General features: G+C 69.5%; 77 protein-coding genes, 1 other RNA gene and 3 pseudogenes. 36 read left to right on the top strand and 45 right to left on the bottom strand.

The features are described from left to right. Nucleotides 1-30: 30 nt before the first annotated feature. The 10 genes and pseudogenes from KAK03_RS20565 to ompA all read right to left on the bottom strand — a co-directional run bounded on the left by KAK03_RS20565 (nt 31) and on the right by ompA (nt 9,217). Entirely contained in the window at nt 31-366 is a 336-nt protein-coding gene (locus KAK03_RS20565) for a hypothetical protein (protein ID WP_210856573.1), read from the bottom strand. After that, entirely contained in the window at nt 363-2,288 is a 1,926-nt protein-coding gene (locus KAK03_RS20560) for a type I restriction-modification system subunit M (protein ID WP_210856572.1), read from the bottom strand. Before KAK03_RS20560 ends, KAK03_RS20565 begins: the two co-directional genes overlap by 4 nt. Nucleotides 2,289-3,735: 1,447 nt before the next feature. Beyond that, nucleotides 3,736-4,209: a hypothetical protein gene (locus KAK03_RS20555; RefSeq protein WP_210856571.1), complete on the bottom strand. Its 474-nt coding sequence runs from the start codon at nt 4,207-4,209 to the stop codon at nt 3,736-3,738. 394 nt (nt 4,210-4,603) lie between these two features. Continuing rightward, a complete protein-coding gene (locus KAK03_RS20550; protein ID WP_210856570.1) occupies nt 4,604-5,140 on the bottom strand; it encodes a hypothetical protein in 537 nt (178 codons plus the stop codon). 80 nt (nt 5,141-5,220) lie between these two features. After that, a complete protein-coding gene (locus tag KAK03_RS20545) occupies nt 5,221-6,147 on the bottom strand; it encodes a tyrosine-type recombinase/integrase (RefSeq protein WP_310738685.1) in 927 nt (308 codons plus the stop codon). A gap of 96 nt (nt 6,148-6,243) precedes the next feature. After that, nucleotides 6,244-6,513: pseudogene (locus tag KAK03_RS25455) on the bottom strand (Arm DNA-binding domain-containing protein); the annotation flags it as partial. Nucleotides 6,514-6,685: 172 nt separating this feature from the next. Further along, nucleotides 6,686-7,057, bottom strand: a transfer-messenger RNA (tmRNA) gene (gene ssrA, locus KAK03_RS20540). Between the two features lie 14 nt (nt 7,058-7,071). After that, nucleotides 7,072-7,737, bottom strand: coding sequence for a phosphoglycolate phosphatase (gph, locus tag KAK03_RS20535; RefSeq protein WP_210856568.1), 666 nt, complete (start codon nt 7,735-7,737; stop codon nt 7,072-7,074). Then, entirely contained in the window at nt 7,734-8,438 is a 705-nt protein-coding gene (ubiG, locus tag KAK03_RS20530) for a bifunctional 2-polyprenyl-6-hydroxyphenol methylase/3-demethylubiquinol 3-O-methyltransferase UbiG (protein WP_210856567.1), read from the bottom strand. Before ubiG ends, gph begins: the two co-directional genes overlap by 4 nt. 116 nt (nt 8,439-8,554) lie before the next feature. After that, nucleotides 8,555-9,217 carry an outer membrane protein OmpA gene (ompA, locus tag KAK03_RS20525; protein ID WP_210856575.1) on the bottom strand — a complete coding sequence of 221 codons (663 nt, stop codon included), beginning with the start codon at nt 9,215-9,217 and terminating at the stop codon, nt 8,555-8,557. 272 nt (nt 9,218-9,489) lie between these two features. Here ompA and gyrA point away from each other — a divergent pair, with 272 nt between their 5' ends. The 13 genes from gyrA (at nt 9,490) to KAK03_RS20460 (ending at nt 24,995) form a co-directional block, all read left to right on the top strand. Further along, nucleotides 9,490-12,117, top strand: a complete 2,628-nt coding sequence (gyrA, locus tag KAK03_RS20520; RefSeq protein ID WP_210856566.1) for a DNA gyrase subunit A — start codon at nt 9,490-9,492, stop codon at nt 12,115-12,117. Then, nucleotides 12,114-12,698 carry a DUF2059 domain-containing protein gene (locus KAK03_RS20515; protein WP_210856565.1) on the top strand — a complete coding sequence of 195 codons (585 nt, stop codon included), beginning with the start codon at nt 12,114-12,116 and terminating at the stop codon, nt 12,696-12,698. Before gyrA ends, KAK03_RS20515 begins: the two co-directional genes overlap by 4 nt. Beyond that, nucleotides 12,695-13,789, top strand: coding sequence for a 3-phosphoserine/phosphohydroxythreonine transaminase (serC, locus tag KAK03_RS20510; protein WP_210856564.1), 1,095 nt, complete (start codon nt 12,695-12,697; stop codon nt 13,787-13,789). The genes KAK03_RS20515 and serC overlap by 4 nt, the downstream gene beginning before the upstream one ends. Continuing rightward, on the top strand, nt 13,782-14,915 hold the full coding sequence (pheA, locus tag KAK03_RS20505) for a prephenate dehydratase (protein ID WP_210856563.1): 1,134 nt from the start codon (nt 13,782-13,784) through the stop codon (nt 14,913-14,915). Before serC ends, pheA begins: the two co-directional genes overlap by 8 nt. A 20-nt stretch (nt 14,916-14,935) precedes the next feature. After that, the gene (locus KAK03_RS20500) at nt 14,936-15,814 is read left to right on the top strand and encodes a prephenate dehydrogenase (RefSeq protein WP_210856562.1); all 879 of its coding nucleotides are present in this window, start codon (nt 14,936-14,938) and stop codon (nt 15,812-15,814) included. A gap of 35 nt (nt 15,815-15,849) precedes the next feature. Continuing rightward, on the top strand, nt 15,850-17,868 hold the full coding sequence (locus KAK03_RS20495) for a bifunctional 3-phosphoshikimate 1-carboxyvinyltransferase/cytidylate kinase (RefSeq protein ID WP_210856561.1): 2,019 nt from the start codon (nt 15,850-15,852) through the stop codon (nt 17,866-17,868). A 162-nt stretch (nt 17,869-18,030) separates the two neighbouring features. After that, nucleotides 18,031-19,716, top strand: a complete 1,686-nt coding sequence (gene rpsA, locus KAK03_RS20490; protein ID WP_210856560.1) for a 30S ribosomal protein S1 — start codon at nt 18,031-18,033, stop codon at nt 19,714-19,716. Between the two features lie 17 nt (nt 19,717-19,733). Further along, nucleotides 19,734-20,033 (top strand): integration host factor subunit beta, encoded by a 300-nt coding sequence (locus tag KAK03_RS20485; protein WP_210803918.1) that lies wholly within the window; start codon nt 19,734-19,736, stop codon nt 20,031-20,033. Between the two features lie 96 nt (nt 20,034-20,129). After that, complete coding sequence (locus KAK03_RS20480) at nt 20,130-20,453, top strand: LapA family protein (protein ID WP_210856559.1); 324 nt, start codon at nt 20,130-20,132, stop codon at nt 20,451-20,453. Further along, nucleotides 20,443-21,591: a lipopolysaccharide assembly protein LapB gene (lapB, locus tag KAK03_RS20475; RefSeq protein ID WP_210856558.1), complete on the top strand. Its 1,149-nt coding sequence runs from the start codon at nt 20,443-20,445 to the stop codon at nt 21,589-21,591. Before KAK03_RS20480 ends, lapB begins: the two co-directional genes overlap by 11 nt. A gap of 34 nt (nt 21,592-21,625) precedes the next feature. Beyond that, entirely contained in the window at nt 21,626-23,089 is a 1,464-nt protein-coding gene (locus KAK03_RS20470; RefSeq protein WP_210856557.1) for a capsular polysaccharide export protein, LipB/KpsS family, read from the top strand. Continuing rightward, nucleotides 23,089-24,717: a phosphoethanolamine transferase gene (locus KAK03_RS20465; RefSeq protein WP_210856556.1), complete on the top strand. Its 1,629-nt coding sequence runs from the start codon at nt 23,089-23,091 to the stop codon at nt 24,715-24,717. Before KAK03_RS20470 ends, KAK03_RS20465 begins: the two co-directional genes overlap by 1 nt. Beyond that, entirely contained in the window at nt 24,714-24,995 is a 282-nt protein-coding gene (locus tag KAK03_RS20460; protein WP_210856555.1) for a ComEA family DNA-binding protein, read from the top strand. Before KAK03_RS20465 ends, KAK03_RS20460 begins: the two co-directional genes overlap by 4 nt. Before the next feature lie 36 nt (nt 24,996-25,031). Here the strand turns inward: KAK03_RS20460 and KAK03_RS20455 are convergent, their stop codons facing one another. The 4 genes from KAK03_RS20455 to KAK03_RS20440 form a co-directional block, all read right to left on the bottom strand. Next, a complete protein-coding gene (locus KAK03_RS20455; RefSeq protein ID WP_210856554.1) occupies nt 25,032-26,225 on the bottom strand; it encodes a patatin-like phospholipase family protein in 1,194 nt (397 codons plus the stop codon). Nucleotides 26,226-26,286: 61 nt separating this feature from the next. Then, nucleotides 26,287-26,709, bottom strand: coding sequence for a hypothetical protein (locus KAK03_RS20450; protein WP_210856553.1), 423 nt, complete (start codon nt 26,707-26,709; stop codon nt 26,287-26,289). A 105-nt stretch (nt 26,710-26,814) separates the two neighbouring features. Further along, a complete protein-coding gene (gene dnaE, locus KAK03_RS20445; RefSeq protein WP_210856552.1) occupies nt 26,815-30,369 on the bottom strand; it encodes a DNA polymerase III subunit alpha in 3,555 nt (1,184 codons plus the stop codon). Between the two features lie 53 nt (nt 30,370-30,422). After that, a complete protein-coding gene (locus KAK03_RS20440; RefSeq protein WP_210856551.1) occupies nt 30,423-32,009 on the bottom strand; it encodes a Kelch repeat-containing protein in 1,587 nt (528 codons plus the stop codon). A 169-nt stretch (nt 32,010-32,178) separates the two neighbouring features. Between KAK03_RS20440 and KAK03_RS20435 the strand changes: the two genes are divergently transcribed. The 5 genes from KAK03_RS20435 (at nt 32,179) to KAK03_RS20415 (ending at nt 40,053) form a co-directional block, all read left to right on the top strand. Continuing rightward, entirely contained in the window at nt 32,179-33,129 is a 951-nt protein-coding gene (locus tag KAK03_RS20435) for an alpha/beta fold hydrolase (RefSeq protein WP_210856550.1), read from the top strand. Between the two features lie 118 nt (nt 33,130-33,247). Further along, the gene (locus KAK03_RS20430; protein WP_210856549.1) at nt 33,248-35,116 is read left to right on the top strand and encodes an O-linked N-acetylglucosamine transferase, SPINDLY family protein; all 1,869 of its coding nucleotides are present in this window, start codon (nt 33,248-33,250) and stop codon (nt 35,114-35,116) included. 13 nt (nt 35,117-35,129) lie between these two features. Then, nucleotides 35,130-37,349, top strand: coding sequence for a type I secretion system permease/ATPase (locus tag KAK03_RS20425; RefSeq protein ID WP_210856548.1), 2,220 nt, complete (start codon nt 35,130-35,132; stop codon nt 37,347-37,349). Next, entirely contained in the window at nt 37,346-38,746 is a 1,401-nt protein-coding gene (locus KAK03_RS20420) for an HlyD family type I secretion periplasmic adaptor subunit (protein ID WP_210856547.1), read from the top strand. The genes KAK03_RS20425 and KAK03_RS20420 overlap by 4 nt, the downstream gene beginning before the upstream one ends. Beyond that, on the top strand, nt 38,743-40,053 hold the full coding sequence (locus KAK03_RS20415) for a TolC family protein (RefSeq protein ID WP_210856546.1): 1,311 nt from the start codon (nt 38,743-38,745) through the stop codon (nt 40,051-40,053). The genes KAK03_RS20420 and KAK03_RS20415 overlap by 4 nt, the downstream gene beginning before the upstream one ends. 66 nt (nt 40,054-40,119) lie before the next feature. Here the strand turns inward: KAK03_RS20415 and KAK03_RS20410 are convergent, their stop codons facing one another. Both KAK03_RS20410 and vapB read right to left on the bottom strand, forming a co-directional pair. Continuing rightward, the gene (locus KAK03_RS20410; RefSeq protein WP_210856545.1) at nt 40,120-40,518 is read right to left on the bottom strand and encodes a type II toxin-antitoxin system VapC family toxin; all 399 of its coding nucleotides are present in this window, start codon (nt 40,516-40,518) and stop codon (nt 40,120-40,122) included. A 14-nt stretch (nt 40,519-40,532) separates the two neighbouring features. Continuing rightward, nucleotides 40,533-40,790 (bottom strand): type II toxin-antitoxin system VapB family antitoxin, encoded by a 258-nt coding sequence (vapB, locus tag KAK03_RS20405; protein ID WP_210856544.1) that lies wholly within the window; start codon nt 40,788-40,790, stop codon nt 40,533-40,535. Between the two features lie 413 nt (nt 40,791-41,203). Here vapB and KAK03_RS20400 point away from each other — a divergent pair, with 413 nt between their 5' ends. From KAK03_RS20400 to KAK03_RS20370, 8 genes and pseudogenes are all read left to right on the top strand, one after another. Beyond that, entirely contained in the window at nt 41,204-41,728 is a 525-nt protein-coding gene (locus tag KAK03_RS20400) for a TolC family protein (protein ID WP_210856543.1), read from the top strand. Nucleotides 41,729-41,743: 15 nt separating this feature from the next. Next, complete coding sequence (locus KAK03_RS25535) at nt 41,744-41,977, top strand: transposase (RefSeq protein ID WP_375140993.1); 234 nt, start codon at nt 41,744-41,746, stop codon at nt 41,975-41,977. 511 nt (nt 41,978-42,488) lie between these two features. Continuing rightward, complete coding sequence (locus tag KAK03_RS20395) at nt 42,489-43,349, top strand: hypothetical protein (protein WP_210856542.1); 861 nt, start codon at nt 42,489-42,491, stop codon at nt 43,347-43,349. A 59-nt stretch (nt 43,350-43,408) separates the two neighbouring features. After that, nucleotides 43,409-45,139 (top strand): AIPR family protein, encoded by a 1,731-nt coding sequence (locus tag KAK03_RS20390; protein ID WP_210856541.1) that lies wholly within the window; start codon nt 43,409-43,411, stop codon nt 45,137-45,139. Nucleotides 45,140-45,207: 68 nt separating this feature from the next. Beyond that, nucleotides 45,208-46,171 (top strand): annotated as a pseudogene (locus KAK03_RS20385) (IS5 family transposase). Between the two features lie 194 nt (nt 46,172-46,365). Further along, a complete protein-coding gene (locus tag KAK03_RS20380; protein ID WP_210856540.1) occupies nt 46,366-47,247 on the top strand; it encodes a ParA family protein in 882 nt (293 codons plus the stop codon). Beyond that, nucleotides 47,244-47,645 carry a hypothetical protein gene (locus KAK03_RS20375; RefSeq protein ID WP_210856539.1) on the top strand — a complete coding sequence of 134 codons (402 nt, stop codon included), beginning with the start codon at nt 47,244-47,246 and terminating at the stop codon, nt 47,643-47,645. The genes KAK03_RS20380 and KAK03_RS20375 overlap by 4 nt, the downstream gene beginning before the upstream one ends. 90 nt (nt 47,646-47,735) lie before the next feature. Next, nucleotides 47,736-48,560, top strand: a complete 825-nt coding sequence (locus tag KAK03_RS20370; RefSeq protein ID WP_210856538.1) for a hypothetical protein — start codon at nt 47,736-47,738, stop codon at nt 48,558-48,560. 97 nt (nt 48,561-48,657) lie between these two features. Here KAK03_RS20370 and KAK03_RS20365 read toward each other — a convergent pair whose 3' ends face one another. From KAK03_RS20365 to KAK03_RS20345, 5 genes are all read right to left on the bottom strand, one after another. Continuing rightward, nucleotides 48,658-50,037, bottom strand: a complete 1,380-nt coding sequence (locus KAK03_RS20365) for a hypothetical protein (RefSeq protein WP_210856537.1) — start codon at nt 50,035-50,037, stop codon at nt 48,658-48,660. Nucleotides 50,038-50,050: 13 nt separating this feature from the next. Further along, on the bottom strand, nt 50,051-51,037 hold the full coding sequence (locus tag KAK03_RS20360) for a hypothetical protein (RefSeq protein ID WP_210856536.1): 987 nt from the start codon (nt 51,035-51,037) through the stop codon (nt 50,051-50,053). Between the two features lie 100 nt (nt 51,038-51,137). After that, complete coding sequence (locus KAK03_RS20355) at nt 51,138-62,174, bottom strand: beta strand repeat-containing protein (protein WP_210856535.1); 11,037 nt, start codon at nt 62,172-62,174, stop codon at nt 51,138-51,140. Between the two features lie 224 nt (nt 62,175-62,398). Beyond that, nucleotides 62,399-63,109: a DUF599 domain-containing protein gene (locus tag KAK03_RS20350; RefSeq protein WP_210856534.1), complete on the bottom strand. Its 711-nt coding sequence runs from the start codon at nt 63,107-63,109 to the stop codon at nt 62,399-62,401. A 27-nt stretch (nt 63,110-63,136) separates the two neighbouring features. After that, nucleotides 63,137-63,838: a pirin family protein gene (locus KAK03_RS20345; protein WP_210856533.1), complete on the bottom strand. Its 702-nt coding sequence runs from the start codon at nt 63,836-63,838 to the stop codon at nt 63,137-63,139. A 97-nt stretch (nt 63,839-63,935) separates the two neighbouring features. Between KAK03_RS20345 and KAK03_RS20340 the strand changes: the two genes are divergently transcribed. The 4 genes and pseudogenes from KAK03_RS20340 to KAK03_RS25120 all read left to right on the top strand — a co-directional run bounded on the left by KAK03_RS20340 (nt 63,936) and on the right by KAK03_RS25120 (nt 66,549). Further along, complete coding sequence (locus KAK03_RS20340; protein ID WP_210856532.1) at nt 63,936-64,925, top strand: LysR family transcriptional regulator; 990 nt, start codon at nt 63,936-63,938, stop codon at nt 64,923-64,925. Then, entirely contained in the window at nt 64,922-65,809 is an 888-nt protein-coding gene (gene gluQRS / locus KAK03_RS20335) for a tRNA glutamyl-Q(34) synthetase GluQRS (RefSeq protein WP_210856531.1), read from the top strand. The genes KAK03_RS20340 and gluQRS overlap by 4 nt, the downstream gene beginning before the upstream one ends. A gap of 29 nt (nt 65,810-65,838) precedes the next feature. After that, nucleotides 65,839-66,192: pseudogene (locus KAK03_RS25125) on the top strand (FKBP-type peptidyl-prolyl cis-trans isomerase); the annotation flags it as partial. 27 nt (nt 66,193-66,219) lie between these two features. Next, the gene (locus KAK03_RS25120) at nt 66,220-66,549 is read left to right on the top strand and encodes an FKBP-type peptidyl-prolyl cis-trans isomerase (protein ID WP_247661312.1); all 330 of its coding nucleotides are present in this window, start codon (nt 66,220-66,222) and stop codon (nt 66,547-66,549) included. Nucleotides 66,550-66,570: 21 nt separating this feature from the next. On the opposite strand, the gene KAK03_RS20325 is transcribed toward KAK03_RS25120, so the two are convergent. Together KAK03_RS20325 and orn are read right to left on the bottom strand one after the other, a co-directional pair. Next, nucleotides 66,571-67,638: a S1C family serine protease gene (locus KAK03_RS20325; RefSeq protein WP_210856529.1), complete on the bottom strand. Its 1,068-nt coding sequence runs from the start codon at nt 67,636-67,638 to the stop codon at nt 66,571-66,573. 73 nt (nt 67,639-67,711) lie between these two features. Further along, nucleotides 67,712-68,278, bottom strand: a complete 567-nt coding sequence (gene orn, locus KAK03_RS20320) for an oligoribonuclease (RefSeq protein WP_210856528.1) — start codon at nt 68,276-68,278, stop codon at nt 67,712-67,714. Between the two features lie 54 nt (nt 68,279-68,332). On the opposite strand from orn, the gene KAK03_RS20315 reads away from it, so the two are divergent. Together KAK03_RS20315 and rsgA are read left to right on the top strand one after the other, a co-directional pair. Beyond that, complete coding sequence (locus KAK03_RS20315) at nt 68,333-69,613, top strand: M48 family metallopeptidase (RefSeq protein ID WP_210856527.1); 1,281 nt, start codon at nt 68,333-68,335, stop codon at nt 69,611-69,613. Continuing rightward, entirely contained in the window at nt 69,613-70,539 is a 927-nt protein-coding gene (gene rsgA / locus KAK03_RS20310) for a ribosome small subunit-dependent GTPase A (protein ID WP_210856526.1), read from the top strand. The genes KAK03_RS20315 and rsgA overlap by 1 nt, the downstream gene beginning before the upstream one ends. A gap of 6 nt (nt 70,540-70,545) precedes the next feature. Here rsgA and KAK03_RS20305 read toward each other — a convergent pair whose 3' ends face one another. From KAK03_RS20305 to rpsP, 11 genes are all read right to left on the bottom strand, one after another. After that, on the bottom strand, nt 70,546-71,379 hold the full coding sequence (locus KAK03_RS20305; protein ID WP_210856525.1) for a transglutaminase domain-containing protein: 834 nt from the start codon (nt 71,377-71,379) through the stop codon (nt 70,546-70,548). Continuing rightward, entirely contained in the window at nt 71,379-72,602 is a 1,224-nt protein-coding gene (locus KAK03_RS20300; RefSeq protein ID WP_210856524.1) for a hypothetical protein, read from the bottom strand. Before KAK03_RS20300 ends, KAK03_RS20305 begins: the two co-directional genes overlap by 1 nt. An 85-nt stretch (nt 72,603-72,687) precedes the next feature. Continuing rightward, nucleotides 72,688-75,381: a cation-translocating P-type ATPase gene (locus KAK03_RS20295; RefSeq protein WP_310738683.1), complete on the bottom strand. Its 2,694-nt coding sequence runs from the start codon at nt 75,379-75,381 to the stop codon at nt 72,688-72,690. Nucleotides 75,382-75,491: 110 nt separating this feature from the next. Continuing rightward, the gene (locus KAK03_RS20290) at nt 75,492-76,481 is read right to left on the bottom strand and encodes a CobD/CbiB family protein (RefSeq protein ID WP_210856523.1); all 990 of its coding nucleotides are present in this window, start codon (nt 76,479-76,481) and stop codon (nt 75,492-75,494) included. Between the two features lie 28 nt (nt 76,482-76,509). Further along, nucleotides 76,510-77,235, bottom strand: coding sequence for a CoA pyrophosphatase (locus KAK03_RS20285; RefSeq protein WP_210856522.1), 726 nt, complete (start codon nt 77,233-77,235; stop codon nt 76,510-76,512). 28 nt (nt 77,236-77,263) lie between these two features. Beyond that, the gene (locus KAK03_RS20280) at nt 77,264-77,551 is read right to left on the bottom strand and encodes a hypothetical protein (RefSeq protein ID WP_210856521.1); all 288 of its coding nucleotides are present in this window, start codon (nt 77,549-77,551) and stop codon (nt 77,264-77,266) included. Nucleotides 77,552-77,572: 21 nt separating this feature from the next. Then, the gene (locus tag KAK03_RS20275; RefSeq protein ID WP_210856520.1) at nt 77,573-78,820 is read right to left on the bottom strand and encodes an ammonium transporter; all 1,248 of its coding nucleotides are present in this window, start codon (nt 78,818-78,820) and stop codon (nt 77,573-77,575) included. 126 nt (nt 78,821-78,946) lie between these two features. After that, entirely contained in the window at nt 78,947-79,300 is a 354-nt protein-coding gene (rplS, locus tag KAK03_RS20270; protein ID WP_210803402.1) for a 50S ribosomal protein L19, read from the bottom strand. Nucleotides 79,301-79,399: 99 nt separating this feature from the next. Then, nucleotides 79,400-80,176, bottom strand: a complete 777-nt coding sequence (gene trmD / locus KAK03_RS20265; protein WP_210856519.1) for a tRNA (guanosine(37)-N1)-methyltransferase TrmD — start codon at nt 80,174-80,176, stop codon at nt 79,400-79,402. A gap of 10 nt (nt 80,177-80,186) precedes the next feature. Further along, nucleotides 80,187-80,792 carry a ribosome maturation factor RimM gene (rimM, locus tag KAK03_RS20260; RefSeq protein ID WP_210856518.1) on the bottom strand — a complete coding sequence of 202 codons (606 nt, stop codon included), beginning with the start codon at nt 80,790-80,792 and terminating at the stop codon, nt 80,187-80,189. A 28-nt stretch (nt 80,793-80,820) separates the two neighbouring features. After that, a complete protein-coding gene (rpsP, locus tag KAK03_RS20255) occupies nt 80,821-81,081 on the bottom strand; it encodes a 30S ribosomal protein S16 (protein WP_210856517.1) in 261 nt (86 codons plus the stop codon). Nucleotides 81,082-81,309: 228 nt separating this feature from the next. On the opposite strand from rpsP, the gene KAK03_RS20250 reads away from it, so the two are divergent. After that, entirely contained in the window at nt 81,310-81,843 is a 534-nt protein-coding gene (locus tag KAK03_RS20250; protein ID WP_210856516.1) for a GNAT family N-acetyltransferase, read from the top strand. 57 nt (nt 81,844-81,900) lie between these two features. Here the strand turns inward: KAK03_RS20250 and KAK03_RS20245 are convergent, their stop codons facing one another. The 10 genes from KAK03_RS20245 to murJ form a co-directional block, all read right to left on the bottom strand. Beyond that, nucleotides 81,901-82,911: an inorganic phosphate transporter gene (locus KAK03_RS20245; protein ID WP_210856515.1), complete on the bottom strand. Its 1,011-nt coding sequence runs from the start codon at nt 82,909-82,911 to the stop codon at nt 81,901-81,903. A 22-nt stretch (nt 82,912-82,933) separates the two neighbouring features. Next, entirely contained in the window at nt 82,934-83,581 is a 648-nt protein-coding gene (locus tag KAK03_RS20240) for a DUF47 domain-containing protein (protein WP_210856514.1), read from the bottom strand. Nucleotides 83,582-83,674: 93 nt separating this feature from the next. Continuing rightward, nucleotides 83,675-84,037, bottom strand: coding sequence for a DMT family protein (locus KAK03_RS20235; protein WP_210856513.1), 363 nt, complete (start codon nt 84,035-84,037; stop codon nt 83,675-83,677). Nucleotides 84,038-84,047: 10 nt separating this feature from the next. Then, nucleotides 84,048-84,530, bottom strand: a complete 483-nt coding sequence (gene folK, locus KAK03_RS20230) for a 2-amino-4-hydroxy-6-hydroxymethyldihydropteridine diphosphokinase (protein WP_375140992.1) — start codon at nt 84,528-84,530, stop codon at nt 84,048-84,050. Further along, nucleotides 84,527-86,131 carry a polynucleotide adenylyltransferase PcnB gene (gene pcnB, locus KAK03_RS20225; RefSeq protein ID WP_210856511.1) on the bottom strand — a complete coding sequence of 535 codons (1,605 nt, stop codon included), beginning with the start codon at nt 86,129-86,131 and terminating at the stop codon, nt 84,527-84,529. The genes folK and pcnB overlap by 4 nt, the downstream gene beginning before the upstream one ends. Then, entirely contained in the window at nt 86,128-86,802 is a 675-nt protein-coding gene (locus KAK03_RS20220) for a histidinol-phosphatase (protein ID WP_210856510.1), read from the bottom strand. Before KAK03_RS20220 ends, pcnB begins: the two co-directional genes overlap by 4 nt. After that, the gene (hda, locus tag KAK03_RS20215; RefSeq protein WP_210856509.1) at nt 86,799-87,473 is read right to left on the bottom strand and encodes a DnaA regulatory inactivator Hda; all 675 of its coding nucleotides are present in this window, start codon (nt 87,471-87,473) and stop codon (nt 86,799-86,801) included. The genes KAK03_RS20220 and hda overlap by 4 nt, the downstream gene beginning before the upstream one ends. Then, a complete protein-coding gene (locus KAK03_RS20210; RefSeq protein ID WP_210856508.1) occupies nt 87,470-88,531 on the bottom strand; it encodes an AI-2E family transporter in 1,062 nt (353 codons plus the stop codon). The genes hda and KAK03_RS20210 overlap by 4 nt, the downstream gene beginning before the upstream one ends. Nucleotides 88,532-88,682: 151 nt before the next feature. Continuing rightward, nucleotides 88,683-89,543, bottom strand: a complete 861-nt coding sequence (locus KAK03_RS20205) for a SirB1 family protein (protein ID WP_210856507.1) — start codon at nt 89,541-89,543, stop codon at nt 88,683-88,685. 5 nt (nt 89,544-89,548) lie between these two features. Next, entirely contained in the window at nt 89,549-91,105 is a 1,557-nt protein-coding gene (gene murJ, locus KAK03_RS20200; protein ID WP_210856506.1) for a murein biosynthesis integral membrane protein MurJ, read from the bottom strand. Between the two features lie 142 nt (nt 91,106-91,247). Here murJ and rpsT point away from each other — a divergent pair, with 142 nt between their 5' ends. Then, nucleotides 91,248-91,544 (top strand): 30S ribosomal protein S20, encoded by a 297-nt coding sequence (gene rpsT / locus KAK03_RS20195; RefSeq protein WP_210803417.1) that lies wholly within the window; start codon nt 91,248-91,250, stop codon nt 91,542-91,544. Between the two features lie 227 nt (nt 91,545-91,771). Here rpsT and KAK03_RS20190 read toward each other — a convergent pair whose 3' ends face one another. Continuing rightward, a complete protein-coding gene (locus KAK03_RS20190) occupies nt 91,772-92,095 on the bottom strand; it encodes a DUF3579 domain-containing protein (protein ID WP_210856505.1) in 324 nt (107 codons plus the stop codon). 284 nt (nt 92,096-92,379) lie between these two features. Here KAK03_RS20190 and KAK03_RS20185 point away from each other — a divergent pair, with 284 nt between their 5' ends. Beyond that, the gene (locus tag KAK03_RS20185; protein ID WP_210856504.1) at nt 92,380-93,570 is read left to right on the top strand and encodes an aspartate aminotransferase family protein; all 1,191 of its coding nucleotides are present in this window, start codon (nt 92,380-92,382) and stop codon (nt 93,568-93,570) included. After that, entirely contained in the window at nt 93,567-94,529 is a 963-nt protein-coding gene (argF, locus tag KAK03_RS20180) for an ornithine carbamoyltransferase (RefSeq protein WP_210856503.1), read from the top strand. Before KAK03_RS20185 ends, argF begins: the two co-directional genes overlap by 4 nt. Nucleotides 94,530-94,552 lie beyond the last annotated feature (23 nt).

The raw sequence follows: 94,552 nt of genomic DNA, 5'->3' as shown, positions 1-94,552 counted from the left end.
CTGCTTCATGGACCCTATCGTCTCAGGGCTTCACGTCGGTGCCAAGCAGGGCGTGGGGCGATTTATGCAGACCTTCCCTAGGCCGGACACACCCAGCGCGCCCTTCCAGGCCAGCATGTAATTGATGACCAGATTGCCAGGACGCACCACTCTGTATCCTTCGAGGCTTTCTGCGCGCGACAGGTGCTCCCCTTCGTCAATGCTGTCCCTCCTTCGGGTCACGCCGGTGTATTCGCTGACGCTCAGCAGTTCGCCCTCACCCGTTGCAGTGACTTCCTTTTCCTCTTGAAGGAAGGCGCGTCCAGGGACGATCTCCACGCCAGGCCCTGCCAGGGGCTCTATGAACTCATGGAAGAACAAGCTCACCGGGTGACCTCACTCAGCAGGGCAGCGATCTCGGCTTCCACCGACCTCAGTTCGGAATCGATCACCTCCAGCGGCCGCGGCGGCACGTAGGTGTAGAAGTACCGGTTGAAGTTGATCTCGTAGCCGACGATGCCGACGGCGCCGTCCTTCGGGTCGGTCTTGCCCTCGTCGATCCAGGCGTCGGGCACATGGGGTAGCACCTCGCGTGCGAAATAATCTCGAATGTCCTGCTTCAGCGGCACGTTCTCGAACTCGCGCAGGTCGGCGTCAGCCAACGGCTGGCCGTCGGTGTCGGTCACCGGCTGGGCGGCCGGGTCGCGCGTGCCGAAGATGTCGAGCACCGCCTTGCGGGTGGCCTTGCCCAGCTTCTTGACGCCCGCTGCGGCCAGGAAGGCATCCAGGCTGTCGAAGGCGCCGCGGCCGGCCAGCGCGATGAACCGCTCCACCTGGTCAGAGCCTTTGGCCTCGGCATAGGCCTTCAGCGCATCCGCGGTCACCTCGAAGCGCAGGCGCAGCGGGCGCTCCACGGTGATGCGCCGGTAGCCGAAGTCGGTGGTGTCGAACAGCTTGCTGTGCGGGCCGTCGGCCAAGTCGTCGTGCCAGCGGGCGATGGCGTCGATCTGCGCCTGGGCGATGGTCTTGCGCTTGCTTCCCAGGCTCTTGCGCATGGGGCTGTGCTGGCCGCTGGCATCGATCAACTGCACCTTGCCATGGCGGGCCGGCGCCTTGTGGTTGCTGAGCACCCACACATAGGTGCCGATGCCGGTGTTGTAGAACAGGTCGGTCGGCAGCGCGACGATGGCCTCCAGCCAGTCGTTCTCCAGAATCCAGCGGCGGATCTCACTCTCGCCCGAGCCGGCGCCGCCGTTAAACAGGGGCGAGCCCGACAGCACGATACCGATGCGCGTGCCGCCCTGCTCGACCGGCTTGCGCTTGCTGAGCAGGTGCATCAGGAACAGCAGCGAGCCGTCGCCCACCCGCGGCAGGCCGGGGCCGAAGCGGCCGGCATAGCCCTGGCCCGTGTGCTCCGCGTTCACCAGCTTCTGCACCATCTCCCACTTCACGCCGAAGGGCGGGTTGGCCAGGCAGTAGTCGAAGCGTTCGCCGGGGAGCTGGTCGTCGCTGAGCGTGTTGCCCAGTTTCAGGTTGCGCACGTCGTAGCCCTGGATCAGCTTGTCGGCGACGCTGATCGCGTAGGTCTCGGGGTTCAGCTCCTGCGCGTAGGGCACCAGCTTGGCGTCGGGGTTCCACTCGGCCACCTGCTCGATGGCCGACGACAGGAAGCCGCCGGTGCCGGCCGCGCAGTCGTACACCGTGCGCACCACGCCCTGGCCGTTCAGCGCGGCATGATCGGTGGCGAACACTAGGGAGGTGACCAGGCGCACCACGTCGCGCGGGGTGAAGTATTCGCCCGCGTCGTCGTTGGCAGCCTCGGCGAACTTGCGGATCAGGTGCTCGAAGACCAGGCCCATGTCGTGGTTCGACAGCACGTTGGGGTGCAGGTCGATGCCGCTGAACTTCTGCGTGATCAGGTACAGCAGGTTGGCCTGCTCCAGCTTCACCAGCCAGTTGTCGAAGCCGAAGTGCTCGAAGATCTGCCGGGCGTTGGCCGAGAAGCGCGACAGGTACTCCTCCAAGTTGGCGCGGGTGGCGGTGGAGCCGAGCGTGCCAAGGCTGAACTGGCTGGTGTTGTAGAAGGTGGCGCCGGCGACATTAGGCAGCACCAGGTCCAGGTCGACGCCGGTGCCGGCCAGTGCGGCGTGCTGGGCGCGCACGGCATCGCGGGTGGGCTCCAGCACGCATTCCAGGCGTCGCAGCACGGTGAAGGGCAGGATGATGCGGCCGTACAGCGAGGGCTTGAAGGGGCCGCGCAGGGCGTCGGCGACGTTCCAGATGAAGTCGGCCAGGTTCTGTTGGTTCATGGGCTCCCGGGATATTCTGAGTGCTTTGCCGGGATGGTATCCGCTGCCTTTTGTGGCACGCCAGTGTGCTTGCCCGGCGAGGCGGGGCAGATGTTGGACAGCGGGGGCGTGATTGGGGCCATGAGAGCTGTTCTGTTCTTGTGATGCGCCGCATATCAGGTCCCAGTTCGTCTCAGGGATAACGGCTACCAGTGTCTCCCGTGGTTAGGCGCAGCTTGGTAGGGCGGCGCATTTGATTTTGCCTTGGAAGCGGCCGACTGCGGCAGCACGATCGCCACGGCGGCCTGCTTCCCGGCCGAGTGCGTCTGCGGGCCTGTCGCGCAGCGCTGAACGCGGCGCCAAGTGCTCGTCCAACAAGCCGGTCAGAACCCAGTGGGTTTCGAGCGGGTTCGCACCAAGAACCCACTGGGTTCCCGTTCGGTTTGAGTGTGGCAGCAATGTAGGCATAGCACACGGAGCCAACGGAACTGGCTATGACATGAACCTGGGCCGCTGCCTTTGAGTGTTTGCTTCTGGCGCAAACCACCGCCATGCGACCGACAAGAAGCAGTCTGGGCGCCAGATGGCTTGACGTAGACCCGCTCTGCCGTGCGTACCGCGCTGCGTACTGGAATGCCCCACCTCGCCTCAGCAATGGTGTCGCCATCGCTCAAAGTGTCGGAACTGGCTACTTCGCTGGCAACCTTGCTGGCAACCTTGCTGGCAACCTTGCTGGCAACCTTGCTGGTAACTTGGCCAACAGCCAACCGGCTCATGTCAGCGTGCTGGCCTGGATGGAGGTTGACCATCTGATGGTCACCGCAAGGCGAACACTGCTGGCGGACGGCTTCCCCCTCCTTCACCGACTCCCCCCGTCGCCTCCTTGCTGGCGAGGCTTCTAGTCCCAGTAGATGGCTCCTCTAGATGGTTTCCGTCTGCCGGAACAGACACCCCCACCTGACCCCTGTCTATTGCACCGTCTGCCGGTATAGGGCGGGAACGCTCTATTCCGTCTCCCGGTGCTATACGGGCTTTGCTTGTTCCGCCAGACGGTCTAGGCGATGCGTTCTTGGCCTCACCTCGGTAGGCACCACGTTCGAAGGCTATCGCCGCACCGGTATCGAAGTCAGGGTGCCGGTCCAGTTCGCGCCACGTCAAGGCGTACCAAGAAGCACGGTTAGGTCGATGCCCCTGCACGGTCTCGAAGATGAAGCCCGCCTCGAGCAGTTCCCGCTTCGCGCGAGTGAGCGTGTCAGCGCTATTCCAGCCGCGCTTTTTCATGTGCGCCATCGAGCACAGCAAGCGGCCGTTGTTGTCACGAACGTACTGCCTAGCAATCTCCAGCAGGAGGGACCTCGCCGGGTGACTCAAGCGGGCAAATGAAGGGCTGTCAAGCACCACCCAGGGCAGCGCCACGAATCCCCCTGCGTCGCGGCTGCTGTCGACCCTGCGGCCCGGTGATCGACCGTTAGCCATTTGCCGCCGGCAGCAGCGCCAATGAAGCGCCGTTGTGCCCCATACCGCAGACGTCGAGATGCCACGCCTTGGTGCACCGCATGGGATACGCCAACCACCGCATTGCGAGTTCTGCGACCCAGACAATAGCGAGGTTGAACGCGACCTGCGACCCATTGGACGCATTCGCCAATCGGTCAACATGCATGCGGCCGGTCTCCAGATCGCAGCCGGCGCGCAGCTCGCCGGGTTGTCGCTCCGGACCCGACCACATACAGGCTTCGGCGCAGCCGCTTGCCTCCAAGACTGTTTCGATCGCCATGATCATTTCCCCAAAGACGGCAGCGTTCAGGCGCAGGACAGACGGCTGTAGGTTGTGGACCGGAGCATCACCGCCCCGGATTTGCGCCCTGCTGCTTGCTGTGCCATGCCGATCCCTGACGTCAATGACCTTGGGATCTGTGGGCGAGCCAGTGACCATGGCCACTCAGCCTTTCCGCGACTGCTTAGCCCTCTGTGCAGCCCGACTGGCCTTGGACGCAGTCGTCATGAGCCGGGATGCTGCCGCCGGGTCAACTTGTGCCCGCGTTTCCCAGAAAGCACGCACCTCGCCGACGCGCCACCTCGTGCAACGGGGTTGGCGGATCACCGGCTGGGGAGCACGTCCTGTCCGGACCTCTTCGTGCCACCAGGAGACGGACATGCCGCCGACAGCGGCGCAGGTCAGCGCGTCAATCAGCGCTACCTCCTGCAGGTCAGCGTGCAGGATGGGCGGTTTGGGAGCAGCCATGAAAAACCTCACTCGATCAGTTACGGTGAGGTCAGTGTCTTGAGCGCCGTTTCCCGCGAAAAGAAGGTCCCAATTGTTGGGAATGCGCCGTCTAGGGCGTGCGCTTGGGCTTGGTCAAGAGCTTCAGCTTTCGCAGCCGCTCCTCCGCTTCCGCGGTGTCCCCAAACTCGAGCAGAAGCTCCTTGCGAACACGCGCCCTTGCCTTGGAGATTCGGTTCTGCAAGGTCTTGATGTACTGGCTCCGCTTGACTGGACTTCGACCCAGACGATCGGCGGCCAGGTCGGCCAGGCGATTTGCGACCTTCGTTGGACTGATCCTGGAGGCAGCAACGACCAAGGCGTAGTCGTACTCCCGCTGTTCGCGGGCCTGGAGCCGCTTCTTCCTGCCGCGGCGAGGCTTTTCAGGCACAGGAATCGGTCGGGATTCCGCCGCCCTTGGTGCGATAGCGTCAGCCAGGCCGAGACCTGATCTCACTGGCCTCTCGATGACCGTGGAAAGTACCTGCGTTGTGGCGTCCATGGACCTGGTCATCTGCGCCCCCAGCTTGCGCCACAGCTCCAACTCCTGGCGCTCCTTGTCGGTCAAGGCTGCTGCAGTCGACGCTTTCGCTGACTTCCTCTTGGACATCAGTGGCTCTCCTTCGATTGGGTTCCGCCTCCCAAGGTGGACCGTTCGACACTCAGCCGACTGTGCACAACACGGACGCCTCAACTCCCGCTAGCCGCTACCTTGCCTCGCAACTCCTGAAGGTAGTCGGCCCACCGGGTCATCATTTCGCGCCGCTGCTCAAGGTACTGCGTTCGGTTGTAGGCGCGCCCCAAGGCGTCTGGCACAGCGTGCGCCAACTGGGCCTCAATGACCTCTGGCGCTATGCCCAGTCGTTCCGCCGCCATGGTTCGTGCCATCGCACGAAACCCATGGGCTGTCATGTCGTCGTTGCCGTACCCCATCCGCCGCAGTGCACTGCGGACCGTGTTGTCCGACATGCAGCGCGTCTTGGGCGAAGTGACTGAAGGAAACACGAACGCTCCGCTACCCGTGAGCCCGTGCAGCGCGCTCAGGATGGCAAGTGGCCGTGGTGCCAGTGGTACCAAGTGGGGAGACCCGTTCAGCTTTTCATCGCGGGATCGCTTCATGACGTTTGGCGGAACGGTCAACATCGCATCATCGAAGTCGACCCAACTCCACTCCATCCGGCGCAGCTCGCCAGGCCGCAGGAGCAAGAGCGCCGAGAGTTCCAACGCCGCCTTCGTGACCGGATGCCCTTTGTAGGATTCAATGTCTGCACACAAAGCCGCAGCCTGCTGCGGGTCGACGATGGCTGCGAGGTGTTTGGTGCGTGGAGGCGGCAGAGCGTCTCGCAGGTCAGCCGCTGGATTGCGCTGGCAGTACCCAGCAGCAATGGCGTACCTGAACACCTGACCGCAAGCGTCCTTGGCACGGTGGGCAGTTTCGATCGCGCCGCGTCCGGTGATCTGTCGCAATACGGCAAGCAACTCGGGCGATTCGATGTCCCCGATCGAGCGGCTGCCTATTCGGGGAAAGACGTCTTGCTCGAATCGGATGAGTGTTCTGGCGGCGTGCGCTTCGCTGACCTTGGCGCGATGAATCTGGGCCCACCACTCGCGTGCCACCGCTTCGAACGAACCTGTGCATGGCTCCCCTGCAGCCATTGAGCGAGCCATCGATGCTGCGCGCGCGGTGGCAGCCCGTTGGCCTTGACGGACTGCACTGGGGTCGACACCCGCCGCCACTTGGGCCCGTGCCTCTGCCCTTCTCTGCCTTGCAAGCGCTAGCCCGACGGCTGGGTAGGTGCCCAGCGAGAGCATCTTCTCCACGCCGCCGAATCGATAGCGGAACCGCCACCATCCGGCGTCTGTCGGGCGAACATCCAGGTGTAGCCCCGCACCGTCCAGCAGCTTGGCAGGACGACCCTCCAGCTTGGCTGCCTTGAGAGCAGCCCTGATAGCCCTGTCCGAGAGAAGATCCGTCCGTGCCATGAGGGTAACTTTAAGCCAGATAGGGCCGTCTGGGGTGACTTACCCTCAGTGTTACCCATACAAGCCCTGGACTCAGGTGGTGTCGTCTGGTCGTATGCGGATGAAAAAAGAGCGCTAAGTATTTGATTTACTTAGCGCTCTGATCGTTTTCGGTCCAGTGCGGACCTATGTATGGTGGAGCCGGGGGGAATTGAACCCCCGTCCGCAAGCCATCGCCAGGTAGATCTACATGCTTAGCTGACTGATTTGGATCTCACACCCCGTGCCGCGCAGCAGCACGCTGCCCGGGATGCCAGCCACTGAGTCTCGTCGCCTGGTGAGTGGCCCACCGGTCGACCAGCCAATGTGAATGACCTCTCTGTCTTCGGCCTTGCGACCTCAGACGCAGCCCATCGGCCAACTGCTGAGAGGCTCACCGGTGTTAAGCGGCGAGGGCGAAACGTTCGTCGTTCGCAGTTACTTGTTTCCAGTGGTTTTACGAGCGAACTGGTGCTCGGCATGCACTATCCCGACTCCGCACCCACGTCGAAACCAGGTCGGCCCCAGGAGTCCTGTAGTTTAGGTCAGTTCCAGCCACTTCAAGAGATCGATCGGTTCGGACAGCACCGCATCGGCCGCCCAGTCCTCGATCGCCTCGCCCTGGCCCAGGTAACCCCAGGCAGCGGCCAGGGCCGCCATGCCGGCGGCGCGGCCGGCCTGGATGTCGCGCAGGTCGTCGCCGACGTAGATGCAGGCCTCGGGCGCCACGCCGGCCTGCCGGGCCGCTTCCAGCAGTGGCGCGGGGTGCGGCTTGGCATGCGGCGTGGTATCGCCTGCCACCAGCGCCGCGGCGCGTCGGTCCAGCCCCAGGCCCTGGATCACCGGCCAGGCGAAGCGCTCGTGCTTGTTGGTCACGATGCCCCAGCGCAGACCGGCGCCTTCCAGGCGCTGCAGCACCGGCTCCATCGCCGCAAAGACGCGCGTCTCGCGCAGCATGCGGGCCTCGTAGAGCGACAGGAAGTCCTCGCGCAGGGTGTCGAATGCGGCATCGCCCGGCGCCACGCCGAAGGCCACGCCCAGCATGCCGCGCGCGCCGGCGCCCACCATCGGACGCAGGGCCTCGAACGGCAAGGCAGGCCGCTGGTGGCGTTCACGCAGCTCATTGGCGGCACCGGCCAGGTCGGGCGCACTGTCGACCAGGGTGCCGTCCAGATCGAACAGCACCGCCTGCACACCGGCCCTCATGCGAGCGGCTTGCGGCAGGCGATCAGGTAGTTCACGCTGGTGTCGCTGCTGAGCCAGTAGCGACCGGTCAGCGGGTTGTGTTCCATGCCCCGCATCGCCGACAGTTCCAGCCCCGCCCCGCGCACCCAGCGCGACAGTTCGCTCGGACGGATGAAGCGGTGGTGATCGTGCGTGCCAGCCGGCAGCATCTTCAGCACGTACTCCGCGCCCACGATGGCGAACAGCCAGGACTTGAAGTTGCGGTTGAGGGTGGAAAAGAACACCCAGCCACCGGGCTTGGCCAGCGTGGCGCAGGCCTGCACCACCGAGCCCGGCTCAGGCACATGCTCCAGCATCTCCATGCAGGTGACCACGTCGAAGGCGCCAGGCTGCTCGGCCGCCAGCGCCTCGGCGGCCACCTCGCGGTAGTCCACCGCCACGCCCGACTCCATCGCATGCAGCCGTGCCACCTTCAGCGGTTTCGTGGAGAGGTCGATGCCCGTGACCTGGGCGCCGCGGCGGGCCATGGCCTCGGCCAGGATGCCGCCACCGCAGCCCACGTCCAGCGCACGCGCGCCCGCCAGCGTGGCCTGCTCGGCGATCCAGTCCAGGCGCAGCGGGTTGATCTGGTGCAAGGGGCGGAATTCGCCATCGGGGTCCCACCATTTGTGGGCCAGGTCTCCGAACTTGTCCAGTTCCTGCGGGTCGGCGTTGATGCTCATGGGCGTGATGGTAGCGGCCTGAAACGAACAATCCCGCCGCAGCGGGATTGGATCTGATCAGCGGCAGATGTGAAAAACCCCGCCGCAGCGGGGTTTCGAAGCATCCGGCGAGCGGATTACTTGTTGCGGGTACCGACGACCTCGATCTCGACGCGGCGGTTCTTCGCCTTGCCTTCCTTGGTCTTGTTGTCGGCGACCGGCTGCTTCTCGCCCTTGCCTTCGGTGTAGACGCGGTTCTTCTCGACGCCCTTGTCGACCAGGTAGGCCTTCACGGAGTCAGCGCGGCGGACCGACAGCTTCTGGTTGTAGGCGTCAGAGCCGTCGCTGTCGGTGTGGCCGACGGCGATGATGACTTCCAGGTTCATGCCCTTGGTCTTGGCAACCAGGTCGTCCAGCTTGGCCTTGGCTTCAGGCTTCAGCACCGACTTGTCGACGTCGAAGAAGGCGTCGGCAGCGTAGGTGACCTTTTCGCTGACCGGAGCGGCCGGCGGAGCGGGCGGCGCGGGCGGCTTGGGCGCCGGAGCCGGGGCGGGCGCGGGGGCCGGAGCGGGCGCCGGGGCCGGAGCGGCAGGCTTCAGCGCGCCGTCGCAGTTCTCGGCAGCCGTGGCCGGCGTCCAGTTGGCATCGCGCCAGCAGAGTTCGTTGGTGCCGTTCTTCCACACCAGCGAGCCATCAGCATTACGCCAGTTGTCGACGGTCTTCTGGGCGAAGGCGCTCGACATCGGGGCAGCAAGCGCGGCAGCTGCGAACAGCATTGCCACCTTGTTCAGTTTCTTCATGATTCTCCTCTCAAGGAAAGCCGCAGAGGCCTGCGATACGTCCAAATCGGAAGCGAGATAACCTGGCAAACACCCGGTCCTTGCGAGCGCTCACCACCGACAACTCATTGTGCCATAGGGCGTCGGGTGATCCGCATTTTGGGCGCCGGGCGTGGTCGGAGGACACAGCCTGTTGCGCCGTCGCGACAGGGTGCCCCCTTTAGAATGCCCGGTTTCGGCCTTATCGCGCCCCGCCACCGTTCTGCGCCCCCGCGCAGGACCGCGCCGACCCCATGACCCAGTTCGCCAAGGAAACCCTGCCGATCAGCCTCGAAGAGGAGATGCGGCGTTCGTACCTGGACTACGCGATGAGCGTGATCGTGGGCCGGGCCCTGCCCGACGCCCGCGACGGCCTCAAGCCGGTGCACCGGCGCGTGCTCTATGCGATGCACGAGCTGAACAACGACTGGAACCGGCCGTACAAGAAGTCGGCCCGTATCGTCGGTGACGTCATCGGTAAGTACCACCCGCACGGCGACACCGCGGTGTACGACACCATCGTGCGCATGGCGCAGGACTTCAGCCTGCGCCACATGCTGGTCGATGGCCAGGGCAACTTCGGCTCGGTCGACGGCGACAGCGCGGCAGCGATGCGCTACACCGAAATCCGGCTGGCCAAGATCGCCCACGAGATGCTGGCCGACATCGACAAGGAAACCGTCGACTTCGGCCCGAACTACGACGGCTCCGAGACCGAGCCGCTGGTCATGCCCACGCGGCTGCCCAACCTGCTGGTCAACGGCGCGGCCGGCATCGCGGTGGGCATGGCCACCAACATCCCGCCGCACAACCTCAACGAGGTGGTCGACGCCTGCCTGCACCTGCTGCGCACGCCCGAGGCCACGCTCGACGAGCTGATGGAGATCATCCCGGCGCCCGACTTCCCCACCGCCGGCATCATCTACGGCGTGGGCGGCGTGCGCGAGGGCTACCGCACCGGCCGTGGCCGCGTGGTGATGCGCGCCCGGGTGCACTTCGAGGACATCGACCGCGGCCAGCGCCAGGCGATCATCGTCGACGAGATCCCTTACCAGGTGAACAAGAAGACCCTGCTCGAGCGCATTGCCGAGCTGGTCCACGAGAAGAAGATCGAGGGCATCAGCCACATCCAGGACGAGTCGGACAAGTCCGGCATGCGGGTGGTGATCGAGCTCAAGCGCGGCGAAGTGCCCGAGGTGGTGCTCAACAACCTGTACAAGCAGACCCAGCTGCAGGACACCTTCGGCATGAACATGGTGGCGCTGGTCGACGGCCAGCCCAAGCTGTGCAACCTCAAGCAGCTGCTGGAGATCTTCCTCGAGCACCGCCGCGAGGTGGTTACCCGCCGCACCGTGTTCGAGCTGCGCAAGGCCCGCGAGCGCGGCCACGTGCTGGAAGGCCTGGCGGTGGCGCTGGCCAACATCGACGAGTTCATCCGCATCATCAAGGAGTCGCCGACGCCGCCGATGGCCAAGGCCGCGCTGATGGCGCAGAGCTGGGATTCGTCGCTGGTGCGCGAGATGCTCTCGCGCGCCGAGGGCGAGAACCCCGGCAGCGCCGCGGCCTACCGCCCCGAGGGCCTGCCGATGCACTTCGGCATGCAGCCCGACGGCCTGTACCGCCTGTCTGACGACCAGGCCGGCGAGATCCTGCAGATGCGCCTGCAGCGCCTGACCGGCCTGGAGCAGGACAAGATCGTCGGCGAGTACAAGGACGTGATGGCGCAGATCGCCGATCTGCTGGACATCCTGGCCAAGCCCGAGCGCGTCACCGTCATCATCTCGGACGAGCTCACCGCGCTGCGCACCGAATTCGGCCAGACCAAGGCGGGCGCGCGCCGCAGCACGATCGAGCACAACGTGCAGGAGCTGGGCACCGAGGACCTGATCACGCCCACCGACATGGTGGTCACGCTCAGCCACACCGGCTACATCAAGAGCCAGCCGCTGACCGAGTACCGTGCCCAGAAGCGCGGCGGCCGCGGCAAGCAGGCCACCGCCACCAAGGACGACGACTGGATCGACCAGCTCTTCATCGCCAACACCCACGACTGGATCCTGTGCTTCTCTGACCGCGGCCGCGTGTACTGGCTCAAGGTCTGGGAAGTGCCGCAGGGCGGCCGCGGCAGCCGCGGCAAGCCCATCGTCAACATGTTCCCGCTGCAGCCGGGCGAGAAGATCACCGTGGTGCTGCCGCTGACCGGCGAGTTCCGCAGCTTCCCTGAAGACCACTACGTCTTCATGTGCACCGCGCGCGGCACGGTCAAGAAGACCGCGCTGGACGAATTCAGCAACCCGCGCAAGGCCGGCATCATCGCCGTGGACCTGGACGAGGGTGACTTCCTGATCGGCGCCGCACTGACCGACGGCCACCACGACGTGATGCTGTTCAGCGACGGCGGCAAGGCGGTGCGCTTCGACGAGGACGACGTGCGGCCGCTGGGCCGCCAGGCCCGCGGCGTGCGCGGCATGATGCTGGAAGACGGCCAGAGCGTGATCGCCATGCTGGTGGCCGAGGACGAATCGCAAAGCGTGCTCACTGCCACCGAGAACGGCTTCGGCAAGCGCACCAGCATCGTCGAATACACCCGCCACGGCCGTGGCACCAAGGGCATGATCGCGATCCAGCAGAGCGAACGCAACGGCAAGGTGGTCGCCGCCACGCTGGTGCGTGCCGAGGACGAGATCATGCTGATCACCGACAAGGGCGTGCTGGTGCGCACCCGCGTTGCCGAGATCCGCGAGCTCGGCCGCGCCACGCAGGGCGTCACGCTGATCGCGCTGGACGATGGCGCCAAGCTCTCGGGCCTGCAGCGCATCGTCGAGAACGACGCCAACGATGCCGGCGCCGACACCGAAGACACCCCTGGAGACACCGAATGACGCACCGACTCACCCTGCTGGCGCTGGCCGCCCTGATGGCCGCCGCACCGGCGTGGGCCCAGACCAAGAAGGAGCTGGTCGCGCGCGTCGTGGCACTGCAGCAGGCCGACTACGAGGCCATCGGCCGCGGCGTCGCCGGCCAGCCGGCGCAGCAGTTGCTGGCCGCCGCCGGCCAAGCCCTGAACCAGTTGCCGCCCGAACGCCGCGAGGCCGTGGGCAAGGAGATCCAGGCCGAGGTGCGCAAGTTCTACGACGGCATCGCCCCGGTGCTGGTCGAGCGCGCCGGCAAGGCCGGCCAGGCGATCGCCCCGGCGATGCTGGAAGAGAAGTTCAGCGAGGACGAGCTGAAGCTGGTCATCGCCTTTCTGGAATCGCCCGCGTCCAAGAAGTACAGCGAGATCGGCGGACAGTTGCCGGGCCGCATCTCCGAGCGCGTGGTCAGCGAGACGCGCGCCACCGTCGAGCCCAAGCTCAAGGCGCTGGAGCAGACGGTCATGGCCAAGCTGAAGGCGGCTGCGGCGGCCGGTCCGGCCGCGTCGGCGCCGGCGCCCAAGCCCGCGGCGTCCGGAGCCCGCAAGTGACGAGACCGTTCAACTTCTCGGCCGGACCGGCGATGTTGCCGCAGGCCGTGCTGCAGCAGGCCGCCGCCGAGATGCTGGACTGGCACGGCAGCGGCATGGGCGTGATGGAGATGAGCCACCGCGGCAAGGAGTTCATCTCGATCTACGAAGCGGCCGAGCGCGACCTGCGTGAGCTGCTGGCGGTGCCTGCGCACTTCCGCATCCTGTTCATGCAGGGTGGCGGTCTGGGCGAGAACGCCATAGTGCCGATGAACTGCTCGCGCGGCGGCGCGGTCGATGTGGTGGTCACGGGCTCGTGGAGCCAGAAGTCGCTGCAGGAAGCGCGCCGGTACGCTGACGCGCAGGCCGCCGCCAGCAACGAGGCCGACCGGCACACCACGCTGCCCGCCCCCACCAGTTGGCGCCTGCGCGACAACGCCGCCTATGTGCATGTGTGCTCGAACGAGACCATCCACGGCGTCGAGATGCACACCCTGCCCGACCTGGCCGCGCTGGGCTGCCGCGCGCCGCTGGTGGTGGACTGCTCCTCGCACGTGCTCTCGCGCGGCATCGACTGGTCGCGCGTGGGCCTGGCCTTCGCCGGCGCGCAGAAGAACATCGGCCCGGCCGGCGTGACCATCGTCATCGTGCGCGAGGACCTGCTGGGCCACGCGCTGCCGATCACGCCCTCGGCCTTCGACTACAAGAACGTGGCCGACAACGCCTCGATGTACAACACGCCGCCCACCTACGGCATCTACATCGCCGGCCTGGTGTTCCAGTGGATCAAGGCCCAGGGCGGCGTGGCCGAGATGGAGCGCCGCGCCATCGAGAAGGCGCAGCTGCTCTACGGCTACCTCGACGACAACGGCGGCTTCTACAGCAACCGCGTGGCCCGCGATGCCCGCTCGCGCATGAACGTGCCCTTCTTCCTGGCCGACGAGCGCCTGAACGAGGCCTTCCTGGCCGGCGCCCGCGAGGCCGGGCTGCTGCAGCTCAAGGGCCACAAGAGCGTGGGCGGCATGCGCGCGTCCGTCTACAACGCCATGCCGCTGGCCGGCGTGCAGGCGCTGGTCACCTACCTGCAGGACTTCGCCCGCCGCCATGGCTGATGAACCGATCCAACCGCCGCCGGGCGACACCCAACCCGCCGCCCAGCCGGCGCTGCTGGCGCTGCGCGACCAGATCGACGCCCTGGACCGCGACCTGCTGGCGCTGCTGAACCGGCGCGCCAGCATCGCGCTGCAGGTGGGCGAGATCAAGAAGAAGGAAGGCTCGGTGGTCTTCCGCCCCGAGCGCGAAGCCCAGGTCATCGACGGCCTGAAGGCCGGCAACCCCGGACCGCTGAAGAACGACAACATCGCACCCATCTGGCGCGAGATCATGAGCGCCTGCCGCGCGCTGGAAACGCCCACCCGCGTGGCCTACCTGGGCCCGGCCGGCACCTTCAGCGAAGAGGCGGCGCTGGGCTACTTCGGCAGCTCGATCGTGCGCGTGCCCTGCGCCAGCATCGACGAGGTGTTCCGCAACACCTCGGCCGGCGTGGCCGATTTCGGCGTGGTGCCGGTCGAGAACTCCACCGAAGGCATGGTGGCGCGCTCGCTGGACATCTTCCTGACCACGCCACTGTTCATCATCGGCGAGACCAGCCTGTTCGTGCGCCACAACCTGCTGCGCAAGGACAACTCGCTGGACGCCATCGAGGCGGTCTGCGCCCATCCGCAGGCGCTGGCGCAGTGCCACGAATGGCTGTCGCTGCACCTGCCGCAGGCCGAGCGCCGCCCGGTGGCCAGCAACGCCGAGGGCGCGCGCCAGGCGGGCCAGGATGCGCGCCTGGCCGGCATCGCCAGCGTGCGCGCGGCCAACGAGTACGGCCTGCATGTGGTGGCACCGGCCATCCAGGACGACGCCCACAACCGCACCCGCTTCGCCATCGTCACCGACCCGCACCGCCACCCGGCGCCCAAAGCCTCGGGCCACGACTGCACCAGCCTGGTGGTCTCGGTGAACAACCGGCCCGGAGCGATGTACGACATCCTGGCGCCGCTGAAGAAGCATGGCGTGTCGATGAGCCGCCTCGAATCCCGCCCGGCGCGCTCGGGACAGTGGGAGTACTACTTCTTCATCGACCTGCAGGGCCACCCGGATGAATCCCGCGTGGACCAGGCGATGAAGGAGCTGCGTGAGGCCTGCGCCTTCTTCAAGGTGCTGGGCACCTACCCCGTCGACGTCCACTGAGGGCTGTGCCGACCATGGCAATGTTCAAGCAACTCGGCCTGATCGGCTGCGGCCTGATGGGCGGCTCCTTTGCGCTGGCGCTCAAGGAGGCCGGACTGGTCGACAAGGTGATCGGCTACAGCAAGTCGCCCACCACCACCGACAAGGCGCGCCAGCTGGGCGTGATCGACCAGGTCGCCGAATCCGCGCTGCTGGCCGTTTCCGGCGCCGACATCGTGCTGCTGGCCGTGCCGGTGGCCGCCACCGATGCCACGCTGCGCGCCATCCGCCACCTGGTGACGCCGGCCACGCTGTTCATGGACGTGGGCAGCACCAAGCGCGACGTGGTAGACGCAGTGCGCCGCGTGCTCAAGGAGCGCGCGCCGGCCTTCGTGCCGGCCCACCCGATTGCCGGCAAGGAACAGGCCGGCGTGCAGCACGCCGACGCCCAGCTCTACCGCGACCGCCAGGTCATCCTCACACCGATCGCCCAGACCGATGCCGGCCTGGTCGACAAGGCGCGTGCGGTCTGGACCGCGGTGGGCGCCCATGTGCAGGTGATGACGCCCGAGGCGCACGACGCCGCCTTTGCCGCCGTCAGCCACCTGCCGCACCTGCTGGCCTTTGCCTACATGGCCGGGCTGCTGCAGCAGAAGGACAGCGAGCAGTTCCTGGCGCTGGCCGGACCGGGATTCCGCGACTTCACCCGCATCGCCGCCTCCGACCCGGCGATCTGGCGCGACATCCTGATTGCCAACCGCGAGGAGGTGATCAAGCAGTCCGAGCGCTTCCGCGGCGCGCTGGGCGTGCTTGAGAAGGCGCTGCAGGACTGCCACGGCGAGGCGCTGGAGGCGCTGATCCAGGGCGTCTCGCAAGCCCGCAGCCATTGGCGCCTGAGCTCCGGCGCCCGCCACAACTGATCCCCTGCCGGCGCTGTGCCGCCGGCCGCCGACCCATGTTCGACACCGCCTTCCTCGACCTGCCGCCCCTCGTCCGCGCCCGCGGCACCGTGCGCCTGCCGGGCTCGAAGAGCATCTCCAACCGCGTGCTGCTGCTGGCCGGCCTGGCCGAGGGCACGACCGCGGTCCACGACCTGCTCGATTCCGACGACACCCGGGTGATGCTGGCCGCGCTGGAACAGCTGGGCTGCGGCCTGCGCCGCGAGGGCGAGGTGCTGCATGTGTCCGGCCTGGGCGGCCGCCTGCACACGCGCGAGGCCCGGCTCTTCCTGGGCAACGCCGGCACCGCGATGCGCCCGCTGACCGCCGCGCTGGCGGTGCTGGCGGCCACCCAGGGCGGTGCCTTCGAACTCTCCGGCGTGGCGCGCATGCACGAGCGGCCGATCGGCGACCTGGTCGACGCGCTGCGCGCGCTGGGCTGCCCGGTGGCCGACCTGGGCCAGCCCGGCTACCCGCCGCTTCGCGTGGGCGACGGCGCGCTGCACGCGCTGGACACCGCGCAACCGATCCCGGTGCGTGGCGACGTCTCCAGCCAGTTCCTCACCGCGCTGCTGCTGGCGCTGCCGCTGGTCAGTGGCCAGGGGCCGGTGGTGATCGAGGTGGTGGGCGAGCTGATTTCCAAGCCCTACATCGAGATCACGCTGAACCTGCTGGCGCGTTTCGGCATCCACGTGCAGCGCGAGGGCTGGCAGCGTTTCACCATCCCGCAGGGCTCGGCCTACCGCACGCCGGGCCGTATCCATGTGGAAGGCGATGCGTCCTCGGCCTCGTACTTCATCGCGCTGGGCGCGATCGCCGGCACCGACGCGCCGGTGCGCATCGAGGGCGTGGGCTTCGACGCCATCCAGGGCGACATCCGCTTCGTCGAGGCGGCCCAGGCCATGGGCGCGCAGGTCAGCGGCGGCCCGGGCTGGCTGGAGGTGCGCCGCGGTGCCTGGCCGCTCAAGGGCATCACGCTGGACTGCAACCACATCCCCGACGCCGCGATGACGCTGGCGGTGATGGCCTTGTACGCCGATGGCCCGACCCGGCTGACCAACATCGCCAGCTGGCGCGTCAAGGAGACCGACCGCATCGCCGCCATGGCCACCGAGTTGCGCCAGCTCGGCGCCACGGTCACCGAAGGCCCCGACTTCATCGAGGTGCAGCCGCTGCACGCCTGGCGCGCCCCGCTGATCCACACCTACGACGACCACCGCATGGCGATGTGCCTGTCGCTGGCCGCCTTCAACCCGCTGGCCGGCGCATCGGTGCCCGTGCGCATCGCCGACCCGAAGTGCGTGGCTAAGACCTTCCCCGACTACTTCGAGGCGCTGTTCAGCCTGGTCGAGCCGCTGCCCGGCGCGGTGCCTGTGATCGCGGTGGATGGCCCCACGGCGTCGGGCAAGGGCACGCTGGCGGCCGAACTGGCCGAGCGCCTGGGCTACCACCTGCTGGACTCCGGTGCGCTCTACCGCGCTGCCGCCCTGGCCGCCCGGGCGGCGGGCGTGGCGCTGGGCGATGGCGCGGGCGTGGCCCGGGTGGCGGCCGCGATGGCGCTGCGTTTCCAGGGCCAGCAGGTCTGGCTGGACGGCCGCGACATCAGCGACGAGCTGCGCCTGGAAACCACCGGCGCGATGGCCTCGCAGGTGAGCGTCCACCCCGCCGTGCGCCAGGCGCTGCACGACGTGCAGCTCTCGTTTGCCCGCGTGCCGGGCCTGGTGGCCGACGGCCGCGACATGGGCACCGTGGTGTTCCCGGGCGCGGCGCTCAAGGTCTTCCTCACCGCCAGCGCCGACGAGCGCGCCGAGCGCCGCTACAAGCAGTTGATTTCTAAGGGAATTTCCGCTAATATCGACAGTCTTCGCGCAGACATCCGGGCGCGCGACGAGCGGGACATGAATCGCTCGGCTGCGCCCCTGAAGCCCGCCGAGGACGCCGTGCTGCTGGACAACTCGCAGTTGGGCATCGAGGAATCGGTGCAACGCTGCCTGGGCTGGTGGCACGAGCGCCGGCCGTTTGGCCGCCTGGCCTGAGCCATCCCGCTCAGGCTGCGCGTTCAGCGGCCACAGGGCCCACCGCCCCTCCCTCCTGGTGCGCACAGCACCGCCGGGGGCGGTGATCTCGTCAACCTCAACCCGGCAGGCCTCCCGGTCTGCAGCCAACGCCGGCGGCGCGCCGCCGGTCCAGGAAACACCATGCAAGAATCCTTTGCCGCCCTCTTCGAGGAATCGCTGAAGAGCGCCGACATGCGCGTCGGCGAGGTCATCTCCGCCGAAGTCGTTCGTATCGAGCACAGCCACGTCGTGGTCAACGCCGGCCTGAAGTCCGAAGCGTATGTGCCCATCGAGGAATTCAAGAACGACCAGGGCGAAGTCGAAGTCCAGGTCGGCGATTTCGTCTCGGTGGCGATCGACGCCGTCGAGAACGGCTACGGCGACACCATCCTGTCGCGTGACAAGGCCAAGCGCCTGGCCTCGTGGCTGGCGCTGGAAACCGCGCTGGAGTCGGGCGACTTCGTCACCGGCACCGTCAGCGGCAAGGTCAAGGGCGGCCTGACCGTGCTGGTCAACGGCATCCGCGCCTTCCTGCCGGGCTCGCTGCTCGACACGCGTCCTGTCAAGGACATGACGCCGTTCGAGGGCAAGACCATGGAATTCAAGGTCATCAAGCTCGACCGCAAGCGCAACAACGTCGTGCTGTCGCGCCGTGCCGTGGTCGAGGCCTCGATGGGCGAAGAGCGCGCCAAGCTGCTCGAGACCCTGACCGAAGGCGCGATCGTCAACGGCGTGGTCAAGAACATCACCGAATACGGTGCGTTCGTCGACCTCGGCGGCATCGACGGCCTGCTGCACATCACCGACATGGCCTGGCGCCGTGTCCGTCACCCGAGCGAAGTGGTCACCGTCGGCCAGGAACTGCAGGCCAAGGTCCTGAAGTTCGACGCCGAGAAGAACCGCGTCTCGCTGGGCCTGAAGCAGCTGGGCGACGACCCCTGGATGGGCGTGGCCCGCCGCTACCCGCAGGGCACCCGCCTGTTCGGCAAGGTCACCAACATCGCCGACTACGGCGCCTTCGTCGAGATCGAGCCGGGCATCGAAGGCCTGGTGCACGTCTCCGAAATGGACTGGACCAACAAGAACGTCGCGCCTTCCAAGGTGGTCACCCTGGGCGAGGAAGTCGAAGTCATGGTCCTGGAGATCGACGAGGACAAGCGTCGCATCTCGCTGGGCATGAAGCAGTGCAAGGCCAACCCGTGGGAGGAGTTCTCCGCCACGGTCAAGCGCGGCGACCGCGTCAAGGGCCCGATCAAGTCGATCACCGACTTCGGCGTCTTCGTGGGCCTGGCTGCCGGCATCGATGGCCTGGTGCACCTGTCGGACCTGTCCTGGCACGAGCCGGGCGAGACCGCCGTGCGCAACTACAAGAAGGGCCAGGAAGTCGACGCGATCGTTCTGGGCATCGATGTCGAACGCGAGCGCATCTCGCTGGGCATCAAGCAGCTCGACGGCGACCCGTTTGCCACCTTCACCTCGGTCAATGACCGTGGCGCCATCGTCAACGGCACCGTCAAGACGGTCGACCCGCGCGGCGCCGAAGTGCAGCTGGCCGACGACGTCATGGGCTACCTGCGCGCCTCCGAAATCAGCCGCGACCGCGTCGAAGACGCCCGCAACGTGCTGAAGGAAGGCGACGAGGTCTCGGTGATGATCGTCAACGTCGACCGCAAGACCCGCAACATCCAGCTGTCGATCAAGGCCAAGGACCAGGCCGACCAGCAGGAAGCCATGCAGCGTCTGTCGCAGTCCAACGAGCGCGAGAACGCCGGCACCACCAGCCTGGGCGCCCTGCTGCGCGCCAAGCTGGACCAGGGCGGCAACTGATCGCCTGAGAACGCCGAATGACCCGATCGGATTTGGTCAACAAGCTCGCGGAACGGTTCTCGCAGCTCACGCAGCGGGACACCGAGTTCGCGGTCAAGACCATGCTCGACGCGATGTCCGATGCGCTGGCCCGCGGCCACCGCATCGAGATCCGGGGCTTCGGCAGCTTCTCGATCAACCGCCGGCCGCCGCGCGTGGGGCGCAATCCCCGCAGCGGCGAGCAGGTCACGATCCCCGAGAAGCTGGTGCCGCACTTCAAGCCGGGCAAGGCGCTGCGCGAAGGCGTGGACGCCAGCCTGCCGGCCGATCCGGCCTGAGGCACGACACCATCCGCGCTGACCAGGGCCCTTCGGGGCCCTTTTTCATGCGCGGCCGGCCCTGCCTACAATGCGCCGAACATCCCTGCCCCGCCGATGCGCTTCATCGTCTGGCTCCTGCGAGCCTTCATCTTCTTCTCGCTGTTCGCCTTCGCGCTGAACAACCAGCATGTCGTGGCTCTGAACTGGTTCTTCGGCCACGCCTGGGAGACGCGCATGGTCTTCGTGGTGCTGGCGGCCTTCGGCGCCGGGCTGGTGCTGGGCGTGCTGGCCATGGCGCCCTCGTGGTGGCGCCAGCGCCGTCTGGCCCAGCGCAGCGCCGCACCGGTGGCCGCGCCAGCGGGACCGGCCCAGGCGCCCGCGGTGCCCGCCACCGCCTCGGTCAACGACCTCACCGACGCCCGCGCGCATGGAATTTGACCTCTCCTGGCTGCTGCTGGGGCTGCCGCTGGCCTTCGGCCTGGGCTGGCTGGCCTCGCGCATGGACCTGCGCCAGTGGAAGCGCGCCCAGTCCGATTCACCGCGCGCCTACTACCAGGGCCTGAACCTGCTGCTCAACGAACAGCAGGACAAGGCGATCGACGCCTTCATCGAGGCCGTCCAGCACGACCCCGACACCACCGAGCTGCACTTCGCGCTGGGCAGCCTGTTCCGCCGCCGTGGCGAATTTGAACGCGCGGTGCGCGTGCACCAGCACCTGCTGAACCGCGGCGACCTGGCCACCAGCGACCGCGACCGCGTGCAGCACGAACTGGCGCAGGACTTCATGAAGGCCGGCCTGTTCGACCGCGCCGAACAGGCCTACAAGGCGCTGCAGGGCACCCCCTTCGACACCGACGCCCGGTTGGCGCTGCTGGGCCTGTACGAGCGCTCGCGCGAGTGGGAGCAGGCCGCCGACACCGCCGCCGCGCTCGAAAAGCTGGGCACCGGTGCCTTCGGCACCCGCATCGCCCACCACTGGTGCGAGCGTGCGCTGGAACTGGACGGCCGCGGCCAGCCTGATGAGGCCGCCGCCGCGCTGGCCACCGCCCGCGCTGCCGCCCCCAACGCCCCGCGGCCGCTGCTGCTGGCCGGCCAGCGCGCGCTGCGCCTGGGCGATGCCGCCGGCGCGCTGGCGCTGTGGGGCGACCTGGAGGTGCGCGACCCGCAGGTCTTCCAGCTGGTGGCCCAGGACTATGCCGAGGCCGCCCGCGCCGCCGGCCAGCAGGAGGCCGCCCGCCAGCGCCTGACCGAGGCCTACCGCCGCGCACCCAGCCTGCCGCTGCTGCGCGCCCTGGCCCGGCTGGACGGCGCCGAGCTGGCCGACGCACCCGGCCTGCTGCCGCACCTGGCCGCCCAGCCCACGCTGAGTGCCGCGCTGGGTGTGCTGGCGCGGCCGGTCGAGCAGTGGGACGCCGCCAGCGCCCAGGCCGTGCGCGAGGCCGTGGCCCGCGCCGCCAAGCCGCTGCAGCGCTACCGCTGCGCCGCCTGCGGCTTCGAGGCGCAGCGCCACTTCTGGCAATGCCCGGGCTGCCTCAGCTGGGACAGCTTCCCGCCCCGGATGCTCGACGAACCCTGAGGGCCACCGCCCGGCCCGCTGCCCACCACCCGCCATGACGATCCGCCTGCTTGCCGTGTCCACCGCGGCCAACACCGATGCGGCCCTGCAGGAGCTGCTGCGCCAGGCCGGGCCGGAGGTCGAGCTGGTCCTGCACCTGGGCAACACCGAGTCCGACTACAAGGCCTCTGCTGTCTCGCGGATGAACCTGCGCCGCGGCCGTCGCGGCCACCTGACCCAGGACACGCGCTTCACCGGCCTGGCCCACGCATTGTTCATGCAGGAGGACTACGAGGAGCGGGTGGACGAGTTCATCGACCACCTGCACCGCCGTGCCGAGCCCTTTGCCCACCTGCCGCACCCGCTGCACGGCTTCCACGAATACTGGGACTACTTCCATGTGCTGGCGGATGTCTTCGCGCAGCGCATCGCCGAGAGCGGCGCCACGCATGCGCTGTTCTTCAACGTACCCCACCTGGTGCACGACACCCTGGTCTGGCAGGTGGCGCGGGCCATGGGCCTGCCCACGCTGATCGTCTCGCAGTCGCTGTTTCCCAACCGCTTCATCTCGATGCCGACGATCGAGGCCTACGGCCGCCTGCGCCCCGACGCCGAGGCCGCGCCGCCCTACCCCATCCAGCGCGGCGAGACCCTGCAGCACTTCTACATGAAGGGCATCGGCCAGCAGAAGCAGGCCAGCGGCCGCATCTCGCTGCGCGCGCTGGTGCAGCTGATGACCTTCCTGCTCACCAAGCGCAAGCTCAAGGCCTTGAACCCGCTGTACGTGGCGGGACTGCTGCGGCGCATGCAGCACATCTACGGCGGCCTGCCCGACTGGCGTGACCCCTTCGCGCGCTTCTTCCACGAAGACTCGCTGGCCTATTTCGAGCACCTGCTGCAGTTCGAGGACGTGCAGCCCGACTGGAGCCGGCGCTTCGTCTACTTCCCGCTGCAACTGCAGCCCGAGATGACCACCTCGGCGCTGGGCGGCCCGTTCAAGGACCAGGCCCTGGCGATCGAGTCGCTGGCGCGCATGCTGCCCGAGGACGTGGCCATCTACGTGAAGGAGAACCCCAAGCAGGGCGCCTTCATGCGCGGGCCGATGTTCTTCCACCGCCTGCGCCGCATTCCCAACCTGGTCTTCATGGCCTCGCACACCAGCACCCACGAGCTGACCGCGCGCAGCGAGTTCGTCGCCAGCATCAGCGGCACCGTGGGCTGGGAGGCGGTGCGCCAGGGCAAGCCGGCGCTGGTCTTCGGCGCCACCTGGTACGCCGACCTGCCGGGCGTGCACCGCTGGCACCCCGGCCTGCGCTTCGAGGATATCGTTGCCGCACCGCCCGACCACGCGGCGCTGGAGCGCTCGGTCGGCCAGTTTCTGCACCACTGCCATGAGGGTGTGGTCGAGCGCCACTACAAGACCCTGGTGCCGGACTTCGACGAGGCGCACAACGCCCGCCAGGTGGGCGCGGCGCTGCTGGCGCTGCTGACCGGCCGCACACCCACCACCTTCGCCTGATGCGCGCGCTCGGTGTGGTGCAGCGGCCCGGCGGGCGCTTCGTCCTCTTCGGCCTGGGCCTGCATGCGGCGGCATGGGCTCTGGGCTTCATGCTGACCAAGGACCTGGCCAAGTCGCTGGCCTGGTGGCTGGTGCTGGGCGGCGGGCTGTGGCTGCTGGCGGGCTGCCGCAGTCCGCGCGCGGCCAAGCACGTGTGGCTGCTGCTGGCCGGGCTGTTTGCGCTGGACATCGGCACCCAGGGCCTGCTGCGCGGCTACTTCGGCTCGCAGCCGCAGCCCAGCGTGATCGCCGAGTCGCTGGCCAACACCAGCGGTGCCGAGGTCGCCGGTTTCCTGGGCGAGCAGTGGCGCGCCATCGCCACCGGCCTGGGCTTCACCGCGGCCGCGCTGTGGAGCGCCTGGCGCTGGCGCCTGGCTCCCGCCGCCAACCACCGCGCGGCGCGCTGGCCGCTGATCGCCCTGCTGCTGCTGGCCGCCCTGCTCCACCTGAACCCGGCGATGCTGCGCGCCGAGCCGCTGGCGCGCTGGGGCGTGGTCTATGCCCGCCACCTGAAGGCCCAGCGCGAGATCGCCCAGCTCGACAGCACCCGCGCCGCGCTCTGGGCCCAGCGCGCCGACTGGCAGGTCCGGCGGCTGGACGAGCAGCCGCGCACCGTGGTGCTGGTCATTGGCGAGTCCAACACCCGCCTGAACTGGGGCCTGCTGGGCTACCCGCGCGACACCACCGCCGCGCTGGCCCAGGCCATGGCCCGGCTGCCCGGCAGCCATGTGCTGCTGCGCCAGGCCTGGTCGGCCGAAGCCTTCACGCTGCCCTCGCTGCGCCTGGCACTGACCGCCGCCACGCTGGAGCGGCCCGAGGACTGGGCCAGCACGCCGGATGTCACGCAGCTGGCCCGCGCCGCCGGCTACCGCGTGACCTGGCTGTCCAACCAGCCGGCGCACGAGGGCTGGTTCGCGTCGATGGCCGCCAGCGCCGACCAGCGCCGCTTCATCAACCACGGCAACTGGCGCGACAGCTCGGCCACCGACCACGACCTGCTGCCCGCGCTGGACCAGTGGCTGGCGGCCCCTGCGGCGCCGCAGGAGCTGCTGGTGATCCACCTGCTGGGCCAGCACTTCCACTTCGCGCAGCGCTGCCCTGCCGCCATGCGCCAGTGGGCCGTGGCCACCGAGGACGACGAGGTCACCCGCGCGCTGCGCGCCGCCGGCCGCAGCAGCAGCATCGTGCGCGCCCGCAACGAGTACGACGACGCGGTGCGCTGCGGCGCCGACGTGCTGGCGCGCATGATGGACGCGCTGCACCGTCAGCGTCCCGACCGCGCGCTGGAGCTGCTGTATGTCAGCGACCACGGCCAGGAGGTCGGCCACGTCAGCGACTTCGCCGGCCACAGCCAGAGCACCGAGGCCGGCTACGCCATCCCGCTCTACTGGTGGAGCCGCGGTACGGCGCCGGACCCAGCGCAGTTGCAGGCACTGGCGCAGCGCCCATTCCGGCTGGATTGGGCCGACCACGCCGTGCAGCACCTGCTGGCGGTCCGATCGCGCTACTACGAGCCCACGCTGGACCTGTTCGGCACCGAGTACGCACCACCCAGCCCGGCGCGCCCGCCGGCCCTGGCCGCGCGATGAACCGCCAACGCCGCCACTGGCTCGCCTGGTGCCTGAGCGCCCCTGTGGCGCTGCAGGCGGCCGACACGCGCCTGGAGGTCAACCAGGCCAACCAGGCCGAGCTGGAAATGCTGCCCGGCGTCGGTCCGGCCTTGTCCGAGGCCATCCTGGCCGAGCGCCGGCGTGGCGGACCGTTCAAGGACTGGCGCGCGCTGCAGCGCCGCGTCAAGGGCCTGGGCCCGGCCACCGCGCGACGCCTGTCACAGGCGGGTCTGCGCGTGAATGGCGCGGCTGTCTGAGCCTTCGCCTGACCAGCCACCCCGGCTGCGTCCGGCCTACCGGTCCCAACCGAAGAAGCGCCGCACGTCGTCACGCCGCGCCAGCGTATCGGCCTCGCCCAGCGCGATCAGCTCGCGGGTGTAGTCGGCCTCGAACAGCAGGTAGCTGGCCAGTGCCGCACCGCTGGTCGAGCCCGCCGACCCGGACACCCCCAGGCCGCGCAGCAGGGCGCGGACCATCGGCGGCAGCGCATGCAGGTGGCGCGCGGCCAGGTCATCCAGGCGCTGGCTGGGCGCGATCACCAGCAGCTCGACCGGCCGCAGGCTGCTGGCCTCGCGGGCCTCGGGCGGCATCAGCGACAGCGTGCGGTTGATGCGTTGCAGGCGCTCGATGTCCACCGCCAGCGTGTCCAGGAAGATGCTCGACAGCGCGTGGCCGCCGATCTGCGCCAGCGACGGATAGCCCGGGTCGACGTGGCGCTCGCCCGGCGGCTCATGCATGCGGCCGGCACCCACCACCAGCACGCGCTGCGCGCCCAGGTGGATGGCCGGCGAGATCGGCGCCGCCTGCCGCATCGACCCATCGCCCAGCCATTCGGGCATGCCATCGATCGACAGCAGCCGAGCCGGAAACACGAAGGGAATGGCCGACGAGGCCATCAGGTGGTCGATGCACAGCCGCTGCCGCACCGCCAGGCGCTGCGAACGCACCCAGGGTTGCGCCTCCTGGGCCGCCTCATAGAACGTGATGTGCTGGCCCGTGCTGTAGCTCGAGGCACTCAGCGCCAGCGCCTGCAGATGGCCGCTGGCGATCAGCTGCGGCAGGCGCTCGAGCCGGGCCGCCTCGGCCAGCAGCGCGGCCAGCGGCGTGTTGTCCAGCAGCGAGCGTGGCTTCTGGCGGCGCCAGCGCGCCAGCATCCAGCCGATCGACAGCATCGTCAGCCAGCCGGCGCCGCTGCGGATCACGCCCAGGGCGTCGGCACGGTAGACCTGTTCGGCGTGGAAATCGTGCCAGACCGCGTGCATGCGCGCCACGGTGGCGTCGAAGTCATCGGCACCGGCGGCCAGCACGGCGGCGTTGATGGCCCCGGCCGAGGTGCCGGCAATCACCGGAAACGGGGTCGGGGCGCCGGCCTGACCGGCCTCGGCGCGCAGCCGGCCCAAGGCCACGAGCACGCCGACCTGGTAGGCCGCGCGGGCACCGCCGCCGGTGAGCACCAGGCCCGTGACAGGGGACGAGGACGCGGACATGGGGCGAGTCTATGCCCGCCCCCGGTGCCTGCATTGCGAGGAAAAGACCGCTGTCGACCGATCAGTCGTGGCCGCGGCCGCGGCCATGCTCGCCGGGACCGTGCGGCTCGTAGCGGGGATGCGAGCGGTAGACCGGGGCCGGCGCAACATGGCGGCGATACCAGTCCTCGCGGACGAAGTACACCGGCACGCCGCAGGCGTTGTAGCGGCCGCAGTGGCGCGACCAGTGCTTGCGGTGGCCCGGCGGCACCCACAGATACACCGGCTGCGGCGGCGCCGAATAGACCGGTACCTGGCGCACCACCACCGGCTGCTGGACGATGACGTCCGGCTGCGGGAAGCGGCCGATGTCGATGCGCCCATACACGCCCGGCTGGCTGATCCCGATCGACACCCCGACCTCGGCGGCCTGGGCCGGTGATCCCAGCACGGCGGCCAGCAGGCCGGCGGCGCCCATCACAAGCAGGGGGGTCAGCTTCTTCATGTTCAGATCGGTCTCAAGTGGCGATGCGTGAACAACGCCGCACGCCCGGCCTTGGTTGTCACAGGGCGGCGGGCAAGCCGCAAGCAATTGTGAAGCGGCCGCCGCTCATCGGCCCTCGTCGTAGGCGATGCGCGCCTGCCCCTCGGCGGCCAGGGCGCGCCAGGCGGCCAGGGCCTCGTCGGCCGGCCAGAAGCGGCCGGCCTCGCCCAGGTCCAACTCGCCGCTGGCGCGGTCGCCGGTGATGCGAAGCCGCACCGGCAGGCCCTGGCGGGTCTCGCCCTGCTCGTCGCTGACCACCTTGGGCGGGTGCAGGCGCAGCAGTTCGGTGATGCGCGGCAGCGCCGCGGTGCTGCCGCCGCGCAGTTCCACCCACAGCTGGCGCCCGTGGCGCGCCCGCGCGGCGGGCAGGCTCCACACCGCGCTGACATCCAGCCGCAGGCCGCCGCTGAAGCGGTCGGGCTTCACCCGGCCCTGCACGATCAGCAGCTCGTCGTCCTTCAGCAGGTCGCGGTGGGCGTCCAGCAGCTCCTCGCCGGCCACGGCCTCGATCGGCTCGCTCTTGTCGTCGAGCTTGAAGATGCCCACGCGGCCGCGCTGGCCATTGATGATGCGCAGGTCGCTGACGATGCCGGCCAGCAGCTGCGGGTCGCGCGAATCGATCAGGTCGGCCACGCGACGCTTGACGAAGCGGCGCACCTCGGCCTCGTCCTGGTCGAACAGGTGGCCCGACAGGTAGAAGCCCAGCGCGGTCTTCTCCAGCGACAGCTTCTCGCGCACCGTCCAGGGCTCGGCCACCACCAGCGGCGGCTCCTGGGTGTGGCTGCCGTGGCCGTCGCCATCGTCGAAGTCGAACAGGCCGCCCTGGTTGGCGTTGGCCTGCTGGGTTTCGGCCCAGTCGAAGGCCAGCGACACGCTGGCCAGTGCCGCCGCGCGATCCGGGTGCTGCTCGTCAAACGCACCCGCCTTGATCAGCGCCTCGACCACGCGCTTGTTCACGCGGCCCTTGTCCACGCGCTGGCAGAAATTGAACAGGCTGCTGAAGGGCCCACCCTCCTCGCGCGCCGCCACGATGGCTTCGATCGCGCCCTGGCCGGTGCCCTTGATCGCGCCCAGGCCATAGCGGATCGCCTTGCGCCCCTCAGGCCCGGGCAAGGGCTCGAAGCGGTAGACGCCGCGGTTGACGCTGGGCGGCTCGAAGCGGATGCCGAAGTTCTTGACCGCGTCGTTCAGCAACACCTTGAGCTTGTCGGTGTCGCTGATTTCGATCGTCATGTTGGCCGCGAAGAACTCGGCCGTGTAGTGCACCTTCAGCCAGCCGGTGTGGTAGGCCAGCAGCGAGTAGGCGGCGGCGTGCGACTTGTTGAAGCCGTAGCCGGCGAACTTCTCCATCAGGTCGAAGATCTCGTCGGCCTTCTCGGGCTCGATGCCATTCTTCGCCGCGCCGTTGCGGAAGATCAGCCGGTGCTCGGCCATCTCCTCCGCCTTCTTCTTGCCCATCGCGCGGCGCAGCAGGTCGGCGCCGCCCAGGCTGTAGCCGCCCAGCACCTGGGCGGTCTGCATCACCTGTTCCTGGTAGACCATGATCCCGTAGGTCTCGGAGAGCACCGGCTCGACCAGCGGGTGCGGGTATTCCACCACCTCCTTGCCGTGCTTGCGCGCGACGAAGCTGGGGATCAGGTCCATCGGGCCCGGGCGGTACAGCGCGTTCAGCGCAATCAGGTCTTCCAGCCGGCTGGGCCGGGCGTCGCGCAGCATGCCCTGCATGCCGCGCGATTCGAACTGGAACACCGCCTCGGTCAGGCCGTCGGAGAAGAGCTTGTAGACCGCCTTGTCGTCCAGCGGCAGGTTCTCGTAGGCGAAGTCCTTCTGGTCCGGGTAGCGGCTGGTGATGAAGTCCTTGGCCAGCTCCAGGATGGTCAGCGTGGCCAGGCCCAGGAAGTCGAACTTCACCAGGCCGATGGCTTCCACATCGTCCTTGTCGTACTGGCTGACCGCGCTGTCGCTGCCGGGCTGCTGGTAGAGCGGGCAGAAGTCGGTGATCTTGCCCGGCGCGATCAGCACGCCCCCGGCGTGCATGCCGATGTTGCGCACCATGCCCTCGACATTGGCGGCCAGGCGCAGCAGCTCGGCCACCTCCTCGTCGTTCTTCTCGCGCTCCTCCAGCTCGGGCGCTTCCAGGCGCGCATAGATCACGCCCTTGTCGGGCTCGGGCGGCACCTTGGCCAGCGTCACCGTCTTGCCCGGCGGCGCCGGGATCAGCTTGGCGATGCTGTCCACATGGCCGAAGCCCATGCCCAGCACGCGGCCGATGTCGCGCAGCGCGGCCTTGGCGGCCATGGTGCCGAAGGTGGCGATCTGGCTGACCGCGGGGCGGCCGTACTTCTCCTTGACGTACTCGATCACCCGGTCGCGGTTGCCCTGGCAGAAATCGACGTCGAAGTCGGGCATCGACACCCGCTCGGGGTTCAGGAAGCGCTCGAACAGCAGCTTGTACTGCAGCGGGTCGAGGTCGGTGATGAACAGCACGTAGGCCACCAGCGAGCCCGCGCCCGAGCCCCGGCCCGGCCCCACCGGGCAGCCGTTGGCCTTGGCCCACTTGATGAAGTCCGAGACGATCAGGAAGTAGCCCGGAAAGCCCATCTTCAGGATGGTGCCCAGCTCGAACTCCAGCCGCTCCACATAGCGCGGCCGCTCGGCTTCGCGCTGCGCCGGGTCGGGGAAGAGCTGCTGCAGGCGCTTGTCCAGGCCGTTGTAGCTTTCCTCGCGGAAGAACTGCTCGATCGGCATGCGGCTGCCGTCGGGCAGCTCGGGCGTGGGGAAGTCGGGCAGCTGCGGCTTGCCCAGCACCAGGCTCAGGCTGCAGCGCTGGGCGATCTTCAGGGTGTTGGCGATGGCCGAGGGAATGTCGGCGAACAGCGCCTGCATCTCGGCCTGCGACTTCAGGTACTGGTCGCTGGTGAAGCGCTTGACGCGCTTGGGGTTGGCCAGCGTTTCGCCCTCGGCCACGCAGACGCGGGCCTCGTGGGCCTCGAAGTCATCGGGCGTCAGGAACTGCACCGGGTGCGTGGCCACCACCGGCAGGCCCAGCTCAGCGGCCAGCGGCACGGTGGCGCGCACCAGCGGCTCATGGCTGGGGATGCCGGCGCGCTGCAGCTCCAGGTAGAAGCGGCGCGGAAACAGCGCGGCCAGCTCGCGCGCCACCGCGGCGGCGCGGGCGGTGTCGCCCTGCAGCAGCGCCTGGCCCACCGCGCCATGCTCGAAGCCCGACAGGCAGATCAGCCCGGCGTGCAGCTCGCGCAGGTCGCTCCAGGCCACCCAGGCCTGGGCGCGCTGCACATGCTGGGTCCAGGCGCGGGCCAGCAGCTCCGACAGGTTGAGGTAGCCCTGCTTGTTCTGCACCAGCAGCAGCAGGCGCGTGGCCTGGGTGCGGTCGCCCGCGTCGGGCAGTGGCTCGACCCAGACATCGGCGCCCAGGATGGGCTTGACGCCCTTGCCGCGGCAGGCCTTGTAGAACTTGACCCCGCCGAACAGGTTGGCCAGGTCGGTGATGGCCATCGCCACCTGCCCATCGCCCTTGGCCGCCGCCGCCGCATCGTCGATCCGCAGGGTGCCATCGACGACGGAGAACTCGGTGTGGGTGCGCAGGTGGACAAAAGGCATCACGGCATTCTACGAAGGGCCGGCCACCCGACCGGCCCTGCGCAGCGTCCGCCTCAGGGACAGGTCTGCAGCGGAATATCGGCCGCGCTGCCGGTGCCGGCCACCTGGTCCGCCGTCAGCGTCAGGCACACCGGCAGCGATTCCACGCCGGCCGCGCTCACCGCCAGGCTCACCAGGCCGGCCGGCGTGCCGGTCTTCAGCGTGAAGCGGGTGCTGGTGATCTTGCGCACCTGCACGTCGGTGCTCTTCCAGTTGGAGGTGCGGCCGTACCAGACCGAGCTGCCGCCGGGCTGGCCGAAGCGCACGATGGGGTAGTTCTCGTCCGACTCGGCGTCGTCGCCATAGGTGCTGCCGGCGTTGGCGCCGGTCAGCTGGCGCCCGCTCAGCGTGAAGCGGCCCTTGCCGTCGTAGCGCACCGTTTCCACCGTGGGCCGGGCCTTGTCGGGCGGCGCGCCGTCGGCGGTGTAGATCCACACATCGGTGCCGCCGCGGGTGAACAGCACCTGGCCGGTGGGCAGCACCAGCATGCGGTGCACGAAGGCCGGGTCACCCAGCGTGACCGGCAGCGCAGGGCTGAGCGGCTGGATGGTGTTCTTCGCCGGGTTGTAGGTGAACAGCTGCGTCGGCCCCGAGAAGGCGGTGCCGGTGGAGGGGCTGGCATCGGCGGCCAGCATCACGCGGCCGTCGGGCAGCGCCGCCGCCGGCGCATCGACCGCACCGAACAGGCCCTGGGCGCCGTTGGGCAGCGTGCCGATGATGTCCGGACCGGCCGACCAGGTGTTGCTGGCCACGTCGTAGAGCGCCGTGTGGCCGGTGGCGCCGATCGTGATCACGCGGCCACCGCGGTCGCGGCTGCGCAGCGCCAGCGCGCCGCCGATCTCGTAACCCATGGCCGGGCTACTGAGCTGCGGGATGCTGCCCGCGGCGGTGCCGTCCGACGGGCTGCGGCCGCTCCACAGACCGGTCTTGGGGTCGTAGACCTCGGCGTAGCCGCCGCCGGTGGCGATGCTGCGGAACAGGTCATAGACCATCACCTTGCCGCCCGGCAGCTTGACGTAGGTTTCCTCGTCGCTGCTGTCGTCGTAGGCCTTGTCGGCGGCGCGGGTCCAGCTGTTGCTGGCGATGTCGTAGAGGTAGGTGCTGCGGTTGAACAGCGAACCGGCCAGGATGCGGTCCTTGTCGAGCAGCATGGTGGGGACGTCGCCGAAGTTGGCTTCCGGGTGCGGGGCGATCGGCGTCCAGACATTGCGCAGCGTGTCGTACCACTCGCCGGTGTTGGTCCAGTTGGCGTCCAGGTTGGGGCCGCTGTATTCGCCACCCAGCACCCAGACGTCGCCGCTGCGCAGCACGTGGCTGGCGAAGTACAGGCGGTTGGTGCCCATGCCGGCCACGCGGCTCCAGCGGCCGTTGGCGTAGTTGCCGTTGGCGTCCGGGCTCAGCTTGAGCCAGATGTTGCCGGGGCCGTCGTAGGAATGGGCCAGCACCGTGCCGTCGGTCAGCAGCAGCATGGTCTCGACGCTGTTGGGCGGCGTGCGCGCGACCGGGGTCCAGCTGGCGGCGGCGGCGCTCAGCGGAGCGCAGGCCAGGCTGGCCAGCGTCAGCGCACAGGCCAGGGTCTTCGACGACTTCAATGCGGGCATGGGTCCGGGTCTCCTCGTGGGTTCTTCGTGGGCGACACAGTGTCGCAAAGTGTTACCAGCCGCCCACCAAAGGCCGCTCCCACCCCCCACGTTTCAGGTCCCACAGAAGTCACACTCGCGTTACCCAAGGGGGTCAGGGCCCCCCTGGGGCGGCTCCTAGAATCGGCCGATGCTGTCCGTCCTGCTGCGCGCCTTCGGTATCCTGCTGATGCTGACCGCCGTGGCCCTGCCGCTGGCGCGGGCGCCCGACCGCTCGCCGGAATCGCTGGTGGCCCGCTGGGCGCCACGGCCCTCCGAGCTGGTGGACGTGGGCGGCCTGATGGTCCATCTGCGCGACGAGGGGCCGCGCAACGACCCCACCCCGCTGCTGTTCATCCACGGCCTGGGCTCCAGCCTGCACACCTGGGAAGGCTGGGCCAGCGCACTGCGCGCGCAGCGCCGGGTGATCCGCTTCGATCTGCCCGGTGCCGGCCTGACCGGCCCCTTCCCCGAGCCCCAGCCCCAGGACTACCGCAGTGAAACCCTGGCCCGCTTCACGCTGCAGCTGATGGACCAGCTGAAGCTGCGCCAGGTGGTGCTGGTGGGCCATTCGCTGGGCGGCGAGGTGGCCTGGCAGCTGGCCAGCCGGTCCCCCGAACGCATCAGCCGGCTGGTGCTGCTGGACGCCACCGGCCTGGCGATCGAGCCGCTGGAGGTGCCCCCGGGCCTGCGCCTGGCCCGCGTGCCGGTGCTGGGCTGGCTGGGCCAGTCGCTGCTGCCGCGCGGCGTGGTCGAGGCCACGCTGGAAGCGGTCTACGCCGACCCGCGGCGCCTGACGCCTGAACTGGTCGATCGCCATTTCGAACTGCTGCTGCGCGACGGCAACCGCCAGGCCCTGCGCCAGGCCCTGCTGCAGCAGCAGCCGGGGCGCGATGTCGAGCGCCTGGCCAGCCTGCGCCTGCCCACGCTGCTGCTGTGGGGCGAAAAGGACCGCGTGGTGCCGCCCGCCGCCGGCGCCGAGTTCGCCCGGCGCATCCCCGGCGCGCAGTTCCAGGTGCTGGCCGGCCTGGGCCATGCGCCCCACGAAGAGCTGCCGGCGCGCAGCCTGGGCGCGCTGCAGGCGTTTCTGCCGCCGCGCTGAGGCACATCCCCCCGCGCTGCGGCTGGCGGATCTGCCCCGCCTTGGCCCGCCTATTCCGCCCCATGGCCCCGGGCCGCCCTGACTAGCATCGGCTGGAGACCCTCTCTGTGTCCCAGCCATGCCCGCGACCACCCTTGCCGACCCCGTTGCCGCACCCGTAGCCTCGACCGCCGAGGCCGATCTGGCGCGCCTGCGCAGCGGCGCCTGTCCGCTGGCCGAGCTGCTGGACCGCACCGCCGCCTGGCAGGCCCGGGGCGACGACGACACCGCGATCCACCTGTACGCCGAGTGGCTGGCCCACACCGACTCGCCCTTCCGCCATGTGGCGCTGTTCAACCAGGGCACGCTGCTGGCCGCCCGCCAGCGCGACCCTGAGGCCGAAGCCGCCTACCGCGAGGCCCTGGCCCTGCTGCCGGCCTTCTCCCAAGCCCGGCTGAACCTGGGCCACGCGCTGGAGCGCCGTGGCGACACCGACGGCGCGCTGGCCGAGTGGGCCCGTGTGGTGGCCGACACCCGCCCCCTGCCCGACGACCCGCGCCCCGAGCAGCGCGAGCTGTGCCTGCACGCGCTGAACAACCTGGCCCGCCTGAACGAGCAGCTGCGCCGCTTCGACGTGGCCGAGGCGCACATGGTCGACAGCCTCACGATCAAGCCCGACCAGTTCGACGTCATCCAGCACTACGTGCACATCCGCCAGAAGCAGTGCGAGTGGCCGCTGTACCGCACCGTGGGCGAGGTCACGCCCAACCAGCTGCTGCTGGGCACCTCGGCGCTGGCCATGCTCAGCGTCAGCGACGACCCGGCGCGCCAGCTGATGGCCGCGCTGCGCTTCGTGCAGGAGAAGCTGCCCAGGACCAACCACCCCCCGCTGCACACCAGCGGCCCGCGGCGCGAGGGCCGCATCCGCATCGGCTACCTGTCGGGCGACCTGGCGATGCACGCGGTGGGCCTGCTCACCGCCGAGCTCTTCGAGCTGCACGACCGCAGCCGCTTCGAGACCTTTGCCTTCTGCTGGAGCCGCGAAGACGGCAGCCCGCTGCGCGAGCGGCTGCTGAAGTCTTTCGAGCACGTCTACCGCATTGGCCAGATGGACGACACGCTGGCCGCGCGGCTGATCGCCGGCCTGGGCATCGACGTGCTGATCGACCTGCAGGGCCTGACCAATGGCGCGCGGCCCGCCATCCTGGCGCTGCGCCCGGCGCCGGTGCAGGTGAGCTACCTGGGCTTTCCCGGCACCTGCGCCATCCCCGGCGTGGACTGGATCGTCGCCGACCGCTTCGTCATGCCCGAGGCGCTGCTGCCCTTCCACACCGAGCGGCCGATCTACCTGCCAGTGTGCTACCAGGTGAGTGACCGCCAGCGCCCGGTGGGCGCGGTGCCCACCCGCGCGCAGTACGGCCTGCCCGAGGACGGCTTCGTCTACTGCAGCTTCAACAACAACTTCAAGTTCACCGACGAGGTGTTCGACAGCTGGATGCGCACCCTGGCCGCGGTGCCCGGCAGCGTGCTGTGGCTGCTGGCCGACAACGACTGGACCCGCGCCAACCTGCTGGCCCGCGCTGCGCAGCACGGCATTGCCGAGCAGCGCCTGGTGTTTGCGCCGCGCGTGGCGCCGCCCGACTACCTGGCCCGTTTCGCGCTGGCCGACCTGATGCTCGACACCTTCCCCTACAACGCCGGCACCACCGCCAGCGATGCGCTGTGGATGGGCCTGCCCATCGTCACGCTGGCCGGGCGCAGCTACATCTCGCGCATGGCCGGCAGCCTGCTCACCGCGGTGGGCCTGCCCGAGCTGATCACCGAGACCCTGCCCGACTACGAGCGCCTGGCCGTCGCCATCGGCCGCTCGCCCGGCCGTGCCCGCTCGTACCGCCGCTACCTGGAGCGCGAGGGCCGCCAGTCGCCGCTGTTCGACATGCCCGCGCGTGTGCGCGAGTTCGAGGACGCGCTCGCCACCCTGGCGCTGAAGGCGCGCCAACCCGAATGAGCCCGGCCACCGCGTGAGCACCGCCACCGCCGCCGCTGCCCCCACCGCCGCCCCGAAACGGGTGGCGATGGAGCACGACGCCCTGCTGCAATCGCTGGTCTGGCTGACGCGCCACCACGGCCGCGAGCGCTCGGCCAGCGCACTGCTGGTGGGCGTGCCGGTGGACGGTCACGCCCTCACGCCCGCGCAGGCGCTGCGCGCCCTCACCCAAGCGGGCTACCGCACCGGCCTGCTGCCGCGCCCGCTGGCCGACATCAGTCCGCTGCTGTTCCCGGTGGTGGCGCTGATGCGCGACGACGACGCCTGCATCCTGCGCCGCCGCATTGAATCGCCGCAGCACGGCGGCCGCTCCTACGAGATCGTGCTGCCCGCCGCCGGCGGCGCCACGCTGATCGTGGGTGAGCAGGAGCTGTCGCAGGAATACCTGGGCCATGTGATCGCCGCCACGCCGCAGCTGCCGGTGGTGCACGACGAGGACGACAACGGCCTGCTGGGCCACGGCGGCCACTGGCTGTGGGGCACGCTGCGCCGCTTCGTGCCCTACTACCGCGCCGCGCTGCTGGCCGCGCTGATCAGCAACGTGATGATGCTGGTCACCGGCCTGGTCAGCTCAGTGGTGTTCGACAAGGTGATCCCGCAGCAGGCCTTCGTCACGCTGTGGACACTGGCCGCCGGCGCCGTGCTGGCGCTGGGGCTGGACCTGGCGGCGCGGCAGATCCGCGCCCACCTGATCGACGTGTCGGGCCGCAAGGCCGACCTGATCATCGGCTCGCTGCTGTTCCGCCAGACGCTGGGCGTGCGCATGGAGCACCGGCCGGTGTCGGCCGGCGCCTACGCCCACCACCTGGCGCAGATCGAAACCGTGCGCGACTTCTTCGCCTCGGCCACGCTGGCCACGCTGTCCGACCTGCCCTTCATCGCGCTGTTCATGGCGATGACCTTCATCGTCGGCGGCCCGCTGGGCTGGGTGCTGGCTGGCGCGGTGCCGCTGATCCTGGCCGTGGTGCTGGTGATGCAGGGCTCCTTGCGCCGCGCGATGAACGCGGGCCTGCGCCACCAGACCGACCTGCAGGGCGTGCTGGTGGAGGCCGTGGACGGCCTGGAGGACCTGAAGGCCAGCGGCGCCCAGGGCCGCTTCCTGCGCCGCTATGAAGACGCCACCGCGCTGGCGGCCGAATCGGCGCTGCGCGCCCGCTCGGTCAGCGCCTGGAGCAACAACCTCAGCGGCAGCGCGCAGCAGCTGGTGACGGTGGTGATGCTGGTCTGGGGCGTGTACCTGATCCATGACGGCGTGATCACCGCCGGTGCGCTGATCGGCGCGGTGATGTTCGCCGGCCGCGCGGTGGCGCCGCTGGGCAGCGTGATCGCGCTGGCCAACCGCTACCAGGGTGCCCGCGCCGCGATGACCGCACTCGACCGCCTGATGCGCCTGCCGCTGGAGCGCGACGAGCAGCGCCAGTACGTGGTGCGCCCGCAGCTGCGCGGCGGCCTGGCCCTGCGCCAGGCCAGCTTTGCCTACCCGCCCACCGGCCAGGACCGGCCGCCTAAGGTGCTGTCGGACGTGACGCTGCAGTTCGCCCCTGGCGAGCGCGTGGCCATCCTGGGCCGCATCGGCTCGGGCAAGTCCACGGTGCTGCGCCTGCTGGCGGGCCTGTACCAGCCCACCGACGGCCGGGTGGAGGTGGACGGCATTGATCTGCGCCAGATCGACCCGGTGGACTACCGCGACCAGATCGGCTTTGTGGCCCAGGACCCGCGCCTGTTTGCCGGCACGCTGCGCGACAACGTGCTGCTGGGCCGCTCGCATGCCGACAGCGTGCGCCTGCAGCAGGTGGCCGCACTGACCGGCCTGGACCGCCTGGTGGCCAGCCACCCGCTGGGCTGGGACCTGCCAGTGGGCGAGCGCGGCGCACTGCTGTCGGGCGGCCAGCGCCAGCTGGTGGCGCTGGCGCGCTGCCTGATCACCACGCCGCGCATCCTGCTGATGGACGAGCCCACCAGCTCGATGGACGCGCAGTCTGAAGTGCAGTTCCTGCAGCGCCTGGCCGCCTCGGCCGGTGACCGCACGCTGCTGGTGGTGACCCACCGGCCCGCGGTGCTGGAGCTGGTGAACCGCATCGTGGTGGTGGATGCCGGCCGCGTGGTGATGGACGGCCCGAAGGCCGCCGTGCTGGCCGCCTTGTCCGGCGCTGCCAAACCAGCCGCTGCGCCCGCCGCAGCCCCCGCGCGATGAAGCCGCCCGACACCCGCCGCTGGTTCTCGGCGCCGCCCGAGCGGCAGCCCTTGGCCACAGGCGCGCCGGTGACGCAGCCACCCACGCTGAAGCACACCCTGCCGCCTGAGCCCGCTGCTGCGCCTGCCCCGGAGCGCGCCAGCAAGCGCCTGCTCAACGCCGCCCAGGCCGCCTCCCCCCGCCCCACCCACGCCCCGCTGCGCCCCGGCGACGAAGACTTCCTGCACGCCGTGCGCGCCGCCCAGCAGCTGGAGCCGCGCCGCGCGCCGCGCCTGGCGCTGTGGCTGATGGCGGTGGCCATCACGCTGGCCGCGCTGTGGGCCGCCACCACCCGCGTGGAGCAGATCACCCGCGCCGAAGGCCGCGTGATCCCCGAGACCCGCGAGCAGGTCATCTCCAGCCTGGAAGGCGGCCTGCTGGCCGAGCTGCTGGTGCGCGAGGGCGAGGCCGTGCGCGCCGGCCAGCCGCTGCTGCGCATCGACCCCACCCGCGCTGAATCCTCCCAGAACGAAGGCGCCGCGCGCCGTCTGGCGCTGCTGGCCACCACCGCCCGCCTGCAGGCCGAGGTGCAAGGCCGCGAACCCAGCTTCCCTGCTGAACTGAAGGACCAGCCCCGCCTGGTGGCCATGGAGACCGAGGCCTTCCAGGCCCGCCGCCGCCTGCTGGAAGAAGCCGTGGGCGCCAACCGCCAGAGCATCGCGCTGGTGGGCAAGGAACTGGCGGTGGCCGAGGACATGGCCCAGCGCGGCCTGATGTCCGAGGTGGAGGTGGTGCGCCTGCGCCGCCAGATCAACGACATGCAGCAGCAGATGCTGGAGCGCCGCAACCGCTTCCGCCAGGACGCCAGCACCGAGCTGCTGCGCGTGCAGGGCGAGCTGGCCCAGCTGGACGAGCAGATGGTGGCGCGCGAGGACGCGGTGCGCCGCACCGTGGTGAACTCGCCGGTGGACGGCCTGGTCAAGAACATCCGCCAGCACACGCTGGGCGGCGTGATCTCGCCCGGCGCACCCATCCTGGAGATCGTGCCGCGCAGCGAGCACCTGCTGGTGGAGATGCGCCTGAAGCCCGCCGACGTGGGCTTCGTGCGCATCGGCCAGGCGGCCGAGGTGAAGCTGTCGGCCTACGACTACAACCTGTACGGCGGCCTGAGCGGCACTGTCGAATCGATCAGCCCCGACGCCCTGGGCGAGGCCGAGCGCCCGCCCAATGCGCCCGATGCCACCTGGTTCCGCGCCCTGGTGCGCATCCAGACCAACCACCTGCGCAGCGCCGACCAGGTGCTGCCGGTGATCCCCGGCATGACCGCCACGGTGGAGGTGAACACCGGCGAGCGCACCGTGCTGGAGTTCGTGCTGCGCCCCCTGCTCAAGGCCCGCGAGGCCTTCCGTGAACGATGAGACACGCCCACACGCTTTCGCTTGTTGCCAGCGTGCTGCTGGCGCTGCCCGCCCACGCCGAGCCCACCGGCTGCCAGCCGCCCACCGCGCTGGCCCAGCCGGCGGAATCACCGCCGCCGCGCCAGAGCCTGGTGCAACTGCTGGCCCTGGCCGAACAGCGCAGCCAGGCCATCGGCGCCGCCCGACTGCTGACCGAGGCCGCGCAGAGCGACCTGCAGGAAACCCAGGCCGCCAAACAGCCCCAGGCGCAACTGAGCTGGATGGTGGGCGCCACCGGCAGCCGCAGCCAGCTGCTGCCCAGCCGCAGCGATGCGCTGAACCGCCCTTCCCTGCAGGTGGGCGCACCGCTGTGGGACGGCGGCCGCCAGCAGGCGCTGGAAGACTGGCGCGGCCAGCTGGCCGAAGCCGCCCGCCAGGGCCAGCTGAACGCCGCCGAGCAACTGCGCGTGCAGGTGGTCAACCTGGCGTTCGATCGCAGCCGCTACCGCCTGCAGGCGCAGGTGTGGCAGCAGTACACCCACAAGGTCTGCACCCTGGTGCAGGCGCTGGAAGACATCGTCGCCCGCGACCGCGGCCGCGCCAGCGAACTGGTGCAGGCCCGCAAGCAGTTGCAGCAGGCGCAGCTGTCACGCCAGCAGGCGCTGAGCGCCATGCAACTGACCGACACCCGGCTGCGCCGCTACGTGGGCGAGTACCTGCCCGACGTGCCCAGCCTGGCCGCGCTGATGACCGAACTGCCCGAGCTGCCGCAACTGCACCAGCGCGCCACCGGCGCCGCCGAAGTGCTGCAACTGGAAGCCCAGCAGCACGCCGCCGAACAACTGGCCAACGCCACCGCCGCCAGCCAGCGCCCGCAGTTAAGCTGGGCCGTGCAGGCCAGCCGCGACCTGGCCGGCGACCGCCAAAGCCAATGGCAGGCCGGCGTGACCCTGAGCCTGCCCCTGTTCAACCCCGGCGCCGCCCCCGCCGAGCGCGCCGCCCGCCAACGCGCCGAAGCCGCCCGCCTTCAGCGCGAAGACACCCTGGCCACCCTGCTCAACCGCATCGACCAGGTCCACGGCCAGGCCGAAGCCGCCTTCACCCGCGCCCGCGACGTGGTGCAGGTCCTGCGCGACTCCGAACGCGTGCGCGACGACACCCTGCAGATGTGGCAACAACTGGGCCGCCGCTCCCTCTTCGACGTGATGTCGGCCGAGGGCGATCACTTCAACCTGCGCCTGGCGTACGTGGACGCGCTGCACGATGGGCAGCAGTCGGTGGCGCTGTTGTGGTCGTTGGCGGGTGGGGTGCAGCAGCCGCTGCGGTAAGCGCGGCGGGCTTGACGACAACGTCCTTCCAGCCCAGTCACGCGAGGCCGACTTGGCCCCGATTGGCTACCGGGTCCAGTTCTCGACCCGCAGCCCCTTGACGCGCCCGAAGTCCTTGACGTTGTTCGTCACCACGGTCGCGCCCAAGGCCCGCGCATGCGCCGCGATCATCAGGTCTGCGGCGCCCAGTTGCGCGCCGCGACGCTTCAGGTCGGCGCGGATCTCTGCATAGTGGGGCGCCGCCTCCTGCGGCCAGTCCAGCACCGCCAGGTGCAGGGCCAGGCTGTCCAGCACCTGCTGATTCTGCTTGCGCTTGGCCGCGGCCGAGGCTTGCACTCCATAGCTCAACTCGGCAAAAGTCACCGCTGACATCAGCTGCTGCTGCAGCGGAACCGACTGCACCTTGTCCGCCAACACCGCCGACTCGCCGCGCATCAGGAAGATGCAGGTGTCGGTGTCCAGCATGTACAGCGGCAACATCAAAACCGGCGCTCCTGGACGGGCAAACGTTCCGTCTCCGCCATGAAGTCAGCCGACGCGGTCAAGCCCAAAGCAAAAAAGCCGGACCAATCCGTGGGTCGCGGCGTCAACACAACGCTCTCGCCCTCGCGGCGGATGAATACCTCGCGCACCGACTCCGGAAACCGAAACTCAAGCGGCATCGTCACCGTCTGGGAGCGGTTGTTCCAGCCGATGCGCGCGGTGGGACGTTGCTTGGGGGTGTGCTGCTCTGCCATATGGCATAGCATATGGCAACATCATGCTTTCGGCAAGCCTGATGCTCCCCCTATTGCCGCCCGTCCATCCGCCAGCCATCCTGGAGTGGGCACATGATCCGCCGCAGGCGCGAGCCACACATCGGCGCACCGATGAAGAAGATTCCCGGTGTCCTCCCAGTCCAAGCCACGTCCCCCCCAAGCCGCTCACGCGGTTCAAGACACTGCGCAACCGGGGCGCGGAACTGTTGCAGTCCATCCTCGACATGAAGGCCGGCCGAGTCCAGGTGGTTCACATGCCGACCAAAGAGGCGCACGCAGAGGTCAGGCCGTCGCCGCGGGAGTCTGGCCAACCCTCACCGACAGGACCCGGCTGACCCACAGCGGCGCACGCGCTGCCCCAACCGCACCAGCGCGCCACCTGCGCCGCCGAAGTGCTGCAACTGGAAGCCCAACAGCACGCCGCCGAACAACTGGCCAACGCCACCGCCGCCAGCCAGCGCCCCCAAGTGAGCTGGGCCGTGCAGGCCAGCCGCGACCTGGCCGGCGACCGCCAAAGCCAATGGCAGGCCGGCGTGACCCTCAGCCTGCCGCTCTACAACCCCGGCGCCGCCCCCGCCGAGCGCGCCGCCCGCCAACGCGCCGAAGCCGCCCGCCTGCAGCGCGAAGACACCCTGGCCACCCTGCTCAACCGCATCGACCAGGTCCAGGGCCAAGCCGAAGCCGCCTTCACCCGCGCCCGCGACGTGGTGCAGGTCCTGCGCGACTCCGAACGGGTGCGCGACGACACCCTGCAGATGTGGCAACAACTGGGCCGTCGCTCCCTCTTCGACGTGATGTCGGCCGAGGGCGACCACTTCAACCTGCGCCTGGCCTATGTGGACGCGCTGCACGATGGGCAGCAGTCGGTGGCGCTGTTGTGGTCGTTGGCGGGTGGGGTGGGGCAGCCGTTGCGCTGAGCGAGGCGGGCGCCGCTGAGGCGCTCGTACCCATCCATCGCGGAAGTTGGGCGCATTAATTCTGTCGGTGCTGTCGACCTCCAGCGTGCGTGCCATAAGCCCAGGCGTTCAACGCACACGCACTTGGCCACGAGCGAGTTCATCAGCCGGCAGTTCCAGCGCGTGCTGCCCGTCGGCCTGCAGCGCATCCGGCACAACAGCGTGCGGCCAACGGCTCCAAGAGGACCCAGTGGGCCCAGACCCGAGTAGCATTGGAGCAGCCCGCTGCAGGTGATCCAGATCCCGCACGGCCTGCGCCGTCTGCCAGCCCCAGGGGCCGGCATCACCTCAGCACATGCTGGCCCGGGCGCCGCAACTACACACGCCGAGTCTAGCCAACACACACCGCCGCAGCGCCAGCACTCAATATGTGGCGCGGAGCAGCTGTGCGCCACCCGCGCAGGGCTGACACCGCGCGATGCGCACGGGCTCAGCGCCGTTACCCGCAGCGCCGCGCCAAACCGAGCAAACCCCCATGCCGGGGGGCTTTACGCCGGCGGCCCTGCCACCATAATGGGCTCAAACAGCGGCCCCGGGCGATCCAATCCCCATTAAGCCGCCACAGAGGCCTCCGCGGCTAGGGACGGCACGATGGTTCAGTTCAACACGGTTTATCTGCCTCGGCTGCCCGCCGAGCACGCTGCCGGCCGTCGTGCTCGGCAGATAAACGCTATCTGTTGGGCACCAGTAGCATCATCGCTTTCGAAAGGAGATTTCGTTCATGTTCAGTGTTGAAAGCAGAGCAATTTCCAGCTTCGGAACGCGAAGCGACATGTACGCCACGATCGTTCATCTGCCTCAGCGGCTAGAGGGGGATCTGCCGGATTTTCTAGCAAGTTGCGTTGGCATCCCAAATGAATGCACGACAACTTATCAGCAGTACCTTGATCTCGCCTCCCTAGGTCCACTTCCTCCCGGTCACAATGGAAAGCATCGACCAAATCACGAGAAAGTTCCTACTTGGCTTGAGACGCAAAATGCATTCATCCGTCAGTCGCTTAATGTGCAGTTGTCTTTGAGAAGGCCTGCAGTCGTTGTTGATCTCGACAGGAAAGAGATCACTGTCCAATGCCTCCAACGGAGAAATATTGCTTGGCACGGTTTGAGATATTGGCTTGAAGAAGTTAGCGGAAGCCAGTATTTGCAAGATCGCAAAATTCCAAAGCTAAGCGGTGAGTTGCTGGCCGCGTACTCAATGATGCTCGATGAGCTTCTCCTCGACCCTGAGGACGTAGAGTCATCGGAGCGCTATTTTGAAGAAACACTTAAGCACTATCAGCTAGCGTTTTCTCATTCGCCTGAAATCGGAAGCATTACCTTACATGAATTGCTAAAGGGTGGTATCAGGTCTGCCTGTCTGCTGCCCCTTGCAACCGGGGTATGGGCCGGACACACGAATCTGCTAAGCGGCGATTTGCTGACTGGATTTGAAATGGTTGGGGCTGGTGGCGGAATGACGATCTGCGCACTTAGCACGCTGTGGGTATCTGATCGAATAATGCGGGGCATCAAGAGCTTTGGCCCCACTGAAGGCTCCCAACCCATCGCTCCAGGGGACGCGCCCCAAGCGGCGCGTCCCTGAGCTTCACGTTAGACCCAACAACTTGTCGAATCGACCACTACAACATCCAGGAGGAAACCATGACAACAAGCGCAGTCACCGATCTTTTCAAAGGCCAGCTTGATACGGAATTATTGCATCTGGCGACATCCCGCCCATACTTGAATCTAGTGAGTCAACAACCCGACCCAGGCGTCGCTTTTCCTCACTGGTACTTCGAGAGAATCGAGCAAATGACCAAATCCGAAGCGGATGAAATCATAACCGATGGATTTGAGGATGAAAAAATTGATGCAATTGATATATCAGAAGATGGCTCGACAGTTCGATTCTTTCAGTTTAAAAATCCAAAATCAAAACACAGCGGAATTGAAGATGCAGCAGTAGACGGACTGCTTGCAACCATAGATGTATTCCTGCTGCCAAGAAAAAAGAAAACAGGCCTTGAAGACATATTCAACGAAATCAGGTCCGCAATACGGACCGCGTACAAAATTGTTTTCGTCTCATCAGGCAAAGGACTATCCAAATCCCAGCAGTCGAGGATTGAATCAAAACTTAATGCCCTTAATGGACCGAATCGAAACGCCTTTAGTTACGAGGTCGTCACACTCAACGACCTGCTAGATAAGATATATCTACAGAGCATACCCACCGTCAACTCCGAAATTCAATGGAAAATTGACACCCCACCATATCAGACAAAAATAAGCGAGCACAAATCTCTGGTCTGCCATGTGGACGGGAAAAGCCTGTCAGACACATTCGAAACCCACGGTGAAAAACTCCTTCAACAGAACATCAGAAACAGTGAGGGCGCCACCGCAGCGAACAAAGACATTTACATCAGCGCCACATCAAGCGAAAGCGAGAACTTCTATTTCTACAACAATGGCATAACAATATTATGCGATGAATGGGAGTACGATCAACCTTCATGGATCTTGCGGATCAAGCGCCCTCAGATTGTCAATGGTGGGCAAACCATTCGCCAAATTCATGCAGCGAGCCAAGACAAGAAACTGAAGGCTGACGTTAAGGTACTGCTTCGTGTGATCTCTATCGGTGGCAACAAAGACTTTGCAGGCCATGTCGCTGTAAACCTCAATAATCAAACAATCGTAAAGCCTTCATTTCTTAGGTCCAATCACCCGTTCTTTATCCAAATGCAGCATGCGCTTTTGCCGCTTGGATGGTATCTCGAGAGAAAGCCAGGTGACTGGGAAAACCTTACAGACTCGGAGCGAGCTGATTTGCTGTCAAAGATTGGCAATGACTCCAAGATTATTCAACTCCAAAGCGGATGTCAGGCATATTGCGCTGTATTTATCCAAGACCTCGACTTAGCGAAGAAGAATCCGAAGAACATATTCATATCGGCACAATCCGGCGGAAAATTTGAACTGATAGCAATCTCCAACTTTACTGCCGAAAAGCTCGCATTTGCTCATGGCATCATGAAGTCGATTGATGACCTGAAACAGCAAGTAAAGGCACTGAGAAATAAGCCAGCAAAGTCTCAAAACGCAGACCTTGCCAAGCTTCTTGGCTCGCCTACGCCGGTCAAGTGGGACGAGTTCGTATTAATGCTTCCTCAAGCAAGCCTCTTCATTGCCACACTTGTTGGCTATCAAATTGGCGACCAACAGTTCAGTAAAGTCGCTCAAGCCTCTATACAAAAGTACATCAAGAAGGCCGCACTTAAGACCTTTGCGAAGGGGAGCGACTCCGAGGGCTCATGGCCAACATTACTAAAGAGTCAGGCATTCTTTGAGGCAGTTAAAAAGGGTATGCGCATCACAAAAGTCTAAGGAAGGTCTGAATAGATCGCTCCACGTCGTGCTTGGCATCGACGTGAAGCCCTGAGACGATAGGGACCATGAAGCAGCACAGCCTGGGCCTGGGACAGACGGCCAAGCGAACGCGGCGCCGGGAGTTCCTGGACGAGATGGAGAAGGTCGTGCCCTGGGCTGATCTGGTGGCCTTGGTGTCGCCGTATCTCCCTGAAGGCAAGCGGGGCCGCCCACCGTTCTCGCCCGAGACCTTGCTGCGCATTCACTTCATGCAGCAGTGGTTTGCGCTGAGCGACCCGGCGGTGGAAGAGGCGCTGCACGACATGCCGGTGTTCCGCGAGTTCGCGGGACTTGAAAGCTGCGACGAGCGACTATCTGACGAGAGCACAATCCTGCGCTTCCAGTATTTGCTGGAGAAGCACAATCTGGCTGCCCAGATCCTGCAGACCATCAACGACCTGCTGAGCGCCAAGGGCGTGATGCTCAAGAGCGGCACCGTGGTGGACGCCACCTTGATCGCTGCACCCAGCTCGACCAAGAACAGCAGCGGTGAGCGCGACCCGGAGATGAAGCAAAGCCGCAAGGGCCAGCAGTGGTACTTCGGCATGAAGTGCCACATCGGCGTGGACATCGAGTCGGGCTTGGTCCACACGGTCAAGGGCACCAGCGGCGCGGTCAACGATGTGATCGAGGCCAACAACCAGATGCCCAGCAGCGACCGCGAAGTCTTTGCAGACGCGCACTACCATGGGGCAAGTAAGCGGCCCGACGCCCGCGACGGCGTGACCTGGCATTTCACCATGCGGCCGGGCTCGCGCAAGACGCTGGACCCAAGCGATCCGCTGGGTCGACTCGTCCAGCAGTTGGAGCGCGTGAAGGCCGGCATCTGGGCGCGGGTTGAACATCCCCTTCCGCGTGGTCAAACGCCAGCTCGGACATGCCAAGGTTCGCTACCGCGGTCTGGCCTAGAACAGGGCGCAGCTGCACACGCTGTTTGCGCTGGCCAACCTGTGGCTGGTGCGGCGCAAACTCAACGGAGCGGCGGCATGAGTGCGTCTGTAGCCTGCCAAATGGGCCTCGCCACTGCAGATTCCGTAGCCCGAACGCGGTCGTCTGGTGCGAATCTGCGGCTGGCGGCATCACATTCACATCGATTCAGCGCATTGCCATGCTCACGCGGGCTTTGTGCAAACCTTCCTTAGGCGTCAGAATCCACATATATTGCGCCCATACAAGGAGGCACCTTGAAGACCATCGCAACTATCAACTTCAAAGGCGGCGTCGGCAAGACGACCGCCACCTGGGCGCTGGGCAACGTTGCAGCTCGCGACGCTGGTGTCAGCTCGCTAATTTTTGATCTCGATGCCCAGATGTCGCTTACCCAGGCTATAGCGCTGAACGAAGACGGAAATCCATTTAAGGATTTCACTAATTGGTACGAGCGGTCAATAAGCAAGAAGAAAACAATCTTTGACGCGCTTGATGAGTTCACCAAGCCAACCGCGTTCAATTTCGGCGTCAATCATGACTTTATCTACAAGATATCTGATCGCTATCACTTTGTGCCGTCTGTCGAAGACCTTTACTGGACAGAGTTGGAGTTGTTTGATCGCGAGAAGGTGAAATTCTTTATTCAGCGTCTATTGGAAAAAGTACAGAACTCATCGAATGTGCCTAAGTACAACTATGCGCTGTTTGATTGCCCACCCTCGTTCAGCCTTTTGAGCTACTCCGTCTTGTCTACCTGCGATCTCGTCCTGATCCCAATTAATCCTGACTTCTTCGCGGCAAAAGGCCTGTCGCTGCTATTAAACAGCCTTCGCATGCGTATAGAACCATTTCCGGTTCCCAAGATTGGCGTTTTCATGAACCGTGCGAAGAAACCCGGAGGGAGCTCAATCAAGCATTACAGCAACGAGACTCAGCGCTACCTTGATGATGCGGCGGATGTCCTGAGGCATGTAGCTGCTGACCGTGGCCTGAACGTGAGACTGTTTGACCAAGCCATCTTTGACAAGGTTGGCATGAAGCGCGCCATTCAGGAGGGTCTTCCCACAGACTTTGCTGCACAATATTCGAATCTCTGGAAGCAAATTCAAAGCTTCTTGAACGAGAAGACAAAATGACTAACGACGAACTTCGAGAAGAACTTTTCAAGCTTCATGAGAAGCTAGACCGAGTGCTTGCGCTACTAGACGTGAAGGCCGCGTCCGCGCAAAAAAAGGCGTCAGACCGCAAGGCGAAGCAAGAAAAAACTCTACCCCTGACCGAAGAAGAAATTAAGCAGCAACAAGAGCGATTCCACGAACTTTTCTCTCGATGGATGAGCGGCTTTGAGATTGAGGTCCAAAGTGAACTAGAGGCGGCAGATGCAGACGCGCTTAGGCGCTTTGCGGACGCAAACAACCTGAACATCACGACAAAGACACCCAAAGCCAGGGCGCTGCAGCTAATCGCAGCGAGGTTTCGTGAGAAGCGGCAACTAATGCATGGGCTGCCGTCGAGGCGGGATGCTGACGCCTAACCGGTTGCTTAAGCTGACGCCAAAAGGCTCTGCCCTTTGGCGCCCTCCGCTTTGCTACTGCGCAGCTTACCGCGGGCGTTAGGCGTAGCAATGCCCCGCATCGCGCTCTTTGCAGACATTGCCGGCCGACCCACACTCTCCACTGTGGCGAATCCGCTCACAACGGCGGCTGCGGTGGCCTTTTATCAAGCGGACTTGCCCGAACTCCGATCCAAGACGCCCATTCAGTTACCAAAGTGGAAGAACCAGTCGAAGGCTGGTGTCCGCAAGGCTGCGAAGTTTCTACAAGACCATGCGATCGTCGTCTCGTCAGTTACTGTAAATCGAGATACTCCGCAGTGGCGCAGCGCAATCAAGGACGCCGAACTGCTCCACTCAAGGATCGCAAGCCAATCACGCGCAAAAGCAGGTTGGGCAAAGCTACCGGTCGTGCTTGCCTATGAGTTGCTTTCAAGAGCGTGCTTCATGGCTCTCGCTCACGTTCTACGGGAGGACCGACCAAGACATGTCTTCTCTGACTTGGGCGGTACGGCCATCGAATGCGACGTCACATGCGATAAGGAGTTCAGTTCGGCCGAGGACATTGAAGTCTTCAAGTCGTTTTGGAACGAGTCCAACGTGCCTGCCGCGGCCCTTTGGCAGCTTGGGTACACCGTTTCTCATCCGAACGTGACCGTGACTACCGACGAAGACGAACGTCTGTTGATGTGGGCAGACATAGCTGCAGGCTTGTGCCACAGCGCACGTCTGGAACAACCCGGAACGATATCCATGCCCCTGTCCTGCTCTGTGTCTCGTCGGGTCTTGGAGCCGCTTCGTGCTGACAACAAGCTAGTCCTAGATGCATACGCGTTCGGAACCAAGTATGACGATGTGTTCGGCGAGGCTATGTCTGCGGCCCGCGGCGACGCGTAACCTATCGCTGGAAACAACGCCCACCGACATGGCACTTGGTCCGCTTCCCGGCCTAGGTCATCATCCGTCCAGCGGGCCAAGCGCCATGCCGGGGTATTCAGGCCTCCAGGGCCAGATGCTTGTGCATAACCCTGGCGCGACTACGCTCTGCCAGCGAAGTGTCTGTACGGGTCAGCACCAACCGCACACGGCTGGAGCCCGGGTCGGCAACTGGCATCCCGCCGTCATCCAACACCCCAGCATGCAACAGCGACAACCGCTGCTGCAGCGTCCCGCGCTCCCAGAACCGATCCAGCCACGGGGCCAGCCGTTCGGCCCAGTTGGACGCATCGCCCGCGCCTAGCTGAAGCACCAATCGCCCCTCCGCCGCCAGCAGCCGCAGCGCGGTGTCCAGCAGCGTCGCGGTGGCAGGGTCATCCAGCCGCCGCTCACCCACATCAATCAGGGTCCACTGCCCATCGCCAAGCGGCAGCGCAGCGGCATCCAGGGGGCCGACAGCATCACCGCCCTCCCCCACGTTGAACCAGCCCGGCCGGTAGCCTGAGCGGCCGTCGTCCAGGTGCAGTCGGTCGGGCACCGGCAGCGCGCTGCCGGCCAGCTGTGCAGCCGCCCACACCTGCTGGCCCAGTTGCCACGCGGCGCGTGCACCGTCCAGTCGGTCGTCAGACAAGCGGCTGCGCCAATCGCGCTCGACGATGCCGGCGAACTCCGGCCCGCCCAGGCCGTCGGCCAGGGCGCGCAGCAGGTCGTCCGCCCGCGCCTCGAACCAGCGGATGTGCGCGTGCGCGGCATCGTTGGGCAGTGCAGCACGATTGCCCACCTCGGCCAGCACGGGCACGCCGTGGCGCTGGGCCAGGCGCAGGGCCATCAGGTCGGGGGCGGCGTCGTCGCGTGGCAGCAGGGCCAGCCAGGCTTGGGCCTGGCTGAGCAGGGCGCGGCGTTCGGGGCCGGCCAGGGGGACGTCGATGCGGTGCACGGGCAGGCCCAGGCGTTGCAGGCCGGCCAGCACGGCGTGCTGGCGGTCGTTCAGCGGGCCTTCCACCACCAGGCCCAGCGGGCGTTGGGGGGTGGGCTGCCAGGGCGTGGCGGGGTCGGGGGCGGGCTGCCACAGGGCGTAGGGCGGCGCCTCGGGCGCGTCGGCGCGGTAGGCGGCCACTGCGGCGGGGTCGGCATCCAGCACGGGCCAGCGCTTGAGCAGGCGGCGGGCCTGGGTGGACAGGGCGCTGGCCTCGCCGGTGCCGCGCACCAGCACGCAGGCGTGGCCCTGGGCGGCGGCGGCGTCAAAGCCGTGTTCCACGCCGATCACGTAGTTGATGGCGCCGGGCTGCAGGCGGCGGCGGGCCAGCGTGGGTGCCAGGCCCAGGGCGCGCAGGTCGTCGCGCAGGGCCAGGGCCAGTTCCAGGTCGTGCAGGCCGGCCCAGGCGCCGGCGGGGGCGGTCACGCACAGGTGGACGGCGGGGGTCGTGTCTTGGCTCATGCTCGGGCCTCGCTCAGGCAGAAAGACTGTCGCGCAGGCGCGCGCGCTGGCGGGCCTCCACCGTGGCCAGGAAGGTGAACACCTCCTCGGTGAACAGGCGGCGCTGGTCCTCGATCCACTGCACGTAGGGCGCCAGGCGCTGGGCGTGGGTGGCGTGGTCGGCCATGGCCTCGGCGATGCGCTGCATCACCAGCGGCACGGTCAGCGGGTGGCGCTCGTCGAACTTGTAGCCTTCGGGCAGGGGCACGTCCACCGCGTTGCCGGCGCTGCCCTGGGTGTTGGTGATGACCACGCAGCCGCACAGTGCTGCCTCGCGGGGGATGCGGTCGCGGCCGGGGTGGGGGCCGAAGTCCACATACACCTTGGCGCGGCCCAGCAGCTGGGCCACCTCGGCGGGGCTCATGTTTTCAATCGCCACCCACTGCACCTCGGGCGGTGAGGCCGCCATCAGCTGCTGGGTGAAGGCCAGGCCCTTCTTGGGGTTGTAGGCCACGATGTTCTGGCGCGCACCGCCGCGCAGCGCGCGGCTGCGGTCGAGGATCTCGTCGCGGATGAAGTCGGTCAGCATCAGCGCGCTGGGGCCGCGGGCGGCCACCCACTGGCGGGCGTATTCGCTTTGCGCCAGGTGGACGATCTCGAAGCGGGGGTCGAAGACGAAGTCCAGCGGGCTGCGGGCGGCGCCGCGGCGCAGGGCCTCGGCGCGCGAGAAGTAATGCTCCACGCTCAGCCACCACAGCGCGCGGGTGGCGTGCTTCAGCTCCAGCAGCTGCAGGGTGCCGGTCTCGGGCACCACCACCACGCTGTCGGGGCTGTCGACGATCTCCTTGACCACGCGCGGCTGGTACATGCGAAAGACCGCCGGCGTGGGGTCCGGGTCGTCCTCGGGCAGGTAGAGCATGGCCATGTCGTAGCCCAGGCGTTGCCCGGCATCGACCAGTTGATGCAGCGCCTCGGGGCCGCCGGTGACCGAGGAGGCCGGGCACAGAACGTGGACTTTCATCCGGGCAGTCTAGGCAGCGCCCGGCCTGGCTTAAGCCATGAAAAAGGGCCCGGTGGCGGACTTCTGTCCGCCACCGGGCCCTCTCCGGTTCAGTGCCGGATCAGAGCAGCGGCGTGTGGCGTTGCAGGTCGTCGTTCTCCGTGCGGTAGACGGCGGCCAGCAGGGCCGGCTGCGACGCGGTGGCCGCGGCGTGCTCGGTCAGCGCGGTGGGCAGCGCCTGGCTGGGCGCCACCAGCAGCTCGCCCAGGCTGGGCGGGGTGCTGTCGGCCGCGGGCTGCTGCTTGGCGAACCAGACGTCGGCCATGGCGTGGGTCTGGCCGTCGGTGCTGGTGTAGCTCGACACCAGGCCCAGCAGGTTGCCGTTGTCCACGGCGCCGCCCTTCTGCGCGGCCAGGTCCAGGCTGGCGATGCCCAGGCTGTCCAGGCTGCGCAGCTCGCCGGCATCGGTGACGCCGTCGTGGTTGGCGTCCACCCAGACCTGCAGCTTGGCCCAGTGGGCATCGGCCGCGTTCAGCACGCCGTCGTGGTTGCTGTCTTCCAGCGCCATGGCCTGGTAGCCGTTGCCCACATGGTGGCCGTTGGCATCCAGGGTGCCGGTGCCGAACAGCTCGGTGCCGTTGTTGATGCGGCCGTCACCGTTGCGGTCCATCACCAGCAGGCCGTCGTTACCGCCCACCCAGCCCACCTGGTGGGTGGTGCCGGTACCGGCCAGGTCGAAGTTCACGCCCTGGGCCGCAGACACGGTCTGGATGCCGTTGCCGTCCAGGTCCAGCACCATCGGGGTGACCAGGTAGAGCGCGTCCAGCTGGGCGGCGCTCATCACGGCCACGTCCGCGGCCTCGAAGGCGGCCACCTGGTCGCTGGTCATGGCGGCGATGTCTGCCGTCTGCAGCGCGACGATCTGCTCGGTGGTGAAGGCGGCGATCTGGTCGGTCGTCAGCGCATGGGCCTGGGCGGTGGTCAGCGCCGCCACTTCGGCCGTGCTCAGCGCGGCGAACTGGGTGGTGCTGAGGGCCGCCACCTGGGCCGTGGTCAGCGCGGTGAACTGGCTGGCGCCGATGGCCTGCAGGTCTTCGGTGGCGATCGCGGCGATCTGCTCGGTGGTCAGGCGGGCGAGCTGCTGGGTGCCCAGCTCGGCGAACTGAGCGGTGCTCAGCGCGACGATCTGGTCAGTGCCCAGGGCCTGGAGGGCGGCACTGCCCAGCGCACGCAGGTCGGCCGATTCCATCACCGCCACCTGGGCGGTAGTGAGCGCGGCGGCCTGGGTGGCCGTCAGTGCAGCGGCCTGCAGGCTGGTCAGCGCGACGATGTCCTGGGTCTCCAGGGCCTGGATGGCCGCGGTGTCCAGCGCACGCAGGCCGGCGGTGCCCAGGGCCACGATCTCGGCGGTGCCCAGGGCCACGATCTGCGCGGTGTCCAGCGCGTCCACCTGGGCGGTGGTCAGCGCGGCCACCTGGGTGGCGGTCAGCGCGTCCACCTGGGCGGTGGTCAGGGCCAGCACCTGGTCGGTGGTCAGGGCGCGAAGGTTGACGGTGCCTAGCGCAGCCATGTCGGCGGTTTCCAGCGCGGCGATCTGGGCGGTGCCCAGGCCGGCCACCTGGGCGGTGCTGAGCGCGGCCACCTGGGCGGTGGTCAGGGCCAGCACGGCCTCGGTGGTCAGCGCGGCCAGCTGGGCGGTGCCCATGGCGCGCAGCGCGGCGGTGGCCAGCGACGGCAGGTCAGCGGTGTCGAACGCAGCCATCTGCGCAGTGGTCAGCGCCGCGGCCTGGGCCGAGGTCAGCGCGGCCACCTGGGCCGAGCCCATGGCCACCCACTGGTCGGTGGACAGCGCGGCCACCTGGGTGGTGGTCAGCGCCGCCACCTGGGCGGTGGTCAGGGCGGCCACCTGCTCGGTGCCCAGCGCGCCGACCTGGGCGGTGCTCAGGGCGCGCAGCGCGGTGCTGCCCAGGGCGCGCAGGTCCAGGGTCTCCAGCGCGGCCACCTGGGCGGTGGTCAGCGCCGCAGCCTGGGTGGCGCTGAGGCTGGCATAGGCGGCGGTGCCCAGTGCGTTGAGCAGGTCGGTGCTCAGGGCCGACAGCTGGGCGGTGCTCATCGCCGACACCTGGGCGGTGCTGACGGCGGCCATCTGGGCAGTGCCCATGGCATTGAGCTGGCCGGTGCCCAGGGCCTGCCACTGGCTGGTGCTCAGCGCGGCCAGGTCGGCGGTCTCGATGACGGCCACCTGCGTGGTCGTCAGCGCGGCCACCTGGGCGGTGGTCAGCGCGGCCACCTGGGCGGTGGACAGGGCGACCACATCCTCGGTGTCCATGGCCGCCACCTGGGCGGTCGTCAGGCTGCGCAGCTGGTTGGTGGTCAGCGCGGCCACCTGGCCGGTGGTCAGCGCGGCCACCTGGGCGGTGCCCAGGGTGCTGACCTGGGCGGTGCTCAGCAGGCGCAGGTCGGCCGTTTCCAGGGCCTGGATCTGCGTGGTGGTCAGCGCCGCCGTCTGGGCGGTGGTCAGGCCGGCCACCTGGGCGCCGGTCAGGGCCACCACCTGGGCGGTGGACAGCTCGGCCAGCGTGGCGGTGCCCATCGCGGCCAGCGAGGCGGTGGCGATCTGCGCCAGGTCCACGGTCTGCAGGCCGGCGATCTGGTCGGTGGTCAGCGCGGCCAGCTGGGCGCTAGTCAGGGCCGAGGCCTGGGCGGTGGTCAGCGCGGTGATCTCGTCGCTGGTCAGCGCGGCGAAGGCGGCGGTGCCCAGCGAACGCAGCGCGGTGGTCTCGATCGCCGCCAGGTCAGCCGTCTGCAGCGCCGCCGCCTGGGCGGTGCCGATGGCCGCCACCTGGCTGCCGGTCAGCGCGGCGAACTGGGTGGTGGTCAGCGCGTTCAGCGCATCGGTGGACAGCGCCGCCAGCTGCGCGGTGCCCAGGCCGGCCACCTGCGTGGTGCTCAGCGAGGCCCACTGGCCGCTGGTCAGCGCATTGAGCTGGTCCGAACCCAGGGCGCGCAGCGAGGTGACCGACAAGGCGCGCAGGTCGGCGGTCTCGATCGCGGCCATCTGGTCGGTGCTCAGGGCCGCCAGGTTGGTGGTGGTCAGTGTCTGCCACTGGGCGGTGCCCATGGCGGCGATGGCGTCGGTGGACAGCGCGGCCAGGTTGGCGGTGCCCAGCGCGTTCAGCGTGGCGCTGCCGAGCGCGGCCACGTCAGCGGCTTCCAGCGCGGCGGCCTGGGTGCTGGACAGCGCCGCCGCCTGGGTGCTGGACAGCGCGGCGTACTGCGCGGTGGTCAGCGCCGTCAGGTGGGCGGTGTCCAGACCGGCCATCTGCGACGTGGTCAGACCGGCCACCTGGGTGGTGGTCAGCGCGGCCACCTGGGCCGAGGCCAGGGCGTTGAGCTGGTCGGTCGACAGCGTCCGCAGCGAGGCCACGCTCAGGGCGCGCAGGTCGGCGGTTTCCATGGCCGCCATCTGGTCGGTGCTCAGCGCGGCCAGCTGGCTGGTCGACAGCGCGGCCACCTGGGCGGTGGTCAGGGCGCGGATCTGGTCCGAGGTCAGCGCGCCCACCGCGGCGGTCTCCAGGCTGCGCAGCGCCAGCGTGCTCAGGGCCGCCAGGTCGGCGGTTTCCACCGCGGCGACCTGGTCGGAACCCAGGGCGGCGGCCTGTGCCGAGCTGAGCAGCGCGAAGTGGCTGGTGGTCAGCGCGTTCAGGGTGTCGGTGTGCAGCGCGGCGATCTGCGCGGAGGTCAGCGCGGCCGATTGGGTGGTGGTCAGCGCGGCCACCTGGGCCGAGGCCAGCGCGTTGAGCTGGTCGCTGCCCATGGCGGCGATCTGGGTAGCCCCCAGGCGCTGCAGGTCAGCGGTTTCCAGCGCGGCCACCTGGTCGGTGGTCAGCGCGGCCACTTGCGTGGCGCTCAGGGCGCCGGCCTGGGCGGTGGTCAGGGCCACCACCTGGTCGGTGGTCAGGGCGGTCACCTGGGCGGTGCCCAGGCCACGCACGGCGGCGGTGCTCAGGGCCGCCATGTCGGCGGTTTCCAGCGCGGCCAGCTGCACGGTGGTCAGGGCCGCGGCCTGGGCCGTGGTCAGCACCGCGAACTGGGCGGTGCCCAGGGCGTTGAGCTGGGCGGTGTCCAGACCAGCCACCTGAGCAGTGGTCAGCGCGGCCACCTGACCCACGGTCAGCGCGGCCATCTGGGCGGTTCCCAGCGCATTGAGCTGCGCGGTGCCCAGGGCGTTGATCTGCGCATTGCTCATGGCGCGCAGGTCATCGGTCTCCAGCGAGGGCAGCTGGTCGCTGGTCAGCGCGGCGACCTGGGCGGTGCCCAGGGCCATCACCTGGGCCGAGCCCAGGGCGGTGATGGCGTCGGTGCTGAGCGCCGCCACCTGGTCGGTGGACAGGCGCACCAGCTGCGCGGTGGACAGCGCGGCGGCCTGCGCGGTGGTCAGCGCGGCGACCTGGTCGGTGCCCAGCGCGGCCAGCGCGGCCGAGCCCAGCATGCGCAGGTCGGCGGTCTCGATGGCCTGGATCTGGTCGGTGGTCAGCGCGGCCACCTGGGCGGTGGTCAGCGCGGCGACCTGGGCGTTGCCCAGCGCAGCCACCTGGGCGGTGGTCAGTGCGGCCAGGGTGTTGGTGGTCAGCGCGGCGACGGCAGCGGTGCCCAGCGCGGCCAGCGCGGCGGTGGACAGGCTGTCGATCTGGGTGCTGCCGATGGCGGCCGACTGGGTGGCGGTCAGCGACGCGGCCTGGGCCGAGGTCAGCGCGGCCATGGCGTCGGTGGACAGGGCCGCCACCTGCTCGGTGGCCAGGCCCCGCAGCGCGGCGGTGCTGAGCGCCGCCACGTCAGCGGCTTCCAGCGCCGAGACCTGGTCGGTGGACAGTGCCGCGACCTGGGCCGAGCTGATCTGGGCGAACTGCGCGGTGGTCAGGGCGTTGAGCGGGTCGGTGCCCAGCGCGGCCACCTGGGCCGTGCCCAGGGCGCGCACCTGCGCGGCGGTCAGCACGCCGATCTGGTCGGAGCCCAGGGCGTTGAGCGCCTCGGTGCTCAGCGCAGCCACCTGGGCCGTGCCCAGGTGCACCAGGTCGGCGGTCTCGAAGGCGGCCAGCTGGTCGCTGGTCAGGGCGGCGGCCTGGCCGGCGGTGATGACCGCGGCCTGGGCGGTGGTCAGGGCGATGATCTGGTCACTGGTCAGCGCAGCGGCCTGGTCGGTGGTCAGGGCGGCCACCTGGGTGGTGGTCAGCGCCGCCACCTGGGTGGCGGTCAGTTCAACCAGTTGGCCGGTGCTCAGCGCCTGCAGCGCGGCGGTGCCCAGCGACCGCAGGTCGGCGGTTTCCAGCGCGGCCACCTGGTCGGTGGTCAGGGCCGCCACCTGGGCGGTGGTCAGCGCGGCCACCTGGGCGGTGCCCAGCGCGGCCACTTGGGCGGTGTCGAGCGCGGCCAGGGCCTCGGTGGCCAGCGCGGCCACCTGGGCGGTGCCCAGCGCCGCGACCTGCGCGGTGCTCAGGCCGGCCATCTGCTCGCTGCCCAGCGCGGCCGCCTGGCCGGTGGCCAGCGCCGCCACCTGGGCGGTGGTCAGGGCAGCGATCTGGTCGGTGCCCAGCGCGGCCAGCTGATCGGTGCCCAGGCCCCGCAGCGCGGCGGTGCCCAGCGCGGCCAGGTCAGCGGCTTCCAGCGCCACGGCCTGGTCGGTGCCCAGTGCGGCGACCTGGGCGCTGCCCAGGGCGGCGAACTGGGCGGTGCCCAGGGCCACCAGGTTGTCGGTGCTCAGGCCGGCGATCTGCGCGGTGCCCATGGCGGCCACCTGGCTGGCCAGCAGCGCGGCCATCTGGGTGGTGTCCAGGGCGTTGAGCTGTTCGGTGCCCAGCGCGGCCACCTGGGCGGTGGTCAGGGCCACCAGGTCGGCGGTCTCCAGCGCGGCGGCCTGCTCGGTGCCGAGCGCGGCGATCTGTGCCGTCGTCAGCGCGGCGGCCTGGGCGGTGGTCAGGGCGGCGATCTGGTCGGTGCCCAGCGCGGCGATCTGGTCGGTGCCCAGGAAGCGCAGCTGGGTGGTGCTGAGGGCCGCCACCTGGGCGGTGCCCAGCGCGGCCATCTGCTCGGTGGACAGGCTTTGCAGCGCGGCGCTGCCCAGGGTGCGCAGGTCGGCGGTCTCGATCGCCTGGACCTGGTCGGTGCCCAGCGCGGCGATCTGCGCGGTGGTCAGCGCGGCGGCCTGGGCGGTGGTGATGGCGGCGATCTGGGCGGTGTCCAGCGCGGCCAGCGTGGCGGTGGCCAGCGCGGCGATCTGGGCGGTGCCCAGCTGCACCAGGTCAGCGGTTTCCAGACCGGCGACCTGGTCGCTGGTCAGGGCCGCCGCCTGGGCGGTGGTCAGCGAGGCGGCCTGCGCGGTGGTCAGCGCGGCCACCTGCTCGGTGGTCAGCGCGGCCACGCGGGCGGCGTCCAGGCCACGCAGGGCGGCGGTGCTCAGCAGCGCCAGGTCCTGGGTCTCGAGCGCGGCCACCTGGTCTGTGCCCATGGCGGCCACCTGGGCCGAGCCCAGCGCGCCCACCTGGGCGGTGGTCAGGGCGTTGAGCAGGCTGGTGTCCAGCGCGGCGATCTGGTCGGTGGTCAGGCCGGCCACCTGGGCCGTCGTCAGCGCGGCGATCTGGTCGGTGGACAGGGCATTGACCTGGTCGGTGTCCAGCGCCACCAGGCCGGTGCGGCCGATGGCGCGCAGGTCGGCGGTTTCCAGCGCAGCCACCTGCTCGGTGGTCAGCGCGGCCAGCTGGGCGGTGGTCAGCGCCAGGGCCTGGGCGGTGCCCAGGGCCACGATGTGGCTGGTGCCCAGGGCCTGGATCTGGTCGGTGGACAGGTGGGCCACCTGCTGGGTGGCCAGTGCGGTCACCTGGCTGTCGGTCAGCGCGGCGATCTGGTCAGTAGTCAGCGCGCCGATGGCGGCGTTGCCCAGGGCCTGCAGGTCAGCGGTTTCCAGGGCCTGGATCTGGTCGGTGGTCAGGCCGGCGATCTGGGCGCTGGTCAGCGAGGCCACCTGGGCCGAACCCAGCGCGGCGACCTGGGCGGTGCCCAGCGCGGCCAGCGCCTCGGTCTGCAGCGCGGCCAGCGCGGCGGTGGTCAGGCGGGAGGCGGCGGCGGTGGTCAGCGCGGCGACCTGGTCGCTGCCCAGCGCGGCCGACTGCGTGGACGACAGTGCGGCGGCCTGGCCATTGGTCAGCACGGCGATGGCCTCAGTGGTCAGCGCGGCGATCTGGGCGGTGCTGAGCTGGCGCAGCGCGGCGGTGCCCAGCGCGGCGAAGTCAGCGGTTTCCAGCGCGGCGATCTGGGCGGTGGTCAGCGCGGCGGCCTGCAGCGCGCTCATCGCCGCGAACTGGGTGGTGGTCAGCGCATTGAGGTGCGCGGTGTCCATGGCGGCCAGCTGGGCGGTGGTCAGCGCGGCGGTCTGCACGGTGCTGAGCGCGGCCAGCTGGGTGCTGTCCAGGGCGTTGAGCTGGTCGCTGCCCAGGCGCACGATCTGCTGCGTGCTGAGCGCCGCCAGGTCGGCGGTTTCCAGCGCGGCGACCTGGCCGGTGGTCAGCGCGGCCACCTGGGCAGTGGTCAGCTGGGCGGCCTGGGCGGTGGTCAGGGCCTGCACGGCCTGGGTGGACAGCGCGGCGATCTGGGCGGTGTCCAGCGCGCGCAGCGTGGCCACCTTCAGCGCGGCGACGTCGGCGGTTTCGAGCGTGGCCACCTGGGCGGTGGTCAGCGCGGCGGCCTGGGTGGCGCTGAGCGTGGCGAACTGCTCGGTGCCCAGGGCGTTGAGGGTGTCGGTGCTCAGGCCGGCGACCTGCGCCGTGGTGAGCGCGGCCACCTGCACGGTGGACAGCGCGGCCACCTGGGCGCTGCCCAGGGCGTTGAGCTGGCCGGTGCCCAGCGCCACCACCTGCGTGGTGGCCAGGGCGGCGAGGTCGGCGGTTTCCAGCGCGGCGACCTGCTCGGTGCCCAGCGCGGCGATCTGCGTGGTCGACAGGCCGGCGATCTGCCCGGTGCTCAGCGCACGCAGGTTGTCGGTGGACAGCGCGCCGATCTGCGCGGTGTCCAGCGCGCGCAGTTGGGTGACGCTCAGGGCCTGCGCCTGCGCGGTGGTCAGCGCGGCGACCTGGTCGGTGCCCAGCGCGGCCATCTGGGCGGTGCCCAGCGCGCGCAGGTCGGCGGTCTCGAGCGCGGCGATCTGGTCGGTGGTCAGCGAGGCCACCTGGGCGGTGGTCAGCGCCGCCACCTGCAGGCTGCTCAGGCCGGCGACCTGGGCGGTGCCCAGCGCGGCGGCCACATCGGTGCTGAGCGCGGCGATCGAGGCGGTGCCCAGCGCGGCCAGGTCGGCGGTCTCGAAGCCGGCGATCTGGTCGGTGCCCAGCGCGGCGGCCTGGGTGGCCGTGATCGAGGCGGCCTGGCCGGTGGTCAGCGCGGCCAGCTGGTCGGTGCCCAGCGCGGCGACCTGGGCGGTGCCCAGGCCGGCGATCGCGGCGGTGCTGAGGTGGGCGATGTCGCCGGTTTCCAGCGCGGCCAGCTGGTCAGTGCCCAGGGCCGCCACCTGGCTGGCCTTGAGGGCCGCCACCTGGGTGGTGGTCAGGGCTTCGATCTGCGTGGTCGACAGACCGGCCACCTGGGCGGTGCCCAGCGCGGCGATCTGCGCGGTGCTCAGGGTCTGCCACTGGGCGGTGCCCAGCGCGTTGAGCTGGGCCGTGCCCATGGCGGCGATCTGCGCGGTGCTCAGGCTGACCAGGTCGGCGGTCTGCAGCGCGGCCACCTGGTCGGTGCCCAACGCGGCGACCTGGGCGGTGCTCAGCACCGCGTACTGGGCGGTGCCCAGGGCCTGCAGGTCATCGGTGGCGATGGCGGCGATCTGGTCGGTGCTCAGGGCCGCCAGTTGCGCCGTGGTCAGGGCGGCGGCCTGCGCCGTGGTCAGGGCGTCGATCTGGCTGCTGTCCAGCGTGCGCACGGCGGCGCTGCCCAGGGCGACCAGGTCAGCGGTCTCCAGGGCGGCGATCTGCGCGGTGGTCAGCGCCGCCACCTGGGCGGTGCTGAGCGCGGCGACCTGGGCGCTGCCCAGCGCGGCGATCTGCGCGGAATCCAGCGCGGCCACGGTGTCGGCGGCCAGGGCGCGGATGGCGGCGGTGCTCAGGCGGGCCAGGTCCACGGTCTGCAGACCGGCGATCTGGTCGCTGCCCAGCGCGGCGGCCTGGGCGGTGGTCAGCGCCGCGGCCTGGGCGGTGGTGATGGCGGCCAGCTGGTCGGTGCCCAGCGCCGCCACCTGGGCGGTGGTCAGCGCGGCGAAGCTGGCGGTGGCCAGCGCGGCCACGTCGGCGGTCTGCAGCGCGGCCACCTGGGCGGTGGTCAGCGCCGCGGCCTGGGTGGCGCTGAGCCAGCTGAACTGGGCGGTGGTCAGCGCGTTGAGGTTGTCGGTGCTCAGCGCCGCCAGCTGGGCGGTGCTGAGCTTTTGCACCTGCTCGCTGGTCAGCGACACCAGCTGGGCGGTGCCCAGCGCGTTGAGCTGGGCCGAGCCCAGCGACAGCAGCTGCGAGGTGCTCAGCGCCGCCAGGTCGGCGGCTTCCATCGCGGCCACCTGGTCGGTGGTCAGCGCGGCGACCTGGGCGTTCGACAGCGCGCGCACCTGGGCGGTGCTCAGGGCCGCGACATCGGCGGTTTCCATCGCGGCGATGCGGTCGGTGGCCAGCGCGTTGACCTGCGCGGTCTGCAGCGAGGCCACCTGGGCGGTGGACAGCGCGGCGATCTGGGCGGTGGTCAGGGCGGCGGTCTGCTGGGTGGTCAGCTGGCGCAGCTGGGCGGTGCTGAGCGCACTCAGGCCCTCGGTGCCCAGCGCCACCATGGCGGCGGTGCTGAGGGCGCGCAGCGCGCCGGTGGTCAGCGCGGCGATGTCGGCGGTTTCCATCGCGGCGGCCTGCGCGGTGGTCAGCGCGGCGGCCTGGGCGGTGGTCAGGGCCTGGATCTGGGCCGTGCCCAGCGCGTTGAGCTGGGTGCTGCCGAGGTTGGCGACCTGGCCGGTGGTCAGCGCCGCCACCTGGGCAGTGGTCAGCGCCGCGACCTGGGCCGTGCCCAGGGCGTTCAGCTGGGCGCTGCCCATGGCGATGACGTTGCGGGTGCTGATGGCGCGCAGGTCGGCCGTCTCCAGCGCGGCCACCTGGTCGGTGGTCAGTGCGGTGATGCGGCTGACGCTCATCGCGGCGTACTGGGCGGTGGTCAGGGCCCGCAGGTCGTCGGTTTCGATCGCGGCCACCTGGGCGGTGGTCAGCGCATTGAGGTTGGCGGTGCCCAGCGCGGCCCACTGGGCGCTGCCCAGGGCCGCCAGCTGGTCCGACGACAGACCGGCCAGCGCGGCGGTCTTCAGGGCGTTGAGCTGGGCGCTGGCCAGCGCCACCATCTGGTCGGTGTTCAGCGCCTGGGCCTGAGCCACCGACAGCGCATTGACCTGGGCGGTGGTCAGCGCCTGCACCTGCGCGGTGGTCAGGGCATCGACAGCCGCCGTGCCCAGCGCGGCCACCTGGGCGGTGGTCAGCGCACGCAGATCGGCGGTCTGCAGGGCCGCGATCTGGTCGGTGCCCAGCGAGGCCACCTGCCGCGTGGTCAGCGCCAGGTACTGGGCGGTGGTCATGGCCTGGATGGCGTCGGTCGACAGGGCCGCCAGCGCGGCGGTGGACAGGCTGCGCAGGGCCGTGGTGCTGATCGCGGCGGCATCGGCCGACTGCAGCGCGGCGGCCTGGGCGGTGCCCAGCGCGGCGATCTGCGCCGAGCTCAGCGCCGCGAACTGCGCGGTGCCCAGCGCGTTCAGGTTGCCGTTGTCCAGCGCGGCCACCTGGGTGGTGCTGAGCTTGCCCAGCTGCACCGTGGTCAGCGCGGCCATCTGGGCGTCGGTCATCGCATTGAGCTGCGCCGTGGTCAGCGCGGCGATGCCGGCGGTGGTGATGGCGCGCACATCGGCCGTCTCCATCGCCGCGATCTGGGTGGTCGACAGGCCGGACAGGCGGGCCGCGGGGATGGCCGCGATCTGCGCCGTCGTCAGCGCCACGATCTGCGCGGTCGAGAAGGCGGCCCAGTCTTCAGTGGTCAGACGCGCGATCGTCGCGGTCGACAGGGCAGCAATCTGGGCCGTCGTCAGGTTCGGGATATAGGTGGCCATCGAGCACTCCAGGGTGTTGGGTTGGAACCCCTGGATCGGTGCGCACAATGGTCATGCAGCCCGGCCCGAGGGTCCCCGTCGCTCGTGGTTTCGGCTCGGACCTGCATGGAATTAAGCGTTTTCCAGAACTGGCCGGATTTGTCCTGCTCTTCGGTGACGAACACCACAGGACGGCCGGACGCCCCCGGCCCCACTCTCACATCACGGAATGTGGAGTGCGTTTTTCACGGCTGGGCGAGCAGCCGCAGCACGTCGGAGTGGAACTCGCGCCGGTACAGCAGCGCGACGATCGCGGCCGTGGCGGCCATGAAAGCCCAGGGCGAGATGAACCAGGCCACCGCCGCAAAGGCCATGTAGTAGGCGCGCAGGCCGTCGTTGAAGCTCTCGGCGGCCAGACCCATGATGCCGCCGGCGCGGTCCGCGAAGGCCTGGCGCTCGGGCTCGGTCCAGCCCTCGTCGCGCTGCGGCGCGGCGGCCAGCAGCAGCGCGCCGAAGCTGTACTGGCGGATGCTCCAGGTGAAGCGGAAGAACGCGAAGACGAAGACGCCCGTCAGCAGCACCAGCTTGAAGTCGAACACCAGACCGGTGGTGCGGGCGGCAAAGGGCAGCTCGCGCGCCAGCTCGGCCGCCTTGTCGGCGGTGCCCAGTACCGCCAGCAGGCCGCCGATGATCAGGATCGTCGTGGACGCAAAGAAGGCCGGGCTGGACGACAGGTTCTGCGTGACCACGCCATCAAAGACGCGGTTGTCGCGCGCGGTGGCGCGCAGCATCCAGGCATGGCGGGCGCGGTTGGTCAGGCCCAGGATCGACGGCCGGGTGGCGGCCCGCCGCCGCGCAAAGGCGGCGTAGCCCACCCAGCCGACGAAGAACAGCGCCAGCGCCAGCCAGTCGGCCAGCGGCAGCAGGGACAGGGCGTCGACACTGAAGATGCGCATCGGCCCGATTGTCGGGCCATCAGCACCTCATCGGGCGAGGTCGAAGACCAGCACCATCGCGCCCTGGCCGCCATCCAGGCGCAGCTCGGGCTCGCCGTCCAGCGTGGCGGCATCGCCGGTGCCCAGGCGCTGGCCATTGACCTGCACCGAGCCCTCGGCCACGAAGACATAGCCCAGGCGGCGCGGGTTCAGCGCCACCGTGGCCGACTCGGCGCCGTCGAAGCGGCCCAGCGACAGCGCGGCGTCGGCGTTCAGGCGGATCGCGCCGTCCTGCGCATCGGGCGAGGCCACGCGCTGCAGGCGGCCGCGCTGCTCGGCCGGGTCGAAGGCCTTCTGCTCGTAGCCGGGCGCCAGGCCGGTGGCCTCGGGCAGCAGCCAGATCTGCAGGAAGTGCGTGGTCTGGCCCTGGGCGTGGTTGAACTCGGAGTGGCGCACACCGGTGCCGGCGGTCATGCGCTGGATCTCGCCGGGGCGGATGGCGCTTTCGTTGCCCATGCTGTCGCGGTGGGCCAGCTCGCCCGAGAGCACCACACTGACGATCTCCATGTCGCGGTGGCCATGGGTGCCGAAGCCGGTGCCCGGGGCGATGCGGTCCTCGTTGATCACCCGCAGGTTGCCCACGCCCATGTGGGCCGGGTCCAGGTAGTCGGCGAACGAGAAGCTGTGGTGGCTCTTGAGCCAGCCGTGGTCAGCGTAGCCTCGGTCTTCGGAGCGGCGCAGGGTGATCATCTCGGGACTCCTTTCGTGCAGTGGACTCCACTGTAGGGCGCTGGGCGGGGCGGCGGGCTGTGCGCTGTTGGAGGGTTCTTTCAAATAAGATGAACCCATGCCCGACCGCCGCACCGCCCTGACGCCCGACGCGCTGCTGATGATGGACGCGATCGCCCGCACCGGCAGCTTTGCCGCCGCGGCGCGCGAGCTGGGCAAGGTGCCCTCGGCGCTGACCTACAGCGTGCGCCAGCTGGAAGACGCGCTGGACGTGCTGTTGTTTGACCGCCGCTCGCGCCAGGCCAAGCCCACCGCCGCTGGCGAGGAACTGCTGGCCGAGGGCCGGCGCCTGCTGGCCGAGATGGACGCGGTGGCCAACCGGGTGCGCCGCGTGGCCACCGGCTGGGAAACCCAGCTGACCGTGGCGGCCGACGGCGTGCTCTCGCGCCTGACGCTGCTGGAGCTGTGCGAGGCCTTCTACGCGCTGCGCCCGGACGAGGCCGAGCAGGGTCCCGGCACCCGGCTGCGCCTGCGCACCGAGGTGCTGGCCGGCACCTGGGAGGCGCTGGTCTCGGGCCAGGCCGACCTGGCGCTGGGTGTGCCGCTGGAATCGGCGGCGCCGGGCATCGAGCTGGCGCCGCTGGGCGACCTGCCCTTTGTCTTTGCGGTGGCGCCGCACCACCCGCTGGCCGCCCTGCCCGAGCCGCTGCCGGACGACGCCATCCTGCGCCACCGCGCGGTGGCGGTGGCCGACTCGGCGCAGCGCCTGTCACCCATCACCGTGAACCTGCTGCCGGGCCAGGACGTGCTGACAGTGTCCAGCATGCAGGCCAAGATCGAGGCCCAGCTGCGCTGCCTGGGCTGCGGCTTCGTGCCCGAGCCACTGGTGCGCGACCACCTGCGCGCTGGCCGCCTGGTGGCCAAGACCGTGCAGCGCCAACGCCGGCAGGTGCGCCTGGGCTACGCCTGGCGCGCCGGCGCGGTGGGCGGCCGGCGCCAGGCGCCGCAGGGCCTGGCGCTGCAATGGTGGCTGCAGCAGCTGGAGAGCCCGGCCACCCGCCGGGCCCTGCTGGAGCGCCACTGCGGCCTGCCTGCTGACGTCGATTGACCTACATCGGCCGCTTCGCCCCCTCGCCCACCGGCGCGCTGCACGCGGGGTCGCTGGTGGCTGCGCTGGCCAGTTGGCTGGACGCGCGCGCGCATGGCGGCGTCTGGCTGCTGCGCATCGAGGATGTCGACACGCCCCGCTGCGTGCCCGGCGCCGACCACGAGATCCTGCGCCAGCTGGCCGCCTGCGGCCTGCACGCTGATGAGCCGCCGGTCTGGCAATCGGCGCGTGCCGCCCACTACCAGCAGGCGCTGGACGCGCTGGCCGCTGCCGGCCGCGCCTACCCCTGTGCCTGCAGCCGCAAGGACATCGCGGCCGCGCAGGCCGCCGCCGGCCTGCAGCGCGAGCGCCATGCCGAGCTGCCCTACCCCGGCACCTGCCGCCCCGAGCGCAGCGGTCTGGCCGGCCGCACCGCCCGCGCCTGGCGCCTGCACACCGGTGATTCGGCCCGCATCGACTGGACCGACCGCCGCCTGGGCGCCCAGCAGCAGGACGTGGCCAGTGCCGTGGGCGATGTCGTGCTGCGCCGCGCCGACGGTCTGTGGGCCTACCAGCTGGCGGTGGTGGTGGACGATGCCGCGCAGGGGATCACCCACGTCGTGCGCGGCGAGGACCTGGCCGACAACACGCCGCGCCAGATCCTGCTGCAGCGCGCGCTGGGCGTGCCCACGCCCGTCTACCTGCACACACCGCTGGTGCTGGCCGCCGATGGCTGCAAGCTCAGCAAGCAGAACGGCGCCGCGCCGTTGGACCTGACCGACCCGCTGGCGGCGCTGCGCGCGGCGGGCACGGTGCTGGGGCTGCCGCCGCTGCCCGGCACCGCCCTGCCCGACTGGCTGGCCAGCGCCGTGGCCGCCTGGCCGTGGCGTGCTTCGGTGGCATGATCACCGCCTTTGCCTGAACCATTCCAAGGATGTCCATGAGCACCACCCCGAGCGGCCTGCAGATCGATGACGTCAAGATCGGCGACGGCGCCGAGGCCACCGCCGGCCAGAGCGTCACCGTGCACTACACCGGCTGGCTGTACGACGAGAACGCCCCCGACAAGCGCGGCAAGAAGTTCGACTCCAGCAAGGACCGCGACGAGGCCTTCGAGTTCGACCTGGGCGCCGGCATGGTGATCCGCGGCTGGGACGAGGGCGTGCAGGGCATGAAGGTGGGCGGCCAGCGCATCCTGACCATCCCGCCCGAGCTGGGCTACGGCGCGCGCGGCGCCGGCGGCGTGATCCCGCCCAATGCCACGCTGGTCTTCGAGGTGGAGCTGCTGCCGCAGCCGGTGCTGCCGGAACTGCAGATGATCGACGTCACCTTGGGCGATGGCGCCGAGGCCACCGCCGGCAAGCCGGTGATCGTGCACTACACCGGCTGGCTGTTCGATGAAAGCGCCCCGGACAACCGCGGCCGCAAGTTCGACTCCAGCAAGGACCGCAACGACCCCTTCCGCTTCCACCTGGGCGCCGGCATGGTGATCCGCGGCTGGGACGACGGCGTGCAGGGCATGAAGGTGGGCGGCACCCGCGTGCTGGTGATCCCGCCGCACCTGGGCTACGGCCCGCGCGGCGCCGGCGGCGTGATCCCGCCCAACGCCACGCTGGTCTTCGAGGTGCAGCTGCTGGGCGTCTGAGCCCCGGCGCGAGGGGGTGCCTCAGCGCACCCCGTCGACCACCTTCACCCGCAGCCGGCGCTCCTGGTCGCCGCGCAGCACGGTGAGCTCGGCGGTGTTGTCGACACCCGCCTTGTCCAGCTCGCCGACGAAGCCCGACAGCGAGGTGATCCGTTTGCCGTTGACGGCGACGATGATGTCGCCCACTTCGCCGGTGCGGCGATCCAGCCCCTTCAGGCCGGCATCGTGCGCGGGGCTGCCGCGCACCACGTCGGCGATCACCACGCCGGACAGGCCGGCGCGCGCCACCAGATCAGGACGCACCGGTGCGATGCCGATGCTGGGCAGCGGCGCGCGACCGCGGCTGATCAGCGCCGGCACCACCCGGTTGACCAGGTCGGCCGGGATGGCAAAGCCGATGCCCGCCGACGAGCCCGAGGCCGAGCGGATCGCGGTGTTCACGCCGATCAGCCGGCCGGCGCTGTCGAGCAGCGGGCCGCCGGAGTTGCCGGGGTTGATGGCCGCGTCGGTCTGGATCACGCCGGCCACCTCGCGGTAGTCGGTGGTGGGCAGCTCGCGGTCGAGCGCACTGATCAGGCCTTGCGTCAGCGTGCGCTGCAGGCCGAAGGGGTTGCCGATCGCGTAGACCGTCTGGCCGGGCCGCAGCTCGCGTGAGCTGCCCAGCGGGATCGGCCGCAGGTCCTTGGGCACGCGGCTGAGCTTGACCACCGCCAGGTCGTACTCGGGCGAGCGGCCGACCAGTGTGGCCTCGATCGGGTTGCCCGCGTCGAGCTGCACGAACACCCGCCGCGCGTCCTCGACCACATGGTTGTTGGTCACCACGTGGCCGCTGGCATCCCAGACGAATCCGCTGCCGGCGCCCTGGCTGACCTCGGGGCGCAGGAAGAAGCCGTTCATCTGCACCACCTCGGTGGTGATGTAGGCCACCGAGGGCGCGGTGGACTCGAACAGGTTGACCACCTGCTGCTCCTGCGCCAGCAGCGGCCCGCGCGGCGTGACGGCGCGCGGCGCGGCGGGCTCGCGGGCCCAGGCGGGGGTCAGGGCCAGCAGGCCGGCGGTCAGCAGAGGAACCAGCGAACGAGGGTTCATGGCAGGGTCGAAAAGCGGCAGACCCTGGCAGATCGTGGCAGCCCGGCGCGGTTTCAAGGGGCCGCCCCCTTGTTCAGACCTTCAGGAAGGTGCTGCGGTAGTGCGCCAGCTCGTCGATCGACTCGTGGATGTCGGCCAGCGCGGTGTGCTTGTTGGCCTTGACCAGCCCCTCCAGCGCCGCCGGGTTCCAGCGCTTGGCCAGCTCCTTCAGCGTGGAGACATCCAGGTTGCGGTAGTGGAAGTAGGCCTCCAGGCCCTTCATGTCCTTGGCCAGGAAGCGGCGGTCCTGGCAGATGCTGTTGCCGCACATCGGGCTCTTGCCGGCGGGCACGTACTGGGCCAGGAACTCGATCACGCGGGCCTCGGCGTCGGCCTCGGAGACCTCGCTGGCCTTGACGCGGTCGATCAGGCCGCTCTTGCCGTGGGTGCCCTTGTTCCAGGCGTCCATGCCGTCGAGCACGGCGTCGCTCTGGTGGATGGCGAACACCGGGCCTTCGACGCGGATGCTCAGGCTGGGGTCGGTGACGACCACCGCGATCTCGATGATGCGGTCGGACTCCGGCTTCAGGCCGGTCATCTCCAGGTCGATCCAGATCAGGTTCTGCTCGCTCTTGGCGAGCACGGGGGCGGTGTCGGTCATGGTCATCTCGGGGCAGGTCCAGCCGCTGATTGTCCGACAACATACACTGCCGGGATGTCCCTGTCCCTGCACGCCGGCACCGTCACCGCGCTGTTCTGCGCCTTCCTGCTCGCCTCGCTCAGCGTGGGCTTCTGGCTGACCACCCGGCAGATCCGCCACGTGGCCGCGCACCGTGACCGCGTGCCCGAGGCCTTCGCCGGGCGCATCACGCCCGAGGCCCACCAGAAGGCCGCCGACTACACCATCGCCAAGGCCCGCTTCAGCCTGCTGGTGGATGGCTTCGGCGGCGTGGTGCTGCTGGGCTGGACGCTGCTGGGCGGGCTGGACGCCTTGAACACCCTGGTGCGCGACGCCGTGCAGCCGCGCTGGGGCGACCTGGCCTACCAGCTGGCGCTGTTCGCCGGCTTCAGCCTGGTCAGCGGCCTGCTGGACCTGCCGCTGGCCTGGTGGCGCACCTTCCGGCTGGAGCAGCGCTTCGGCTTCAACCGCAGCAGCCTGGGCCTGTGGCTGGCCGACCAGGCCAAGGGGGTGCTGGTGGGCGTGCTGATCGGCGGCCCGCTGCTGGCGGCGGTGCTGTGGGTGATGGGCGCCTCGGGCGGCTGGTGGTGGCTGTGGGCCTGGTGCCTGTGGACCGGCTTTGCGCTGCTGATGCAGGTGATCTACCCGATCTGGATCGCGCCGCTGTTCAACCAGTTCAAGCCGCTGGACGACACCGGCCTGGCGCAGCGGGTGCAATCGCTGATGCAGCGCTGCGGCTTCCAGAGCAAGGGCTTCTTCGTGATGGACGGCAGCCGCCGCAGCGCCCACGGCAACGCCTACTTCGGCGGCCTGGGCAAGTCCAAGCGCGTGGTCTTCTACGACACGCTGCTGGCGCGCCTGAACACCGACGAGATCGAGGCGGTGCTGGCCCACGAGCTGGGCCACTTCCACCACCGCCACATCCAGCAGCGCATGCTGATGATGTTCGGCCTGTCCTTCGCGGCCCTGGCGCTGCTGGGCTGGCTGGCGGGCCAGACCGGCTTCTATGTGGGCCTGGGGGTGCAGCCCAACCTGGCCGCGGCCAACGACGGCCTGGCGCTGCTGCTGTTCCTGCTGGCCTCGCCCTGCTTCACCTTCTTCATCGGGCCGCTGATGGCGGTGCATTCGCGCGGCGCCGAGTTCCAGGCCGACGCCTACGCCTGCCAGCAGACCAGCGCGCGTGAGCTGTCGTCGGCGCTGCTCAAGCTCTACCAGGACAACGCCAGCACGCTGACGCCTGATCCGCTGTACGTGCGCTTCCACTACTCGCACCCGCCGGCCAGCGAGCGGCTCGCGGCCATGCAGAAGCACGCCTGATGGTGGCGCGCGCGGAGCTGGACCTGGCGCTGGTGGTGGGCAGCCACGGCCGCCACGTGATGATCGAGACCCCGGAAGGCCAGCGGCTGATCGCCCACCCACGCGGCAAGAAGAGCGCCTGCGTGGTGGGCGACCGGGTGCGCTGGCAACGCGCTGGCGACGAGGGCGTGATCGAGGCGATCGAGCCGCGCCGCAACCTGCTGATGCGCCAGGACGAGTGGCGCCACAAGAGCTTTGCCGCCAACATCGACCAGCTGCTGGTGGTGCTGGCCGGTGAGCCGATGTTCAGCGAAAGCCAGCTCACCCGCGCGCTGATCGCCACCGAGGACGCCGGCATCCCGGCCACGCTGCTGCTCAACAAGGTGGATGTGCCGCAGGCCGCCACCGCGCGCGAGCGCCTGCGGCCCTACGCCGCCATGGGCTACACGCTGCACGAGACCGCGCTGAAGACCCGCCCCGACGAGGCCCGCGCCACGCTGGCGCCACTGCTGGCCGGCCGCGCCACGCTGGTGCTGGGCGCCAGCGGCATGGGCAAGAGCACGCTGATCAACCTGGTGGTGCCCAGCGCGCAGGCCGAGACGCAGGAGGTCTCGCAGGCGCTGAACTCCGGCAAGCACACCACCACCACCACCCGCTGGTACTGGCTGGACGAGACCGCGTCGGGCCTGGACGGCCGCGGCGCGATCCTCGATTCGCCCGGATTCCAGGAGTTCGGCCTGATGCACATCACGCCGCAGCGCCTGGCCGAGCTGATGCCCGACCTGCGCCAGCACCTGGGCGCGTGCCGCTTCTACAACTGCACCCACCGCCACGAACCCGGCTGCGGCGTGCGTGACGCGGCCGATCGCGGCGAGATCGCCCCCACCCGCTACCGGCTGTATGCCGGGTTGTGGGACGAGCTGGAGGCGGGGCAGCGCAAGGGATAGGACTGCTCAGCGGCCGCCAGGCTCCTGGGCCAGGCCCAGCACCTCGATGCGGCTGGGCAGCCGGGCCAGGCCCTGCAGCAGGGACAGTCGGTGGCCAGGCCCTTCATTGCTCAGCACCAGGCTGGGCAGGTAGTAGATCGGCCCGGGCTCGTTCCACAGCGCGCTGTCGCGCAGCACCCACTGGCCCGATTCCTGGGTCTGGATCCAGGCATGGCCATAACCCTGCCATTGCCCGTTCACCGCCACCAGCACCGCGCCATGGACCACGCGTGCCGGAATGCCCAGCGCGCGCGCCAGCGCGGCGCTGAGCAGCGCGTGCTCGGTGCAGTCACCGCGCAGGTTGCGGGCCACGGCGGAGGCGTAGGACGTCTGGGCCGGCTCCGAGCGCATCACGCTGGCCACGAAGGCCACGACGCGCGCGCCGTCCACCGGCTCGCCGGGCCGCTGCTGCAGCAATTGCGCCTTGAGCTGCTGCACCGCCGGGTCGGCGTGGTCGATGATGAAGGACGCGGCCAGGGCGTCGAGCGCGACGTCCAGGTCTGCCTGCCGGCCGGGCGCCAGCGTGAGCACCACATGGCCCTGCCGCGTGTCCTCGCCCTCGGGCCGCCCCAGGAAGCGCGCCAGCGCGGCGGCATCGGCCGCCTGCACGCGCACCCGCACCGCCGACCCGCTGGCGGGCGGCGCGGCGACTGCTGAGGCCTCCACCGGGATCGAGGCAAACACCTGGGCCTGGCCCGACACGGGCCACAGGGCCCCCCCGACCGCGCACAGGCTGACGAACACGGCGCCCACCCGCGCTGCCGCCGACGCCCCACGGCACGCCGGGTGGCGGCGGCGCATCAGAAGCTGCCCTCGGTGTAGATGCGCTGGAAGCTCATCGTCCGCGGACCGATCGGCATGCGGCCGCTGAGCAGGGTGCCGGTGCGGCGGTCGAGCACCATCTCCATCGCGATCTCACCCAGTTCCTCGCGCACCGAGAACGCGTCCGCGCCCTGGGCCGCCAGCACCGTGGCGCGCGCCTTGATCAGGCGGGTCGGGTCCACCCCGCTCCAGTTCATGGCCTCGGTGCTGGCACCCACCGCGTCGGCACGGGCCATCAGTTGGCGCCGTGCCAGGGCCTGCGCGACCTGGGACGCCGGCTCACCCGACAAGGCCAGGTCGATCGATTTGCCGTCGAGACTGCCGCTGGCGCGCCAGACGCCGTCGGCCCGCTTGAGCGTCAGGTTGTGGCTGAGCTCGCCGTTGGCGGCCTTGAACTGCGCGGCATTGATCAGGCTGCCGTCGGGGCGCACCCACTCCACCGCGACGCTGTCCTCGGACACCAGTCGGCCCGGCGTGATCTGCAGGATCGTCGAACCGCGGCTGACCAGCTGGGTGTCCCCATCGGCGTCGACACTCAACGAGGTCGTGGTCACACCCACCGGTGCACCGTCGACACTGAAGGTGACGATCTCCCGGAAGCGCGGCGCAGGCGGCTCGGCGTCGCCGGTGCGCAGGGCGCTGGTCAGCGTGCGCGTCAGGGTCTCGAAGGTCTTGGCGTAGCCCACCTGATCGTGCGCGCAGAGGAGCGCTGCATCGCCCACGTTGGCGGCGAACTGGTGCAAGGCGCCGACCCGCTGCTCGCCTTTCTGCGTCACCCGGTAGATCCACTGCAGGCCCAGAAAGGCATGGGGCCCGACGGCGCCGGCGGCGGTGCGTTCAATCACCCGCGCCTCGACCGAGCCCATGGACTTCGCGACCTGGGCGAAACCGGCTTCGGAGGACACGACCAGCAGCCGCGCCAGATCACGCGACTCGCGGGCCACTTCGCAATGCACGGTCAGCGTGTCGTCCACCACGATGCTGAAGGCATAGCCCTCGTCCTGCAGCACCGGCTTGCGGTCCACCCGGCCCTGGACCTGGGTGCGCAGCCAGCCATCCTCGCTGCTCAGCGGCACCGGTGCGGGCAGGCGGGCTTCGCGGGCCTGGGCCTCGACCAGCCAGGCGGGCAGCCCCTGGGCGGGCGCCGGCAGCGCGAGGGCGCACAGCAGCGCCAGGCCAGCGGCCCGGTCGATTCGGATCATGGGTGAGTCTCCCTGTTCTTGGTGGTGATGAACGCCCTGATTGTGCCGCCACGGCCGGCGTGGCCGTCCGCCAGGCGCCTGCCGATCAGCGGCGCATCAGTCGCTTGCGGGCCTCTTCCACCCCCAGCACCAGGGCCGCCAGCGCCAGCAGCACCGGCAGCGTGCTGCCGTCCAGCGGCACGGTGTGGAACAGCGCATTCATCGCCGGCAGGTAGAGCACCGCGGCCTGCAGCACCACGCTCAGGCCCAGCCCGGCGGCCAGCCAGCGGTTGTGCAGCGCCCGGCGGCTGAAGACGCTGGCGGTGGCGCTGCGGCAGCTCAGCATGTTGAACCACTGGGTCAGCGCCACCAGGGTGAACACCTCGGTGCGGGCCTGCTCCAGCGCTATCCCCACGCCCAGCCGCCACTGGAACCACACGAAGGCCACCGCCGCCGCGCTGAGGGCCATCAGGGCGGCGCGCAGCAGCATGCGGCGGTCGAACAGGGCCTCATCGCGTGCGGTGGGCGCACGGCGCATCTCGTCGCCATCGGCCGGGTCCATGACCAGGTTCACGGTCAGCGTGCCCTCGGTGACGATGTTGATCCACAGGATCTGCACCGCCACCAGCGGCAGCGGCAGGCCGGCCACCAGGCACAGCAGCAGCAGGATGACCTCGTCCACCGAGGTGGCGAACAGGTAGAGGATGACCTTCTTCAGGTTGGCATAGACCACCCGGCCCTGCGCCACCGCATGCACCAGGGTGGCGAAGTCGTCGTCGGTGATGACGATGCGTGCGGCGCTCTTGGCCACCTCGGTGCCGCTGCGGCCCATGGCCACGCCCACGTCGGCGCGGGCCAGCGCCGGCGCGTCGTTCACGCCATCGCCGGTCATGGCCACCACCTCGCCGCGGGCCTGCAGCGCCTCGACGATGCGCAGCTTCTGTGCCGGCTGCACGCGGGCGAAGACAGCGATGGCCGGCAGCGCGTCCAGCAGTTCGGCCTCGCCCATGCGCTCGAGCTCGGGGCCGTCGACGGCGCGGTCGTCGGGGCCGGCGATGCCCAGCGTGCGCGCGATCGCCAGGCCGGTCAGCTTGTGGTCGCCGGTGACCATCACCGGGCGGATGCCCGCGGCCTGGCAGGCGGCCACCGCGGCGGGCGCGGCCTCGCGCGGCGGGTCGATCTGGCCGACCAGGCCGAGCAGGCGGCCCCGCGCCACCAGGTCGGAGTCATCCACCGCAGACGGGGCCTGCGGATCGACGGCGTCGATCACCGCCAGCGCCAGCACCCGCAGCGCCTGGCCGGCCAGCGCCTCGGCCTGGGCGCGCGCGGCCTGCAGCGTCGCAGGGCGCTCGGCGCCGCACAGGCGCAGCACGGCCTCCGGCGAGCCCTTGACCAGCCATTGGGCGCGGCCATCGGGCCCGGGGTGCAGCGTGGCCATGCGCTGGGTGTCGGCGTCAAAGGGCTGCTCGGCCAGCCGGCGTGTGGCGGCGCGGGTGGTGTCCACGTCCAGACCGGCCTTGGCGGCCAGTGTCAGCAGCGCGCCCTCGGTGGGGTCGCCGACGATGCGCCAGACTGCGCCATCGGCGGGCGGCAGCAGCTGGGCGTCGTTGCACAGCACCGCGGCACGCAGCAGCGCATGCAGATCCGGCAGCGCAGTGGCCTGCACGGGCCCGTCTGCCGCCAACAGCGTGCCCTGCGGGGCGTAGCCGCTGCCCTGCACCTGCAGACGCTGGCCGCCCGTGTCCCCCGGCAGCCACAGCGCGACCACGGTCATCTCGTTGCGGGTGAGCGTGCCGGTCTTGTCACTGCAGATCACCGTGGTCGAACCCAGCGTCTCCACCGCCGCCAGTCGGCGGATGATGGCGCCGCGGGCGGCCATGCGCTGCATGCCCACGGCCAGCGCGATGGTCATGGCCACCGGCAGGCCCTCGGGCACCATCGACACCATCTGGCTGATCGCCACCATCAGCACCTCGGCCAGCGGCATGTCGCGCCACAGGCCCAGCGCCATCACCAGCGCGAACAGGCCCAGCGCCGCCAGCGTCAGCGCGCGGCCAAAGCGCTCCAGCCGTTGCTCCAGCGGCGTGGGCGGCTCCTGGGCACGCTGGGTCAGGCCGGCGATGCGGCCGATCTCGGTGTGCCGCCCGGTGGCCACCACCAGCGCGCGGGCGCGGCCGGCGGTGACCAGCGTGCCGGCGTGCAGCATGCAGTGGCGGTCGGCCAGCGCACTGGCTTCGGGCACGGCGGCCACGGTCTTGGTCACCGGCACCGATTCGCCGGTCAGGGCGGCCTCGGCCACCTGCAGCCGCACGGCCTCCAGCAGCCGTGCGTCGGCCGCGACCGCATCGCCCGCGGCCAGCAACAGCACATCGCCCGGCACCATCGCATGGGCCGGCGCCAACTGCTCGGCGCCGTCGCGCCAGACCCGCACCTGCACCGCGGCCAGCTGGCGCAGCGCCGCCATCGAGCGCTCGGCACGCCCCTCCTGCAGGCTGCCCAGCAGGCCGTTGATCAGCACCACCACCACGATCACCGCCGCATCACCCAGGTGACCCATCGCCAGCGCCAGCCCAGCGGCGACGCCCAGGATGGCGATCAAGGGACTGCGCAGCTGGCGCAGGAAGATCGCCCAGTACGGGCGCGTGCTGGGCTCGGGCAGCGTGTTGGGGCCATGCACGGTCAGGCGGCGCGCCGCGTCCTCGGCGCTCAGGCCCAGTTCGGCGTCGGTGCCCAGCTGCTGCAGTGCGGCCGCCGGTGGCAGGGCGTGCCAGTCGGTGCGGGGGGCGGCATCAGCGTTCACGGCGGCACAGGATCACAGGCGAGACCTGTCGATTCTGTGGTGGGCGACCACCTGTTCAGCTTGACCCTGGACAAGCCACGGCGGCACGTGGCCCGCATTCCGCGGGGTTCTCAACCCAGCAGATTGGCCAGCTTCAGCAGCGCCAGCAGCAGCATCCACAGCACCACCGAGCGCCAGACCAGACCGACCAGGCTGCCCAGGTGGCCCAGTTCGGGCGGCAGGCCGGGGGTGGAGCCGGTGGCGTCGGTGGCGTCGGTGTCGCCGCTGGCGAAGGTGCGGCTGCGGTCAGGCGTCACGCCCGGGGCGGCCGCGCCGCCCAGCTGCACGCCCACCGCACCGGCCGCCGCCGCGAGGATGATGCCCTCGTTGGCGTGCTTCCACAGGCCGGCGTCGCGGCGCCAGCCGGCCACCGCATCCTCGAAGTTGCCCACCACCGCGAAGCCGAAGGCGGTGAGGCGGGCCGGCACATGGTCGATCAGGTTGAAGGCGCGCTGGGACAGCTCGCGCAGGTTGTCATTCACCGGCACGCCCAGGTGGTGGCTCTTGAAGGCCCAGTAGCGGCTGCCGAACTCGGCCATGCGGTAGAGCACCGCGCCGGCCGGGCCCAGGCCCAGCGCCGCCAGCACCACGTAGCAGAAGAACACGCCGAAGACATGGCGGTGCGCGGCCAGCAGTGCGTGTTCCAGCACGTGGCGCAGCAGTTCGGTGCGCGGCAGCTCGGACGCATCCAGGTGGCGCCATTCGGCCAGCAGGCGGCGGGCGCCGTCCTCGTCGCCCTTCTCCAGCGCCTCGCGGATGTCGGTGAAGTAGTGGCTGAACTGGCGAAAACCCAGCGTCAGGTAGATCACCAGCACATCGAAGGCCAGCGCCAGGAAGAAGCTGATGTAGGTGGCCAGCACCCAGTGCAGCGCCCAGGCCAGCAGGGCCGGCACGATGACCGTCACCACCCAGACGATGCGCGCGTGCTGGGGCTGGCCGGCGTCGAAATTGCGCCCGGTCCAGCCGACCCAGTCGGCCAGCGTGTCATGGACCCAGTTGTCGCGCGGCAGCGGCTTGATCTGCTCAAGCACCAGCGCGAAGAGGACGGCGAAGAAACTCACGCTGGCGATGATACCCAGCGTTGGCGGCTCAATCGTCGGCCAGCAGGTGGTAGAGATTGCGCAGCATCGCGGCTGTGGCGCCCCAGATGAAGAAGCGGTCGGGCTGGCCCGCCGGGTCGGGCGACCAGGGCATGGACAGGAACTCGCGCCAGACGCCGGGCGCCGCCTCGAAGCGGTGGCGCCGGTGGTGCGCCGGGTTCATCAGAAAGGCCAGCGGCACCTCGAAGGCCTCGGCCACCTCGAAGGCGTCCAGCGCCAGCTGGTGGTCCGGGTCGACCAGGCCGACCACCGGCGTCACCACGTAGCGGGTGACCGTGGTGTAGGTGGGCAGGCGGGCGATGACCTCGATCCGCTCGGCGCCCAGGCCCACCTCCTCGTGGGCCTCGCGCAGCGCGGTGGCCACCGCGTCGGCGTCCTCGGGGTCGGTGCGGCCGCCGGGAAAGCTGACCTGGCCGGCATGGTCGTGCAGGTGGGCGGTGCGCTCGGTCAGCAGCACCGACAGCCCGTGCGGCCGCGGCACCAGCGGCACCAGCACCGCGGCGGGCGTGGGTTCGCGGTCGAAGTGCAGGTCGTGGCGGTTGCCGTCGCCCGCGATCGGAGCGACGCGTTCATGGGCGCCCGCCAGGCGCTGGCGCAACAGCGCAGGCTGCAGCCGCGCCGGATCGATCGCCGGCAGATGGGCGTCGGTGGACAGGACCGGGATGGCGCGGGGGTCGCGGATCAGGCGGCTGGGTCGGGTCGGCGGCGCGTTCATGCCCGGCCATGATAGGCGGCTCGCCCCGTCAGCGCAGGCTGCCCACGTAGCGCCGCATCGCCACGCCCAGCGGGCTGCTGGGCGTGGCGGCCGGCCGCACCGGCGCGGCGGGCGGTGGCGGCGGGAACAGGGCCTCGGCCAGGCGGTTGGCGCGCTCGACACAGTCGGCCTGGCCGCTGGCCCGCGCCAGCGCGATGATCTCCTGCGCGTAGGCGGCATCGCGAACCAGCCATTCGACGTCGGTGACGCGGCCGACATGGCGGCGCAGCACCACGTGCAGATGGGCCGCCAGGGCCAGCTTCTCGCTCTCCAACATGGGTCACTCCCGGGTCGTGGGTCAGTCGATGCGTTCGCCGTGCTGGGCCAGATCCAGCCCCAGCCGCTCCTGGTCGGGTGTCAGGCGCAGGCCGACCAGGGCGTCGACCAGCCACAGCAGGAACGCGGTGGCGACGCCGCTGTAGAGCAGCGTGGCGCCCGCGGCGGTGGCCTGCGCCGCCAGCGAACCGCTGACGCCGCCCACCAGCGGCTCGGCCAGCACGCCGGTCAGCAGTGCACCGACCAGGCCACCGATGCCGTGCACGCCGAACACGTCCAGCGAGTCGTCCACGCCCAGCAGGCGTTTCAGACCGGTGGCGCCCCACAGGCCCGCCAGACCCGCCACCGCGCCGATCAGCACCGCGTTGCCGGGGCCGACGAAGCCCGAGGCCGGCGTCACCGCGACCAGGCCGGCCACCACGCCGCTGCACAGGCCCAGCAGCGTGGGCGTGCGGCGCAGCGTCCATTCGGCCAGCATCCAGCCCAGCGCGCCGGCGGCCCCGGCCAGTTGCGTGGCCAGCATGGCCATGGCGGCGCGGGCATCGGCGGCCCCGGCCGAGCCGGCATTGAAGCCGATCCAGCCCACCCACAGCAGCGCCGCGCCGGTCATCGTCTGGCCCAGGTGCGAGGGGGTCAGGGCCTCGCGCCCCCAACCCTGGCGCGGGCCCAGCCACCAGGCCGCCACCAGGCCGGCCACGCCGGCGTTGAGGTGGACCACGGTGCCACCGGCGAAGTCCAGTGCGCCGCGCTGCGCCAGCCAGCCCTCGGGCGACCAGACCCAGTGGGCCAGCGGCGCATAGACGCCCAGCGACCACAGTGCGCTGAACCACAACAGGGCGGCGAAGCGCATGCGTTCGGCCACCGCGCCCACGATCAGTGCGGGCGTGATGACGGCAAAGCTGAGCTGGAACATCGCGAACACCGCCTCGGGCACCGAGGGCATCAGCGGGTGCACGCTGGCCAGGCCCTGTGGCTTGTCCACGCGCAGGCTGGCCATCCAGGGGTGGCGCCAGTCGCCGATCCACCCATCACCAGGGCCGAAGGCCAGGCTGTAGCCGATGGCGAACCACAGCAGGCTCACCAGGGCGGCGATGGCCAGCACCTGCGCCAGGGTGCCCAGCACGTTCTTGCGCCGCACCATGCCGGCGTAGAACAGCGCCAGGCCTGGCAGGCTCATCAGCAGCACCAGCGTGGTGGCGCTGATCATCCAGGCGGTGTCGCCGGCGCTGAGTTGCGCGACCGGCACCAGGGCTGGCAAAGGGGTGGCCATCGACGTCCTCTTGTTCTGTACTGCCCCCAGGACTCAGCAAGAACCCTGCCCAGCAGCGCCGCGCCGGGACGAAAAAAAACCGCCCCGGTGGGGCGGCTTTCTTGGGGGCAGGCGCGAGGCCGGCGATCAGGACAGCTTTTCCTTGATGCGCGCCGACTTGCCCGAGCGCTGGCGCAGGTAGTACAGCTTGGCGCGGCGGACGTCACCGCGGCGCTTGACTTCGATCGAGGCGATCAGCGGGCTGTAGAGCTGGAAGGTCCGCTCGACGCCTTCGCCGCTGGAGATCTTGCGCACGATGAAGCTGCTGTTGAGGCCGCGGTTGCGCTTGGCGATCACGACGCCTTCGTAGGCCTGCACGCGCTTGCGGGTGCCTTCGACGACGTTGACGCTGACGATCACGGTGTCGCCGGGGGCAAAGGCCGGGATGGTCTTGCCAAGACGAGCAATTTCTTCCTGCTCGAGGGTCTGGATCAGGTTCACTGACTTCTCCGAAGTGATCGTGCCGGGGCTGGTTGAAAGATGGTGCATCCCTGGCGGTGCATGGATGCGTCCCTCGGCAGAGGATCGAAAAGCCGCTGATTATAGCGCGGCGTTGCCCTGGGCGCCAAGCGCAGCCAGGAAGCGCTCATCGGCCGCGCTGAGGCGGCCCGCCGCCCGGGCGGCAGCGATCAGGTCGGGGCGACGGCGCGCGGTGAGTTCCAGCGAGCGCTCGCGGCGCCAGCGCTCGATCTGCGCATGGTGGCCGGACAGCAGCACGGGCGGCACCGGCTGGGCGGCCTCGCCCTCAGCGGGCGTCCAGACCTCGGGGCGGCTGTAGTGCGGGCAGTCGAGCAGGCCGTCCTCGAAGCTGTCCTGCTGGTGCGAGCGGGCGTCGGCCAGCACGCCCTCCTGCAGACGCGCGATGCCGTCCAGCAGCGCCAGCGCGGGCAGTTCGCCCCCGGACAGCACGAAGTCGCCCAGGCTCAGTTCCAGGTCGACATGGCGGTCAAGCAGGCGCTGGTCGATCCCTTCGTAGCGGCCGCACAGCAGCAGCGCGCCAGGGCCGCCGGCCATCTCGCGCAGCAGGGCCTGGTCGATGCGTCGGCCGGTGGGGCTGAAGTGGATCACCGGCGCGGGGGCGGCGCGGTCGGCGCGCACCGCGGCCAGCGCGCGCTCCAGCGGCTCGGCGAGCATCACCATGCCGGGGCCGCCGCCGTAGGGACGGTCATCGACGCGGCGGTAGTTGTCGTCGGCGAAATCGCGCAGCGGCCAGCAGCGCACGTCCACCTGGCCCGACTCGAAGGCGCGCCGGGTCACGCCCTGCGTGAGAAAGGGCGTGAACAGCTCGGGAAACAGCGTGATGACGTCGAAGCGCATGGCCCGATCGTCAATAGTCCAGGCCCCAGTCGACGAGCAGGCACCGGCCCGGCAGGTCCACCTCGTCGACATAGGCGGCCACGAAGGGGATCAGGCGCTCGGCCTCGTCGGGCGGCGCATCAGCGGCCGCGTCGGGGCGACGCACGCGCAGCACGCAGTGGGCCCCGGTTTCAAGCAGGTCGGTGACGGTGCCGAGCACCGCCCCCTCGCGGTTGAGCACCTGCAGGCCGATCAGGTCGACCCAGTAGAACTCGTCGGGGTCGGCGGTGGGAAAGCTCTGGCGCGAGACGAACACCCGGGCGCCCTTGAGCGCCTCAGCGGCGTTGCGGTCGGGGATGTCCTGGGCGGTGGCCACGACCACCTCGCCATGTTCCTTGGCGCTGGTGATCTTCAGCAGCGCCGGCAGCGGCGCCGGCTTGGCGGCGCGCACCGCGGCGACACCCTTGCCGGGCGCCGCGTCCGCCGGTTGCAGGAACCAGCGGCGGGAGGAAAACAGGGCCTGGGGATCGGCGGAAAAAGGCTGGACCTTGAACCCGCCCTTGATGCCCCAGGCGTCGATGATGCGGCCGACCTCGACCGCGTCATCGGGCCAGCTCACCGCATCAGGCGACGTCATGCGCGGATGGGTGGGCCGGCCGGGCCGGTCAGGCGGCCGGGGCGACCTTGGCCTTGGCCTGGGCGATCAGGCGCGAGACGGTGTCCGACGGCTGGGCGCCGACGCCGACCCAGTAGGTCACGCGGTCCTGAGCCACGCGCAGGGCTTCTTCGCCCTCGGAGGCCACCGGGTTGTAGAAGCCCAGCTTCTCGATGAAGCGGCCATCACGGCGCTCGCGCGAGTCGGCGACGACGATGTTGTAGAAGGGGCGCTTCTTGGAGCCACCGCGGGCCAGACGAATCACGACCATGTTGTCGTTCCTTGATGTTCAGTTCGTGTGGACCGCCGCGCCTGGGAGACACCGCCTGGATTGGCTGATCCGGTTGCCCGGGCCTGATGTGCAGATGTACGTCAGACCCGAACGCTGCTCCAGCCCCGTAGATACGCCTGCTCGGTGACCACGCTCCGTGGGTACCGTCAAGCCGGTGCTGGAAAACATGGGATTATAGGGTCTGTACAGCGAACCTGACAAACCGAGATGCCCGAGCTGCTCATCCGCCCCAGCACCGATGCCGACCTGCCGGCCATCACCGCGATCTATGGCCAGGCCGTGCTGCACGGCACCGGCACCTTCGAACTGGAGCCGCCCGACCTGGCCGAGATGGGCCGCCGCCGCGCCGACGTGCTGGGCAAGCAGCTGCCCTGGCTGGTGGCCGCAGGCGCCGACGGCGCGTTGCTGGGCTATGCCTACGCCAACCATTTCCGGCCGCGCCTGGCCTACCGCTTCTGCCTGGAGGACTCGATCTACCTGGCTCCCGAGGCCCAGGGCCGTGGCGTGGGCACCGCCCTGCTGGCCGAACTGGTGGGCCAGTGCGAGGCGCGTGGCGCCCGCCAGATGCTGGCGGTGATCGGCGACAGCGCGAATGCCGGCTCGATCGGCGTGCACCGGCGGCTGGGTTTCGAGCACACCGGCGTGCTCAAGGCCTCGGGCTGGAAGTTCGGCCGCTGGCTGGACGTGGTGCTGATGCAACGCGCGCTGGGTGTGGGCGACACGCTGCCGGCGGCCGACTGAGGGCCAGACACGACACAGGGCCCCGCAAGGCCCTGTCTGTGCGCCGAACCGCGTGGCTCAGAACAGCATCGTGCTGATCCAGTAGAACACGCCGGCCACGAAGGCCGCCGCCGGGATCGTGAAGATCCAGGCCCAGACGATGTTGCCGGCCAGGCCCCAGCGCACCGCCGACGGGTTGCGCACCGAGCCCACGCCCAGGATGGCGCCGGTGATCGTGTGGGTGGTCGACACCGGGATGCCCAGCGAAGTGGCCAGGAACAGCGTCAGCGCGCCGCCGGTCTCGGCACAGAAGCCGCCCACCGGCTTGAGCTTGGTCAGGCGCTGGCCCATGGTCTTGACGATGCGCCAGCCGCCGAACATCGTGCCCAGGCCGATCGCCATGTAGCACGACCAGATCACCCAGTCGGGCGGTGCCGTGTCGGAGGCGGCCACGTAGCCCGAGGCCACCAGCAGCATCCAGATGATGCCGATGGTCTTCTGCGCGTCGTTGCCGCCATGGCCCAGCGAATACAGGCCGGCCGAGACCAGCTGGAAACGCCGGAACCAGCGGTCCACGCGCATCGGCGCGGTGCGCCGGAACACCCAGGACACGCCCACCATCATCAGCGAGCCCAGCACGAAGCCCAGGGCCGGCGAGATGAAGATGAAGACCACCGTCTTGGCGATGCCGGCGCCGATCAGCTTGCCCAGGCCCGCCTTGGTGATGACCGCACCGATGATGCCGCCGATCAGCGCGTGCGAGCTGGACGAGGGGATGCCGTACCACCAGGTGATGATGTTCCAGGTGATGGCGCCGATCAGCGCGCCGAAGACCACATGCTGGTCGACCACGCCAGGCTCGACGATGCCCTTGCCAATGGTCTTGGCCACGCTGAGGTGGAAGACCGAGATGGCGATGACGTTGAAGAAGGCGGCGAACAGCACCGCCTGCTGCGGCTTGAGCACACCGGTGGAGACGACGGTGGCGATCGAGTTCGCCGCGTCGTGGAAACCGTTCATGAAGTCGAAGGCCAGGGCCAGGGCCACCAGCACGACGACGAACCAGAACGCGATCTGGGCTGCTTCCATGAGAAGTCCGGGCCGCGGCCGCTCAGGAGTTCTCGAGGACGACGCCCTCGATCAGGTTGGCGACATCCTCGCAGCGGTCGGAGATCGACTCCATGTGCTCGTAGATGGCCTTCAGCTTGATCAGCTCCTTGACGTCGATGTCGTCGCGGAAGAGCTTGGACATGGCGCTGCGCATCACCCGGTCGGCGTCGCTTTCCAGGCGGTCGATCTCCTCGCAGGTCTTGAGCGCGGCCTCGGCCACCTCGGGCTGCGACAGCTTGGGCAGCAGCGAGACCGCATGCTGCACGCGCTCGCAGCACTTCAGCGAGATGTCACCCAGGCGGATCACGTCCTCGTTGACGTTCTGCACGTTGTACAGCGCCATCACCTCGGAGGAGTCCTGCAGCAGGTCGAGGATGTCGTCCATCGCGTTGATCAGGCCGTGGATCTGCTCGCGGTCGATCGGCGTGATGAAGCTGCGGTGCAGCAGGCGGTTGACCTCGGCCGTGACCTTGTCGGCGGCGCGCTCGGCGTTGTCCACCTCGGCGGCGTACTTCTCACGCAGGTCGGGCGTGCTGTAGTACTGGATCATCGACGTGAAGGAGCGGGCCCCCTCGGCGATGTATTTGCCATGCTCGTTGAAGAGTTCGAAAAAGTTGCCTTCCTTGGGCAACAGCTTGCCGAAGAACATCGGGGTCTCCTCTGGCCCGGTGCGGGCGCAAAAAGGGGCGGTGACCGTCACACTGCGGTCATCGCCCTGTCATATCCGCATTCTAGCGGGCGCTCAGGACCGGAAGATGAAGTACACCGCGCCCAGCAGGCACAGCCCGGCCCACAGGTAGTCCAGTTTCAGCGGCTGCCCCATGTAGAACACCGCGAAAGGCACGAAGACCGCCAGGGTGATCACCTCCTGGGCGATCTTCAGCTGCGCCAGGCTGTAGCCGCCGCCGTAGCCGATGCGGTTGGCCGGCACCTGCAGCAGGTACTCGAAGAGCGCGATGCCCCAGCTGACCAGGGCGGCCACGTACCAGGCCTGGCCGGCCTGATGGCGCAGGTGGCCATACCACGCCACGGTCATGAACAGGTTGGACAGGGTGAGCAGGCCAAAGGTCTGCACCCACAGCGGCAGGCTGGTCAGCCAGGTCATGCCAGGGCCCTCACAGGGGTTCGAGACGCTGATCGGCCACGGCCGCCAGCAGCGTGGGCCAGTCGCCCTGCGCCAGCGCCAGTTCCGGCGCCAGCTGGGCCAGCGGGCGCAGCACGAAGGCGCGCTGGTGCATCCGCGGGTGCGGCAGCGTCAGCACCGGGTCGTCCTGCACCAACTGGCCGTAGAGCAGCAGGTCCAGGTCCAGGGTGCGCGGCGCGTTGCGGTAGGGTCGTTCGCGGCCGTGGCGCTGCTCGATGTCCTGCAGCACCGCCAGCAGCGCGCGCGGCGCCAGCGCGGTGCGCACGCGACCCACGGCGTTGACGTAGTCGGGGCCGCCGGCATCGACCGGCGCGCTGCGCCACAGGCCCGACAGGCCGTCGCCCTCGACCCCCGCCACCGTGGTCAGAGCCTGCCAGGCCAGCCGCAGCGTGCCCTGGGCATCGCCCAGGTTGGCACCCAGCCCGATGTAGGCCAGCTCGGTCACGACGCTCAGGCCGCGGCGGGCGGCGCGCCCTCGCCCCCGCCCGAGGGCTTGCGGCGGCGGCGCCGGCGGCGCTTGCGCGCCGGGGCGGCGTCACCGCCCTCGTCGGGGCCATCGCCGGCGTCCGGGCCGCCCTCCGCGCCGGCCTCAGGGCCGTCGTCATCGGCGTCGGCCTCGCGCGGGGCCTGGGCAGTGGCCGCTGGCGCCCGGGCCGGCTTGGGCGCGCGGCGCGGCTTGTGCTGGCTGTCGCGCACCGCTTCCAGCAGGGCCTCGCGGTCCTCCGGGCTGCCCAGCGAGAAATCCTCCCACCACTCGGCCAGCTCGGCCGGGATCTCACCCACGTCGGCGCGCAGGCGCAGGAAATCGAAGCCGGCGCGGAAACGCGGCTGCTCGACCAGGCCGAAGGCGCCGTTGGGCGTGCGGCGCTCGAAGCGCGGCTGCATCATCCAGATGTCGCGCATGTCGGCGGCCAGCTTGCCGCGGCCGGAGATGTCGCCGATGCGGGCGTCGAAGACCGCGTCGATCGCCTGCTGCAGCGCCGGCGACGGGTGCTCGCCGGCGGCGCGGCGCTCGGCCCAGCCGGCCTGCACGTCGTGCCACAGCATGCAGGCCAGCATGAAGCTGGGCGCCACCGCCTTGCCCTCGCCCACCCGGCGGTCGGTGTCGGCCAGCGCCAGCTGGATGAACTTCTGGCGCGCGCTGCCGGCCGGGGCGTTGAGCAGCGCAGCATCCAGGATCGGGAAGACACCCCGGCCCAGGCCCTGGGCCTGGATCTGCTCCAGACTGGCCAGCGCGTGGCCGGTCTGCAGCAGCTTGATCATCTCGTCGAACATGCGCGAGGCCGGCACGTTGGCGAGCAGCGGGATGGCGGCGGCGATCGCCTTGTGCGTCTTGGGCTCGATCTTGAAGCCCAGCTTGGCGGCAAAGCGCACCACGCGCAGGATGCGCACCGGGTCTTCGCGGTAGCGGGTGGCCGGGTCGCCGATCATGCGCAGCGTCTGCGCACGCACGTCCTTGAAGCCATGGTGGTAGTCGACCACCAGCTGACGCCTCGGGTCGTAGTACATCGCGTTGACGGTGAAGTCGCGGCGCGCGGCGTCCTCGATCTGCGGGCCCCAGACGTTGTCGCGCAGCACGCGGCCGTCGGCATCGACGACGTGGCTCTTGTTCTCGATCTCCTTCTTGGAGGTCTTCTCATTGCCGGCCACCTGCTCGGCGGCGCTGGCGTCCATGTAGGCGCGGAAGGTGGAGACCTCGATCACCTCGTGGTCGCGGCCGCGGCCATGGATCACGTGGACGATGCGAAAGCGCCGGCCGATGATGAAGGCGCGGCGGAACAGGCCCTTGACCTGCTCGGGCGTGGCGTTGGTGGCGACGTCGAAGTCCTTGGGGCGGCGGCCCACCAGCAGGTCGCGCACCGCGCCACCGACGATGTAGGCCTCGTGGCCCGCGTCCTGCAGCGTGGTGACCACGCGCACCGCGCGCTCGTCGAGCAGCGAGGGGTCGATGCCATGCTCGGACGCCGGGATCTCCAGGCGCTTGCCCAGCGGGATGCCGGCGGGCTGCGGCGCTGCGGGCTTGCCCAGCAGCTTGTCGATGAATTTGCGGATCATGTCGCGTCGAAGAGGTCGATGATGCGCCAGCCGCGCTCAAGCGCGATCTGACGCAGGGCCGGCGTCGGGTTGGTGGCCACCGGGGTGGGCACCGCCTCGAGCAGCGGCAGGTCGTTGGTGGAGTCGCTGTAGAACAGCACGTCGTCGAAGTCGGCGAAGGACTGGCCCCGGCTGTGCAGCCAGGCCTGGACGCGCGCCACCTTGCCTTCGCGGAAGGTGGGGGTGCCGCGGATGGCGCCGGTGGCGCGGCCGTCGGCGCCGCGCTCCAGTTCCACCGCCAGCAGGGTCTCGACACCGAAGGCCGTGGCGATCGGCCGGGTGACGAATTCGTTGGTGGCGGTGACCACCGCCACCAGGTCGCCGTCCTGCTGGTGGGCGCGCACCAGCTCGATCGCCTCGAAGCGCAGCGCGGGGCCGATCACCTCCTGCATGAAGCGCTCGCGCGCGGCCTCGGCGTCGGCCAGCGGGCGGTGGCGCCAGGCCGAGGTGGCGAAGTCCACGTAGTCGGCCAGCACCAGCGTGCCGGCCTGGTACTGCTCGAAGAACTGCTGATTGCGCGCGCGCCAGGCCTGGCCGTCGGTCCAGCCGATGGCGCACATGAACTCGCCGAAGGCGTGGTCGGAATCGGTGGGCAGCAGGGTGCCATCCAGGTCGAACAGGGCCAGCCTCATGCGGCCACCTCGCCTTCAGTGAGCATCTTCTTGAGCAGGGGAACGGTGACGGCGCGGCGCTCGGCCAGCGAGAAGCGGTCGAGCCGGTGCAGCAGGCTTTTCAGCGAGCCCAGGTCGCGCTCGAAGCGGGTCAGCAGGTAGTCCATCACCTCGTCGGACAGCATCAGGCCACGCGCGTCGGCCTCGCGGCGCAGTACCGCTCGGGTGGCGGCTTCGTCCAGTGGCTGCAGCTCGAACACCGGGCCCCAGCCGAAGCGCGTGCGCAGGTCCTCGCGCAGCGGAAGGTCCACGGGCGGCAGGCGGGCGGCGGCGGCCATCTGCGTGCCATGGGTGGCGGCCTCGACGAAAAGCGTGAAGGCGGCATGCTGGCGCGCCTCGTCCAGGTCCTGGGCGTCGTCGATGACGACCAGGGTCCAGGCCTCGTCGAAGGTCCAGGGCAGCGGTGTGCTGGCGTGGAACCAGGCCACCTGACCGCCCTGCCCCCGCACCCGCGCCGCCCAGGCCGCCAGCAGGTGCGACTTGCCGGTGCCGGCCCGCCCGTGCAGGAACACCGGCGGACCCGGCTGGCGCCACTGGGTCAGCGCATGCAGGGCCACCCCATTGGGCCCGGTCACGAAGTTGTCGAAACCGGGCTCGGGCCCCAGTCCGATGGCCAGCGGGATCTGCTTCATCCGCGGTACAGCTCGCTTTGCAGGTAGGCGGCCAGCACGCGCCGGGCAGCGACCAGGGCCACCGCCGACAGCGGCAGCGCCGCCAGCACGCCCACGAAACCGAACAGCTGGCCGAAGGCCATCAGCGCGAAGATCACCGCCAGCGGGTTCAGGCCGATGCGCTCACCCACCAGGCGCGGCGTCAGCACGAAGCTCTCCAGCATCTGGCCCAGGCCGTAGACCACGGCCACCGCGCCCAGGCCGTACCAGCTGCCGAACTGCAGCACCGCGCTCAGCAGCGCCAGCACCAGGCCCAGGCCGAAGCCCAGGTAGGGAATGAAGACCAGCAGGCCGGTGAACACGCCCACCGGCAGCGCAAGCTCGAAACCGGCCAGCGCCAGCGCACCGGCATACCAGACCGACAGCACCAGCATCACCATCAGCTGGCCGCGCAGGTACTGGCCCAGCAGCTCGTCGCACTCGCCCAGGAAGCTGTCCACCGAGGCACGCATGCGCGGCGGCACCAGCCGGCGCAGCCGCTCCATCATCTGCGGCCAGTCCAGCAGCAGGTAGAACAGCACCAGCGGCACCAGCACCAGGTTGCCCAGCACGGTCAGCACCACGCTGCCGCCCAGGCGCGCCGAGCTGAGCAACGCCGCCAGGCCATCCTCGAGGTTGCCGCCAAGGCCCTTGAGCACCATGTCCTTGATGCCGGCCACATCCAGGCGCACCTCGATGCCCAGCCTGGCCAGCGCCGGCGCCAGCACCTGGTTGGCCCACTCGGCACCGCGCGGGATCTGCTCGCGCAGGATGGGCAGTTCGCGGGCGATGATGGGCACCACCAGCAGCGCCATCGCCAGCACCGACACCACCGCCAGCAGCACCGCCAGCGTGGCCGCCAGCGAACGCGGCCAGCCGCGCCGGGCCAGCGCCTCGGTCAGCGGCTGCAGCGCATAGGCCAGCACCGCCGCGATCAGGAAGGGCATCAGCACGGGCGCGAGCAGCCACAGCAGCACCAGCACGACTGCGGCGATCAGCAGCCAGCTCAGCGACTGTCTCTGGGCGGGGGATAGGTTCATCGGTACAGGGATCGGCGGCACGCGCGTCCCGGCAGGAACGCTGGCGGCGGCGGGGCGGTGCGGGTCACGGTGTCGGGGCCGGCCAGCCGCGCGGCCCGTGGGGGGCGTCCCGCAACACGCTGCGCGATTGTACGGCGACCGTCCACGCCGCTCAGGCGGGGGGGCGTCCGCGCAGCTCGGCCATGCGCTGGCGCAGCAGCTCGGCCTGCGGGCCGTCGGGGCGCTGGTCCAGGCAGGTCTGCAGGTCGACCAGCGCCTCGGCCGGGCGGCCCAGCTCGGCCAGCAGCAGGCCGCGGTCGCGGCGCTCGTCCCAGTCGCCCGGCAACAGCCGCACCAGGCGCTGCTGCACCGCCAGCTGGCGCCGCAGGTCACCCTGGCGTTCATGCACTGACTTGAGGTTGCGCAGCATGCGCGCCAGCACCTCGCGCGGCTCGGCCGCCTGCAGGAACAGGCCCAGCGGCAGCTCGTCATCGCCCGGCAGGCCCAGCTGCTGGCGCCAGGGCTCCAGGCGCTGCGCCAGACGATCGCGCGAGAGCGACTCGCCGGTGAAGGGGTCGACCACCACCTCGCCGGCCGGCAGCCGCAGCTTGACCAGGAAGTGGCCGGGGAACGAGATGCCGCGCGCCGTCAGGCCGATCTGCTGGGCGATCTCGATGTACAGCAGCGCCAGCGAGATGGGAATGCCCAGGCGCGTCTGCAGCACCCGGTGCAGGTAGCTGTTGTCGGCGTGGTGGTAGTCGTTGACGTTGCCGGCAAAGCCCAGTTCGCGGAAGAAGTAGCGGTTGAGCATGCGCAGCCGGTGGGTTGGCGGCGCATCGGCGGGCAGTCGCTGGCGCAGGCGCTGGGCGAGCTGGTCGATCTCGTCGAGCACGCCTTGCACGTCCAGCATCGGGTGGTCGTCCTGGGCCAGCAGGATCGCCGCCTCCAGCAGCGCGACATCGGCCCCTTCCGCCACCAGCGCCGAGAAATAGTCCAGCGGACTGGCCGGCGCGAAGCGCGGCGTCTGGGTCATGGCGCTCAGCCTCGGCGGGCGAACTGCCGCAGGTTCAGCCCCAGCAGGCGCAGCACGCCGAAGTACAGCAGCGCCGCCACCGCCAGCGCACCGAACAGCAGGCCGGCGCGCTGCAGCCAATGCGCCTGCAGCGCCACCCAGTCCAGGCGCCAGGCCACCCAGGCCAGCCAGCCGGCCAGCACCGCCGAGGCCACCATCACCCGCAGGATGAACCCCCCCCAGCCAGGCTCCGGCATGTAGATGCCGCGCGCGCGCAGCCCGCGCAGCAGCCAGGCCGCATTGCCCATCGCCCCCAGGCTGGTGGCCAGCGCCAGGCCGGCGTGCCCCAGCCAGGGCACGAAGGCGGCGTTCATCACCTGGGTGAGCACCAGCACGACGATGGCAATGCGCACCGGCGTGCGGATGTCCTGCTGGGCGTAGAAGCCCGGCGCCAGCACCTTCACGCCGATCAGGCCGATCAGGCCCACGCCGTAGCCCTGCACCGCCAGCGTGCTCATGCGCAGCGCCCGCTCGTCGAAGGCGCCGTGGTGGAACAGCACCGCCATCAGCGGCAGGCCGAACACCAGCATCGCCAGCGCGCAGGGCCAGGCCAGCATCAGCGCCAGACGCAGGCCCCAGTCCAGGTGGCCCGAGTAGCCCTGGGCGTCGCCACGGGCCTTCAGCGCCGACAGACCCGGGGTGAGCACCACGCCCAGCGCCACACCCAGCAGCGCGGTCGGGAACTCCATCAGCCGGTCGGCGTAGGTGAGCCAGGACACCGCCCCCGCCCCCAGGTGCGAGGCGATCTGGCTGTTGATCAGCAGCGAGATCTGCGCCACCGACACGCCCAGCAGCGCCGGCGCCATCTGGGACAGCACGCGGTGCACGCCCGGGTGTTGCCACGCACGCTTCAGGCCCGCCGGTGTCAGGCCGATGTGCGGCAGGCAGCCGATGCGCGCCAGCGCCGGCACCTGCACCGCCATCTGCAGCACCCCGCCCAGGACCACGCCCACCGACAGCGCGTGGATCGGCCGGATGCCGTGACGCTCCAGCAAGGGCGTCAGGCCCCAGGCGCAGGCGATCACCGACAGGTTCAGCAGCACCGGCGTGGCCGCCGGCACCACGAAGCGTTTCCAGGTGTTGAGGATGCCAGCCGCCAGCGCCACCATCGACATGAAGCCGATGTAGGGGAACATCCAGCGGGTCATCAGCACCGCCAGGTCCAGCTCTTCCAGGCCGGCGCCGAACAGCCAGACGATCACCGGCGCCCCGGCCACGCCCACAGCGCAGGTCAGCAGCAGCGCCCACGCCAGCATGGTGGCGACAGCGTCGATCAGGCGGCGCGTGGCCTCGTCGCCGTCGGTCTCGCGGCTGGCGGCCAGAATGGGCACGAAGGCGGCCGAGAAGGCCCCTTCGGCGAACAGCCGCCGCAGCAGGTTGGGAATGCGGAACGCGATGTTGAACGCATCGGTCATCGCGCTGGCGCCGAAGGCGTGCGCCACGAGCTGCTCGCGCACCAGGCCGGTGATGCGCGACAACAGGGTCCAGAGGGAGACGGTGGTGGCCGCCTTGAGCAGGTTCATGCGGTGGGCCGCCCGCTCACGCGGCAGCCATGCCAGGGCACAGCCGACCGATTATAGGGACCCACCGGCGGCCACCTTGCCAGCTGGACCAGGAAAATGCTATACTCGATAGTCTTTATCCACCTGGACCCAATTTCAAGCAATGGCCACTTCCTCCAAAGCCAAGAAGAAGACCGTTCGTCTCGCGTCGGGCCGCAAGCGCGCTCGCCAGGACGTCAACCTGAACGCCGCCAACACCTCGCTGCGTTCGAAGTTCCGCACCTCGATCAAGAACGTGCTCAAGGCCGTCGCCGCCGGCGACAAGGGCCAGGCCACCGACCTGTTCAAGACCGCCCAGAGCGTGATCGACTCGATCGCCGACAAGGGCATCTTCCACAAGAACAAGGCCGCTCGTCACAAGAGCCGCCTGTCCGCCAAGATCAAGGCGCTCGCCGCCTGACAACCCTCTCCAGGTGGAAGACAAAGGCCCCGCACTGCGGGGCCTTTTTCATGGTGGGCCCCGACGTGCGGGGCCCTTGTTCTGTGGCGCCCTGTACCCCATGGCCTGTGGGGTGGGGGCCGCAGGGCGGGGCTGATGTTCTTGGGCAGCGCCAGGCTGAGTTTCCTGGCAGTCGCCACCAGCCCGCCCAAGCCACGCCACGGACTGTGGCATCCGCGGCGCAGGCCTCAGGCCGACGGCGGGTCGGGCAGCAGGCAGGCCTCGGACACCTGCAGGTGGTTGTCCTTGGCAAAGTTCATCACGAAGTCCCAGGCCATGGGTTCGAGGTCGCGCAGCGCCTCGTTGACGATCACGCACTTCACGCCATTGATCACCCGCGGCACGCAGTACGGCGAGTAGCCGATGAAGGCGCCAATGCCGCCCGCGCCGCCCCCCGGGCGGAAGCACGACATCGCACCGGCCAGGCGCTCGGCCCAGTCACTGGGACGGAAGGTCCGTCCTTCCAGCGTGATGCCTTGGATGAAGAACTCGCGGGGCTTGGTGACGGACATGGGCTCAGGAATCGGCGGCAGCGACGAGCGTACGGGAACAAGCTGGCATGGCGCTGTCGCGAGATGCCGTTTGTTTTCAGGATGCGGAAGAGAAGCACGTATTGTGCCCCGATCGTGTTGCAACGCAGCATGCATGGCGACTCCAGTGCGGTCTTTCGGGTTTGTCGCCCTGTTCGGGTGCGGGCTTTAGAATTGCGGTGGGCCGGTGCGTGAAATGAGGCGCTGCCGGCCCTTTTCTTTTCCCGAACCTGTTTCTTTCACCGATTTCGACTGGAGTCCAAGGGATGACCGCCTCGATGCCCCACGTGATGAACACCTATGGCCGGCTGCCGATCGCGCTGTCGCACGGCCGAGGCTGCCGCGTCTGGGACACCGAAGGCCGACGCTACCTCGACGGCCTGGGCGGCATCGCCGTCAACACCCTGGGCCATGCCCACCCCAAGCTGCTGGCGGAGCTGACCGACCAGATGGGTAAGCTCATCCACTGCAGCAACTACTACGAGAACCCGCTGCAGGAGGCGCTGGGCGCCAAGCTGGCGGAACTGTCGGGCCTGTCGGCGGCCTTCTTCTGCTCGACCGGCCTGGAGGCCAACGAGGCCGCGCTGAAGATCGCCCGCAAGGCCGGCCATGACCGTGGCATCGAGCGCCCTGAGGTGATCGTCTTCGAGAAGGCCTTCCATGGCCGCTCGATCGCCACCCTCAGCGCCACCGGCAACCCCAAGGTGCAGGAAGGCTTCGGGCCGCTGGTCGAGGGCTTCATCCGCGTGCCCTTCAACGACATCGAGGCGCTGCGCGCCCACAGCGCCAACCGCAACATCACCGCGGTCTTCCTGGAGACCATCCAGGGTGAAGGCGGCATCAACCCGGCGCGCTGGGACTACCTGCGCGAGGTGCGCGCGCTGTGCGATGCCAACGGCTGGCTGCTGATGCTCGACGAGGTGCAGTGCGGCATCGGCCGCACCGGCAAGTGGTTCGCCCACCAGTGGGCCGGCATCGTCCCCGACGTGATGCCGCTGGCCAAGGGCCTGGGCTCGGGCGTGCCGATCGGCGCCGTGGTCGTCGGACCCAAGGCGCTGAATGTCTTCGGCCCGGGCAATCATGGCACCACCTTCGGCGGCAACCCGCTGTCGATGCGCGCCGGCATCGCCACGCTGAAGATCATGGAAGAAGACGGCGTGATGGCCAATGCCGCCGCGGTGGGCGCCCACCTGAAGTCCGCGCTGCAGCGCGAGTTGGCGGGCGTGGACGGCGTCAAGGAAGTGCGCGGCGAGGGCCTGATGCTGGGCATCGAGCTGACCCGCCCCTGCGGCGCCATCCTGACCCGCGCAATGCAGGCCGGGCTGCTGCTGTCGGTCACCGCCGACACCGTGGTGCGCCTGGTGCCGCCGCTGATCCTGACCCAGGACGAGGCCGACGAAATCGTCGCCCTGCTGGTGCCGGTGATCAAGACCTTCCTGTCCGAGGCCGCGGCATGAAGCCGGGAGACACGCTGATGAAGCACTACCTGCAGTTCAAGGATTTCCGGGCCGAGGAGTACGCCTACCTGTTCGAGCGCGCCCGCATCATCAAGAGCCGCTTCAAGAACTACGAGAAATACCAGCCGCTGGCCGACCGCACGCTGGCGATGATCTTCGAGAAGGCCAGCACCCGCACGCGGGTCAGCTTCGAGGCCGGCATGTACCAGATGGGCGGCTCGGTGGTGCACCTCACGACCGGCGACAGCCAGCTGGGCCGCGCCGAGCCGATCGAGGACAGCGCGCGCGTGATCAGCCGCATGGTCGACATCGTGATGATCCGCACCTACGAGCAGACCAAGATCGAGCGCTTCGCCGCGCACTCGCGGGTGCCGGTGATCAACGGCCTGACCAACGAGTTCCACCCCTGCCAGATCCTGGCCGACCTGTTCACCTACCTGGAGCACCGCGCTCCGGTGGGCGCCCGGGGCTACGACCTGGACAGCCTCAAGGGCAAGGTCGTGACCTGGGTGGGTGATGGCAACAACATGGCCAACACCTGGCTGCAGGCCGCCGAGATCCTGGGCTTCACGGTTCACGTCAGCACGCCCGGCGGCTACGAGGTGGACCCGGCCGTGGCCGGCATCAGCCAGCGCGACTGCTACAAGGTCTTCAAGGACCCGCTGGAAGCCTGCCGTGGTGCCCACCTGGTGACCACCGACGTCTGGACCAGCATGGGCTACGAGGCCGAGAACGAAGCCCGCATCAAGGCCTTCGCCGACTGGTGCGTCGACGCCGACATGATGGCCGTGGCCCAGCCCGACGCCCTGTTCATGCACTGCCTGCCGGCCCACCGCGGCGAGGAGGTCACCGCCGAGGTGATCGACGGGCCGCAGTCGGTGGTCTGGGATGAGGCAGAAAACAGGATGCACGTGCAGAAGGCACTCATGGAGTACCTTCTGCTCGGCCGGATCGGCTGAAGGCCGGGCCGGCGGCCCGCCAG

The sequence above is a fragment of the Ideonella alba genome (assembly GCF_018069845.1).
Taxonomy (GTDB): Bacteria; Pseudomonadota; Gammaproteobacteria; order Burkholderiales; family Burkholderiaceae_C; genus Ideonella; species Ideonella alba.
The sequence above is the reverse complement of the archived record's forward strand: the minus strand, read 5'-3'. Positions and strand labels throughout refer to the sequence as shown.

Bases quoted from the DNA above. Each gene is read 5' to 3' on its own strand.
- KAK03_RS20560 (WP_210856572.1), bottom strand. From the start codon at position 2,288: ATGAACCAACAGAACCTGGCCGACTTCATCTGGAACGTCGCCGACGCC.
- KAK03_RS20550 (WP_210856570.1), bottom strand. From the start codon at position 5,140: ATGTCCAAGAGGAAGTCAGCGAAAGCGTCGACTGCAGCAGCCTTGACC.
- gph (WP_210856568.1), bottom strand. From the start codon at position 7,737: ATGAGGGCCGGTGTGCAGGCGGTGCTGTTCGATCTGGACGGCACCCTG.
- ubiG (WP_210856567.1), bottom strand. From the start codon at position 8,438: ATGAGCATCAACGCCGACCCGCAGGAACTGGACAAGTTCGGAGACCTG.
- ompA (WP_210856575.1), bottom strand. From the start codon at position 9,217: ATGAAGAAACTGAACAAGGTGGCAATGCTGTTCGCAGCTGCCGCGCTT.
- gyrA (WP_210856566.1), top strand. From the start codon at position 9,490: ATGACCCAGTTCGCCAAGGAAACCCTGCCGATCAGCCTCGAAGAGGAG.
- KAK03_RS20515 (WP_210856565.1), top strand. From the start codon at position 12,114: ATGACGCACCGACTCACCCTGCTGGCGCTGGCCGCCCTGATGGCCGCC.
- pheA (WP_210856563.1), top strand. From the start codon at position 13,782: ATGGCTGATGAACCGATCCAACCGCCGCCGGGCGACACCCAACCCGCC.
- KAK03_RS20500 (WP_210856562.1), top strand. From the start codon at position 14,936: ATGTTCAAGCAACTCGGCCTGATCGGCTGCGGCCTGATGGGCGGCTCC.
- KAK03_RS20495 (WP_210856561.1), top strand. From the start codon at position 15,850: ATGTTCGACACCGCCTTCCTCGACCTGCCGCCCCTCGTCCGCGCCCGC.
- rpsA (WP_210856560.1), top strand. From the start codon at position 18,031: ATGCAAGAATCCTTTGCCGCCCTCTTCGAGGAATCGCTGAAGAGCGCC.
- KAK03_RS20485 (WP_210803918.1), top strand. From the start codon at position 19,734: ATGACCCGATCGGATTTGGTCAACAAGCTCGCGGAACGGTTCTCGCAG.
- KAK03_RS20480 (WP_210856559.1), top strand. From the start codon at position 20,130: ATGCGCTTCATCGTCTGGCTCCTGCGAGCCTTCATCTTCTTCTCGCTG.
- lapB (WP_210856558.1), top strand. From the start codon at position 20,443: ATGGAATTTGACCTCTCCTGGCTGCTGCTGGGGCTGCCGCTGGCCTTC.
- KAK03_RS20470 (WP_210856557.1), top strand. From the start codon at position 21,626: ATGACGATCCGCCTGCTTGCCGTGTCCACCGCGGCCAACACCGATGCG.
- KAK03_RS20465 (WP_210856556.1), top strand. From the start codon at position 23,089: ATGCGCGCGCTCGGTGTGGTGCAGCGGCCCGGCGGGCGCTTCGTCCTC.
- KAK03_RS20460 (WP_210856555.1), top strand. From the start codon at position 24,714: ATGAACCGCCAACGCCGCCACTGGCTCGCCTGGTGCCTGAGCGCCCCT.
- KAK03_RS20455 (WP_210856554.1), bottom strand. From the start codon at position 26,225: ATGTCCGCGTCCTCGTCCCCTGTCACGGGCCTGGTGCTCACCGGCGGC.
- KAK03_RS20450 (WP_210856553.1), bottom strand. From the start codon at position 26,709: ATGAAGAAGCTGACCCCCCTGCTTGTGATGGGCGCCGCCGGCCTGCTG.
- dnaE (WP_210856552.1), bottom strand. From the start codon at position 30,369: ATGCCTTTTGTCCACCTGCGCACCCACACCGAGTTCTCCGTCGTCGAT.
- KAK03_RS20440 (WP_210856551.1), bottom strand. From the start codon at position 32,009: ATGCCCGCATTGAAGTCGTCGAAGACCCTGGCCTGTGCGCTGACGCTG.
- KAK03_RS20435 (WP_210856550.1), top strand. From the start codon at position 32,179: ATGCTGTCCGTCCTGCTGCGCGCCTTCGGTATCCTGCTGATGCTGACC.
- KAK03_RS20430 (WP_210856549.1), top strand. From the start codon at position 33,248: ATGCCCGCGACCACCCTTGCCGACCCCGTTGCCGCACCCGTAGCCTCG.
- KAK03_RS20420 (WP_210856547.1), top strand. From the start codon at position 37,346: ATGAAGCCGCCCGACACCCGCCGCTGGTTCTCGGCGCCGCCCGAGCGG.
- KAK03_RS20415 (WP_210856546.1), top strand. From the start codon at position 38,743: ATGAGACACGCCCACACGCTTTCGCTTGTTGCCAGCGTGCTGCTGGCG.
- KAK03_RS20410 (WP_210856545.1), bottom strand. From the start codon at position 40,518: ATGCTGGACACCGACACCTGCATCTTCCTGATGCGCGGCGAGTCGGCG.
- vapB (WP_210856544.1), bottom strand. From the start codon at position 40,790: ATGGCAGAGCAGCACACCCCCAAGCAACGTCCCACCGCGCGCATCGGC.
- KAK03_RS20395 (WP_210856542.1), top strand. From the start codon at position 42,489: ATGTTCAGTGTTGAAAGCAGAGCAATTTCCAGCTTCGGAACGCGAAGC.
- KAK03_RS20390 (WP_210856541.1), top strand. From the start codon at position 43,409: ATGACAACAAGCGCAGTCACCGATCTTTTCAAAGGCCAGCTTGATACG.
- KAK03_RS20375 (WP_210856539.1), top strand. From the start codon at position 47,244: ATGACTAACGACGAACTTCGAGAAGAACTTTTCAAGCTTCATGAGAAG.
- KAK03_RS20370 (WP_210856538.1), top strand. From the start codon at position 47,736: ATGCCCCGCATCGCGCTCTTTGCAGACATTGCCGGCCGACCCACACTC.
- KAK03_RS20365 (WP_210856537.1), bottom strand. From the start codon at position 50,037: ATGAGCCAAGACACGACCCCCGCCGTCCACCTGTGCGTGACCGCCCCC.
- KAK03_RS20360 (WP_210856536.1), bottom strand. From the start codon at position 51,037: ATGAAAGTCCACGTTCTGTGCCCGGCCTCCTCGGTCACCGGCGGCCCC.
- KAK03_RS20355 (WP_210856535.1), bottom strand. From the start codon at position 62,174: ATGGCCACCTATATCCCGAACCTGACGACGGCCCAGATTGCTGCCCTG.
- KAK03_RS20350 (WP_210856534.1), bottom strand. From the start codon at position 63,109: ATGCGCATCTTCAGTGTCGACGCCCTGTCCCTGCTGCCGCTGGCCGAC.
- KAK03_RS20345 (WP_210856533.1), bottom strand. From the start codon at position 63,838: ATGATCACCCTGCGCCGCTCCGAAGACCGAGGCTACGCTGACCACGGC.
- KAK03_RS20340 (WP_210856532.1), top strand. From the start codon at position 63,936: ATGCCCGACCGCCGCACCGCCCTGACGCCCGACGCGCTGCTGATGATG.
- KAK03_RS25120 (WP_247661312.1), top strand. From the start codon at position 66,220: ATGATCGACGTCACCTTGGGCGATGGCGCCGAGGCCACCGCCGGCAAG.
- KAK03_RS20325 (WP_210856529.1), bottom strand. From the start codon at position 67,638: ATGAACCCTCGTTCGCTGGTTCCTCTGCTGACCGCCGGCCTGCTGGCC.
- orn (WP_210856528.1), bottom strand. From the start codon at position 68,278: ATGACCGACACCGCCCCCGTGCTCGCCAAGAGCGAGCAGAACCTGATC.
- KAK03_RS20315 (WP_210856527.1), top strand. From the start codon at position 68,333: ATGTCCCTGTCCCTGCACGCCGGCACCGTCACCGCGCTGTTCTGCGCC.
- rsgA (WP_210856526.1), top strand. From the start codon at position 69,613: ATGGTGGCGCGCGCGGAGCTGGACCTGGCGCTGGTGGTGGGCAGCCAC.
- KAK03_RS20305 (WP_210856525.1), bottom strand. From the start codon at position 71,379: ATGCGCCGCCGCCACCCGGCGTGCCGTGGGGCGTCGGCGGCAGCGCGG.
- KAK03_RS20300 (WP_210856524.1), bottom strand. From the start codon at position 72,602: ATGATCCGAATCGACCGGGCCGCTGGCCTGGCGCTGCTGTGCGCCCTC.
- KAK03_RS20285 (WP_210856522.1), bottom strand. From the start codon at position 77,235: ATGAACGCGCCGCCGACCCGACCCAGCCGCCTGATCCGCGACCCCCGC.
- KAK03_RS20280 (WP_210856521.1), bottom strand. From the start codon at position 77,551: ATGTTGGAGAGCGAGAAGCTGGCCCTGGCGGCCCATCTGCACGTGGTG.
- KAK03_RS20275 (WP_210856520.1), bottom strand. From the start codon at position 78,820: ATGGCCACCCCTTTGCCAGCCCTGGTGCCGGTCGCGCAACTCAGCGCC.
- trmD (WP_210856519.1), bottom strand. From the start codon at position 80,176: ATGCGCTTCGACGTCATCACGCTGTTTCCCGAGCTGTTCACGCCCTTT.
- rimM (WP_210856518.1), bottom strand. From the start codon at position 80,792: ATGACGTCGCCTGATGCGGTGAGCTGGCCCGATGACGCGGTCGAGGTC.
- rpsP (WP_210856517.1), bottom strand. From the start codon at position 81,081: ATGGTCGTGATTCGTCTGGCCCGCGGTGGCTCCAAGAAGCGCCCCTTC.
- KAK03_RS20250 (WP_210856516.1), top strand. From the start codon at position 81,310: ATGCCCGAGCTGCTCATCCGCCCCAGCACCGATGCCGACCTGCCGGCC.
- KAK03_RS20245 (WP_210856515.1), bottom strand. From the start codon at position 82,911: ATGGAAGCAGCCCAGATCGCGTTCTGGTTCGTCGTCGTGCTGGTGGCC.
- KAK03_RS20240 (WP_210856514.1), bottom strand. From the start codon at position 83,581: ATGTTCTTCGGCAAGCTGTTGCCCAAGGAAGGCAACTTTTTCGAACTC.
- KAK03_RS20235 (WP_210856513.1), bottom strand. From the start codon at position 84,037: ATGACCTGGCTGACCAGCCTGCCGCTGTGGGTGCAGACCTTTGGCCTG.
- pcnB (WP_210856511.1), bottom strand. From the start codon at position 86,131: ATGATCCGCAAATTCATCGACAAGCTGCTGGGCAAGCCCGCAGCGCCG.
- KAK03_RS20220 (WP_210856510.1), bottom strand. From the start codon at position 86,802: ATGAGGCTGGCCCTGTTCGACCTGGATGGCACCCTGCTGCCCACCGAT.
- hda (WP_210856509.1), bottom strand. From the start codon at position 87,473: ATGAAGCAGATCCCGCTGGCCATCGGACTGGGGCCCGAGCCCGGTTTC.
- KAK03_RS20210 (WP_210856508.1), bottom strand. From the start codon at position 88,531: ATGAACCTATCCCCCGCCCAGAGACAGTCGCTGAGCTGGCTGCTGATC.
- KAK03_RS20205 (WP_210856507.1), bottom strand. From the start codon at position 89,543: ATGACCCAGACGCCGCGCTTCGCGCCGGCCAGTCCGCTGGACTATTTC.
- murJ (WP_210856506.1), bottom strand. From the start codon at position 91,105: ATGAACCTGCTCAAGGCGGCCACCACCGTCTCCCTCTGGACCCTGTTG.
- rpsT (WP_210803417.1), top strand. From the start codon at position 91,248: ATGGCCACTTCCTCCAAAGCCAAGAAGAAGACCGTTCGTCTCGCGTCG.
- KAK03_RS20190 (WP_210856505.1), bottom strand. From the start codon at position 92,095: ATGTCCGTCACCAAGCCCCGCGAGTTCTTCATCCAAGGCATCACGCTG.
- KAK03_RS20185 (WP_210856504.1), top strand. From the start codon at position 92,380: ATGACCGCCTCGATGCCCCACGTGATGAACACCTATGGCCGGCTGCCG.
- argF (WP_210856503.1), top strand. From the start codon at position 93,567: ATGAAGCCGGGAGACACGCTGATGAAGCACTACCTGCAGTTCAAGGAT.